Source organism: Clostridium hydrogeniformans DSM 21757 (assembly GCF_000686705.1).
GTDB classification, from domain to species: domain Bacteria; phylum Bacillota; class Clostridia; order Clostridiales; family Clostridiaceae; genus Clostridium_Z; species Clostridium_Z hydrogeniformans.
Window position 1 is genome coordinate 1 of sequence record NZ_JMLJ01000012.1, and the last position, 115,343, is coordinate 115,343.

Annotated in this window: 104 protein-coding genes, 3 tRNA genes and 1 riboswitch (1 of these 108 running past the window's edge); of the genes, 18 read left to right on the forward strand and 89 right to left on the reverse strand. The window is 29.7% G+C overall.

The window, feature by feature from the left end; genetic code table 11:
• Positions 1–56: 56 nt before the first annotated feature.
• The 4 genes from BR69_RS0107275 to BR69_RS0107290 form a co-directional block, all read right to left on the reverse strand.
• Positions 57–132 (reverse strand) — tRNA-Val (locus BR69_RS0107275).
• A 7-nt stretch (positions 133–139) separates the two neighbouring features.
• Positions 140–224: transfer RNA gene (locus BR69_RS0107280), tRNA-Tyr, on the reverse strand.
• A gap of 6 nt (positions 225–230) precedes the next feature.
• Positions 231–306, reverse strand: a tRNA-Thr gene (locus tag BR69_RS0107285).
• 230 nt (positions 307–536) lie between these two features.
• Complete coding sequence (locus BR69_RS0107290; protein WP_027632595.1) at positions 537–1,187, reverse strand: hypothetical protein; 651 nt, start codon at positions 1,185–1,187, stop codon at positions 537–539.
• 147 nt (positions 1,188–1,334) lie between these two features.
• Here BR69_RS0107290 and yyaC point away from each other — a divergent pair, with 147 nt between their 5' ends.
• Positions 1,335–1,865, forward strand: a complete 531-nt coding sequence (yyaC, locus tag BR69_RS0107295; RefSeq protein WP_027632596.1) for a spore protease YyaC — start codon at positions 1,335–1,337, stop codon at positions 1,863–1,865.
• A gap of 26 nt (positions 1,866–1,891) precedes the next feature.
• On the opposite strand, the gene mreB is transcribed toward yyaC, so the two are convergent.
• The 3 genes from mreB to BR69_RS0107310 all read right to left on the reverse strand — a co-directional run bounded on the left by mreB (position 1,892) and on the right by BR69_RS0107310 (position 4,189).
• Positions 1,892–2,926 carry a rod shape-determining protein gene (gene mreB, locus BR69_RS0107300; protein WP_027632597.1) on the reverse strand — a complete coding sequence of 345 codons (1,035 nt, stop codon included), beginning with the start codon at positions 2,924–2,926 and terminating at the stop codon, positions 1,892–1,894.
• 82 nt (positions 2,927–3,008) lie between these two features.
• Entirely contained in the window at positions 3,009–3,263 is a 255-nt protein-coding gene (spoIIID, locus tag BR69_RS0107305) for a sporulation transcriptional regulator SpoIIID (protein ID WP_027632598.1), read from the reverse strand.
• 146 nt (positions 3,264–3,409) lie between these two features.
• Positions 3,410–4,189 carry a M23 family metallopeptidase gene (locus BR69_RS0107310; RefSeq protein WP_027632599.1) on the reverse strand — a complete coding sequence of 260 codons (780 nt, stop codon included), beginning with the start codon at positions 4,187–4,189 and terminating at the stop codon, positions 3,410–3,412.
• 788 nt (positions 4,190–4,977) lie between these two features.
• Here BR69_RS0107310 and spoIID point away from each other — a divergent pair.
• Positions 4,978–6,012: a stage II sporulation protein D gene (gene spoIID, locus BR69_RS0107315; RefSeq protein ID WP_027632600.1), complete on the forward strand. Its 1,035-nt coding sequence runs from the start codon at positions 4,978–4,980 to the stop codon at positions 6,010–6,012.
• Between the two features lie 68 nt (positions 6,013–6,080).
• Here the strand turns inward: spoIID and murA are convergent, their stop codons facing one another.
• The 24 genes from murA to BR69_RS0107440 form a co-directional block, all read right to left on the reverse strand.
• Entirely contained in the window at positions 6,081–7,334 is a 1,254-nt protein-coding gene (gene murA, locus BR69_RS0107320; protein WP_027632601.1) for a UDP-N-acetylglucosamine 1-carboxyvinyltransferase, read from the reverse strand.
• Between the two features lie 19 nt (positions 7,335–7,353).
• Positions 7,354–7,965, reverse strand: coding sequence for a YwmB family TATA-box binding protein (locus BR69_RS0107325; protein WP_027632602.1), 612 nt, complete (start codon positions 7,963–7,965; stop codon positions 7,354–7,356).
• A 247-nt stretch (positions 7,966–8,212) separates the two neighbouring features.
• Positions 8,213–8,611: a F0F1 ATP synthase subunit epsilon gene (locus BR69_RS0107330; protein ID WP_027632603.1), complete on the reverse strand. Its 399-nt coding sequence runs from the start codon at positions 8,609–8,611 to the stop codon at positions 8,213–8,215.
• Between the two features lie 20 nt (positions 8,612–8,631).
• Entirely contained in the window at positions 8,632–10,032 is a 1,401-nt protein-coding gene (gene atpD, locus BR69_RS0107335; protein ID WP_027632604.1) for a F0F1 ATP synthase subunit beta, read from the reverse strand.
• A gap of 16 nt (positions 10,033–10,048) precedes the next feature.
• The gene (gene atpG / locus BR69_RS0107340) at positions 10,049–10,900 is read right to left on the reverse strand and encodes an ATP synthase F1 subunit gamma (RefSeq protein WP_027632605.1); all 852 of its coding nucleotides are present in this window, start codon (positions 10,898–10,900) and stop codon (positions 10,049–10,051) included.
• 19 nt (positions 10,901–10,919) lie between these two features.
• Positions 10,920–12,428: a F0F1 ATP synthase subunit alpha gene (atpA, locus tag BR69_RS0107345; RefSeq protein WP_027632606.1), complete on the reverse strand. Its 1,509-nt coding sequence runs from the start codon at positions 12,426–12,428 to the stop codon at positions 10,920–10,922.
• An 11-nt stretch (positions 12,429–12,439) separates the two neighbouring features.
• Positions 12,440–12,979 (reverse strand): F0F1 ATP synthase subunit delta, encoded by a 540-nt coding sequence (locus BR69_RS0107350; RefSeq protein WP_027632607.1) that lies wholly within the window; start codon positions 12,977–12,979, stop codon positions 12,440–12,442.
• A 2-nt stretch (positions 12,980–12,981) separates the two neighbouring features.
• Positions 12,982–13,464, reverse strand: coding sequence for a F0F1 ATP synthase subunit B (locus BR69_RS0107355; RefSeq protein ID WP_034849530.1), 483 nt, complete (start codon positions 13,462–13,464; stop codon positions 12,982–12,984).
• 100 nt (positions 13,465–13,564) lie between these two features.
• Positions 13,565–13,807 carry an ATP synthase F0 subunit C gene (atpE, locus tag BR69_RS0107360; RefSeq protein ID WP_027632609.1) on the reverse strand — a complete coding sequence of 81 codons (243 nt, stop codon included), beginning with the start codon at positions 13,805–13,807 and terminating at the stop codon, positions 13,565–13,567.
• A gap of 34 nt (positions 13,808–13,841) precedes the next feature.
• A complete protein-coding gene (locus BR69_RS0107365; RefSeq protein WP_051623531.1) occupies positions 13,842–14,522 on the reverse strand; it encodes a F0F1 ATP synthase subunit A in 681 nt (226 codons plus the stop codon).
• Positions 14,523–14,543: 21 nt separating this feature from the next.
• Positions 14,544–14,906, reverse strand: coding sequence for an ATP synthase subunit I (locus BR69_RS22450; RefSeq protein WP_027632611.1), 363 nt, complete (start codon positions 14,904–14,906; stop codon positions 14,544–14,546).
• Between the two features lie 605 nt (positions 14,907–15,511).
• Entirely contained in the window at positions 15,512–16,690 is a 1,179-nt protein-coding gene (locus tag BR69_RS0107375) for an acetyl-CoA C-acetyltransferase (RefSeq protein WP_027632612.1), read from the reverse strand.
• Positions 16,691–16,927: 237 nt separating this feature from the next.
• On the reverse strand, positions 16,928–18,094 hold the full coding sequence (wecB, locus tag BR69_RS0107380; protein WP_027632613.1) for a non-hydrolyzing UDP-N-acetylglucosamine 2-epimerase: 1,167 nt from the start codon (positions 18,092–18,094) through the stop codon (positions 16,928–16,930).
• 17 nt (positions 18,095–18,111) lie between these two features.
• Complete coding sequence (locus BR69_RS0107385; protein WP_027632614.1) at positions 18,112–19,140, reverse strand: MraY family glycosyltransferase; 1,029 nt, start codon at positions 19,138–19,140, stop codon at positions 18,112–18,114.
• Positions 19,141–19,168: 28 nt separating this feature from the next.
• Positions 19,169–19,591 carry a deoxycytidylate deaminase gene (locus BR69_RS0107390; RefSeq protein ID WP_027632615.1) on the reverse strand — a complete coding sequence of 141 codons (423 nt, stop codon included), beginning with the start codon at positions 19,589–19,591 and terminating at the stop codon, positions 19,169–19,171.
• 688 nt (positions 19,592–20,279) lie between these two features.
• On the reverse strand, positions 20,280–20,909 hold the full coding sequence (gene upp / locus BR69_RS0107400) for a uracil phosphoribosyltransferase (protein WP_027632616.1): 630 nt from the start codon (positions 20,907–20,909) through the stop codon (positions 20,280–20,282).
• A gap of 31 nt (positions 20,910–20,940) precedes the next feature.
• The gene (gene rpiB / locus BR69_RS0107405; RefSeq protein ID WP_027632617.1) at positions 20,941–21,390 is read right to left on the reverse strand and encodes a ribose 5-phosphate isomerase B; all 450 of its coding nucleotides are present in this window, start codon (positions 21,388–21,390) and stop codon (positions 20,941–20,943) included.
• 51 nt (positions 21,391–21,441) lie between these two features.
• Positions 21,442–21,900, reverse strand: coding sequence for a low molecular weight protein arginine phosphatase (locus BR69_RS0107410; RefSeq protein ID WP_027632618.1), 459 nt, complete (start codon positions 21,898–21,900; stop codon positions 21,442–21,444).
• Positions 21,901–21,911: 11 nt separating this feature from the next.
• Positions 21,912–22,961: an L-threonylcarbamoyladenylate synthase gene (locus tag BR69_RS0107415; RefSeq protein WP_027632619.1), complete on the reverse strand. Its 1,050-nt coding sequence runs from the start codon at positions 22,959–22,961 to the stop codon at positions 21,912–21,914.
• Positions 22,962–22,977: 16 nt separating this feature from the next.
• On the reverse strand, positions 22,978–23,688 hold the full coding sequence (locus BR69_RS0107420; RefSeq protein WP_034849532.1) for a ZIP family metal transporter: 711 nt from the start codon (positions 23,686–23,688) through the stop codon (positions 22,978–22,980).
• Between the two features lie 51 nt (positions 23,689–23,739).
• Positions 23,740–24,333, reverse strand: coding sequence for a hypothetical protein (locus BR69_RS0107425; protein ID WP_027632621.1), 594 nt, complete (start codon positions 24,331–24,333; stop codon positions 23,740–23,742).
• 24 nt (positions 24,334–24,357) lie between these two features.
• Positions 24,358–25,440, reverse strand: coding sequence for a peptide chain release factor 1 (gene prfA, locus BR69_RS0107430; RefSeq protein ID WP_027632622.1), 1,083 nt, complete (start codon positions 25,438–25,440; stop codon positions 24,358–24,360).
• A 193-nt stretch (positions 25,441–25,633) separates the two neighbouring features.
• On the reverse strand, positions 25,634–27,400 hold the full coding sequence (gene prmC, locus BR69_RS0107435; protein ID WP_034849534.1) for a peptide chain release factor N(5)-glutamine methyltransferase: 1,767 nt from the start codon (positions 27,398–27,400) through the stop codon (positions 25,634–25,636).
• Positions 27,401–27,420: 20 nt separating this feature from the next.
• Entirely contained in the window at positions 27,421–28,020 is a 600-nt protein-coding gene (locus BR69_RS0107440; RefSeq protein ID WP_027632624.1) for a thymidine kinase, read from the reverse strand.
• 198 nt (positions 28,021–28,218) lie between these two features.
• Here BR69_RS0107440 and rpmE point away from each other — a divergent pair, with 198 nt between their 5' ends.
• Entirely contained in the window at positions 28,219–28,431 is a 213-nt protein-coding gene (rpmE, locus tag BR69_RS0107445) for a 50S ribosomal protein L31 (protein ID WP_027632625.1), read from the forward strand.
• Positions 28,432–28,725: 294 nt separating this feature from the next.
• Here the strand turns inward: rpmE and rho are convergent, their stop codons facing one another.
• The 5 genes from rho to BR69_RS0107470 form a co-directional block, all read right to left on the reverse strand.
• Positions 28,726–30,192, reverse strand: a complete 1,467-nt coding sequence (rho, locus tag BR69_RS0107450) for a transcription termination factor Rho (protein WP_027632626.1) — start codon at positions 30,190–30,192, stop codon at positions 28,726–28,728.
• Positions 30,193–30,614: 422 nt separating this feature from the next.
• Positions 30,615–32,219: a CTP synthase gene (locus BR69_RS0107455; RefSeq protein ID WP_027632627.1), complete on the reverse strand. Its 1,605-nt coding sequence runs from the start codon at positions 32,217–32,219 to the stop codon at positions 30,615–30,617.
• Positions 32,220–32,389: 170 nt separating this feature from the next.
• Positions 32,390–32,677 (reverse strand): hypothetical protein, encoded by a 288-nt coding sequence (locus BR69_RS0107460; protein ID WP_027632628.1) that lies wholly within the window; start codon positions 32,675–32,677, stop codon positions 32,390–32,392.
• 356 nt (positions 32,678–33,033) lie between these two features.
• Positions 33,034–33,444 (reverse strand): YwiB family protein, encoded by a 411-nt coding sequence (locus BR69_RS0107465; protein WP_027632629.1) that lies wholly within the window; start codon positions 33,442–33,444, stop codon positions 33,034–33,036.
• Positions 33,445–33,455: 11 nt separating this feature from the next.
• Positions 33,456–34,442 carry a DUF814 domain-containing protein gene (locus BR69_RS0107470; RefSeq protein ID WP_027632630.1) on the reverse strand — a complete coding sequence of 329 codons (987 nt, stop codon included), beginning with the start codon at positions 34,440–34,442 and terminating at the stop codon, positions 33,456–33,458.
• Positions 34,443–34,830: 388 nt separating this feature from the next.
• Here BR69_RS0107470 and BR69_RS0107475 point away from each other — a divergent pair, with 388 nt between their 5' ends.
• Positions 34,831–35,946 carry an MGDG synthase family glycosyltransferase gene (locus BR69_RS0107475; RefSeq protein WP_027632631.1) on the forward strand — a complete coding sequence of 372 codons (1,116 nt, stop codon included), beginning with the start codon at positions 34,831–34,833 and terminating at the stop codon, positions 35,944–35,946.
• 21 nt (positions 35,947–35,967) lie between these two features.
• Here the strand turns inward: BR69_RS0107475 and spoIIR are convergent, their stop codons facing one another.
• The 15 genes from spoIIR to BR69_RS0107550 all read right to left on the reverse strand — a co-directional run bounded on the left by spoIIR (position 35,968) and on the right by BR69_RS0107550 (position 55,852).
• Positions 35,968–36,606, reverse strand: a complete 639-nt coding sequence (spoIIR, locus tag BR69_RS0107480) for a stage II sporulation protein R (RefSeq protein WP_027632632.1) — start codon at positions 36,604–36,606, stop codon at positions 35,968–35,970.
• 277 nt (positions 36,607–36,883) lie between these two features.
• Positions 36,884–38,059, reverse strand: coding sequence for a Ger(x)C family spore germination protein (locus BR69_RS0107485; protein WP_084315333.1), 1,176 nt, complete (start codon positions 38,057–38,059; stop codon positions 36,884–36,886).
• On the reverse strand, positions 38,055–39,152 hold the full coding sequence (locus tag BR69_RS0107490; protein WP_051623533.1) for a GerAB/ArcD/ProY family transporter: 1,098 nt from the start codon (positions 39,150–39,152) through the stop codon (positions 38,055–38,057). Before BR69_RS0107490 ends, BR69_RS0107485 begins: the two co-directional genes overlap by 5 nt.
• Positions 39,153–39,172: 20 nt before the next feature.
• Positions 39,173–40,633, reverse strand: coding sequence for a spore germination protein (locus BR69_RS0107495; RefSeq protein ID WP_027632635.1), 1,461 nt, complete (start codon positions 40,631–40,633; stop codon positions 39,173–39,175).
• A gap of 16 nt (positions 40,634–40,649) precedes the next feature.
• A complete protein-coding gene (locus BR69_RS0107500; RefSeq protein WP_027632636.1) occupies positions 40,650–40,841 on the reverse strand; it encodes a CLC_0170 family protein in 192 nt (63 codons plus the stop codon).
• 126 nt (positions 40,842–40,967) lie between these two features.
• Positions 40,968–41,810, reverse strand: a complete 843-nt coding sequence (gene ispE, locus BR69_RS0107505) for a 4-(cytidine 5'-diphospho)-2-C-methyl-D-erythritol kinase (protein ID WP_027632637.1) — start codon at positions 41,808–41,810, stop codon at positions 40,968–40,970.
• A 366-nt stretch (positions 41,811–42,176) separates the two neighbouring features.
• Positions 42,177–42,332, reverse strand: coding sequence for a rubredoxin (locus BR69_RS21460; RefSeq protein WP_084315337.1), 156 nt, complete (start codon positions 42,330–42,332; stop codon positions 42,177–42,179).
• An 18-nt stretch (positions 42,333–42,350) separates the two neighbouring features.
• Positions 42,351–44,957 (reverse strand): cyanophycin synthetase, encoded by a 2,607-nt coding sequence (cphA, locus tag BR69_RS0107515; RefSeq protein ID WP_027632638.1) that lies wholly within the window; start codon positions 44,955–44,957, stop codon positions 42,351–42,353.
• Positions 44,944–45,774: a cyanophycinase gene (locus BR69_RS0107520; RefSeq protein ID WP_027632639.1), complete on the reverse strand. Its 831-nt coding sequence runs from the start codon at positions 45,772–45,774 to the stop codon at positions 44,944–44,946. Before BR69_RS0107520 ends, cphA begins: the two co-directional genes overlap by 14 nt.
• A 429-nt stretch (positions 45,775–46,203) precedes the next feature.
• Positions 46,204–47,769, reverse strand: coding sequence for a DUF3794 and LysM peptidoglycan-binding domain-containing protein (locus BR69_RS0107525; RefSeq protein WP_027632640.1), 1,566 nt, complete (start codon positions 47,767–47,769; stop codon positions 46,204–46,206).
• A 382-nt stretch (positions 47,770–48,151) separates the two neighbouring features.
• Positions 48,152–48,388 carry a Veg family protein gene (locus BR69_RS0107530; protein ID WP_027632641.1) on the reverse strand — a complete coding sequence of 79 codons (237 nt, stop codon included), beginning with the start codon at positions 48,386–48,388 and terminating at the stop codon, positions 48,152–48,154.
• 408 nt (positions 48,389–48,796) lie between these two features.
• Positions 48,797–50,494 (reverse strand): methyl-accepting chemotaxis protein, encoded by a 1,698-nt coding sequence (locus BR69_RS0107535; protein ID WP_027632642.1) that lies wholly within the window; start codon positions 50,492–50,494, stop codon positions 48,797–48,799.
• 557 nt (positions 50,495–51,051) lie between these two features.
• Positions 51,052–51,936, reverse strand: coding sequence for a sporulation peptidase YabG (yabG, locus tag BR69_RS0107540; RefSeq protein ID WP_027632643.1), 885 nt, complete (start codon positions 51,934–51,936; stop codon positions 51,052–51,054).
• A 241-nt stretch (positions 51,937–52,177) separates the two neighbouring features.
• Positions 52,178–54,217, reverse strand: a complete 2,040-nt coding sequence (locus BR69_RS0107545; RefSeq protein ID WP_027632644.1) for a glucose PTS transporter subunit IIA — start codon at positions 54,215–54,217, stop codon at positions 52,178–52,180.
• 630 nt (positions 54,218–54,847) lie between these two features.
• Positions 54,848–55,852, reverse strand: coding sequence for a CotS family spore coat protein (locus BR69_RS0107550; RefSeq protein WP_027632645.1), 1,005 nt, complete (start codon positions 55,850–55,852; stop codon positions 54,848–54,850).
• Between the two features lie 107 nt (positions 55,853–55,959).
• On the opposite strand from BR69_RS0107550, the gene BR69_RS0107555 reads away from it, so the two are divergent.
• The 3 genes from BR69_RS0107555 to BR69_RS0107565 all read left to right on the forward strand — a co-directional run bounded on the left by BR69_RS0107555 (position 55,960) and on the right by BR69_RS0107565 (position 59,307).
• Positions 55,960–57,087, forward strand: a complete 1,128-nt coding sequence (locus BR69_RS0107555; RefSeq protein ID WP_027632646.1) for a glycosyltransferase family 4 protein — start codon at positions 55,960–55,962, stop codon at positions 57,085–57,087.
• Between the two features lie 169 nt (positions 57,088–57,256).
• The gene (locus BR69_RS0107560) at positions 57,257–58,567 is read left to right on the forward strand and encodes a putative DNA modification/repair radical SAM protein (RefSeq protein WP_027632647.1); all 1,311 of its coding nucleotides are present in this window, start codon (positions 57,257–57,259) and stop codon (positions 58,565–58,567) included.
• A 2-nt stretch (positions 58,568–58,569) separates the two neighbouring features.
• Positions 58,570–59,307 (forward strand): TIGR03915 family putative DNA repair protein, encoded by a 738-nt coding sequence (locus BR69_RS0107565; RefSeq protein WP_027632648.1) that lies wholly within the window; start codon positions 58,570–58,572, stop codon positions 59,305–59,307.
• Positions 59,308–59,398: 91 nt separating this feature from the next.
• Here BR69_RS0107565 and BR69_RS0107570 read toward each other — a convergent pair whose 3' ends face one another.
• Genes BR69_RS0107570 through BR69_RS0107580 form a run of 3 tightly spaced genes read right to left on the reverse strand, consistent with a single transcriptional unit; the run spans position 59,399 to position 62,160 of the window.
• Positions 59,399–60,391 carry a protein kinase family protein gene (locus BR69_RS0107570; RefSeq protein WP_027632649.1) on the reverse strand — a complete coding sequence of 331 codons (993 nt, stop codon included), beginning with the start codon at positions 60,389–60,391 and terminating at the stop codon, positions 59,399–59,401.
• A 13-nt stretch (positions 60,392–60,404) separates the two neighbouring features.
• Complete coding sequence (locus BR69_RS0107575; protein ID WP_027632650.1) at positions 60,405–61,136, reverse strand: hypothetical protein; 732 nt, start codon at positions 61,134–61,136, stop codon at positions 60,405–60,407.
• The gene (locus tag BR69_RS0107580; protein WP_027632651.1) at positions 61,120–62,160 is read right to left on the reverse strand and encodes a CotS family spore coat protein; all 1,041 of its coding nucleotides are present in this window, start codon (positions 62,158–62,160) and stop codon (positions 61,120–61,122) included. Before BR69_RS0107580 ends, BR69_RS0107575 begins: the two co-directional genes overlap by 17 nt.
• A 130-nt stretch (positions 62,161–62,290) precedes the next feature.
• Between BR69_RS0107580 and BR69_RS0107585 the strand changes: the two genes are divergently transcribed.
• Positions 62,291–63,406, forward strand: coding sequence for a glycosyltransferase family 4 protein (locus BR69_RS0107585; RefSeq protein WP_027632652.1), 1,116 nt, complete (start codon positions 62,291–62,293; stop codon positions 63,404–63,406).
• 67 nt (positions 63,407–63,473) lie between these two features.
• Here BR69_RS0107585 and BR69_RS0107590 read toward each other — a convergent pair whose 3' ends face one another.
• Positions 63,474–64,754 carry an ABC transporter substrate-binding protein gene (locus BR69_RS0107590; protein WP_027632653.1) on the reverse strand — a complete coding sequence of 427 codons (1,281 nt, stop codon included), beginning with the start codon at positions 64,752–64,754 and terminating at the stop codon, positions 63,474–63,476.
• A 141-nt stretch (positions 64,755–64,895) separates the two neighbouring features.
• Here BR69_RS0107590 and BR69_RS0107595 point away from each other — a divergent pair, with 141 nt between their 5' ends.
• Together BR69_RS0107595 and BR69_RS0107600 are read left to right on the forward strand one after the other, a co-directional pair.
• Positions 64,896–66,950 carry a sigma 54-interacting transcriptional regulator gene (locus BR69_RS0107595; protein ID WP_034849537.1) on the forward strand — a complete coding sequence of 685 codons (2,055 nt, stop codon included), beginning with the start codon at positions 64,896–64,898 and terminating at the stop codon, positions 66,948–66,950.
• A gap of 510 nt (positions 66,951–67,460) precedes the next feature.
• Complete coding sequence (locus tag BR69_RS0107600; RefSeq protein WP_027632655.1) at positions 67,461–68,354, forward strand: LysR family transcriptional regulator; 894 nt, start codon at positions 67,461–67,463, stop codon at positions 68,352–68,354.
• A gap of 66 nt (positions 68,355–68,420) precedes the next feature.
• Here the strand turns inward: BR69_RS0107600 and BR69_RS0107605 are convergent, their stop codons facing one another.
• Positions 68,421–68,933, reverse strand: coding sequence for a Gx transporter family protein (locus BR69_RS0107605; RefSeq protein WP_027632656.1), 513 nt, complete (start codon positions 68,931–68,933; stop codon positions 68,421–68,423).
• Between the two features lie 13 nt (positions 68,934–68,946).
• Positions 68,947–69,339: a NusG domain II-containing protein gene (locus BR69_RS0107610; protein ID WP_027632657.1), complete on the reverse strand. Its 393-nt coding sequence runs from the start codon at positions 69,337–69,339 to the stop codon at positions 68,947–68,949.
• 353 nt (positions 69,340–69,692) lie between these two features.
• On the opposite strand from BR69_RS0107610, the gene BR69_RS0107615 reads away from it, so the two are divergent.
• Both BR69_RS0107615 and BR69_RS0107620 read left to right on the forward strand, forming a co-directional pair.
• Positions 69,693–70,190, forward strand: coding sequence for an FMN-binding protein (locus BR69_RS0107615; RefSeq protein WP_027632658.1), 498 nt, complete (start codon positions 69,693–69,695; stop codon positions 70,188–70,190).
• A 156-nt stretch (positions 70,191–70,346) separates the two neighbouring features.
• On the forward strand, positions 70,347–71,402 hold the full coding sequence (locus BR69_RS0107620) for an FAD:protein FMN transferase (RefSeq protein ID WP_027632659.1): 1,056 nt from the start codon (positions 70,347–70,349) through the stop codon (positions 71,400–71,402).
• A gap of 230 nt (positions 71,403–71,632) precedes the next feature.
• On the opposite strand, the gene eutH is transcribed toward BR69_RS0107620, so the two are convergent.
• The 5 genes from eutH to BR69_RS21465 all read right to left on the reverse strand — a co-directional run bounded on the left by eutH (position 71,633) and on the right by BR69_RS21465 (position 76,935).
• Positions 71,633–72,733, reverse strand: coding sequence for an ethanolamine utilization protein EutH (gene eutH, locus BR69_RS0107625; protein ID WP_027632660.1), 1,101 nt, complete (start codon positions 72,731–72,733; stop codon positions 71,633–71,635).
• Between the two features lie 332 nt (positions 72,734–73,065).
• Positions 73,066–73,347: a DUF503 domain-containing protein gene (locus tag BR69_RS0107630; protein ID WP_027632661.1), complete on the reverse strand. Its 282-nt coding sequence runs from the start codon at positions 73,345–73,347 to the stop codon at positions 73,066–73,068.
• Entirely contained in the window at positions 73,344–74,921 is a 1,578-nt protein-coding gene (locus BR69_RS0107635) for a ClC family H(+)/Cl(-) exchange transporter (protein ID WP_027632662.1), read from the reverse strand. Before BR69_RS0107635 ends, BR69_RS0107630 begins: the two co-directional genes overlap by 4 nt.
• Positions 74,922–75,282: 361 nt before the next feature.
• Complete coding sequence (locus BR69_RS0107640) at positions 75,283–76,644, reverse strand: MATE family efflux transporter (protein ID WP_027632663.1); 1,362 nt, start codon at positions 76,642–76,644, stop codon at positions 75,283–75,285.
• 129 nt (positions 76,645–76,773) lie between these two features.
• Positions 76,774–76,935 (reverse strand): rubredoxin, encoded by a 162-nt coding sequence (locus tag BR69_RS21465; protein ID WP_084315339.1) that lies wholly within the window; start codon positions 76,933–76,935, stop codon positions 76,774–76,776.
• Positions 76,936–77,255: 320 nt separating this feature from the next.
• On the opposite strand from BR69_RS21465, the gene BR69_RS0107650 reads away from it, so the two are divergent.
• Positions 77,256–78,170 (forward strand): DMT family transporter, encoded by a 915-nt coding sequence (locus tag BR69_RS0107650; RefSeq protein WP_027632664.1) that lies wholly within the window; start codon positions 77,256–77,258, stop codon positions 78,168–78,170.
• A 117-nt stretch (positions 78,171–78,287) separates the two neighbouring features.
• On the opposite strand, the gene BR69_RS20150 is transcribed toward BR69_RS0107650, so the two are convergent.
• A complete protein-coding gene (locus BR69_RS20150; protein WP_051623534.1) occupies positions 78,288–79,682 on the reverse strand; it encodes a DUF2334 domain-containing protein in 1,395 nt (464 codons plus the stop codon).
• A 537-nt stretch (positions 79,683–80,219) separates the two neighbouring features.
• Here BR69_RS20150 and BR69_RS0107660 point away from each other — a divergent pair.
• Positions 80,220–80,492, forward strand: a complete 273-nt coding sequence (locus BR69_RS0107660; protein WP_027632665.1) for an acylphosphatase — start codon at positions 80,220–80,222, stop codon at positions 80,490–80,492.
• 80 nt (positions 80,493–80,572) lie between these two features.
• Here BR69_RS0107660 and BR69_RS20155 read toward each other — a convergent pair whose 3' ends face one another.
• The 8 genes from BR69_RS20155 to BR69_RS0107700 all read right to left on the reverse strand — a co-directional run bounded on the left by BR69_RS20155 (position 80,573) and on the right by BR69_RS0107700 (position 92,096).
• Positions 80,573–82,378: a glycoside hydrolase family 13 protein gene (locus BR69_RS20155; protein ID WP_084315341.1), complete on the reverse strand. Its 1,806-nt coding sequence runs from the start codon at positions 82,376–82,378 to the stop codon at positions 80,573–80,575.
• Positions 82,379–82,380: 2 nt separating this feature from the next.
• Entirely contained in the window at positions 82,381–84,792 is a 2,412-nt protein-coding gene (locus tag BR69_RS0107670; protein WP_027632666.1) for a glycogen/starch/alpha-glucan phosphorylase, read from the reverse strand.
• Positions 84,793–84,808: 16 nt separating this feature from the next.
• Positions 84,809–86,254 (reverse strand): glycogen synthase GlgA, encoded by a 1,446-nt coding sequence (gene glgA, locus BR69_RS0107675; protein ID WP_027632667.1) that lies wholly within the window; start codon positions 86,252–86,254, stop codon positions 84,809–84,811.
• 12 nt (positions 86,255–86,266) lie between these two features.
• Entirely contained in the window at positions 86,267–87,379 is a 1,113-nt protein-coding gene (gene glgD / locus BR69_RS0107680) for a glucose-1-phosphate adenylyltransferase subunit GlgD (RefSeq protein ID WP_027632668.1), read from the reverse strand.
• Positions 87,380–87,404: 25 nt separating this feature from the next.
• The gene (locus tag BR69_RS0107685; RefSeq protein WP_027632669.1) at positions 87,405–88,523 is read right to left on the reverse strand and encodes a glucose-1-phosphate adenylyltransferase; all 1,119 of its coding nucleotides are present in this window, start codon (positions 88,521–88,523) and stop codon (positions 87,405–87,407) included.
• A gap of 137 nt (positions 88,524–88,660) precedes the next feature.
• On the reverse strand, positions 88,661–90,529 hold the full coding sequence (gene glgB / locus BR69_RS0107690; protein WP_027632670.1) for a 1,4-alpha-glucan branching protein GlgB: 1,869 nt from the start codon (positions 90,527–90,529) through the stop codon (positions 88,661–88,663).
• 209 nt (positions 90,530–90,738) lie between these two features.
• The gene (gene surE / locus BR69_RS0107695) at positions 90,739–91,494 is read right to left on the reverse strand and encodes a 5'/3'-nucleotidase SurE (RefSeq protein ID WP_027632671.1); all 756 of its coding nucleotides are present in this window, start codon (positions 91,492–91,494) and stop codon (positions 90,739–90,741) included.
• 356 nt (positions 91,495–91,850) lie between these two features.
• Positions 91,851–92,096, reverse strand: a complete 246-nt coding sequence (locus BR69_RS0107700; RefSeq protein ID WP_027632672.1) for a hypothetical protein — start codon at positions 92,094–92,096, stop codon at positions 91,851–91,853.
• Between the two features lie 347 nt (positions 92,097–92,443).
• On the opposite strand from BR69_RS0107700, the gene BR69_RS0107705 reads away from it, so the two are divergent.
• Positions 92,444–92,770, forward strand: coding sequence for a DUF1904 domain-containing protein (locus tag BR69_RS0107705; RefSeq protein ID WP_027632673.1), 327 nt, complete (start codon positions 92,444–92,446; stop codon positions 92,768–92,770).
• Positions 92,771–92,861: 91 nt separating this feature from the next.
• On the opposite strand, the gene BR69_RS0107710 is transcribed toward BR69_RS0107705, so the two are convergent.
• Complete coding sequence (locus BR69_RS0107710; RefSeq protein ID WP_027632674.1) at positions 92,862–93,287, reverse strand: N-acetyltransferase; 426 nt, start codon at positions 93,285–93,287, stop codon at positions 92,862–92,864.
• Between the two features lie 407 nt (positions 93,288–93,694).
• On the opposite strand from BR69_RS0107710, the gene BR69_RS20160 reads away from it, so the two are divergent.
• Positions 93,695–94,624 (forward strand): fused DSP-PTPase phosphatase/NAD kinase-like protein, encoded by a 930-nt coding sequence (locus BR69_RS20160; protein WP_051623535.1) that lies wholly within the window; start codon positions 93,695–93,697, stop codon positions 94,622–94,624.
• Positions 94,625–94,638: 14 nt separating this feature from the next.
• Entirely contained in the window at positions 94,639–96,258 is a 1,620-nt protein-coding gene (locus BR69_RS0107720) for a GxGYxYP domain-containing protein (protein ID WP_027632675.1), read from the forward strand.
• A 237-nt stretch (positions 96,259–96,495) separates the two neighbouring features.
• On the opposite strand, the gene BR69_RS0107725 is transcribed toward BR69_RS0107720, so the two are convergent.
• The 4 genes from BR69_RS0107725 to BR69_RS0107745 form a co-directional block, all read right to left on the reverse strand.
• A complete protein-coding gene (locus tag BR69_RS0107725; protein WP_034849541.1) occupies positions 96,496–98,499 on the reverse strand; it encodes a penicillin-binding transpeptidase domain-containing protein in 2,004 nt (667 codons plus the stop codon).
• A gap of 385 nt (positions 98,500–98,884) precedes the next feature.
• The gene (locus tag BR69_RS0107735; protein WP_027632677.1) at positions 98,885–99,187 is read right to left on the reverse strand and encodes a hypothetical protein; all 303 of its coding nucleotides are present in this window, start codon (positions 99,185–99,187) and stop codon (positions 98,885–98,887) included.
• Positions 99,188–99,321: 134 nt separating this feature from the next.
• Entirely contained in the window at positions 99,322–99,774 is a 453-nt protein-coding gene (locus BR69_RS0107740; RefSeq protein WP_027632678.1) for a GNAT family N-acetyltransferase, read from the reverse strand.
• Between the two features lie 219 nt (positions 99,775–99,993).
• Entirely contained in the window at positions 99,994–100,281 is a 288-nt protein-coding gene (locus BR69_RS0107745; protein ID WP_027632679.1) for a putative quinol monooxygenase, read from the reverse strand.
• Positions 100,282–100,426: 145 nt separating this feature from the next.
• On the opposite strand from BR69_RS0107745, the gene BR69_RS21685 reads away from it, so the two are divergent.
• Positions 100,427–100,570 (forward strand): polynucleotide phosphorylase, encoded by a 144-nt coding sequence (locus BR69_RS21685; protein ID WP_150112253.1) that lies wholly within the window; start codon positions 100,427–100,429, stop codon positions 100,568–100,570.
• A 91-nt stretch (positions 100,571–100,661) separates the two neighbouring features.
• Here BR69_RS21685 and BR69_RS0107755 read toward each other — a convergent pair whose 3' ends face one another.
• The 13 genes from BR69_RS0107755 to BR69_RS0107815 all read right to left on the reverse strand — a co-directional run.
• On the reverse strand, positions 100,662–101,852 hold the full coding sequence (locus tag BR69_RS0107755; RefSeq protein ID WP_027632680.1) for a MerR family transcriptional regulator: 1,191 nt from the start codon (positions 101,850–101,852) through the stop codon (positions 100,662–100,664).
• A 243-nt stretch (positions 101,853–102,095) separates the two neighbouring features.
• On the reverse strand, positions 102,096–103,211 hold the full coding sequence (locus BR69_RS0107760; RefSeq protein WP_027632681.1) for a 4-hydroxybutyrate dehydrogenase: 1,116 nt from the start codon (positions 103,209–103,211) through the stop codon (positions 102,096–102,098).
• 46 nt (positions 103,212–103,257) lie between these two features.
• Complete coding sequence (locus BR69_RS0107765; protein WP_027632682.1) at positions 103,258–104,625, reverse strand: aldehyde dehydrogenase family protein; 1,368 nt, start codon at positions 104,623–104,625, stop codon at positions 103,258–103,260.
• Positions 104,626–104,655: 30 nt separating this feature from the next.
• Positions 104,656–105,189: a 2-oxoacid:acceptor oxidoreductase family protein gene (locus BR69_RS0107770; RefSeq protein WP_027632683.1), complete on the reverse strand. Its 534-nt coding sequence runs from the start codon at positions 105,187–105,189 to the stop codon at positions 104,656–104,658.
• Positions 105,190–105,193: 4 nt separating this feature from the next.
• Positions 105,194–105,976 (reverse strand): thiamine pyrophosphate-dependent enzyme, encoded by a 783-nt coding sequence (locus BR69_RS0107775; protein ID WP_027632684.1) that lies wholly within the window; start codon positions 105,974–105,976, stop codon positions 105,194–105,196.
• On the reverse strand, positions 105,954–107,096 hold the full coding sequence (locus BR69_RS0107780) for a 2-oxoacid:acceptor oxidoreductase subunit alpha (protein WP_027632685.1): 1,143 nt from the start codon (positions 107,094–107,096) through the stop codon (positions 105,954–105,956). The genes BR69_RS0107775 and BR69_RS0107780 overlap by 23 nt, the downstream gene beginning before the upstream one ends.
• Positions 107,093–107,278, reverse strand: a complete 186-nt coding sequence (locus BR69_RS0107785; RefSeq protein ID WP_027632686.1) for a 4Fe-4S binding protein — start codon at positions 107,276–107,278, stop codon at positions 107,093–107,095. The genes BR69_RS0107780 and BR69_RS0107785 overlap by 4 nt, the downstream gene beginning before the upstream one ends.
• A 24-nt stretch (positions 107,279–107,302) precedes the next feature.
• On the reverse strand, positions 107,303–108,634 hold the full coding sequence (locus BR69_RS0107790) for an acetyl-CoA hydrolase/transferase family protein (protein WP_027632687.1): 1,332 nt from the start codon (positions 108,632–108,634) through the stop codon (positions 107,303–107,305).
• Positions 108,635–108,659: 25 nt separating this feature from the next.
• Positions 108,660–110,114: a 4-hydroxyphenylacetate 3-hydroxylase family protein gene (locus BR69_RS0107795; RefSeq protein WP_027632688.1), complete on the reverse strand. Its 1,455-nt coding sequence runs from the start codon at positions 110,112–110,114 to the stop codon at positions 108,660–108,662.
• A 289-nt stretch (positions 110,115–110,403) separates the two neighbouring features.
• Positions 110,404–111,414, reverse strand: a complete 1,011-nt coding sequence (locus tag BR69_RS20165; protein WP_051623536.1) for a sigma-54 interaction domain-containing protein — start codon at positions 111,412–111,414, stop codon at positions 110,404–110,406.
• A 237-nt stretch (positions 111,415–111,651) separates the two neighbouring features.
• The gene (locus BR69_RS0107805; protein WP_034849543.1) at positions 111,652–112,503 is read right to left on the reverse strand and encodes a YitT family protein; all 852 of its coding nucleotides are present in this window, start codon (positions 112,501–112,503) and stop codon (positions 111,652–111,654) included.
• Positions 112,504–112,662: 159 nt separating this feature from the next.
• A riboswitch (cobalamin riboswitch) is annotated at positions 112,663–112,851 on the reverse strand.
• Between the two features lie 555 nt (positions 112,852–113,406).
• Complete coding sequence (gene glpK, locus BR69_RS0107810; RefSeq protein WP_027632690.1) at positions 113,407–114,906, reverse strand: glycerol kinase GlpK; 1,500 nt, start codon at positions 114,904–114,906, stop codon at positions 113,407–113,409.
• Positions 114,907–114,924: 18 nt separating this feature from the next.
• Positions 114,925–115,343: the 3' portion of an MIP/aquaporin family protein gene (locus tag BR69_RS0107815; protein WP_027632691.1), read on the reverse strand. It continues 337 nt past the right edge of the window; only the last 419 of its 756 coding nucleotides appear in the window; its start codon lies off the right edge, out of view; the stop codon is at positions 114,925–114,927.

Sequence of the window (115,343 nt, forward strand, 5' to 3'; positions counted from 1 at the left end):
TCAGCTGCTCTGCCAATTGAGCCACGTCAGCATATTTAATTTTATTTTAAAGTTTATGGTGGGCACAACAGGGATCGAACCTGTGACCCCCTGCTTGTAAGGCAGGTGCTCTCCCAGCTGAGCTATGCGCCCATAAATATGGTGGAGGAGGACGGATTCGAACCATCGAAGTCACTGACAACAGATTTACAGTCTGCCCCCTTTGGCCACTCGGGAACTCCTCCACATTCTGGAGCTGACGACAGGAGTTGAACCTGCAACCTGCTGATTACAAGTCAGCTGCTCTGCCAATTGAGCCACGTCAGCATATTTCTTTATTATGTATTATTTATCAACGAAGATAAGTATACTAAGATATGCTATTTCATTCAACCCTTATAAACACCTGTTATAATAAATTAAACGATATTTTCTCCTTATTTCTTTTAGTTTCTCTTATTTTAACACAAATATACTTGATAAAATTAATTATAAATATATAATATAACTTTTCATATATTACTGTGATTAAAATACTTAAAATATTAAACTTTAAACTAAATCTGTTTCTCTACTACTTCCATATTTATATACTCTGATAAAATATCCTTAACTTCTTCAAAATCATCTTTACTTAAATTATCTCTTAAAATCATATATGAATTTTTAATTGCACTTTCTGGATTACTATTTTTTAAAAGGTCATATAACTTTTTATAATCCTCTTTTGAAAGCTTGCTTGCTATATACATGAGTTTTGCCTTCTGAGAAAGACCTATATTATCAACTATTGACCTTCTATCTACCTTAAACACTGAAACTGCTTCCTCATCTTTTATAATCTTTTTATTAGGATTATATCTTACTCTACTTTCATCTTCCTCTTTGTGCATATAGGCATTGACTTCTTCTTCAATTTTATGCCTATAGGCTACACTTCCTTCTTTTTCAATAGCTTCTTCCCTTGTTTCTTTAGTATTATCCTTAAGACTATTTTTATTAATAATATTCTCTTCTACTTCTATGGGTTCATTCTTTTTCTCTTCTATTACTTTTTTATTACTGGAACTACTGTTTTCCACCTCTATTATAATCTCCTCATATGGATATATATCTAATGAAATTTTATTAATATATATAATAGTTGTAACCGTTACAACTGTAGATATTACAAGTAAAATATTATAGAATTTCACTTTAATTTTCACTTTTACCCCTCCTTAAGTAATCCAGTATCTTCTTTATGTTTCATTTAATTTCCATATATAATTCTCTCACTATTTAAAATTTTTATTCATTATAATAATAAAGTTGTACCTATATTCATATAAATTTAATATTGAGGAGGTGTCAGCTTGAATAAAGTTAAATCTAACTATAAAAGTAATATGGGATTTTATAATATAGCATTCTTTATAAAAGATTTTATAGATAGCAACTCTATAATAGTATGTATTGGAACGGATAGATGTATTGGAGATTGTCTTGGTCCATTAGTTGGTACTTTACTTAAGGATAAACATTTTCCATTGCCTGTTTATGGAACAATAGCTTCACCTATCCATGCCTTGAATATAGATACAAGACTTGATGAAATAAAGACTTTACACCCTCATAGCAAGATAATAGGTATAGATGCTTGTCTTGGAGATAGCTCTTCAATTGGTGAAATCCATGCCCGTGATTATCCTATACATCCTGGAAAAGGCGTCGGTAAAGTTTTACCTAATGTAGGTGATATATCTATTATTGGTATTGTAGATTCTAGTGATAATCCCGAAATATTCACCTCCAGAAGTATTCGTCTTTCCCTTGTCTTAGATATGTCCCTAGTAATAGTGAATTCACTTTTTCATGCCCTTTATATTAATAAAATCCACTCATAAATATGAGTGGATTTTATTAATATTCTTTAATCTATTAACGCTACTTCTCCGTTATCAATGGTAACATCTAACTTGTCTATATATTCTAAAACCTTTCCAGTCCCTTCAGCAACACACTCTATAGAGCTTTCTGCTATCCTTACTGGTACCTTAGTGACATGGGTTATAAGCTTATCTAATCCTCTTAATAATGCTCCTCCTCCTGTCATTAATATACCCTTTTCTGCAATATCTGCAGCTAGTTCTGGCGGTGTTTTTTCCAACACTGAATGTGCACAATCCGCAATGGCAGTTACGCATTCTTCTAAAGCCTCTATAACCTCCTCTGAGGATACTGTTATATTTTTCGGAAGACCCGTAACTAAATCTCTTCCCTTAACATCCATTGTTAAATTTTCTTCCTCATTAAAGGCTGAACCAATGGTTATCTTTAAATTCTCTGCTGTTCTTTCTCCTATCATTAGCTTGTATTTTTTTCTAATATACTTAATTATAGATTCATCAAATCTATCTCCCGCAACTTTTATTGCATCTCTTACAACAATACCTCCAAGAGATATAACTGCTATATCAGTAGTTCCTCCGCCAATATCAATAATCATATTTCCACTAGGTTTTGTTATATCTATTCCTGATCCTATTGAAGCTGCTAAAGGTTCTTCTATAAGAAATACTTTTTTAGCTCCTGCATTAATTGCAGCATCTCTTATAGCCCTTTTTTCCACTTCAGTAGCCTTACACGGAACACAAATCATGACCTTTGGTGCAGAAATTCTTCTTTTTCCACAAGCCTTTTTTATAAAATACTTCAGCATTTTCTCTGTGGTATCATAATCTGAAATTACTCCATCCCTAAGAGGTCTTACAGCTATTATATTACCTGGAGTTCTTCCTATCATTCTTCTTGCTTCCTCACCTACTGCAAGTACCTTATTTGTATTTCTGTCTATGGCCACAACAGAAGGTTCATTTAAAACAACACCTCTACCTTTTATATATACTAAAATTGTAGCCGTTCCTAGGTCAATGCCTATATCTGTTCCCATTCTCCAAAACCACATATTATTCACTCCTAAATCCCTAAATTATATAAAAATTTATATTTTTCATCATTTTCTATAAATGATTATACCTTTAAAGGGATTATCCTTCAATAGCTTTATACTTTAATTTGGTAGCTTTTCCACCTCTTATGTGTCTTTCTGACTTATTTAAGTCTAATATGGTTTTTGCTTCTTGGGCTATACTTGGGTTTATTTTAGGTAATCTTTCTGTCATATCCTTATGTATGGTACTCTTTGAAACCCCAAAGACTTTAGCAGTTTTTCTTATTGTGGCTTTAGAATCTATAATATAATTTGCTACATCAAGCACTCTTTCCTCAATGTAATCTTTCACTCTTATAACCTCCCTTAAAATAATTAATATCCTATTTAAAGTTTTTACTGTTAATTAATTAAAATTATTATTTTTAAGTTTTTTTATTAAATCAACCATCTTCCTTATGGAAAATGGTTGATTTAAAATTTTAAATTCCATGAATACTATTTTTGAGCTTGTGTTGTATACTTAACGTGCTTTAATGGATCTTCTTCATTATTATTCTTAAATACTGAGAATCCTAAATGTGATCCATACTTTTCCATGGAATAACTTATAGAGCTGTTACCAATTTTTCCAATAACATCTCCTTGCTTTACCTTTTGTCCTTGCTTTACAGCTACATTAGGATCAAGGCTAGCATATCTTGTTACTAGTCCATTTGGGTGAGTCACTTCTACATAATTTCCATAAACTCTATAGTTACTATCTACTAACTCTTTGTTGTTTTCTTTAACAACATAAATCTTTGAAACTACGCCATCTAAAACTGACTTAACTGACTTCCCAGCATCAGCCTTTATATGAATACCTGTATTAAATACAGCTTTACCAAGTTCTGTGTATTCTGGTATAGTTGAGAATCCCTTTGCTAAAGTTCCTTCTACCGGATTTATAAACTTGCCGTTGCTAGTATTAGAAACTTGCGTTGAATTCTTACCATCTTTAGCCGTGCTTACTGTAGCATTATTTTTGTTATTATTTTTTACCTCAGTAGCATTATCAACAGTTTTCTTTTCTTCTTCTGTTTTACTAGTAACTTTTTCTTTTCCATTATCTACGGAAGTCTCTTGAGCAACCTTTGGCTTCTCAGTAGAAACTCTAGCATTTTTTGCTGTAAATGCAGCTACTATAGCAACTACACATAAGCAAATGAATAATACTACGTAGAAACCCTCCCTTTTAAAGAAATTAGATGATTTGTCCTGTACTTTTTTGTCCATATGAACACCTCCATCAGTTATTTTTACCTTTTAAGTAAATTTAATACATATTTTTTGTATTTTTTTAAATTTATTTTCTATTTTTATCTTTTGAATGCTTTTATTCGAGACTTTCACCTTCAAAAATCTTATCTCTAAATAATAAATATAAGATTTGTAAAGTTCTTTATTGATTCATCTCCAAATTTACCAAGAATAAAAACTCTACCTAAAGTAATCTACTTTTCATGAATTTACCTTAGCTTATCTATAACTATTGCCATATATAGTGTTCTTTAAACCTATGATAATAAGTTAATTTTTATAGTGTTCCTTCTCTAAGATATAGGGTTTAACTGTTGAAACTTAACTTATACATAAATCTACATACTGACTAATCACAGTAAAATTTTCTAGATAAGTTAATCATTAAGGTATAACCCCTATAGCCACAGTAAAATTTAATCTTATACAAAACTCTCTTTTCCCTCATATCTAGGATTAATAAAGAAAATTTTAAGTAATAACTTAATGTTATACTTTGAAGGCTTATCTCCAAATAAACTTAAGAATAACTTCCTATAAGATTTATTAACTAAGTCTATAAAATAAATTTTTATTATAATAATCATTTATACCTAGGCATAGTATAGAAAGAGGGTTTTTACTTAGTACTTTTAAAATTTAATAAAAATGGTTTTTAAACTAAAATATAAGTTTAAAAATTAATAGTAGTCTTTTTATATTAAAATTTAGTTTTTGTAGACTTCATATAAACTAACTTTCACTTTATATAGGGGGTGCATTTCTTGAAAAATACAATACTTGTTTTAGACATAAAAAGAGTGTTAATAGTTGCGGGATTTATTATTGCTTTTATCATCCTACTTCCTCTGGCTTTAATAGGTACTAGTAAAGAAGCTAAAGAAAAAAGTATACAATTGCCTCCACAAGAAAATACCTCATTAGAGAAGGAAGAAAGTGCATTAGATATATTAAATGGGGATATAAAAGTATACATAAGTAAAGAGGATAGGATTGAAACTATTAGCTTTGAGGAGTATATAAAAGGAGTTGTCTCTTCTGAAATGCTTGTTTCCTTTGAAATGGAAGCATTAAAAGCTCAAGCTATAGCTGCTAGGAACTTTTCTTTAAATAAAATAAAATACAAATGTACTCAAGCTAAGGGTGCTGATCTTTGTGATACTGTCCATTGCCAAGTATATAAGAGCAAAGAAACTAAAATAAAAGAATGGGGAAAAAATGGAGAGGATAATTATAAGAAAATTAGCCAAGCTGTAGATAATACCAAAGGAGAGTTTATGTATTATGATAAAAAACTTGTTACTGCAGCCCAATTCTTTGCCACAAGTTCAGGTAAAACTGAAAATAGTAAGGATGTTTTTGGTGGAAATCACCCATATTTGAAATCAGTTGTAAGTCTCGGAGAAGAAGAGGCTCCTAAATATAAAAGTACAAAAACTCTAAAATTAGCTTCTTTTATAAATACTATTAATAAAGCATACCCAAAAGCTAACCTATCTAGTAAAAATATAAAAACAGCCCTATCCATAAAATCAAAAACTGAAGGTGGCTCTGTAAATGAAATTAAGATTGGTTCTGAAACCATAAGAGGAGTAGATTTTAGAAAACTATTTGATTTGAATTCTGCTAATTTCACATTAAAATTTGATAAAGATAGTGTAACTATAGACTGTTTAGGATATGGTCACGGAGTAGGTATGAGCCAATGGGGAGCCAATGCAATGGCCAAAAATGGTAGTAACTATAAGGATATACTATCTCACTATTATTCCGGAATTAACATAAAAAAAGACTATTAAAATAAAAATTAACAAACACCATCTCCTAAAAATTAAGATATGGTGTTTGTTAATACTATAAATTAACATTATTTTATCCTTTCAATATTCGCTCCTAGCTTTTTAAACTTTTCTTCTATGGAGACATATCCTCTATCAATATGATATATATCATTTATAGTTGTAACTCCATCTGCACAAAGTGCTGCTAAAATAAGAGCAGCTCCTGCTCTTAAGTCAGTAGCCTTAACATTACAACCACTTAAAGATTTAACACCTTCAATTATTGCACATCTTCCATCTATCTTTATATTAGCTCCCATCCTTTTAAGCTCTCCAGCATGCATAAATCTATTTTCAAACACTGTTTCTGTTATTATGCTTGTTCCCTTAGAAAGACAAGCAAGGCTCATAATCTGTGCCTGCATATCCGTTGGAAATCCTGGATATGGCATGGTTTTTATATCCATAGCCCTTAATCCATTATGTCCATTAACAATTATAAACTTTTCTCCTATTTCTAAAGAAGCTCCACTTTCAATAAGTTTAGCAATAACTGGTCGTAAATATTCTTCCTCTACTCCAGATATCTTAACCTTTGAATTAGTTATAGCAGCTGCTATCATATAAGTTCCCGCTTCTATCCTATCAAAAATAGGAGTATAACTTACTCCATGTAAATTCTTAACTCCAGTTATTCTTATGGTATCACTTCCTGCACCTTGGATATTGGCTCCCATCTGTATTAAAAAATTAGCTAAATCCTTAATTTCTGGCTCCTCAGCGGCGTTTTCTATTATAGTTTCCCCTTCTGCTAAAACAGCTGCCATCATAATATTTTCTGTGGCTCCAACAGATGGAAAATCTAAATATATATTATTTCCCTTTAACTTCTCTGCCTTAGCCTCCACATATCCATACCCTAAATCAATATTAGCTCCTAAAGCTCTAAATCCCTTTAAATGAAGGTCAATAGGTCTAGTACCTATATTACATCCTCCAGGAAGAGATATTTTCACTTTTCCAAATCTAGATAACATAGGTCCCATAATAAGAAAAGATGCCCTCATTTTTCTAACAAGATCTCCATCTGGTTCATCAGTACTTAATATACCACTGGTGTCTATATATATATTATTATCATTAAAACTTACCTTAGTATTCATACTACTTAATAAATCACATATTACATATACATCTTCTAATGTAGGTGCATTATTAATTATACATTTATCCCCACTTAGAATAGAAGCAGCTATAATAGGAAGAATAGAGTTTTTAGCTGCACTTATAGTTATTTCTCCTTTAAGTGGTACCCCACCTTTTATAACTAACTTATCCATATTTTCCTCCATAAAATTGTTAATAACTACATGCAATTATAGGAGTTCCTATAGTTACATATGTTCCTGAAGTATATTGGTTAACTGAAAAGTTTAAATCAACTTTTTCATTTGATATTACTTCATTTTTAAAAAAGCCTGTAAAAGCTGTTCCATAAATCGCTTTATTATCTACAGTTTTTATATTATTACTTCCTATAACTTGTAAAAATAATCTCAATTTATTACTATATGTGATTAGGTTATTATCCTCTAATTTGCCTTTTATAAAATAATATGTGCTTATATTATTATGTTTTGTATTTATAAACCTTAATATGTTATTATTTATTTGGTAAAGTTTAATATAATCTCCCTCTGATTCCACATTGATATAAACCTTACCTTGAGTCCCTAAAAATTCATCATCTATATTTAACTTAATACCATTCTCTTCTTTATATTGCTCTATATTCCTAAATAAGTCTTCTGCATCATTAACTTTAATATCACTAATTTCTATTTTCATTCCTTTTTCCACTACCTGTCCACCTAACATTGTCACCATAAATTTTAAAAATCTTTCCTCATTTATAATAAAAGATGTAGAAATCAAAACTATAAGACTTAAAATACTTAATTTTACCCTCATGTTATCCCCTCTCTTCCACCTTATATTATGACCATAAAATCCCATTTTATACTCAGTAATGTAATTACTTGTAATATAATGAAATATATTATTAATATATAACTTTTCATAAAAAGTGTGCATACACACTTAAGTTTATTTATAGTAAGTTTTTATAAATGCGTATAAAATGTACATAGATAATAAAAAGCTTGCTTTAGATAAGTTTTAAATCTTATCTAAAACAAGCTTTTATTTTATTAACTCTCTATTTACTTAATGAAAGTCTAGTTAAAGCCCTATAAAGAGATGCTTCAGCTCTTTTTATATCTACGTTATCCTTAGACTTAAGCCTCTCTTCTGCTCTCTCTTTAGCTCTACTAGCTCTTTCTCTATCTATTTCTTCTGGCCACTCTGCAGAGTCACAATTTATATATAGGTGACCCTTAGAGCTTCTTATTATTCCATTAGAAGTAAATAGTTTTTTTCTCTCACCATCTTTATTAACTATTTCAGTTACAGTTGGTTTTAATAATGTAATCATATCTATATGATTAGGCAAAATTTGAATTTTACCATCTATACTTTCTACAAAAACTTGTTTGACTTCCCCTTGAAAAACCCTCTTTTCAGGGGTTATTATATCTAAGTTTAGATACTTTTCCATAAAATCACATCCTTAAAAAACTATTCAGCCATTAACTTCTTAGCTTTTTCTACCGCTTCCTCAATAGTTCCAACAAATAAGAATGCTGATTCTGGTAAATCATCATACTTTCCTTCTAGTATCTCTTTAAATCCTCTTACAGTTTCTTTAACAGGTACAAACTTACCTTGCATTCCAGTAAATTGTTCTGCTACTGTAAATGGCTGAGACAAGAACCTCTGAATCTTTCTTGCTCTAGATACAACTTGCTTATCCTCTTCTGATAACTCATCTACACCAAGAATAGCTATTATATCTTGAAGCTCTTTATATCTTTCAAGAACATTCTTCACTTTATTTGCAACATCATAATGCTCTCTTCCAATAACTCTTGGATCTAAAATTCTTGAAGTTGATTCAAGTGGTTCTACCGCTGGATATATACCAAGCTCTGCTATAGATCTTGATAGAACTGTTGTAGCATCTAAGTGGCTGAATGTTGTAGCTGGTGCTGGGTCTGTTAAGTCATCTGCTGGAACATATACCGCTTGAACTGATGTTATAGATCCATTTTTAGTAGAAGTAATTCTTTCTTGAAGAGCTCCCATTTCAGTTGCAAGAGTTGGTTGATAACCAACAGCACTAGGTATTCTTCCAAGTAAAGCTGAAACTTCTGAACCTGCCTGAGTAAATCTAAATATATTATCTATAAATAAAAGCACATCTTGACCCTTATCTCTAAAGTATTCCGCCATAGTAAGTCCTGTTAAAGCAACTCTCATTCTTGCTCCAGGTGGCTCATTCATTTGACCAAATACTAAAGCTGTTTTTTCTATAACTCCAGAATCATTCATTTCATGGTAAAGATCATTACCTTCTCTTGTTCTTTCTCCAACTCCTGTAAATACAGAAAGTCCACCATGCTCTCTAGCTATATTATTTATAAGCTCTTGTATAAGAACTGTTTTACCAACTCCAGCTCCTCCAAATAGTCCTATCTTACCACCTTTTTGATAAGGGGCAAGAAGGTCTATAACCTTTATACCTGTTTCAAACATTTCTGGCTCAACTGCTTGATCTGCAAAGGTTGGTGCTGGTCTGTGTATTGTATAAGATTTTTCTGACTTAAAATCCCCTTTATCATCTATAGGCTTACCTAATACGTTAAATAGTCTTCCAAGAACTTCATCTCCTACTGGTACACTTATAGGCTTACCTGTATCTTCAGCATCCATTCCTCTTCTTAAACCTTCTGTTGACTCCATACCTATACATCTTACTATGTCATCTCCAACGTGTTGTTCTACTTCAGCTATAATAACCTTATTCTCTTCCATTTTTATTTCTATAGCATTTAATATATTAGGAAGACAATCCGATTCAAATTTTATATCTATAACAGGTCCTATAACCTGTACAACCTTTCCTATATGACCAGGCATAACTTTTTCCTCCTAACTACTTTTGTGCTTCCGCTCCACCAACTATCTCCGATATTTCTTGAGTTATAGCACTTTGTCTTATTCTGTTATATTTTAATTTAAGCTTATCTAATATATCATTGGCGTTCTTTGTCGCTCCATCCATTGCAGTCATTCTAGCAGAATGTTCACTACATTTACCACTCATCATGCACAGATAAATCTTACTCTTTAAATACATTAACATAATATCTTCAGCTATAGCCTTTGGAGAAGGTTCTATTATTAAGTCATCCTTAAATTCCGCCTCTTCTATATTTAATGGAAGAATTCTTTCTACTATTGGAAGTTGTTTTACTGGAGAAATAAATTTATTATACACAACATTTACTTCACCAACTTCTTCATTGCTATATAGCTTAATAGCATGATTAAATATAGTTCCGGATTCCTTTATAGTAGGTATGTCTGGTATCTCAACATATTCTGCTATTGTATCTATTGCAGACTTTTTAATATACCCTCTTCCCTTTTGACCTACAATTATTATAAGGGAGTTTTCTTTGTCTTCCCTTATTTTATCAATGGCAGAGGATATAATTGATCCATTATATCCTCCACAAAGCCCTGTATCTGAAGTTAAGATAATATAAAGCTTTTTATCTGATTTATTTCCTTTTATGAAAGAGTGATCCTTAGTTTCAAGGGCATTAAGTATGGTTTCTGTTGTTTTCTCTAAGCTCTCATGATACTCCTCAACTATAGCCATTTGTCCTCTACTTCTTTTTAACTTGGATGTGGCAACTAACCCCATGGCTTTTGTTATTTTCTTGGTATTAGTTACAGACTTAATTCTTCTCTTAATTGCAATAAGTCCTGCTCCTGCCACATTGTCACCTCCTCAAAGTCTAAGCTTCAAATATTTTCTTAAATTCAGCTATAGACTCATCTAATTTGGATTTTAATTCATCAGTTAAACTTCCTATTTCTACTATTGATTTTCCAAGTTCTCTATGATGCGTATCCATATATTCTAGGAATTCTCTCTCAAACTTTCTAATTCTAGTTACTGGTATATCCATTAAGTGATCATTAACTCCAGCATAAAGTATCATTATTTGTTTCTCTACTGCCATAGGCTCGTATTGATCTTGCTTTAATATCTCTATTAATCTCTTACCTTTTTCTAATCTCTTCTTTGCTTCCTTATCAAGGTCTGATCCAAATTGAGCAAAGGCTGCAAGTTCCCTATATTGGGCAAGTTCAAGTCTTAATGTTCCTGAAACTTGTTTCATAGCCTTAATTTGAGCATTTCCTCCAACTCTTGAAACAGATATACCTGCATTAACTGCTGGTTTTAATCCACCATGGAATAATTCAGCTTCAAGGAATATCTGTCCATCTGTTATGGATATGACGTTTGTTGGTATATAAGCAGTAACATCTCCTGCTAAGGTTTCTATTATTGGAAGAGCTGTTAAAGATCCTCCCCCAAGCTTTTCGGATAGTCTTGCTGCTCTTTCAAGAAGTCTTGAGTGAATAAAGAATACATCTCCTGGGTAAGCTTCTCTTCCTGGTGGTCTCCTAAGTAATAATGACATTGTTCTATAAGCAACAGCGTGCTTTGAAAGATCATCATAGATTATTAGTACGTCCTTACCCTTATTCATGAAATATTCACCCATACTACATCCAGCATAAGGGGCTATAAATTGTAGTGGTGCTGTATCTGATGCTGTAGATGCTACTACTATTGTATAATCCATAGCTCCCATCTCTGTAAGAGTGTTAACTATATGTGCCACAGTAGACTGCTTTTGACCTATCGCTACATATATACATACAACATCCTTTCCCTTTTGATTAAGGATTGTATCTAAAGCTAGAGCTGTTTTACCTGTTTGTCTATCTCCTATTATAAGTTCTCTTTGTCCCTTACCTATAGGTATCATAGAGTCAATAGCCTTTATTCCAGTTTGTAATGGTTCTTTAACTGATTGTCTTTCTATAACTCCTGGAGCTGGAACCTCTATTTCACGTACTCCTGAGGATTTTATAGGTCCCTTATCATCTATAGGATTTCCAAGGGAATCCACAACTCTACCTATAAGAGCCTCTCCAACTGGTACTTCAACAATTTTGCCAGTTCTCTTTACTATGTCTCCTTCTTTTATTCCCTTTTCTGGTCCTAAAAGAACACAACCTACGTTATCTTGTTCAAGGTTTAGAGCCATTCCATATACTCCATTAGGAAACTCTAAAAGCTCCCCTTCCATACAATCGTCTAATCCATAAACCCTTGATATACCATCACCTATTTGCACTATAGTACCAGAGTCTATGGTTTCTATTTTCTTTTCATATCTTTGTATCTCACTTCTTATAATAGAAGTAATTTCTTCTGGCTTTATATTCATACCTTTCACCTCTATTCTCTGCTCAGTGCTAACTTCTTCATCTCATCTAATTTCGATTTCACTGTACCATCAATAACATCATTCCCTACTCTAACATATAAGCCACCTAAAATAGAAGTATCTAATTCTTCTTTTAAGAGTATCTCTTTATCATACATTCTATTTAGCTTCTGCTTTAGTAGTTCTTTTTGGTTATCGTCTAAAGGAATTACACTTTTAATTAAGGCTTCAAGCTTATTGTGTCTCTCTAAATGGATTTTCTCCATTTCTATAAGCTTTTCTTTTAAATATAAAATTCTATCCTTTTCTATGAGTATAAGTAGAAAAGATAGCAATTCCTCATCTATATGATTTTTAAAAATTTTTATAAACGTTTGTTTTTTTCTGGTGGTTGTTATTTGAGGATGTCTTATAATTTGCTTAAACTCCTCACTATTTTCTATAGTATCAACTATCTCTCTTAAATCTTGTAGATACTCTTCAACCTTTCCTTTTTCTTCTGCAACTTGATAAAGAGCCAAAGCATATCTTCTGTCTAAATATTCATACATTATTAATTACCTACCTTGGCTATAAAATCATCTATAAGTCTTCTATGAGTATCCTTATCCAAGGAATCTTGTAGAGCCTTAGAGGCCATTTCTATAGCAAGTTCTATTGATTGACTCTTTATTTCGTCTTCTGCTTTATGCTTTTCTCTATCTATTTCAACTTTAGCTCTATCTAAAATAGCATCTGCCTCTTTTTTTGCATCTCCAACTATCTCATCATATAAGCTTTCTGCTTTAGTTTTATAGGTTTTAGTAAGACTCTTGCCCTGTTCCTTAACCTTTTTAAGCTCTAACTTACCATCTTCAATAAGTTTTTCTGATTGCTCTCTATTTAACTTAGCAGAATTTATATCATTAACTACTCTTTCTTTTCTACTCTCCATTATTTTCTTAACTCTATCAAATAAGAAATACTTAAGAACCAAGTAGAGAATTACAAAGTTAAATATATAAAACAACATATTAGGTGAAAATACTTCTCCCATATTATACTTATAAGCCTCCTTTCAGGCTTTTATCCGCCTATAAAATTAATAGTTAGCTACTTTACTTTATGAGTAAAGTAGCTAATTGAAACACTAATATTTACTTTAATCCTACGAAAATTAATAATATAGCTACTAGTAATCCATATATAGCTGTTGCTTCTGCGAAACCAGCACCTATGATTAATGCAGATGTTATCTTACCTGAAGCCTCTGGTTGTCTTGATATTCCCTCAACTGCCTTACCAGTTGCATTTCCTATTCCTATTCCAGCTCCTATTCCTGTGAAAACAGCAAATCCTGCTGCTAATGCTGACATTCCTAATACAAAATATTGATTCATAAATAATTCCTCCTTAAAAGTTTATGTTTTAATTTTAATGCTCTACTGTTAATTTAATATTTATCATTGTTAACATAACAAATATAACCATTTGAATTGTTCCATCAAAAATATCAAAATAAAAATGTAGTGGAACTGGTATACCAATCTGTGCAATCCATGTTGCATGACCTAGTGCTTCATATAAAAGATCCATTATTATGGTTGCTGAAAGCATATTTCCAAATAATCTTAAACTTAAAGATATAGGAAGCATAATTCTTTCCATAATATTAAGTGGTAACATAAAAGCAAAAGGCTTAGCATACCCTGTAAAATAATGTATTATTCCTAATCTCTTAATTGCATAAGCTTGAATTACTATAAAGCTTATTGATGCTAAACTAAGTGCAACAGTATAATCTTTTGTTGGTGGTGCTACCCCAAATAGTCCTGTCATATTCATAGATAATAAATATATAGCTAAGGCTCCTATGAAAGGTACAAAACCTAAAAACTCTTCTCCCATATTTTGAGATACAACCTTTGTAACAGTTTCAACAAATAGTTCTGCAACATTTTGTTTTTTATCTGGGATTTCTTTCAAGCTTCTAGTTAACCATACTGAAACTAAGGCTATCAGTATAATTATCACCCACTGTATCACTAAGTAGGGGGTAATATTAAAGGTTAATCCTCCAATATTAAAGGAATAAAAATTTTCTACTGCTCCCAAACACTCACTTCCCCTCTTAATTTATTTTTTAATCTTGATAGCATATAAAATAATTGCAATAAAATGGCTTACTACACCTATTATATATACTATCAAGTAATATTTATTATATGTAAAAAGAGTTATTCCTATTAAACATATAATAGAACTTCTTAAGAAAAGGCTTATTAAATTTAAAATTGGACTTTTGGCTTTTTTACCTAGCATATAGTCTAATACCAATGAGTTAACAATAAAATTTAATAATCCTACAATTAGGCCTAATATAAATACAAATGAATAATTTAAATTATATAATATAGCTATTATTATGGAAGTTATGAAAGCTAACATAATATCATATTTCATAACCACTCTTATAAGATCTCTTACCTCTTTTTGCATTTTGTACCCCTCATTCTGTTACTTGTACATTATATAATAGCTTATCCAATGAATAAAACCTAATATTCGTTGATATTTCTCGTTATTATCCAATTTGTCCTCATTTTAAGTATTTTTTAGTACGATTAGTCTAAATATCTCTATGGCATTCATGTTTACATTAGTTGCAAATATTTTGAGTGATGATTATTCATTTATCTGAAAATTTTATTTTTGATTTCCTCATTTTTTTTCTTTCATTTCCCTATATTTTAATATATCAGTCCTATTAAAACGTTTTTCAATCCAATTTTATGGTTTTTTTTAAAATTGTTTAATTAACATTACAATATAGTGTTGCATAACTTTTATGTAAATTATGCAATTTTTTTATTTTATTTCATGTATAAGACTACCTATATACCGTATTATGATGATTTTATACTACTTTTCTGTGTATAATATATGTTTTTTTTGAATAAATGATTAATATATATTTAAGTTTCCCCAAAGTAATAGGCTTATTCTTAAGAATAAAGAAAAAATATAACCTTAAACTCCTAAAAAGAAATTTAAGGTTATATTTTTTTACTAATGTATAAGAGATGTATATTAGCTATTACTTATTATCTTTCAACTATAAGAGCTGTTCCCATTCCTCCACCTATACAAAGAGTTGCTAGTCCCCTCTTAGCATCCTTTTTCTTCATTATGTGAAGTAACGTAACTAAAATTCTAGCTCCTGATGCTCCTATAGGATGTCCAAGAGCTATTGCTCCACCATTTAGATTAACTTTTTCCATATCTAATTTTAAATCTTTAGCTACAGCTAAACTTTGTGCTGCAAAAGCCTCATTAGCTTCTACTATATCTATATCTTCAATACTAAGATTAGCTTTCTTTAAGGCTTCCCTTGAGGACGCTACAGGACCATACCCCATGATTGATGGATCTAACCCTTTTGATCCATAAGATACTATTTTAGCTAAAGGTGTTATATTAAGTTCTTCAACCTTTTCTTTGCTCATAACTACCACTGCTGCTGCACCATCATTTATACCAGAGGCATTGCCCGCTGTAACTGTTCCATCTTTTTTAAAGGCAGGTCTTAATTTACCTAACTTTTCTAAACTTGCCCCAAACTTAGGATACTCATCTGTATCAAAAACTATAGGTTCTCCTTTTCTTTGAGGAATTACTACTGGAATTATCTCTTCTTTAAATTCTCCATTTTTTATAGCTATTTCAGCCTTTATCTGAGATTCTACTGCAAATTTATCTTGTTCCTCTCTAGATATGTTCCATTTTTCTGCTATATTCTCTGCTGTCATCCCCATATGATAGTCATTGAAAGCATCCCATAGTCCATCTTTTATCATTTCATCTACCATGGTGCCATTTCCCATTCTTTGTCCCCATCTTGCACTATCAAGAACAAAAGGAGCTCTTGACATATTTTCCATACCTCCTGCAACTACTACATCACAATCTCCTGCAAGTATCATTTGAGCTGCAAGGCTTACAGCTCTAAGTCCTGATCCACAAACCTTATTTATTGTCATGGCAGAAACCTCTTCTGGAAGTCCTGCTTTTATAACAGCTTGTCTTGCGGGATTTTGTCCTAAACCACTTTGAAGAACATTTCCCATTATAACTTCGTTAACTTCTTCACCTTTTACCCCTGCTTTATTTAATGCTTCTTTAATAACTAAAGCTCCTAAATCTACTGCTGGAACATCCTTAAGACCTCCTCCAAATGAGCCTATAGCGGTTCTAACTGCACTAACTATAAATACCTCTTTCATTTATTTAACCCCCATTGTTTGATTTTTTTATGATTCCTATGTTATATTTGATATTTTTTTAACATACAACGATATTATTTATAGGCATATTTCTACACCTATAGATTATTTAAAATTATTTTTATGTTTTAAATATTGAGAAAATTCCTTTTTTAATAAGAGAGTTAAGTCTATACTTAACTCTCTTATTAATTATATCACTTAATTTATTAAATTAAAATAGTCAAACCAATAAATTTACTCATTTATGTATTTAACTTGAAACTCTTCTACTTCTTCTTTATATCTTCCGTAATACTTAAGTATAGCATCACAAATTCTTCTAGACGCTAATCCATCTCCATAAGGATTTATTGCTTTACTCATAGCCTTATAAGCTTCTTCATTATTTATTAATGAGTTAGCTTCCTTTACTATAACATTAACATCTGTTCCACAAAGTTTCACAGTTCCAGCCTTTACAGCTTCTGGTCTTTCTGTTACATTTCTTAGTACTAATACAGGCTTTCCAAGATGAGGTGCCTCTTCTTGAAGTCCACCTGAATCTGTCATAACCATAAAACATTTATCCATAAGATTATGAGTTTCCTTTGTATCTAATGGAGATAATAAATGAACTCTTTCATGTCCACTTAAATGCTTATAAACCACATCTTTTACCACTGGATTTAAATGCACTAAATAAACTAATTCTACATCTTCATTTTCTTCAACTATAGTTTTTAGTGATTTACATATATTTTCTATACCTTCTCCCCAGTTTTCTCTTCTATGGGCAGTAACCATTATGACCTTTTTATTCTTATAATCTATTTTATTTAATTCTTCATTTTCAAATATATAATTATCTTCAACAGTAACCTTCATTGCATCTATAACCGTATTACCAGTTATATAAATATCCTCTTCTTTTACCCCTTCTCTTAAAAGATTATTTTTAGAACCTTCTGTTGGAGCAAAATGTATATCTGCAAGAGACCCTGTTAATTTTCTATTCATTTCTTCCGGGAATGGAAAATACTTATCAAATGTTCTAAGTCCCGCCTCAACATGCCCTACCCTTATTTGCTTATAGAAGGCTGCTAAAGCTCCTCCAAATGTAGTTGTTGTATCTCCATGAACAAGTATCATATCTGGTTTTACTTCTTCAAATATTTCTTCTAATCCTTCTAAGACCCTACTAGTAATCCCAGTTAAGCTTTGTTTATTTTTCATTATGTTTAAATCAAAATGAGGTTTTATAGAAAACAGTTTTAACACCTGATCAAGCATCTCCCTATGCTGAGCAGTTACACATACTAAGGATTCTATTTCCTCTCTACTCTCAAGTTCCTTAACTAGAGGTGCCATTTTTATGGCCTCAGGTCTTGTTCCAAATATAGTCATTACCTTAATTTTATCCATTACGATCCTCCTGATTTTTAATCCTTCTTTTTAAAGAAGCCACATTTCCAAGCTATAAGCACTATTATTAAAATTACAACTGCTAATAAAAAGTAAGATCTTTTGGTACTTATCTGCATAGCCAGTATTGCAATGGCTCCAAGGCAAGCACTTATAAGGTACATTATTATAACACTCTGTCTTTGAGATAAACCTAAATCTAAAAGCCTATGATGTAGATGTCCCCTATCTGCTCCCATAATAGGTTTTCCATTTACTTTTCTTCTTATCATAGCAAATATTGTATCATATATAGGTAATCCAATGGCAAGGATAGGTACTGCTACTGCAAAAGCTGTAGCTGACTTTACCGCTCCCTCCATCGAAATAGCTGCAAGTAAAAAACCTAAAAGCTGTGCTCCCGCATCCCCCATAAATATCGATGCAGGATTAAAATTATATGGTAAAAAGCCTAAAATGGCTCCTGATAATATTGCTGTAAGTAAAGCTCCATTGCCTCTATCTGCAATTATAGCCACAATATATATTGTTACAGAAGATATAAATCCTATACCAGCTGCAAGTCCATCAAGCCCATCTATTAAATTTAAAGCATTAGTTATACCAACTACCCACACTATTGTAAAAGGTATAGATATTAATTTTATATTTAACATTTCCGTTCCTAAATTTTGAAAAGGATTTGTAATATATTTTATGTATACTCCATTAAATATTAAAACCAATGTGGCAACTACTTGAAATAAAAGCTTTTGCCAAGGTTTTAATTCTTTTATATCATCTATGACTCCTCCTACAAGTATAATAAAGGCTCCAATAAGAATTCCTATTTCTCCTCTTGAAAGTATCCTTGGATTTAAAAGTACTACTATAGCAAAAGCTATAAATATAGCCACTCCTCCCAAAAGCGGAATTGGTTTTTTATGTATCTTCCTTGGATTCTTCGGAACATCTACCGCATTAACTTTAAAAGCTATTTTCTTTATAATAGGAGTTATAGAGAATGCTATTAGAAAGGCAATTATAGCTAAAGTAAAATCTTTCATACACTCTTCTTCCTAACTATCTAATTTATTATTCCTCTTTATAGTTATTTAAATGGATAACTTCAATCCATTCAGCATCTTTAAAAAAGTCATATTCTGCCCTATATTCTTCAGCATAAACAACTCTAGTAATCCCTGATGCTATAATAACCTTCTGACATTCCATACATGGTTCTGCAGTAATATATATTGTAGCACCTTCTCTTTCTTCTCTTGATGATTCAATTATTGCATTAACCTCTGCATGGATGGTTCTTCTACAATGATTATTAAGCATTAAGCAACCTTCATCATCACAATGATCTAAAGAAGACGGGCTTCCATTATATCCTGTAGACTTTATTCTCTTATCTTTTACAATTATAGCACCAACCTTTTTTCTTGGGCATGTGCTTCTATCTTTCACCTTAAATGCTATATCCATAAAATAAGTATCCCAATCTTTTCTCATATACCATCTCTCCTTTAGTTCCATAAGCTAATCTTATAATATAAATGAAATATTGTCTCTATTACCATAACCTATATAAACTTGTAATGAATTATCTTTGTATTAAACATATGATTCAGTAAACTTTCTTCTTTTATAACAATCATATCTAAGATACTAAATATTCTTAGTAAAATATTTTTCATTAAAGAAATTTTATTTATAATAACTACTGTTACTGGCTTATTATAGTATAAAGGTAGTCTTATTAATAAAATATATATTTTTATATTACCACAGTCTTTATAAATATAAAAATATATACCGATACTTAATTCATATGGAATTTTTTCCCTTTCTAAACTAAACCTTAACTTAAAATAGTAAATTTTTTCTCTTATTTTAAGTTTTAATTTATATAGGGTATATAATTCTAAAGTCTCAAATAAAAGTAAACCAAACCATCATGTAGTAAAGGTTTAAACCTACTAAATATTTAAATTATACCCCAATTATATAACAAAGTAAACTAAGAAGAGATTACAATATATAATCAATTTCTAAAGAAAATTATACTACAAAATAAGTATTTAACAACTTTATATAACAGTGTAATTTTCACATTAAACTTAACCACTCCTATTTCCCACATATAAGCAAAATAGGAGTGGTTAATATCCACCCCTATTTCAAAGCCATAGCTCATAAACTATTTAGTTCCGAATAATCTATCTCCTGCATCCCCAAGTCCTGGTACTATATATCCTTGCTCATTTAATTTCTCATCTATAGCAGCTGTATATATATCAACATCTGGGTGCTTATCCATAACAACTTTTAATCCTTCTGGAGCTGCTAAAAGAATCATAAGCTTTATATTCTTTGCTCCCTTTTGCTTAAGTAAAGTTATAGCATCAGCAGCTGATCCTCCTGTTGCAAGCATTGGATCTACCACAATTATATCTCTCTCATTTATATCTTGTGGTAACTTACAGAAATACTCAACTGGTTGAAGAGTTTCTTCGTCCCTATATAACCCTATATGTCCAACCTTAGCAGCTGGTATTAACTTAAGCATACCATCAACCATTCCAAGTCCTGCTCTAAGTATAGGTACTATAGCAAGCTTCTTTCCTGCAAGCATTCTACACTTAGTTTTACATATTGGAGTTTCTATTTCAACCTCACTCATTTGTACATCTCTTGTTACTTCATAAGCCATAAGCATAGCCACTTCTTCAACAAGCTCTCTAAAATCCTTAGAACCTGTATTCTTATCCCTTATGAAAGCTAATTTGTGAAGTATTAATGGATGTGCTATTTGTGTTACCTTACTCATTATAAATTCCTCCTAATTCAACCAACTATTATTATTTAGAGTATTTAATCTCTATATCTGTTATTTTATTAATTCTTCTTATGTGTCTATCTCCTTGAAACTTTGCATTTAAAAAAGTATCAACTATATCTAGTGCAAGTCCAGGGCCTACCACTCTTTCTCCTAATGCTAAAATATTAGCATTATTGTGTTCTCTTGTTGCATGAGCACTAAAAGTATCAGAACATAATGCTGCTCTTACTCCCTTAACCTTGTTTGCAGCAATACTTATTCCAATTCCTGTTCCACATATGAGTATTCCAAAGTCAAAATCCTTATTTGAAACCTTTTCTCCTACTGCTAAGGCTATATCAGGATAGTCACAAGACTCTTCTGAATATGTACCAAAATCCTTAACATCTATGCCTTTTCCTTCTAAATGTTTTATTATTTCAGACTTTAACTTAAATCCACCATGGTCACTTCCAATTGCGATTTTCAAAACATACACCTCCTAAAATATCTGAATATTATAAAAAAGAAGATACCGATATTATCCCCTAATATCTTTATCTTCTTTTATCTTCTTTATTAATAAATCTATGGACTCTAAAAGTGAGTTATAAGTCTTTTTATAAATAGCTTCATTGCCACCGTATGGGTCTAAAACATCACCCTCTACGCCGACATACTCATTTAAAGTAAATATCTTACTATCCATATCTTTAAAATTATATTTTAATACATCTCTTATATAAGAGGTCATAGTTAAAACTAAATCAACTTTTTTTAGCATATCTTCATCTAACTGAATAGCTTCCCTGTTAGTTATAGATACCTTAAGATTTTCCTTAACTAAGGTGGTTGAATGCTGAGAAGCCCTTGTTTTAGGAACTATTAACAAGCCCCTAGATAAGGCCATTACATCATTTATATCACACATTGAATTAAATATAGCTTCTGCCATGGGACTTCTACATGTGTTACCCGTGCATACAAATAATACTCTCATTTTATTCCTCCTTAAATTTCTATTATGTGAAAACCTGCTGATTTATTTAATCTATTCATTATAGCAAGACCTATACCTTCTTCACTAAAAGCTTCACTTAAAATCACATCAACTTCTATTTGATCAAAGGCTCTTAAAGTAGAAAATAAATTTTTAGCTATATCATTCATATTATTTCTACTTCCAAGGGATATAATTTCTCCAGATTTATAAAGTGCTTTTGTTTCATCTGTTGCTATTATTCCTACAGTCTTATTATTATCTATATAATTTTGCACCATTTCATTTATTTTTTCAATAGTTTTTTGTAAATCTCCCTTAATTATTTTTACAGGAGCCTTTGGAGCATAGTGTCTATATTTCATTCCTGGAGCCTTTGGCTTAAAATCCGCTTTTGGTTTCTCCATTATGGCAGGATCTACATATATACTATTATCAACCTCTTTTAGCTGTTCTAAAGTTATTCCACCAGGCCTTAATACACAGGGAGGCTCTACAGTACAATCTATTATTGTAGATTCAACTCCAACCTTACTACTGCTTCCCCCTAATATTCCTTCAACTTTCCCTTTCAGATCCTTTATACAAGTTAAAACATCTGTAGGACTAGGTTTTCCAGATATGTTAGCAGATGGAGCTGCTATAGGTACTCCTGATTCTTCTATAAGTTTTAATGCTATTTCATTATCTGGCATTCTTATGCCTATGGTTTCAAGGCCTGCACTAGTCTCCATTGGAACTATAGGTTTCTTCTTTAGAATTATGGTTAAGGGACCTGGAAAAAATCTCTTCATTAACTCTTTTGCAACTTTTGGAACCTCTTCTACTAAATTTTCTATGTTAAAGTTATTAACATGAATTATTAATGGATTATCTTGAGGTCTTCCTTTTGCTTCAAATATTTTTCTTACTGCTGATGAATCTAAAGCATTTCCTCCAAGACCATAAACAGTTTCAGTTGGAAAGGCTACAATACCACCTTTTTTTATTATGTCTCCACACTTATTAATTCCATTTATATCTATGTTACTATCTTCCATGATAAATACCTTAGTATCCATAACCTTTCCTCCTCATCTACATTACATTTACTAAAACTAATCCTAAGGTTACTCCTAATAGCACACTTATTGTGTTTATTATACTATTATTTAAATTATTTGATTCAGGAATAAGTTCTCCAAAAACAACATACATCATTATTCCTGAAGCTAAAGCTAAGCATATTCCAAGAAAAACTTCTGATACATTTCCTATAAACACCCCTATTAAAGCTCCTAAAGCTGTTGGAAGAGCTGTAATAAATACATATAATATTATCTTAAATATATTTTTATTACTAGCTATTAAAGGTACAGTTACTGCAAGGCCCTCTGGTACATCATGAAGAGCTATTATTATACTGGTTTTAACTCCTAGACTTTTACCGCTTAAAAAGCTACATCCCATTATTATCCCTTCTGGAAAATTATGTAGCATTAATCCTAAAGCCGTTATAAAAGCTATCTTAGAATAAGACTCCTTATTATGGGCTGCTTTTTCTATAAGGTATATTATAAGCATGCCTAGGATGTAAAATACTAGGGTATATAAAAACCCTCCTTGTTCTATAGCTTCTGGTATTAGGTCAAAAACCACAACTGATAGCATAAGTCCTCCAGCAAAAGCCATAGTAGATGCTATAAACTTCTTTGATGGATTTTTAATAAAAGTCCCAATAGAAGCTCCCATCATAGTCCCAATAAGGGATATAAGGGAGCTTAATAATACAATCCAAAAAAAACTCATAATCCTATCCCCCTCTCACCTTATTTTATTTAAGTAAGAGGAACTTTATGATTATATAAGCTCTTTTTGTTTTCTTGAAATTTTTATATTTTCTATGGAATCCTCTGTAAACTCTGCCTTAACACAATTTCTATACATGGTATCTAAAAGAAGATACTTTTTCAAGCCCCCTTTTTTTACCATTATATAGTAATATGTAATTTCTGGGTTAAGCTTTTTTAGTTTAAGATACTTTTCCCCTACATAAGGATGTCTTTTCAAAAAATCTTTTCCTACGGGCCTTATTTTTTTATTTCTAAACTTCACTGTAGTTATAAATATTATGGACATTTCTTCCTTAGTTCCTTCTGTATGAACTAAAACTACCTTATCACATAACATTTTATAACTTCTATTTAGAATTCCTTGATTAATGGTTAGCTTATTATTACTACAGTGAAATTCTAACTTTTCTATATTTGTTTTTACAAAAACAGCTAACAAAATTACCAGTTCTGTAATTGCTAAATAAACAACCAAAAACCAGTTATTATTTAATCCCACTAAAAACAAGACAATAGGCAAAGCTAAAAAAATAAAGCACATAGTAAGCACAAAGTTTTTAAATTGTTTTTTCTGCTTTTTTACGGCTTTATCAATATACATTGACCACCTCTAAACTCTTAAAAATTATAAGGATTCAGTGTTTCCCATAGCCTTCATCTTTTCTGCCTGATCAGCAGTAATTAATGAATCTACAACCTCATCTATGTCACCATTCATAAAAGTTTCTAACTTATATAAAGTAAGTCCTATTCTATGATCTGTAACCCTTCCTTGAGGATAGTTGTAAGTTCTAATTCTTTCACTTCTATCTCCTGTACCAACCTGACTTCTTCTGTCTTCTGCTATAGCTGCATTTCTTTCAGCTTCTGCTTTTTCATATAATCTAGCCTTTAATATCTTTAATGCCTTTTCTTTATTCTTAAGCTGTGATTTTTCATCCTGACAAGATACAACAATTCCTGTTGGAAGGTGAGTCATTCTTACTGCGGAGTCAGTTGTATTAACACACTGTCCTCCATTCCCTGATGCTCTAAAAACATCTACTCTTATATCATTTGGGTTTACATCTATTTCTACATCATCAACTTCTGGAAGCACAGCAACTGTAGCTGTTGATGTATGAATTCTACCACTTGATTCAGTATCTGGAACTCTTTGTACTCTATGTGCTCCACTTTCGTACTTAAGTCTTGAATAAGCTCCATTTCCCTTTATCATAAATACAACTTCTTTAAATCCACCGATATCTGTTTCATTAGAAGACATTAATTCAACCTTCCATCTTTTAGTCTCAGCATATCTTGTATACATTCTAAACAGGTTAGCTGCAAATAAGGCTGCCTCATCTCCACCAGCGCCACCTCTAACTTCTACAAATACGTTCTTAGAATCGTTAGGATCCTTTGGTAGAAGTAATATTCTAAGATCATCTTTAAGCTCTTCTTCTCTTTGAGAAAGAGACTTAATTTCTTCTTGTATCATTTCTTTTAGTTCTTTATCACTTTCCTCTGAAAGCATATCTTTATTAAATTCTAAATCTTCTTCAACTTTTTTAAATTCTCTGTACTTTACAACTACTTCTTCTAAATCTGAATGTTCCTTACATAACTTTTGCCATTCCTTTTGATTAGCCATTATGGTTGGATCACTAATTTTCATAGAAAGTTCGTCATATTTTGCCTCTATAAAATTAAGCTTCTGTAACATAACTCAATCACTCCGTATCCATATTTTCATAGTTTATAATTATATCATAATATTATTAATATTTTCAACTAATTTATATACCCTACATTGGTATCACTATCCCCTTTGTAACATATGTTTAAAGACCACTTTACTTTAATTAGTCTATAATTATTATACATTAATATATTTTACTTTAATAAGCCTATAATTATTATACACTAATATATTTTCCTATTACTACCCTATCTAATCCCGCTAAGTCTTTTACAATTATAATATCTTCATATCCTGCTAAAGTCATGATATGTTTTACTTCTTCTCCCTGGTCATGACCTATTTCAAAAGCTAAATATCCTTCATCTAAAAGACACTCTTTACTCTCTGATACTATTCTTTTATAAAAATCTAATCCATCTATTCCCCCATCTAAGGCTAGATGAGGTTCAAAGTCCTTAACATCCTCCATGAGGGTATTTATAACATCTTTCTTTATATATGGTGGATTAGATATGATCATATTAAATTTTTCCTCATTTTCTATTAAAACTTTTAATAAGTCACTTTCTATAAATCTTGCCTTATTCTTAAGATTTAATCTTTCTATATTAATATTAGTAACCTCACAAGGAATATTATCTATATCAACACAAGTTATATTAACATCTTGTCTTAGCGCTCCTATGGATAACCCTATAGCCCCACTTCCCGTACATAAATCACATATATTTTTAAAATTGTTATTATCTATTATTTTAAGGGCTTCCTCTACTAATATCTCAGTATCTCCTCTTGGAATTAAAACCCCTTCTTTTATATAAAAGTCTAATCCCATAAACTCACAGTGATTTAATATATACTTTATTGGCATTTTTCCTTTTCTCTTTTTCACTAAAGCTTTAAATTCTTCTTCATTTTCTAAAGATACTAATTCACTTCTATTGGTTATTAAGTAGAGTTTATCTTTTTCTATAACTTTAGAAAGTAATAGTTGAGAGTCTAAAACATAGGTATCTATATCCACACTTTTAAGTTCTTCGTTAGAATAATTAAGAAGTTCTCCTATGGTATTTTCCTTTGGTTTTATTCCTTCTGCTGCTTTTAACGAAGCAATAGCAACCTCTATTTGACTGTCATCTGGTTCTTTTGTTGTTAGTTCTTGAAGCTTTAAACCTGGGTAGGCTACTAAGGCAGTTAATCTATTGTTATTTTTACCAAGCCACTTTATAATTTCATAGGTAATTCCTGATACTAATGGTAAAAGTAATAACCTATATCCAAACCTATATAAAAAACTCTTCCAACTTACAAAGGAAAATAATAATATACTTATTACCATAACTAGAAAAATAAAATTTGTTCCACATCTTGGGTGAAGTCTCGGAAACTTCTTAACATTATCTACAGTAAGATCCACACCATTCTCATAACAAAATATGGTTTTATGCTCTGCCCCATGATATTGAAACACTCTTTTTATCTCATCCATTTTCCCCACAATGTATATGTATATAAGGAAAATTCCTACCCTCAGTCCCCCCTCTAATATATTTAATGAAAAATTATTAAAGCCTAAATATTTAAATCCCTGAGCAATAAATGTTGGAGCTGCAAAAAATAATAGTATGGAGATTCCAAAGGATATAAAAAGAGTTATTCCTATTAATATATCATCACTCTTATCCTTAAATATCTTCTTAAAAAACTTTTCAAAGGCATCTGGCTCCCCATCCTCCTCAAAAAACGAAGCTGAGTAATTTAATGTTTGTATTCCTATAATCATAGAGTCAATTAAGGATATAAATCCCCTTATAATGGGAAGGGAAAAAAACTTATTTTTCTTACTTAATGGAGTTTTATCCTCCATGGAAATTTCTATCTTCCCATTAGGAGTCCTAACTGCGGTAGCAACTCCCTTTTCTCCCCTCATCATTACACCTTCTATTACAGCTTGACCTCCTACATTACACTTTTTTTTCATTGCCCCACCTTCCCTCTAACTTATTTTTCATCTAAATCATCATTTTTATATTTAAAATAGCAGTTCGGACAAAGAGACTGATATTCTACATTATCAAGTTTATCAATAGCCACCTGCTCTCCTTCAAAAACATACCTTCCATCAATCTTTCTTCCATTTAATAAAGCTTTCTTGCCACAAGTACATATAGTTTTCATCTCCTCTATACTATGAGCTAATAAAAGAAGTCTTGAACTTCCTTCAAACCCATTCATTTGGAAGTCTGTTCTAAGCCCATAACATATTACAGAGATATCTAAAAGCGCTGCAACCTTAAATAGTTCATCTATATGATGTTTTTTTAAAAATTGAACCTCATCTACTAGTATGCAATTTATCTGTTCTTTTACTCTTGTATACTTCTCTACTTCTACAAATATATCATCATCTTTATCTATTAATAGATCTACCTCCTGGGAAACTCCAAGTCTTGATACAACCCTTGATCCGCCTTTTTTATCCGTCTTAGGTTTTATTATTATAGCTTTTAGCCCTCTTTCTTGATAATTATATGCAACTTGCATTAAATGAGTTGATTTTCCAGAATTCATAGCTCCATATCTAAAATAAAGTTTCGCCATTAAACTATCTCCTTTTCTACTTTTTATTACCTATTCGATTATATCACATAAATTATAGGTAATAAAAAACTAAAATTTAGAAATAATACATTTCCTATAATATAAAATTTCGTTTAATGCTGTATTGACTTGTTTAATATGTGCATGATATAATCTAGAGGTTGATAACGGATGCGTAAAGCGAAAGAGGTGAAAAATATGAGAGAAGGCATACATCCTGTATACCACAGTGATTCAGTGGTTAAGTGTGCATGTGGAAATACTTTCACAACAGGTTCTGTTAAAAAAGAACTTAAAGTAGAAATATGCTCTAAATGCCACCCATTCTTCACTGGAAAGCAAAAGATTGTTGATATCGGCGGAAGAGTTGATAGATTCAACAAGAAGTATAACTTAAAGAATGAAGAATAAGAAAGTTTGGAAAAGATGAATTCATCTTTTCCTTTTTCTTTATTTAATATTAATCTAATTTTTATACTAAATCATTTATTTTATTTTTAAAATTGGATTTTATAAATTCAATTTTTATTTTTATGTTAAAATTCAATTATCACAAAATTTGAATTAACACTATATAACTTAATCTTTTATAGTGTTTAAATTTATATAAATAGTTGATTAGTTATTTATATAATTAATTGTTTAATACAATAGTCTTCTAATTTAATATAAAATAAAAAATCCAGAAAAACTGGATTTTTTATTTTATCTCTTCTTTTCAACATCTAGCATATCACTCTTTTTTATAGTTTGTATAAACTCTTCATTATTTGCTGTCTTTGAAAGTAAATTAATAAGACTTTCCGTAACATTCTCTAGATTTCCATCTCTATACATAACTCTTCTTAACCCAAATGCTACTTCTTTCTCTTCCTCTCCAAGTATTAAATCTTCTTTTCTTGTTCCAGATTTATATATATCTATAGCAGGGAATATTCTTCTCTCTTGAAGCTTTCTATCTAGGTGAACCTCCATGTTTCCAGTTCCCTTAAACTCTTCAAATATCATATCATCCATTCTACTACCTGTCTCAACTAAAGCTGTAGCAAGTATAGTAAGACTTCCACCCTCTTCTAAGTTTCTTGCTGCTCCAAAAAACTTCTTAGGCATTACTAAAGCTCCTGGATCAAGTCCTCCTGATAAAGTTCTACCTGTTGGAGTTATAGTAAGGTTCCAAGCCCTTGTAAGTCTTGTTAAACTATCTAAAAGTATAACTACATCATTTCCATATTCAACAAGTCTTTTAGCTCTTTCTAATACAAGTTGAGCTATTTTCGTATGATTCTGAGGTTCTTCATCAAAAGTTGAGTATATAACCTCTCCATTTATTGAACGTTGCATGTCCGTTACTTCTTCTGGTCTTTCGTCTATTAAAAGAACCATTAGTTTAATATTGGGATAATTTTTAGATATATTTTGAGCTACCCTTTTTAGTAAAGTAGTTTTTCCAGCCTTAGGAGGAGCTACAATTATACCTCTTTGTCCTTTACCTATAGGACATATAATATCCATAAGTCTTGAAGAAAGGTCCCTTGAATAATCAGTTTCAAGTCTTAATCTTTTATCAGGATATATAGGAGTCATTCTTTCAAAATTACGCCTTCTACCTATATTGTCAACACCATATCCATTTATAACTTCCACAAAGACTAAAGCTCTATATCTTTCCCCACCATCTTTAGGTGATCTTGCTTTTCCAGTTATCATATCTCCTGTTTTTAAATTAAATCTTTTTATTTGAGAAGGAGATACATAAACATCCTCACTTCCGCTTACATAATTCTTACATCTTAAAAATCCAAAATTACTACCTGGATTATCATTTACTATATCTAAAATCCCTGTTACTCTTTCCGATCCATTTATAACAGTTCTTAAGTTTTGTGCCTTTTCCTCATCACTAACTTCCCTATACTCTTCTTGTCTATTATTTGTTTCTTGATTTAACTTTCCCCTAGATGTCTGTTCCTCTGAAACCTTAGGAGATATTTTCTCTCTTAAAACTCTTCCATCTTTTTCAATAGAAAGAGAATTAGCAACTGGCTTAGATATTTCTTTAAGTTCCTCTATTAATTCTTGTTTTTTTAACTTAGATATATTTTTAACACCTAATTCCTTAGCTATCTGCTTTAGATCATTAACTGTCATTGATTCATAATTCTTGTTAGTCAAAACTGCACCTCCAAATTTTAAAGACATCAGGAAACAAATAAGAAAAGATTTATTGTGGATTCCCAACAAGTATGTTGTCTTGATATGTTAATCCTTGAACTGTATTATTAGTAGTTATAACTTTTAGACTATATGATTATAAGATCATTGTATATACACTTATAAAGTTTGCATACATAAACTAATTATTATCAAGTATGCTATTATTTATTCAACTATATAATTACATATTAATTATATACCTATAAACTTATTGGTCAAGAAAAATCTTGTAAAAAATCTTTATTAGTGATTTATTATAAATAAATCATCATGGGCTACTTTCTCTCTTATATTCTGTAAAAGATAAATCACCCTAGGGTATTAAAACCTAATCCCTAGGGTGATTTCTTATGTTATAAATAAAATTAAAAGTTCACCACTTAGTTTTTCTTTTCTAAAGAAGCTTTTATAAAACCTTCAAACAATGGATGCGGCCTATTAGGTCTTGACTTTAACTCTGGATGAAACTGAGCTGCTACAAACCAAGGATGTTCTTTAATCTCAACTATTTCAACCAGTCGTCCATCAGGGGATGTTCCCGTTATAGAAAGCCCTTGATCTTCTAAAACCTTTCTATACTCATTATTAACTTCATATCTATGTCTATGTCTTTCGTATATTACCTCATTATTATATAATTTATAGGCATTACTATTCTTTGATAACTTACAAGGATAAACTCCTAGCCTCATAGTTCCTCCCATATCCTCTATTTCTTTCTGATCAGGCATTAAATCAATAACTGGATATTTAGTATCTGGGTTTATCTCAGCACTATGGGCCCCTTCATACTGTAATACATTTCTAGAGTATTCTATAACTGCACATTGCATTCCAAGACAAATTCCAAGGAAAGGTATTTTCTTTTCTCTAGCATACCTTATAGTCTCTATTTTCCCTTCTATCCCTCTATCTCCAAACCCTCCTGGAACAAGAATACCATCCAAATTTCTTAATAAGGAATCTGAATTTCTAGAATTTATCTCTTCAGCATTTATCCATTCTATCTCCACATTAGTATTATTAGCATATCCTCCATGATTTAAAGCCTCTACAACTGATATATATGCATCATGAAGCTCTACATACTTTCCTACCAATGCTATTTTCACAGTATCACTTATTGTTTTTATCCTATTTACCATTGTCTCCCATTCTGAATTATCTATGTCCCTGTAACCTAAATTCAACTTTTCACAAACTAAATTATCTAATTCCTCTTTATGAAGCATTAGAGGAACCTCATATAAATTTTCTGCATCTAAATTTTGTATAACGTGCTTTCCATCTATATTACAAAATAAGCCTATCTTATTTTTAATCTCTTGTGATAAGGGCTTTTCAGACCTACAAACTATTATATCTGGCTGAATCCCTATACTTCTAAGCTCTTTAACTGAATGCTGAGTAGGCTTTGTTTTAAGCTCTCCAGCCTTCCCTAAAAAAGGAACTAATGTTACATGAATAAAACAAACATTTTCTTTCCCTACTTCATATTGAACTTGTCTTATAGACTCTAAAAAAGGAAGAGATTCTATATCACCAACAGTTCCACCTATTTCTGTTATAACCACATCTACTTCTCTTTCTTTTGAAACTCTATAAACTCTTTCCTTTATTTCGTTTGTTATATGAGGTATAACTTGAACTGTGCCTCCTAAGTACTCCCCCTTTCTCTCCTTAGAAATTACACTCCAATAAATTTTACCTGTAGTTACGTTGCTGTTTCTACTTAAATTCTCATCTATAAACCTTTCATAATGTCCTAAATCCAAATCAGTTTCCGCACCATCATCTGTTACAAAAACTTCACCATGTTGATATGGGCTCATAGTACCTGGATCCACATTAAGGTATGGATCAAATTTTTGTATAGACACCTTTAACCCTCTATTTTTAAGTAACCTTCCAAGGGATGCTGCAGTTATTCCTTTTCCTAAAGAAGATACTACTCCTCCAGTAACAAAAACGTATTTAGTTTGCATAATAATCCTCCTAAAACATTTTTTTATTTTTCTATTGACATTATAGTTTTATTCTATTAAAATAAGAATTACCCTATTAAGATGAGATAACTATTTTCAAAAACACAAATAATATAATATCATAATATTTTTTGTAGTTCCAATTCTATATTTCGTCATTTTTCTTCATATTATATCATTTCCCTTAATCTAGTCTCTAATTCAAAATATTTCTTTCTCAAATCTCTGTTTACTAAAAATTTCTCCTCTGCCTTTTTAAAATCATAAGTAAATCCTCTTTTACTTCTTTCTGGGAAAAACTCATTTAATGTTTTTTTATCATCACAATCATATTTTTTTAATAATAAAAATAATAAATACCTACATTCCTTATCTTTTAAAATTTTAAATATTTCTTCCTCATCTATATCATTGTATTTACATAAAAAATTTATTATAGTCAAATATTTATCTCTCATAAATTCTCACCTCTTTTCTAAATTCTTGACTACTATTATTTTTTTATACTATTAGATACTCTATTGCTTTAGTTACCTCTGAATATAATTACAATTACTAGCTTAAATTTAAATCATAAAAGCCTCTATAAAAGACTAATAACTCTGGTAAAATAAATCAGATACTACAAAAACTAATTTGCCCCTTAAGATTAAGTTATACTTAAATCCTTCATTTTTATTTCCTATCTTCTACCTTAATTAATAGCACTAACTTATTAACATATAAAAACAGTGCATCTTCCAGTAAAACTGTTATATATGCACTGCTTATAAATAGATTATGTAGTTATGTATTTTTATTTAATAATAGAAATTTAAGCTTTTATCTCTATATCTAATACAGTTGTGTATGGAGATTGTCCTGTTACACTAAGCTCATATTCAACAAAAATTTTACCACCATTTTCATCTATTACTATATCTAATTTTTTCGTTTTTGTTTTAAGTTCTAGCCCGCCATAAGGAGTGTTATATAAGGATATATTCTCTTTACCCTTTTCAAATTTCATCTCACAAGCTGTACTTCCTTCTCTTATAAGCTCCAAATAATCTTCAAATATGTTTAATATAGTAATTGTTCCTTCCATTCCTGAAAGCTCAGTTTCATTATATTCTGCCTTAAATCCATTAGAGAGTACAGTAAATTCTCCTGGTGTAACTACTTCTATAGCCTCATCACTTATGTCCTGAGAACTCTTAATAGAAACAACTGCTTTTTTAATCACTTAAATCACCCCTAACAATTAATTATATATTTTCTCATTTCCTCTTCTTCTGCTGGACTAACTTTTATTATATTCTTCATAGGCTTCCCAAATTTCCCATACTTTATTTCTAAGGTTTCTTCATTCTTTCCCTTTGAATATCTTCCAGAAAGCTTTGCTGCAAACTCTATGTCCTCTTCATTTGCTTCACCAACTATAACTACCATAGCTCCAGAAAAATCTTTTGGGAAAAATATTATATCCCTATTAGTTATAAACTCCTTTATACCTTTGCTTTCTTCTTCAGTTCTAGTAGCTATTATTTTACATCCTTCTCCAAGTCTAAAATGTCTTCCATACCTGAGCAGTCCTATTTCTTTTGATTCAATCTCATCCTTATTATTAACTAAATCTTTAAGTCTTACGGAATAGTTAGGCTCTGTAAGCATACACCCACCTGCTGGTGACGGATAATCAACTATCCCAAACTTTTCTGCCAGTTCCATTTGGATTTTTCTACTTCTTCCACTTATATCTAATAGTTTTTCTCTATCTACTAATCCTTCAATTTCCATATCTGTTGGTTCTAAATTCTTAGCACAAAGAGGTCTTAAAATTTTATCCTTAAATCCTGACTCCTTCTTTACTATATCCAAAGATCTTTTATTTTGAGACATAGGTCTTTGATTTAAAACCTCACCAGTTATAATAAAATCCCCATTAAACTTTTCTAAGAGTTCCCCAGCATATTTCATCATCATGGCATGGCAATCTATACAAGGATTCATATTCTTTCCATAACCATGCTTAGGTTTTTTCACCATCTGAAAATGTTCTTCTGAAAAATCTACAACTTCTAATGGTATATCTATTTGTTTGCACATTCTTATTGCATTATCTGGTGTGAAAAAATAAGATTTAAAACAAATCCCAATTACTTCTACACCTTGATCTTTCATAAGTTTTGCTGCCAATATACTGTCTAGTCCCCCAGACACCATAGCTAATGCTCTTGCCATAAAGTCACTTCATCCCCTTCCTACTCATAATAAATAGTTTATTAATTTTATTAATATTAATCAATGGCATTTTAATACAGTTTTAAGATAAAATTAATTATTATTAACCCTTTACCTATGATATAATATAGTGACTATTAGTAAGGGTTTATTTTTATAATATATACTGTAAAATCAATATTTTGCAGTTTTATATCCATTAAAGTTTAAATATTCAATAGTGTTTAGGTTTATATAAACATTCAAACTTTAAAAAAACAAAGTGAACTATATTGTACATAGATTTTTTAATACAAATGAATTGTAGAAAACTAAGTCTTGTTAATATTATATAGTTTTTTTATATTTTAATATAGTTAAATTAAATGTGTTTAAAGGTGTGAAACTCATGAAAGTATTAATGTTATCAGTATCTGCTGGTGGTGGCCATATGAATGCTGCTAAAGCTATAAAATCATATATTTTACATAAAAATGAAAATTCAGAAGTAGAAATAATAGATACTCTAAAATATATAAATCCAATTTTAGATAAATTGATAATAGGGAGCTACTTAAAATCTCTTAAAATCTCTCCTTCTATTTTTGGAATGATATATAGCCATTCAGAAACTGATCCCGGAATAGCTAATGTATCTAATAAAATAAATGAGCTTTTTTCTACTAAAATTTATAATTTAATAAAGGACTTTAATCCTGATGTATTAATCTCCACCCATCCCTTTTCTACAGAAATACTTTCTATACTTAAGGGCAAGGACTTAATAAATCAGCCTTGTATAACTATAATGACGGACTATACTCCTCACAGCTTTTGGATTCATCCAAATGTTGATGCCTATATAGTTTCTAATGATGATATGATATATGAAATGGAAGATAGAGGTGTTTTAAAGGAAAAAATATTTCCTTTCGGTATTCCAGTGTCCCCTAATTTTACTACTCCTTATGATAGTAAAAACACTCTAATTTCCTTAGACCTTGACCCATCAAAAACTACCCTACTACTTATGGGTGGAAGCCTTGGAATGGGTAACATAGTAAATGTATATAAAGAACTTACATCTATACCCTTAGATTTTCAAATAATAATACTTGCAGGAAATAATGATAAATTACTAGTTTCTTTAAATTCGGAAGTAGAGCACTCATTAAAAGAAACTAGAATAATAGGTTTTACAAAAGAAGTAAATAAATATATGCAAGCTTGTGACTTACTTTTAACAAAACCAGGTGGATTGACCATAACAGAAGCCTTAATTTCTGAACTTCCTATGGCTTTATTCTCACCTATTCCTGGTCAAGAGGAGAAAAATGCTGAGTTTTTATTAACTCATGGTGCAGCTATAGATTTAGGTGATGGAACCAATTGTAGGGATAAAATATCTGAGGTCCTTAAAAATCCTAAGGTCTTACTTAACATGAAAGAAAAAGCTAGAACCCTAAGCAAGCCTAATTCCTGCCAGGATATGATGAACTTAATAGAAGGTTTAATAAAAAAATAAGAATCAGCAAAATGCTAATTCTTATTTTTTATTTATTAAATCTTCTATTACCTCTAAAAGTTTAAACTTAACTTTAATTTTTTTATCCTTAGATACAGTATCCATTTCCTCATTATTTAACACTTTACTTAATTCTTTTTTTGTTTCATCAGATGCTACCTCTCCCTTGGTTACATCAACAAAGCATAATGGAGGAAACATTACACACCACCAATTTTGTCCTTCTGCATTTCCTATCAATATTCTGTAGGCTTCGTACTCTCCTTGAGGAAGAGCTATATCTCCATAAACCTTTACCGGGAAATTTTCTTTGGATAATCCAGCACTCACATTATAGTCATATCCATTTTTCTTTATTACTTCCATTGCTATTTCAATTAGCCTTTCATTATTTTCTCTTAATATTTCCCTTGATTCTTCTATAGATTTACTTTCTTTAAGTTTAGGCTGTATAAAACTTATAATTTCATCCTTAACCCTTAACTTTAACTCTTGATCTTCTTTAGAATCACTATTAGCCAAAACATGAAATCTTATTAATTTATTACTTATATCTTCAACCTGATTTTCAGATGTATTCCTTTTATAAACTTGTCCTATAATACTACTTAATATAACCATAGAAACTATTAATAATATTCCACTTAAAAACTTTTTCATAACCTATCGCCCCTCTCACTTAGTATTATTTACATATTTTGTATTTCTATACATATAGGATGAACTTTTTTATTTTGTATAAAACAAGAGGATGTGATAAGAATCTTTTATTCTTATCACATCCTCTTAAAATCATATATCCTAAATTTATCTGATGGCTATAAGCTTTAACATCCCTATCCTCTAAAAAGTGGGGATAACAGTTGCGACAACCCTAGATGAGCTTATCTAACCTTCAGGTGGGGAAAGAACCCCATCTGAAGGAAGATTCGTTCTATTATGTAATAGCACCTATCCTTCTTATATTGGTTTTAACTTTTACATTTATTTCTGCTTCCTTAAAAATATCTTCCCATTCTTCTTTTACTTTCTTCCATATAGAAGGTTTAAATTTTTCAATATAGTCACCTATTCCTAGAGTATCTACTGACATTTCCTTTTGAATTACTTCTGAAACTTTTTCACATTGAGATGATATACTCTCATTAAATCCTTCTGTTATCTCCTTTAATTTATCTTCATCTAGCTTTTCTCCCCCTAGGTATGCACCTTCCAGCCGTCCCTCAATCTCAAGGTTTATATCTACCTTTAATTTTTCATCATATTCAACTTTTAACTTTCTAAGAACTCCATCTATTTCATAGTCTATAGGATGGCCCTCATAGTAAATGACTTTATTACCACCCTTAGCTTTCCCTTTTAATATTTGAAGATCTACAGTTTCAATCTCATTTATACTTCCCTTAAGTTCATAGTCCTTTATTACAGCAGTTCCTCCTATAGTAATTTCCTTAGTATCTTTATCCACCTTCATTATAGGAAGAACACCATTTCCATCTGATGCTAAGTTAATTAATAGATCATTTAATGTTAATGGATTTATAGCTGAATTCCTCTTTGCATTTTCTAGTATCCCATTTATATGAGACTGTATTTGCCTTCCTTTTGGAATTTTCGCCTTTGAAAATTCCTTAGGTGGACCTTCACTCATTATTACATACATTCTTCTATTTAACTTTGGTTGTCTTTTTAAATAATCTAACACCTCTTTAAATGTTTCCTTATATTGAAGTAAATCCCTACTGAATATAAGCAGTCTTGTATGTTCTAAATATATATCTTCACTTCCCTTTATAGTTGCATCCGCCATAGCTCCATCCATAGAATAGGTATCCATCTCTAGTAACCCTTCCCCTTCTATGGTTCCTTTTTCGGCTGAAAACTGACTTAAATCAGGATAAGCATATAAGACTTTAATCTTCCTTACTCCTCTTTCCGCTGGTATCTCTTCCGTACTCATTTCTTTAAGCTCCCTATCCTTATCCACATCTTCTGCCACATCTACCGCTATAGTAGACACAAATACCTTTCTGTCTATTTCAACTTTATCCCAACATCCTGTAAGCAATAAACTACACAGGAGAATCAAAATTATTAATTTTTTATTATTAATTTTTGACCCCTCCCTTTTTTCTTAGCTTATATTTAGTTACTATTAGTAATGTTATAGGAAGAATCACTATCATAAATATGACAGTTGGCCTTAATATTTTTTCTGACATCATAGCTATATCTGTAAAATTTTCTGGGTATAAACATATGCCGTAAATAATAGGGATTAGTATAGTTGTGGCAACCACTTCTTTCTGAAGATTAAAACTCTCCTTTAATAAAGTTGAGGAGAAAAACATTAAATTGGATATGGTACTAAAATTAAATAATATCCAAAGGGTCATTATTACTCCTTCCCATCTTTCGACAAAGGTTCCTGGTATATCTATTGTATTTACCATAGTTATAGTAGGCCACAGTAAATTCTTCACCTCATGTTTTGTAAATAAAGCTAAGCTAAAAATAACTATTACAGTATAAAATATTGAAGTAAAAATCATAGATCCTACAGATGATTTAAGAACTTTATTTCTATCTGATACTATAGGAGCAAACAAAAATATTATTTCAAATCCACCAAAAGCCACCAGTGTTGAAAATAAACTGGAGAAATAATTACTAATCTTCACCTGGCCAATTGGCAATACATTTGTAAAATCTCCCTCTTTCATAATAATTAAAAGTATAAACACCATTGGTATAAACATAATCCAAAATGCTATCTCATTAAATTTAACAATGTTAACTCTACCAAAGCTTATAAAATAAGAAGCTGTAAGTATTGTTACTATTAATATAAGCTCTGTAGGTGTTTTTTCTAGAAGATATTTTTTTATTACCTCAACAAAACTCCTACCTTGAGTTCCTATTGCCATTACTAATTCTAAATTAAATATTAATATAACTATATACCCAACTACCTTACCTAAGTTATTAAATATTATATTAGTTATACTCTCATAATTGTTTAGAATCAATACCTTATACATTATATACATTAGAATACAGGAAAAAAATCCTGCCACTAAAGTTATAATCCACCCATTAGTTTCTACCTTCTCAGCAAGTTCACGAGGATATGAGAAAAGCCCCACGCCTATTATAGTAACAACTATTGAAGCAAATAGCCCAAATGGCTTTATTGTTTCTTTCAAAATATTCACCTCATTTCACCTTATTTTTGTCTTATCTTATCTCCAGTATTCATAAACTTAGGTCTTCTTTTAAAAAACTTTAATGGAAATCTTAAGAATGTATCCTTAAAATCTTCCTTATCCATATCTGCTACAGGAGATAGATATGATACCCCAAAACTTCTAAGCTTTATAAGATGAATAACCAGTATTATCATTACAATTGCTATTCCATAAAGTCCAATTATAGCGGAAGCTATTATTGTAATAAACCTAATTATTCTAAAAGCAAAGGTGACTTCATAGTTTGGTGTTACAAAACTTGTTATAGCTGTTAATGAAACTATTATTACCATTATAGGACTTACTATCCCTGCACTTACCGCCGCCTGCCCTATAATAAGACCTCCAACTATACCAATAGTGGCCCCAATAGCTCTTGGAAGCCGTACGATTGACTCCATAAGTAATGCAAAGCTGACCTCCATTATTATGGCCTCTATAAAGGCCGGAAAAGGAACTCCATTTCTAGATGCTGCTATGGAGTATGCAAGTTTTGTAGGTATTATGGAGGTATGGAATGATGTTATTGCTACATAAAGAGCAGGCGTTACAAGGGATAGAATTACAGCTAAAAATCTTATAATCCTTACTCCACTTGCGTAAATCCATCTCTGATAATAATCATCTGGAGATTGAAATAATAGAGGTAGTGTAGTTGGTACAATTAAAGCAAAGGGAGAATTATCCACTAATATAGCAACCCTACCTTCATAGAGAGCAGCTGCCACCACATCTGGCCTTTCTGTTACTTGAACTTGGGGAAATATACTAAAGTTATCATCCTCTATAAGTTGTTCTATATATCCACTATCTAAAACCGCATCTATTTGTATCTTATCTAATCTTTTATTTACATCATCTAATACATTTTGATTTACTATATCTTCAATATATAATACTGCACAATCTGTTTTAGATCTTTCTCCAATAACCTTAGATGCTATCTTAAATCTAGTATCCCTTATCCTTCTTCTTATAAGAGCTGTATTAAATCTTATTATTTCCGTTAGGCCATCCCTTGGCCCTTTAACAACAACCTCTCCTGCCGGTTCTCCTACCCCTCTATTAGCCCAAGCTCTTAAAGATAATACACACCCCTTAGTTTCTTTATCAAAAAGAAGTAGTGGATCTCCAGATAAAAATGCATTTATTCCATCCTTTAGACTCTCTATTTTTCTAATATCACTTAGTGCTATAACTCTCTCAAGTAAAACATCTACTGATAAAACCTGGGTACTATGATGCATAAGATTTTCTATAACAAAGTCATTGATTAAATCTTTATCTGATAAGCCATCAATATATATTAATGCAACTTTTTTATATCCTATTGAAAATTCCCTATACACTACATCTGAATCATTTTTCAAGAGATCTTTTATATATTTAAGATTTTCTTCTAAAGACTCATCTATGGTTTCTTTTAAGTTTTCTTTCAAAACTTCACTCTCCCTTCTAAACAAACCTTGCTGCTATAAATAAAAGTAAAGATATTACAAACACTGTTCCAGAGACTTTTTTTGATAACTTATAAGCCTTATAATCTTTTTCTTCCCTATATTTTTTACTTTTATGAAAATATACAAAGTAACAATATATTATCATCATTGCTAAGAAATAATAATCAAACACCTCTAAAATTCTCACTGCATTTCACCCCTTATAGATACTTCCCTTTTATTTTTTCTTTATCTAGAATTTATATACATAATAAGCACTTATATAAAAAAATAACCTTAATGAAAATATTCATTAAGGTTATTTTTTTATATTTTATATTGTTCTTGTTATAAATACTTCTTTATAATTTAATTTCATAGCATCATAGCACCTTTGTGCTTTTACCATATCATCAAATATTCCAAAAACCGTTGGACCACTTCCACTCATTAGAGATCCCATAGCTCCATTCTTAACCATATCAAATTTTATGGTTCTTATGATTTTATGCCTATTAAGAGTAACATTTTCCAATACATTTCTCATATTATTAGCTATAAAGTTAACATCTCTACGCTCTAACGCTCTTATAAGCCCATAAGTATTTGGATGTTTATATATCTTATTTATCTCCAAGTCTCCATATACTTCTTTTGTGGATACTCCAAAAGAAGGTTTAACTATAACCATTATACAATTTTTAAAAGGATTTAAAGCTGTTATCTTTTCCCCTATGCCTTCACATAAAGCTGTTCCCCCTTCTATACAATATGGAACATCCGCACCTATTCTTAATGCAATTTTTCTTAACTCGCTAATAGGTGCATTTATATTAAAGAGTTTATTCATTAGTCTAAGTACTGCTGCGGCATTAGTACTTCCCCCTGCCATTCCAGCAGATACGGGTATATTTTTATATATTTTTATATTAACCCCACTATTTATATTATACTTATCCATAAAAAGCTTAGCTGCTTTATATGCAAGGTTCCTCTCATCTGTAGGTACATAGCATATATTACATTTCATATTTATTCCTTTTTCACATTTATCTATCTCTATAACATCATATAAATCAATGGTTTGCATTATCATCTCTAATAGATGATATCCATCCTCTCTTTTTCCAACTACATCAAGAGAAATATTCACCTTAGCATAAGCTTTTGTTTTCATCTCATATCCCACCTTATTCTTCTTATCAAAGTATAGTGTATTACATTTTTCTTTATTCCTCAATATATATACCTTATAAAGATTTATAAGGTACTTAAAATTCTAACCTTCCATATTAAATCATTATAAGAAATATTCATTATAAAATCATAAATCATTTTTATTTATAAGTCACCTGCAGTAAAAGTCCCCATACATCTTAATTTTATCCTCTTTCATTTTACTATATAAGCATCTATTCTAATATTTTTCATAATAACATTTTGATTTTATCTCCTTTAATATCGCTAAGCTTTTATTATAGTTAATAAAAAAGCCTTATAACTAATATACTTTAGTTATAAGGCTTACTATACTTTTAATAATTTATTCTTCTCTAAACTGTGCTTTATTTGCTTTACATATTGGACAAAGCCAACTTTGAGGTAAATCCTTAAAATTTGTATTAGGTTGCACTCCACTCTTAGGCTCACCTACAGCTGGATCATATACATAGCCACATATATTACATATATATTTCATGAAAACCCTCCTAACTTATTATTCATTTATAGCTTTTATTTTACTTCTATAGTTTTTAACTATATTTAGCAATGGTTCATATTCTTCGAAAAACACTACTATTATATCCTTTTCCTTCATATTTTCCATAGCAATTTTAAGAGCTTCATCCTCTTTTAAAATAGTCTCAAATCTTTTACTTCCTGAAAGAATTATCCCATCTTCTAGAAGTTTCGCTATCTCTCCCTCTTTTCTCTCTCTCTTATCCTTATCTTCCTTTATATAAATATAGTCAAGGTAGTCTCCACACAACTTTCCAACTTCTTTTACCTGATAGTCTAATCTATCTCCTGGAACTCCAATTACCCCTATTATATTATTATGAGGTATTTTTTTTAATGAAGTTAGTACTGCCTTATATCCATCTAAATTATGTCCATAATCTAAAACTACAGTCCCTCCATTAACCTGAAACATATTAAATCTTCCTGGATTTTTCTCTTCATCACATTGAAAACTTTTTAATCCTTTTGATATAGTACAATAATCCACCTTAAGTCCTACTAATGCACTACAAGCAGCTAATGCATTCTCAACATTATGAATTAATGCACCATTAAGAGTCATTGGAATTTCATTTAAATCTCCTATATAGAAAATTCTCTTCTTTTTCTCTACATATATAGAATTATTTTTAACATAGACCCCATAATTTCCATTCCTTATGTTTTCTAAAAGATATGGATTATCTTCATGTCTAGAGAATATAATTACTTCTCCCTTAGCTTTTTCTATTAAAGATACACTAATTGGGTCATCACCATTTATAACACTGTATCCATCATCCTTAACAGCCTCAATTACCAAAGACTTCACATGGGCTATGTCCTCTATAGTATCAATTCCATCTATACCTAGATGATCATCAGATACATTAGTTAATACCCCAACATCTGCAAGATTATAGCATAACCCATTTCTGATTAATCCTCCCCTTGCAGTTTCTAATACAGCAACTTCAACTTCTTTATTCATTAACACTGTTCTTCCACTTTCAAATCCAGTGTCATCCCCTTTATCTATACATAATTCATTGATGTATATTCCTGAGGTAGTGGTCATACCTACTTTATATCCCATGGTTTGTAAGGTATGGGATATAAGTCTTGTAGTTGTAGTTTTACCATTAGTACCTGTAATAGAAACTACAGGTATATTCTCCTCACCTTTTTTAAACATCATATCTACTATTTTTCCTGCTACATCCCTACATTCACCTTCATATGGATAATGATGCATTCTTATGCCAGGTGCTGCATTTACCTCCATAACAACTCCATTTTGATCATTTAATGGAATAGATAGATCCCTTCCACTTATATCTATGCCACATACATTTAAATCTATGGTTTTTGCTATTCTTTCAAAAAGAATTATATTTTCCCTGCAAACCTTATCTGTAACATCTATAGCTACTCCTCCAGTGGAGATATTAGCATTATCTCTTAAAAATACCCTTTCCTTATATTTAGGTATTGATTCTAAATCATATCCATATCCACTTATAACCTTAATAAGGATTCCATCTATCTTTACCTTAGTTAAAGGTTTCTCATGATCTTCTCCTCTTCTCGGGTCTTTATTTAGATTATTAATTAACTCTTTAATTGTGCTGACTCCATCCCCTATTACATATGGTGGAAGTCTTAGAGCTGCTGCTATCATCTCTCCATTTATCATACATATTCTAAAATCATTGCCTTTATGGAACTTTTCTATAATTATATCTTTAAATTCATCCTTTATATCTTTAAAAGCATTTATAAGTTCTTCTTGATTTTTTATATCTAGCTTTACCCCTCTTCCATGGTTCCCATACCTTGGCTTAAGTACAACAGGATATCCTATAGCTTCTGCCTGTATTAAAGCTTCTAAGGAAGATTTAATTATCCCCCCCTTGGCTACTGGTATACATTGTCCTTCTAATATTTTTTTAGTAATATATTTATCGCATGCTATGTCAACTGCGGTAGATTTTGTGTCATTTACTATGGTTGCCTCTATTATCTTTCCGTATTTCCCATATCCTATTTGATATATGCCACTTCCATAAAGATCTATATATGGTATGCCTTTATTCTTAGATGCCTTTAATATAGCCTCAGTACTAGGGCCTACTATTTCCTTATATAAAACTTTTTCTATGCCTTTTAATTTATCTTCTAAATCAAAACTCCTATTTTCTTTTATTGAATTTATAAAATCTATTGCGATTTTAGCTAATGCTAATGCTGTTTGTTTATATTTATACTCAAAAATAATGTAATATAAGTCCCCTTCTATTTCTCTAGCTTTTCCAAAGGATACGTTTATCCCCATTTTTTCATGAAGAGCCAATATCATATGTTCGCAAACATGAGAAAGATATGTTCCTTCCTCTAATCTTTTTATAAATCCACCTTCTTCATATATACCACATCTATGACTTTTTAAATGTGGCAAATACTTTACAATGGTCTCATTAAAATTATTAATATCTTTAGTTGGTATATCTCTATATCCCTGCAGATCTACATCTAATCTTATACATTTTCTATGAGAATATATATTTCTACCATCAAAAACTCTGTAGCTAACTATTTTCATTGCTATATCCTTCCTCTTCTAAGGGTCTTCTAGTTAAAAGATTGAATCCATTGCCTTCTTTTAAGACATGCATTTTCACATCAAAAATGGAGAGTAGCTCTTCCTGATATTGCTCTGATACGTTAGAGTAAGAGATATTATATCCATCTATTACATAAACAGCTCCTGAACCTAATACATTAAATACACCTTTGTTGTCCACAATTATAGCTGTATCCTCATCTATCCCTATCCCTAAAGTCCCAGGGTTTTCTGCTACTCCCACTAATAATCTTCCTATTCTTCCTCTTTGGGCAAAATGCTGATCTATTATAACTCCATCTATAAGCCCAAGTCCTGGAGCCATTTTAAGAGTACATTTTTTAGGTGATTCCTCATCTTTCCCCTTAACAATCATAGTAGAACTCATAACAGATGCCCCTGCTGATGTTCCTACATATATGCATCCTCTTATATATGAATTTTTTAATTCTTCATGAAGAGGTGTACCTCCTAATATACTTGTAATTCTAAGTTGATCTCCTCCAGTAAAAAAAACTAAAGCTGCTTTCTTTAACATATTTATATTTTCTTCACTGTGAGACTCCTCCCTATCTTTAACATTTAGTATACTTATATTTTCAACTCCTAACTCATGAAAAACTTTAGTGTAATTTTCTCCTGCTTCCTTTGGATTTTCTGTAGCTATAGTTGCTATTACTAGTAAATCCTTTTCTTTATTTATGCTTTGACACACTTCCTTTAGTATTTCTTTACTTCCTTGTTTATCCTCAGCTCCCCCAATTATAATTAGCTTTCCTTCTACTATCTCTTTCATAAGCACCACCTCTTATAACTGTATTCTATATTTTGCCCATAAAAATAATGATTTATTCATATTCTTACTGGACATGCCAATTTCAAATTTTGTACCATAAATACCTTTCCCAATTTTAGGGCTTATATACCTAGTCCTATAATTTTTATACTAAAATTTCACTTTCTATAAATCATATATTACTAATAACAAATACTCTTTAAGTCACTGTTTATCTATTATTCTTAAGGTTTTAAATCCCTTACATAAATTAAACTCTATCTTTTAAAATATAATTTTAATTCTCTATTATTTAAGAAAGCTTATGTAGACATCTATAATAAATAAGGATATTATAAAAAAAGAGCTATAAAAAACTTTTATAAAAGTCTTTTATAGCCCTATTATAGATACTATAGTAATTTTAATAGATTATAGTTACTGTTAATACTAAAATAATGCTCTTCCTGGAATTAAGATCTTATCTCCTGTCCTTATGCTTTCAATATCTTCTATAGAATTTAAAGACATTAATTGATCTACTGTTGTAAAATACTGCTTTGCTATACTCCAAAGGGTATCTCCCGGTTGAACTATATATATTGTTATGGATGCCTTTTTATCTGGAATATTTCCATCCTTTTTACTCATAGAAGTTAAAATATCTTTTGATGTGGTGTACATAACGTGACCACAAACTTGAACTACTGCTTTAACTGCTATTGTATTAGCTTCAATAGATGCCTCTAAGCTTTCTAGATTAGCCCTAACCATGGATTTCATATCTATTTTTGTACCCTTTATATCTACTGGTGATGAAAAGCTCATTTCGTCATATACTCTTCCATAACTTTTTTCATCTTTGTTTGTCTTATAAAGGACATTTACCCTAACTATTCCCTCTACTAATATTTTATCTTCTACTAGCTTTTTATCGGTTATAACCACATCACCTTTAGCCATTATAACTGCTTCTGGGGTTTGTGAGTCCCTTGAAAGCTCTATATTTTCCTTTACTATAGTTTCTAAGCAGTTAGAGCCTTGAAGAACATTTAGACTACATTTTTCTTTTTCTATATCTATCATAGATTTTGCACAATATGCATCCTCTATAATCTCATACTTATCCTTTGACATAACACTAACTTCTGATTTTAAATTTGCTTCAACACCTATTAATCTGTTCTCTCCTAGATCATCTTGTCTAATTTCTACATCCACATCTTGTATATCAATGTTATTCAAAGTACTCATGGATGAATCTACCCCATCCATTTCTATTTCCTTATTTACATATACATCATCCTGAAGTAAGAATACTTCCATAGAATCACTTGCTCTATAAAGTACATTTACCCTAACGAAGGCTGCAACATTTATTTTATCTTGTGCCAAAGTAACTTCTTTCTTGTGTACAACAGTATCACACTTTAATAACTTACCAAGTTGAGGTTTATCCATAGAAATTTGAATATTACTCTTAGCTTTAAGATCAGCTATAGTTCGTCCAACTAACCTATCTATAGTCTCTGGCTTCCTAAGCATTTGGATTTCATCATCATCTACTACTTCCTTAACTATAGGTATTGTATAATTACTTAAAACTTGACCTTTTAGTGTTATAATCCCCTCTACCCCTACTTTTCTCTCATTTATTATGGAGCAATTAATATGTTCAGCATAGCACTCTACATCACAAGCCATTCTGTGTTCTGATCCCATTACATCTACATAGCTTGTAAATTTATCACTATAATTTACGCTATGAACACCCATGCTCTCATCTTCTTTTGCTAAATATAAAATATTATAATTTAGTTGTCCTTCTAAATAAACTTTATCTTGCATAACTTCTTTATTTGTTACAACTGGTCTAACATCTACCATCAATATCTCTGCAACATCAGGATGTGTATCAGGAATTAAAAAATCCCCCTTTACCACGGTTTCATTTACACCTTCTGCTAAAAGGCTCTCATATTCTATATTCTCTTTTTGAAGTTCTAACTCTGCCATTTATATCCCTCCCATAAAATTCCTATTTAATATTTATGCTTGAGTTTTTTAAATATTACTGAGTTTTGTACATTTTTATAAGAATATATTTTCCTATTTCTAGATTATTTTAAATATATTGTTGACAATCGTCGTATTTTGACGTATTATAATACATGGTTATGAACCATATAACCTCTCATAAATTCTCAATACCCTTTTATACCATAGTTGGAAGATGGAAACCCACCATCTTTCTTTTTTTATAAAGTAAAACTTAAATTAGAGACCTTATAATTATTATATTAATCCTTAAAAGGATATATCTTAAAATTCTAAAGTCTCTTTAATAAAATATTATTAAAAAAAATAGTGGTTAAGAACTAAATCTTAACCACTTGTTTTATTTACCAAACACTATCTGAACTGTTTTTGTTAAAACATCTGAATAACTATATGTCACTGTCCTCTGGGTGTCATTATCCAATCTTATCATAAAAATAGATGGATATGTTTTTTCTAATACTCCACTATTAACTAAAATTTTTCTTCTTCCTCCATTGGCCTTCAAGGTTACTCTTTCACCTACATGGCTTTCTATATCTCTCTTTATGGAAGTAAGAGTTCTACTTTTTTCCATTTTTAACACCCTCTTTCCACTTTATATTATATATGAAAATATCATATTTGTCAAATAAACTTTATATTTTACCACGTTACAAATATATATGTCAACGTTAATTTTCTGTTAACAACATATTTATTTCCCTATACTTTGATAGTATTATCAAAATATATATAATTTATGCTGTTTTTTTCTTTTATAAATTACCCTATTATGAGTAACCTAATAATTTGTATAGATTTTCATACAAATTACTATGATAAATTTAAGATATACTTATAAAATACATCATGGTATTCATATGTTTTTCTAATTGCCTTTCCCTTAATACTTTAATAAATAAACTTTAAAATTATAAAACAAAAAGAAACTTAATAAATTAAGTTCCTTCTCATTTTATTCATTAATTATATAAATCTATAATTAAAATTGAAATTTTCTTATGTTAGAATCCATAGTCTTAACCTCTGTTGTTAAGAGTTCTGCTGCAGAATACACCTCTTCTGATGATGCATACATCTCTTCTGAAGCTGCAGATACCTCTTCTGATAAAGATGTTACCTCTTGAGAAACAGATGCCACCCCTTCAACTTTTTCAACTATTATATCCTTTTTATTATTTAGAACCTTCGTTGACTCGTTAACATCTTTTACTTTATCTACGAACTCTTCAAGCATATTTGATATATCCTCAAAAGATTTAACTGTATCATTTACCTTATCTATTTCACCATTTACTTCACTATTCATATTCTTAGTTGTATTCAGTAAAGTATTTTTCACACTTACAGTTTCTTCAACCAAAGCATATATATTTTCTGATGACACCTTACATTGCTCTGCTAGCTTTCTTATCTCATCTGCAACAACTGCAAATCCATTACCTCTTTCCCCTGCTCTTGCAGCTTCTATGGATGCATTTAAGGCTAATAGGTTAGTTTTATTAGCTATATTATTTATAATATCAGTTATATCGTTTATCTTATTTATATTAGAATCTAATTCTTCTATATTATCTCTAACATTTCCAAAGGATATGTTCACCTTATTTATAGATTCTATAAGTCCCATCATATTAGAATTACTTATTTCAGCTCTATGGTCAATCTGCTTTGTACTATCTTCTATATATTTAATTCCATCTGTAATCTCATCTAGTCTTTTACTGAATTCCTCTAAAAGTTCAGATATAATCATTAAATCTTCACTCTGGGTACTAGAACCTTTGGCTACCTCTTGTATGGCTTTAGTTATATTTTCAGACACATTATTCATCTCTTTTGATATTTTTGATAAGCTAATGGCTTGTCCATCAATATTTTCCGAACCTTCTTGTATGTTTTTAAATATAGCTGCTACATCTTTAATCATCTCAGCCAAACTTTTTTCCATTATTCCAAATTCATTGTTACTATTATTATTTAAGTCTAAAGTGAAATCACCTTTAGCTAAAGTTTTTAAATTAGATACCATATTCTGTGATGAGGTCTTTATAAATTTCTCTAGAACATAGGCTATAAATGCAAATATAACTACACTTAATAATGTTATCACAAAGAATATCTTTATGGTGTTATTATAAGATTTGTCACTCTCTAAATATATATCTTTTCCTTTTTTTACAGAATGTTCTTTTAATTCAAATAGGTTTTCTTCTAAACTTATTCCTGTTTCATTAATACTCTTTCTTAAGTCATCATAACTTTTGTTACCTTTTTCCAATTGAATTTTTATTTCATCCCATGTACTTATGTACTTATCTAAATCCTTTTTAACATTTTCTATACTTTCTTTTTCTTCACTATTTAGCTTTATTTTATTGTACTCTTTTAAATAGTTTTCTATTTTGTCCCTATGTTTTTTTATAGTCACTTCATAGTCACTACTATATTCTGCTAAAGCTTTATTTGCCTCTATTCTTATATTAGCAAATTCTCCTCTAATTCCTGAAACTAAGCTAAGAGGAACTACGCTCTCTTCATTAATACTTTCTACATTATTTTGAACATTATTTATTCCCTTATAGCCAACATAAGCTATTAATAATCCAAAGATTAAAGCAAATATACTAATTAATATTATACTTGTACTTACCTTTATATTTCTAAGTTTTTTTATCATAAGCTCTCTCCTTATATAATTTTTTAAATATTTTTAACCAAATATTCTATACCATTTTGGTATAATTTTAGGTTTTATTTGTTCTCCTTAACTATTTAACCAGTAAAAATATGATAAATTTATGTGTACATTATTTTATCATATTTTTATGATTTTACATAATATAATTAAGCAAATTTAACTTTAATTATTTTTTATATATCCCTTTAAAACTTTTTAATTATGTATTCTATATCTAAAATATATATTACTTTCTCCAAAGCTTAATTTTTTTACTAGAGTAAATCCATGTATACCTTAAGAACTTATATAAAAACCTTATATAGGGTTTTTATATTAAGCTTTAACTTATTCTTTTAAAATATCATTGATTTCTTTTTCTTTAGCCATATGTATAAATTAATTTTTAAACTTAAAACCCTATATTTCTCTTTAAATATTCTATCTTAACTTTTAACACCATTCTATATAACACTATGTGAAAACATAATCTTCACATAGATAAAGTTGAATATTCTACCCTAAGGTAAAACTTCAACTTTATATAAGTGCTTATATTATGCATAAGGTGACTTCGGAAATCCCTCTCTATACTTACCCCTTGTTTGAAGCCCTCCTATACCTTTCATTCCTGTGATTGTATTTTCTAATATTTCATGAATAGGTACAACTTTTTCTATATTAGTATAAGCTATTTTCTCACATATAAATACAGGGTCTAGACAATGTATAAGGACTCTACTTGGAGAACTTGCAAAATTAGCTCCTGCATCTAATATATTTTCATAACAAGATTGACATGCCCCTGCAAATATTACTAGCTCATCATAACTAGAATTATAATTACGTAGCTCAGTTACCGCTTCAACAAAGTATTTAGAATTTCTATAATTATTAATATCCATATAATCCCTGGCTTCTTTTATCATTCCATCATGGCCTGTTAAAACCACTATATCAGGCTTTGCTTCTTTTACAAGTTCTACAACTCTAGAAGGTTGATCTTTTTCCTTAACTGCAAAACCTTCAGCATTTATATTAAGTTGTTTATATACCTTTAAACAGTTTTCAAGATAAGTAGGATCCCCATCCACATGCAGTATCTTTCCTGGTCTACCAAAGATAAGCTCTTTACTTGGTACTACCTTTCCTGATTTCTGGATCCGTTTTCTTGTAAAAACCTCAATACTTTTTCCTTGTCTATCATCCATAATACTTTGAATAGTTGCTTTTACTGCCCTATTAAAAATTATATCCTTCTCTCCATTATAATCTTCCTTCACTACCTCAAGATCTTCTTCTGGAGAATCTGCTATTATTCTAAGATTCATTCCTTTTAATATATATATTGTTTTTCCATCATCTCCTTGTTTCTTATCTATTATCTTAAAAGCTATATCTTTTTTATAAGATTTCCTAACCACAATATCTCCTATTTCCATAGAGCTTCTCCTTGGTATTATTGTTACTATGTTATAATATGCTATTTGGAATAATATGACACCCTATCCCTATTTCTTAATTTTTCTATGGGTTAGATTATGCTTAATATAGCTAGAATTTATAAAATAATTAAAGTTTTAAAGCTTTAAAGTCTTTCTTAAAAACTCCATAAAACTTTATTCCACATATAAAATGAAAAATAGGTGTAGTAAAAAACTACCCCTATTTTTATTTAAATTTCTATTTAACTTTTACAGTCATTATATGCTCTATAGCCTTATGATCTCCAAAATTCACTTCTAAGTCTTCAACTTTATCCATATTAGTTATTATTACTGGAGTCATTAAACTCTTGCCCTTTGATAAAATCTCTTCCCTATCTAAGGTAACTAATAAATCACCTTTTTTAACCTTATCTCCAACATTTACATGAGATGTAAATCCATTACCTTGTAGCTCTACAGTGTCTATCCCTATGTGTATTAATAATTCTAATCCCTTTTCAGTATTTATAGCTACTGCATGTTTTGTAGGGAATAATACTGCTATTTCTCCACTTACTGGAGCAAATATCTTAGAGCCAGTAGTATCAACTGCAAATCCATCGCCTAAAAGTTTTTGAGAAAATACTGAATCTGGAACTTCACTAAGCTCTACTATCTTTCCATCTACAGGAGAATTAAACTCCTCAATTTCTATGTTATTGCTACTATTATTTTTTTTTTCTTCTACTTCCTCTTTAAAATCTCTCTCTGGTTCCACATCATTTAGCTTTAAAGATTCTTTTAATAAGTCTTCATTAGCCATAAGCTTTTTAATATCATCTTTTATCTTCTCAGCTTCTGTTCCAAATATTACTTGAACACTATTTCCTGCTTCCATAACTCCTGCTGCTCCAAGAGTTTTTAAAGCTCCTCTATCAACAGCTGAAGGGTCTTCTAAAGTTAATCTTAATCTAGTTATACAAGCATCCAGTACTTGAATATTATTCTTACCACCTATAGAATGTAACACTCTAGCTGATCTTTCAAGTCCCTTTAAATCCTTAATAGAAGTGTCTACTCCACCTTCTACCTCTGCATCCTCCCTACCTGGAGTCTTAAGATTAAAAGCTCTTATTCCAAAGTAGAATACCACAAAGTATAATGCAAAGAATGCTATTCCTACAAGCCATATAAGAAGAGGTTTTCCAGCAAAACTATATCCAAGGACATAATCTATAAATGAAGCTGAGAATGTATAACCTAATCTAATACCTAAAAGGCTAGTTATTATTCCTGAAGCAAAAGCTGCTACTACATGGAATACAAATAGCATAGGTGCCACAAAGATAAATGAAAACTCTATAGGTTCAGTTATACCTGTTAAGAAAGCAACAAAAGCTGCTGATATAAGCATCCCTGACACTGATTTTCTATTTTCTTTTTTAGCTGCAAGTATCATTGCTACCGCTGCTCCTGGAAGACCAAACATTAATATTGGATATTCTGATGCCATAAATACCCCTGCACTTGGATCCCCATGGAAAAATCTCGCAAAATCTCCGAAATAGGAAACTCCATTAGAAACATATTCTCCAAATTGGTATAAGAAAGGTGGATAATACATATGATGCAATCCAACTGGTATTAGTAATCTCTTTCCGCTAGCATAGAATGCAGGTCCAAGCACTGATGTACTTGCCCATTTTGCAAAGACATCGATTCCATCTTGAAGTATTGGCCATATATTAACACCTATGTACGCTATTATTAAAGCTGCTATAGACGTAACTATAGGAATAAATCTTTTTCCTCCAAAGAATCCTAAAACTTGTGGTAATTTTATATTATGATACTTATTATATAAAATAGCTGCTGTAAGACCTATTATAATACCACCAAAGACTCCCATATTAATTTTATTAGCTGCCACTATATCAGTATAATCCTTAGTTAACTTAAATGCATCAAGGGCAATTCCTTGAGCACTAGCAGCTGCTTCTGCTGCCTTTAAAGCTGCTGTATCTCCAGCTAGCTTTATTATTCCTTCTAATATGTACTCACCAACAACAGCTGCAAGAGCTGCAACTCCTTCTCCTCCCGAGAACCCTATAGCAACACCTACAGCAAATATCATAGGAAGGTTACCAAAAATAACATCTCCTGCTGTTGCCATAAAAGGAATATTTAATAAATCTGGCTGTCCAAGTCTTAATAAAAGTCCTGCTGCTGGTAAAACAGATACAGGAAGCATTAAGGACTTACCTATTTTCTGAAGAATAGAAAACAGTTTTTTCATAATAATCCTCCTTTTAATAAAAATAAAACATCTTGATACTTATAATATATTTAGGTTTTAAAAATAAATATTGAAGTTATATACTTATAGATAAACTCAGTGAAATCTAAACTTACATAGATTTTTTCACCATCATGTATAAAATTCCTAAGCAAAAATTCAAGGAATACTTTAATGTTAAATTGAGGATACCTACTAATATACTAAGTTTCTAACCTTAAGTTAAAACCCAAAACCTTCATAAGTAATATTTATAAACAAATAAAAAAGCATACCAAAAAGAGTATACAATAACCCCTTTTAGATATGCTTTATCATTTCTTAAAACATTTCTTAAATATAATTAAATCAAAATAAATAAAATAAACTATCAATGGCTTAATTTTACTCTTTTTTCATATCCATGTCAATATTTGTAGTTAGAGTTATGTGTAAATATTATAAAACTATATAGTATAGCTTTTACAAATAGTATTATAAAAATTCACATATATTAAAAATATACTCTATATTTTTTAGCTCAAGTCCATAAATATAATTTCTATTTCCATATCTCCTACAAATAAAAATAAAAAAATCTCATTAGAAAGTCTCTATTTTTTTCCTTATACATATTTAAAACTAAACTTACTATTCTGATTCATTAATATATTCCTTAAACTCTTCAATAAACTTAACATAATCCTCTTTTTCTTCTATAAGATCTTTAATCTTATTAGAGAATGTATTATGAGCCCAGTTTACTTCATTATAATAATATCTATTAGCAAGCCTCCAATACCTTTGAGGGAAAAGTAAAAATGCAAGTAATACCCTATGCTCTTCTTTACGAAGTTTGGAAACCTCATTGTATCCATCCAAAATTTTCTTTGCAAATTCTAGATCCCAGTTATTTCTCTTTAAAACTTTTATCATAAAATTAGATATATCATAAACTCTTATTTCTCTTTTGCAATAATCAAAATCTATTACATTATAAAGCCCATTATTATCTATTACTATATTATGATAGGTATAGTCATGATGACAAAAACTCTTTGCCTCCTCTGCCTCTTTGCAAAGTTCAAGATAGCTTGAGTTTTCTATGACTTTTCTTGCTCTTTTTCCTAGGTCCTTATAAAAGTCTAAGGATTTTATATATGATATATCAAAGTCACTTCTTTCTCTTTTTTTTCTTGACATATCTAGCATCTTATCTAATGCCTTTATTCTCTTGTCCATTAAATGAGGCCATCTCTCTAAGTCACTCTTAAGTTTACTGTTTTCTGGTGGTTCATATCCCTTTGAAGCTAAATGCATTTCTGCTAGATTCCTAGCCGCCTTCTCTACCTCATCTATATTCTTAAAATCACACTCATTTCCATCTATCCACTGGGATAGTGTATATAAGTCTTCATTCACTAGAGCAAAAGGCTCCCCACTTATATTTAACTCATATTTATCTACCCTACCATAGCCATTATTTATTAGATGCTCTTTAGCTCCATATACAAAAAGTAATTTTTGTGGTCCATAATTTATTCTTTTCAAACACTTTTCACCTTTATTGGTCTTTAAGTAATATACCCCTCTATTAGGCTTCAAAGTTTCTATTTTTATGTTAAATTGTCTTTCTATTTCAAATTCTCTCATCATAATAATCACCTCCCTTATAATTTATATGTATGTTAATTATTAATTATTAACATTTTTTCCCTAGAAATAATATAATAGAATATAGCAAAAAAGAAAGGATTGTACTTATGAAAATAGGCATTGATGGTCGAGCTGCTGTTTGGTACAAAGGTACAGGCATAGGAACCTACACCTATGAACTCCTTAAGACTTTAAATAATATAGATGATATAAATAATTATATGATTTTTTCCCCAAAAAATTCCACTATACCTTTAAATCTAAGAAACAACTTCGAAACAATCTCTGGAGAAACCACATTAAAAGAAAGTTTTTGGGATAGCATAGATGTTCCAAACAAAGTTGTAAATCAGCCCCTAGACTTATATCATATTCCTCAGAATGGTATAGGAATGAATGAAAACTTGAACTCTCCACTAATAATAACCCTTCACGATATTATTCCATTAAAACTTCCTCATACTGTGGGAGATAAATATTTAAAATTATTTAATGATAAGATTCCAAAGATAATAGAAAAATGTGAAGGTATAATAACAGTTTCTCAATTTTCTAAAAAAGATATCTCATCATCCTTTAATTTTCCTAAAGATAAAATCTTTGTAACTCCATTAGCTAGTGAGGAAATCTATAAACCTATGGATAAATTTATGTGCAAAGATATTATTAAGAAAAAATATGGAATTACAGATGATTATGTTCTTTATGTAGGTGGTTTTAGTCCTAGAAAGAATATAATAGGTCTAATAGAGGCCTTTAGCCAAGTTTTAAATAGTACCAAGAGAAAACTGAAGCTATTAATCCTTGGTACCAAGGGTATATCCTATGAGATCTATAAGAAGCGTTGTGAAGAACTTAAAATATCCAATAAGGTTATCTTCCCTGGATTTATTCCCAGTGAAGATATGCCCCTATTCTATAACAGCTGTGAAGTTTTTGTTTATCCTTCCTTTTATGAAGGTTTTGGACTTCCTCCTCTAGAAGCTATGGCTTGTGGTACTCCTGTTATTTGTTCTAATGTAACCTCCATACCAGAGGTTGTCTATGATGCTGCTTTATTTATAAATCCTAATAATATAACTGAACTTAAGGATTCTATAATAAGAGTATTAGATGATAAACCCCTTAGGGAAAAATTAATTTTAAGGGGTATAGTTAGAAATAGTAACTTTACTTGGAGAAATACAGGGAAACAAACATTAATAGCTTATAATAAAACAATAAATAATTTTTAATTAATTTATAAATTCTAAGGAGATGTGCCCATATGAGTAACCTTTCATTTGTCTACATCTCCTTTTTATTTTATATCTATTTACACCGAACATACATTCGTATATAATTATTTAATAACCCTAATTTTCATATAATTAATTTATTTTTTTTATTAAGGAGATAGTAACTATGGATATTATGGAAAAACTAGCTATATTATCATCTGCTGCAAAATATGACGCTTCCTGTTCTTCTAGTGGAAGCAAAAGAAAAAACTTAAATAGTGGTATTGGAAATGCATCAACTTGTGGTGTTTGTCATAGTTTTACTCCTGATGGAAGATGCATATCCCTTCTAAAAATTCTTTTAACTAATTACTGTATATACGATTGTAGTTATTGCATAAACAGATCATCAAATGATGTCAGCCGTGCAGCTTTTACCCCTTATGAAATAGCTGAACTTACCATAAACTTCTACAAAAGAAACTACATAGAAGGATTATTCTTAAGCTCTGCTATATTTAAAAGTCCAAGTTATACCATGGAACTTTTAGTTAAAACATTAAAACTTTTAAGAATAGAATATAAATTTAATGGTTACATCCATGTAAAGGCAATCCCAGGAGCTGAAGAGTCATTAATAAAAGAGGCCGGAGCTTATGCTGATAGAATAAGTGTAAATATAGAGCTTCCATCCTCTAGCAGTCTTAAACTTTTAGCCCCACAAAAGAAAAAAGACAATATATTAAAGCCTATGAAACTTATAAAAAACGGAATACTTGAACATGATGAAAATAAATTTAAATTTAAATCTGCTCCTCTTTTTGCTCCTGGTGGTCAAAGTACTCAACTTATTGTAGGTGCCTCCCCAGAAAGCGATTTTAATATATTATCACTTACTGAAAACCTTTATAAAACCTTTAAACTTAGGAGAGTTTACTATTCTGGCTATGTTCCTGTTAATACTTCTAATGTTCTCCCTAATGTATTTTCACCGCCTCTTCTTAGAGAACATAGACTATATCAAGGAGATTGGCTTATAAGGTTATATGGATTCAAAGCTAAAGAGCTTTTAAATGAAGACAATCCTAACTTTGACATTAAACTAGATCCTAAGACTAATTGGGCTTTAAATAATCTTGACTCCTTCCCCATTGAGATAAATAAAGCTTCCTATGAAACCTTAATAAGAATACCTGGTATAGGATTTACAAGCGCTAGAAGGATAATTCTTACTAGAAAGGTTCATTATTTATCCTTTGAAGACATAAAAAAACTTGGAGTAGTTATTAAAAGAGCTAAATATTTTATAACATGTAAGGGAAAATATTTTGGCGATAGTGTTTTCGAACCTCTTTATATTAGAAATAAGCTAGAGAATAAAAAACTTGTGGAGAATGTTAATATTCAGCAGCTCTCATTCTTTAGTAACCTACCTTCTAGTCCTATGAACTTTATAAAAACAGATTTAAATTCTAGATTACATGGAGATTTATAATTATGATTGTTTATTTATATGATGGAAGCTTTTATGGACTTTTAACCTGTATATATGAGAGCTATTATAATGCTAAAAAACCTACTGAAATTTTTAAAAGTTGTAACTTTTCCCCTGAACTTTTTCATGATATAATTCATATAAAAACTGATGATATAAAAAGCAAAAAGGTAGAGGAAGGGATAACCTCAAAACTAAATAAAGAAACTTTAAATTTAATATATTATGCTTATTTGAGCGGAAATAAATATATTGATACTCTTATATTAAAATATTTAAGACTTGCTTTTAAGATAGGCCCCCTTATTAATTCTTATCTTCACAATTCTATAGTGCTCAATATTAGTAAAGAAATTAAAAAAGTACAATTTGAAGTTCATCGTATGGAAGGATTTATAAGATTTTCTTCTTTAGAAAATAATACCTTATATTCTACCATAGAGCCTACAAATAATATACTTCCATTAATTATGCCTCACTTTATAAATAGACTCCCAAATGAAACCTTTGTAATCCATGACTTAAGGAGAAATCTTTTAGGTATTTATAAAAATAAAAAATGGATCATAGAGGAATTATCAGACCCTGTAGTACTTAATGATAATATAAATGATGATTTTCAGGAACTTTTTAAAACATATTTTAATCATACGACCATAAAAGAAAGAAAAAATCCACGTCTTCAAAAATCCTATATGCCTAAAAAATATTGGAAGCATATGTTTGAAGTAAATGAATAAATAAGAAAAACAGCAATAATTCTTTTAAAAAAATCATTGCTGTTTTTTACATTAACAAACTATATTTACAATTTATTATTGAATTAAAACTTTATTTTTTATCTATATAAAACTCCTTTATAAGTTTTGAAAAGTTTATTTTATTATCTTTTAATGAAAGTCTTTTGCTTAACTTACCTAAAAAAATTTCCTCATTAAAACTTTCCATACAATCATAATAAGATGTTATAATCTCTATTATATCCTCAGGATATATAAAGTATAAATACATAAGAATCAGTTCATTCTCTGTAAGGTCTATATCCTTTATATATTCCTCCAAAATCATCTTTCCTCTTTCTATATCATAGTCAAAGTACCTAATACATTGATCTATAAATTCACTTAAGTTTATAGATCTAAATCCTAGGTAACTATCACTTATATCTATAAATAATCCTTCATTCTCATAATGTATAACATTATGACAAGATGTATCCTTAATACAAAGGCATATTAAAGCTTTTTCTATGTGGGTTTCATTTAATTTTTCTATAACTAATTTAATTCTGTAAATTATATCATCTACATTTTCTGAAAATACTTTATTAAATCCTCTTTTATATTCTATATTATCTACTCTTTCTTTATAATTTTTAATTTTATATAAATCCTTTTTCATATGCTTAATTAATTTTTCTTTAAAAATGCTATTATCTAAATTCATATTCACAGGTTTTGTTTTTAAATGAAATTTTTTAAGACCATTTACCGCACTTATACTGCAGTCTATGGAATTCATATTTCCTTGGAAATCACTCCTTAATTTTAGAAAATAAAACTGGTCATCATTCTCATTTTTAACTTCATATAAAACTTCATAATTCTCCCTTAAAAATTCATTATTCTCTATAATATCCCTTAATACTCCGATTTCATTTTCCTTTAAAACCTTTTTATATAGTAAAGCTCCTATATTTGTAGTTAGCAAATAACTATCCTTTAATGGAACTAAATCACTAACTATTATATTTTTACTTTCAAAAAAATCAGTGGACAAATTATATTCACACAACAATTCTCTCTGCCCATATTTAGAATCCATATACTCCTCCTAATTAAAGTGCTATAGTATCTCTTTTAATAGCCCTTAAAATCCTACTCTCATATTCTTCTAAGTCCCATTCCTTTCTCCCCTCCCTATACCTATTAAAATTCTTCATAAAGCTATAAGGGTAATTTACCAAATCTACTATATAGTTGTAACTATCCTTAGAAAGGTTCTCTAAGGAGCATATATATTTAACCACATCACTAAGGTTAAAACCCTCTCCCCTTTTCTTCCTATCTAACAATATACTTATATAATCATCCTCTATCATATTATAAGAGCATTTATCAAGAGATCTTATATATAATCTCTCCTGAATCCATATATTTTCTATACTTACATCTCCAATACATAACTCTGAATTTTTTATAGCCCGCTCTATAATATTTCTATAGGTATTACTATTTTTATGTCTTATTGCCTCCTCAGCTTTTCTTAGCATCATTGGTCCTTCTTTTAAAATCACCATATCTGTAGAATTTAATTTTTCTTTATTATTTAAGCTATAAATCATTCTTTTTAATTTTATTGTATCAACAAAGCATGATTCCATCCTTTTCCCCATGCTACTATCAAGAATTCCTTTGTTCTTAAAAATATATCCATTGGTATACTTATGAAATCTATTTATTGCCTCTAATTGATTTACTAAGTTATATTCCCTATTCTTATTTATAACTTTAAATTCAACTCCCCTATCTCTCAAAAGCTCTTTAAGATCTTTACAGTTTGAACACATTCCCCTTTAAGCCTCCCTTATATAATATCTTAAGTTCTTTGCTAAAATCATTTCTTGCTTCCATATCATCTAATATTTTAAAAAGTTTTTTTTCAAAAAATTCTTCTTCCCAATTTTTCATCTCCCAGTAGTACTGTATACCTATCTGCCAAAAATCTTGGGGGAATTTTATAAAGGCTGCCATTATGGGTATTTCATCATAGGTTAATCTATAAGCCTCACTATAACTATTTAATATATTTATAGCTGTATTAATATGCCATTTACCATTCTTTAAGACTCTAATTATTAAACTTCCTAGGTCATGAAGATGGGTATCTAAAATACAATAATCAAAATCTATTATTTTTAACTGGTTGTCCTCTGTAAGTAAAATATTATGATGAGCTGTATCATGATGACAAAACCCCTTATTCATCATCTCGTCCTTCATCCTATTTATATAATTACAGTTTATTATATCTACCAAGGTCTCATTACAAAGCTCTAGATTTCTTTCAATATGCTTGTAATAGAGTTCATCAAAAGCTGTTTTTTTACTCTTTTTTTCTATTCTATTTTTGAAATCTAAGATTTCATTTTGTCTTGTATGAAAAGTTGTATACCAGCTCATCCAAGCAATTCTTGGCTTCATATTATCCTTTATGCTAAAACCTCTGCTTTTTAGGTGTAATTCCCCTAAAAATTTTGATATCCTCTCTACTTCTATTGGATTATCATAGTTACTTTCCCTACAGGATATCCATGGATTTACATACCCAAAAGTTTTATTGTCTAACTCTATATAATCTTCATTAAACCTTGTTTTAATAAAAGGTAAAACTCCATTAAACCCATTGTTTCTCAGGTGTTTTATAGCATTTACTATAAAATTAAAATGTTTAAATTCATAGTTTATTATTTTTAAAGAATAAATTTCTCCATCTTTACTTTTTATTTTATAAACATTTTTTATCTTCTCTATATCTTCTATATTTATTTTATAATTATTTTTAACCCGATTTGCTACTAGGTCTATGTTCAAACCATTCCCTCCAAAATACTACTCTCATCTCAGTATATGTATTTTTTCTATTTGTTGTGATAATTTGCACCTTTTAGATGAGCTTATAATATTTATGATAGTATAACTAATACTTTAGGAGAGATATTTTATGAATATAGCCATTGATGCACGGGGTATCAACTGGTATAAAGGAACAGGTATAGGTACTTACACTGATAATGTTTTAAATGAACTTTTAGAAATAGATGATTATAATAACTATTCTATATATTGGTCAATGGATGACTATAGTAGACTTAAAAAGAAGAATACAAATATTATAATGACCTCTAGGCGTCATCAAAGATTTTTTGAACAAAATTACTTTCCAAATCATTTAAAAAGAGAAAACATAGATATATTTTGGTTACCTCAAAATGGTATGGGGCTTTTAGGTGAAGGAGCTAATAAATATGTAATTACTATTCATGACTTAATCCCCTATACCATGCCTGAAACCGTTGGACGTGGATATCTGAGCAAATTCTTAAGAGAAATGCCTCATATAATTGAAAAAAGTCATGGAATTTTAACTGTATCAGAGTGGTCTAAAAATGATATTTTAAAGTTTTTCCCTATAGATGAAAATAAAATTCATGTTACCCCATTAGCTGCTAATAATAATTACAGACCACTAGATAAAGTAATGTGCAAAGAATACTTGAAAAATAATTTAGGTATAGATAAAGAATTCGTACTATATGTAGGTGGATTTAGTAAGAGAAAAAATGTTAAGTCTCTTGTAGATATATTAGATAGGGCTAATGTAAAAAAAGACTATCTTTTAGTACTTCCAGGGTCTATAAAAGATGAGGGACAAAAACTTTTAGATTATGTAAAATCTAAAGGATTGGAACGTAATGTTATATTTCCTGGATACTGTTCTGAAGAAACTCTAGCTATTTTATATAACTCCTGCTCCTTATTTGTTTACCCATCCTTCTATGAAGGCTTTGGTCTTCCCCCTCTAGAGGCTATGTGCTGTGGTGCCCCTTTATTATGTTCTAATTTAACATCAATTCCTGAAGTTGTTGGGGATAATGGTGTGCTTTTTGATCCTTATGATAATGATATGTTCCTAAAAGAATTTGAAGACATACTAAATGATTGTGATAAAAATATTTATTTTAAGAATAAATCTCTAGAAAGAGCAAAAAACTTTTCCTGGAGGAAAACTGCTGAAAAAACCTTAATTGCATTGAATAACATTCATAATAGTTGTTAATACTATATTATATAACAGACATAAATCAACTCCTTTTAATATATTTATAAAAATTCCCCTTAGAACTTTATCTAAGGGGAATTTCTTTTTCATATATAGTTTCATTTAATTTCTTTTCATAATCTTTTATATTATTTTTAATATCCTTATTCTTTATAACTTCCAAAATATTACCACCAATAAACTTATCTATTTCTTTATACATATTATCTACTTCTCTCATATATGCATCTCGGGAAGTATACTCAAATCTCCTAAGAACCTTGTCATTATTTAAAAAATCTATACTTTTATCTATAGAATCATTAAAGTAAATTGGCTTATAAAGAGGTAACATATAATTATTTGTTATTCCTTCTATTAGTACCACCTTATCTGTAAGCAAAGTTTTTATAAAATCCTTTGCTAATTCTTTATTTTTTGCATTATTCATAACTCCTATATCACTGGTAATACTTATTACTGATCTATTTCCTCCTGGCTCAAAGGCTGGTATTTTATTCATTACAATTTTTTCATTATAATTATTATCTTTTACTAAATTCTTAATTTTCTCTATGGATCTATTACTTCCTATAAAACTTAATGTTTCTCCTTTAAAGAAGTCCTCTTCTCCATCCTCTTCCTCTGGGATAATATTTATAAGGTCTAAGTCTTTTAACTTTTTTATTAAATTCAATGCCTTAATAGATTCTTCTGAAGCTAATGTAACCTTTCTATCTTTATCTCTATAATTAGTTAAAAGTTGATTAATTAAAAGAGAGTATATGGAATTTTTTCCTTTTATATTAGCGCTTAGAAGCTTAATTCCATGTTTTTCTTTTAATTTTATACCTAAATTTAAGAGATCCTCCCAGGTATTTATATCTAAGGCAGTAACCCCCATACTCTTAAGAATATCATCCCTGTAGTAAATTCCCATAACCTCTACATTCATAGGAAATACTTTTAGTGCTCCATAAGTCTTTAATGATTCTAACTTTTTATTATCAAAATCTTTTATAAAGTCAGAAACATATGGATGTATATACTCTAAGTCATTATAAAAATCATATACCTCCATATTGGTTGTAGAGACTATATCATATTCTCTTCCTTCTTTTATGCTATCTTTAATCTCATTTTTTAAGTTGTTTTTGTCTATGACTTTAATGTCTATTTTGACATCTCTATGTTCTTCTCTATAAACTTCAGATGCCTTATTAAAATATCCTTCGTACTCTTTAAATGTAAGTATTTTTAGTTCTCCTGTAAACTTTCTTTTATCTTTTTTTCCTGCAGTACAAGAGGAAAGGGTAAAAGAAAGAATTATTATTAAAAGTAATATACTTATATACTTATTTTTCATATTAATCACCTAACTTTTGAAATCTCTACTTATAATATCAGAAACAAAGAAAAGTATAAAGATTATTCTCTCCATAAATCCCTTACTTTTTAATTTATTAACAAATACCCATTATGTTATAATAAAACCAGGAGGGATATTATGTCAAAAATATATGATTATGGTGAGAACAGATGTTTAGAACCTAAAAATTCGTTTCCCCATTCAGCTTGGAAATTAGATAATAAAGCTTATATAAACTCCACTGAACTTCTTATTAAAGTATCTGTTTTAAAGCTAGATTCAAATAGCTTTAAACAAATTTTCATAGAATGTGATGGAGATGAAAATAGAATCAAAAATAAAATATTAAACATTGTTGAATCTAGGGGTAAACTTCATAACCCTGTAACAGGAACAGGCGGAATACTTTACGGCAAGGTAAAAAATATGGGTATTAACTATCATAACATATATAAATTAAAAAGTAATGATAATGTTATAAGCTTAACCTCTCTTGCCATAACCCCTCTTAGTATTAATAAAATCTTATCAATTGATAGTAGTACTGGACAGGTGTATATAGATGGAGAAGCCATAATCTTCTCTGGCTGTCCTATAATGAAAGTAAATAATGACCTTCCACTACCTTTACTACTCGCTGTATTAGATGAAGCTGGCTCTGCAGTAAATACCTATAACTTAGCAAAACCAACAGATAGAATTTTGATATTAGGTGCTTCTGGAGTTATGGGACTTATTTGTGGATATGCCGCCAGAAAAAAGCTAAAAAATACTGGAAAACTAGTTGGTATAAGATTAGACACCGACAAAGATTTTAATAATAAGGTAAGTACCATATTTGATGAGATTTATTCAATTGATGCTATGAAGCCTCTAGAGGCTTATGAATCTCTATTAAAAAAAGAAGATTTATTTGATTTAACTATTAACTGTATAAATAATTCTGGCTCTGAACTCTTTTCTATTTTATCAACTACTAATAAAGGCTCTTTATATTTATCTAGTTTAGGTTCAAATTATAAAACTACCTGTGTTTCTGCTGAAGGAATGGGCCGTGATATAAATATAATTGGATATAAAGGCTACACTGAAGGACATGCTGATTTTACTCTTCAAATGCTAAAAGAAGATCCTGGATTAAAGGAACTAATTAAAAATAGACTGAAAAAGAACAACGCTCTTCCCTCTTTAAGTAATAAGGTACGCGTAAACAATATAGAAAGTAATATGTTAAAGGACATTTCCCTTGAGGAATATATATTTAAATCTGAAGAAATGAAAAAAGTTCTTGATAATGCTTTAAAGGTGGCTAACTTTGATTGTACTGTTCTTGTAACCGGTGAATCTGGAGTTGGAAAAGAAATTATTATTAACTTAATTCATAAATCCAGTGATAGAAACTTTAAACCATGTATAAAAATAAATTGTGCTTCTATACCTAAAAATCTTTTGGAGGCAGAACTATTTGGTTATGAGGGTGGAGCATTTACTGGAGCTCATAACCATGGAAAGATGGGTTTTTTCGAAATGGCTAATGGTGGAACATTATTTTTAGATGAGATAGGTGATCTTCCTCTTCCTCTACAAGTTAAACTTTTAAGGGCCATTCAAGAAAAGGAAATATACAGGGTTGGGGGAACTACTCCCATAAAAATAGATGTAAGAATTCTTGCTGCTACTAATAAAAATTTAAGCTTAGAAGTATCAAAAGGAAGTTTTAGAGAAGACTTATATTATAGATTACATGTATTTCCAATACATATTCCTCCCTTAAGGGAACGAAGTGATGACATTATCCCCTTAATCAATCACTTTATTTATAAATATAATAAAAAATTTAAGCTAAGCAAATCTATTCATGGAAATACCTTATGTCTTTTACTTGAACATAAGTGGCCTGGAAATATAAGAGAACTAGAAAACTTTATTCAAAGACTTTTAATATCCTCTGAAGAATCTATAATTATGCCTAAAGATGTTAATAAAATCCTAGGTATAAATTCATTAAATAAAGACTCTTCTTCAAAAGACTTAGATTATATTCCTAACCTTAAAGTTGCTTTAGAAGAGCTAGAAATATCCATATTAAAAAATGCTAAAAAAAAGTATCCTACTACACGGAAGCTTGCTAATGCTTTAGGAATTAGCCAATCTTCTTTAGTAAGAAAGCTAAGTAAATATAATTTATCCTAGTTTTTATAATTATAATATGACTTATTTTACTCCTATGCACAGATATTATAAAATTTCAATTTAACTTAGCTAAACTTTCAAAATATATTTTTATAAGAGTTAATTGGAATTTTAAAAGCGATTCATATGCGGTTCAAAGAGTCACTTTTAGAACACAATCGATTCATATATGGTTCAAAGTATAGATTTTTCAAATACTCTATATAGCTTTTTCTAGGTAAATTATATATTTTAATCTTGGCATAGTTTTTGCTCTATTTATAAATGTATTTTTATATAAAGAAAACTACCCACTTATAAATAAAGCTTGAAGAGGTGATACCCTAGATTCACCTCTTTCTTTTTTTATTATACATATAATATTTCTTATAATTTATAAGAAATATTTATATTATTATAACTATTTCCTTCTTTATATTAGTAATATTTATAATAATATAAAATTTCCCTTTACTATATTAGATATTTTTTTTAATATTAAAGTAGAATAAGTTTTTTAGGGGGATAAACATGAACATAGAATATTTAAAATATTTCTACAACATAGCTCGATTTAGAAGCATTTCTAAGGTAGCAACAGATTGTCATATCTCGCAATCTGCTCTTAGTCAACAGATACAAAAATTAGAGCAAAGGCTTGGGGTAAAACTTTTAGAAAGAAGTAATAAAGGTGTTAGTCTTACACCTCAGGGGGAGCTAATATTAAGGCATTGTGAGATTATAATTAATGCCTATGATAAGATGATTGAAGATATCAACTCTTCTACAATTAATAATGTATCCTTAAGCTCATACTATACTCTTACTTCCTTTATTCCTGAAATTTTTATAAATTATAATAAGGAATCTAGAGATAAGTATAACAATAAAATCAAGGTTAATTTTGATAACAACAATACTATACTTTCAAAAATCTTAAATGATATATGTGATATTGGAATATTATATTCCTTTGTAGATGATAAGCATGTAGCTTGTACTAAAATAGGGGAAGATAGACTTGTTCTAGCTGCATCATCTAAACTTAATGTAAAGGATTCCTTAACCCTTGATGATATATTTAAATATCCTTTTATACTTTTAAATAAAAGGCTTAACATAAAAAATAATCTTAGAGAGGCTTTATTACATGAAGGAAAAAATATAGGTGACTTAAATACTATATTAAATTTAGATTCCTTTGAAAGTGCTAAATCTGCTATTTTAAATGGATATGGTATCGGACTTGTTCCTTACTTATCTATAAAAAATGAGCTTCAACGTGGATCTATAAAAGAGATAGAACTTGAAGGCTTTGAATATAATTTTGATGTATATATGGTTTATAAGAAAGAATTCTTAAGTAAAAATCGTGAGTTTTTAGATGAATTACAATCTCATTTTAAACTAATTTTTAATAAATAACTTGTACAAGCTTTCTTTTAATTAAGCTTTACAAAAAAAGCCATGAATCCATGGCTTTTTTGATTTTTATTGTTTCATAAATGATATTTTATTTAAATGAGCTACTAAAAGATTACAAGTAAGACCTATAAAAATACCCGTAGCTATTCCCGTCACAGTAAGAATAGGTAAATATAAACTAACCCATATATTTCTTACTATAGCACAAGCAACTAGTATTTGACCTATGTTATGAAATATTGCTCCACTAGCACTGACCCCTATTATACTTACCTTATCCTTCAATCCTTCTTTAACCACTACCATCATTATAAAACTTAGTATTGCCCCTGATGCACTGTACATTAATGCTGAAAGACTGCCTCCAAACATAGCTCCAAGCAATAATCTAGATATTATTATAAAAAATGTTTCCTTTTTATTTAATATGTAAAGAGATAATACAGTTACTAAATTAGCAAGTCCAAGTTTAGCTCCTGGGGTAAGTAAAGGGATTGGTATATTAGATTCAAATATATGTAACACTAAAGCTTGAGCTACTAATAGTCCTATTAGCACCATCTTGTTTATTTTCTTCATAACTTCACCTCTTTTAATAGGATAATATAGGTTCATCTTCCTTGTCTTTTACCTCTCCCTTTATTTCTACAACAAGTTTATGTGGTAGACATACTATAGTTTGTCCTGGTTTACTTATAGCTGAAGTTCTAAGACAAACCTCATCCCTACAGTCGGCCTCTATCATAGTAACATTTCCATCTTTTATTTTTATTTTATTAAATCCATGGTCTACCTTAACTAGGATTTCCTCTTCTTTTTTATTATCTATTTCTAGAGACTTATATTCCTTACCTTCTACAGTTATAACCGCTGTCAAAACATTATAATTTCTATTATTTATAAAATAAAATGCTACATTAGGTATAATTGAAATACCTAAAAGTATGATTATTATAGCAATATCCATCTTTTTAAATACTTTCATAACTTTTTCTCCTATTTCTAATCTTCTTAAAATGACACCTTAAATAATACCACATATATTTTTTATATACTATAATTAACATTTTTTTCATATTCATATAATCTATTATATTATACCTTTCTTGTAGATTTTGATAAATACAATGAACATTATATAAAATATACAGAATATTTTATATAAACTTTTGTCACTTACTATAATTATTTGAAGAGGTTTAAATAGTTATTGAACCTTAAACCTATGTTGTAGTATAATACAATGGTAATTTAATTTGTTTAATTTTTAGCAAAGTCATAAAATTAAACTTTTTATTAAATATTAGAATAGCTATATTATTTAAGGAGGATTTAACTATGAATAAGAAAAGAGTTTTAAGCCTATTAACAGCATCAATATTAAGTGTATCTATATTAGCAGCTTGCGGTGATAAAAAAGAAGAACCTAAGAAAGATGATAAGAAGCCTGCAGCTACAGCTACTTACAAAGATGGAAAATACACTGCTGAATTTGATAAGGCAGATGAAAGAGGATGGAAATCCTTCGTTGAAATCGAAGTTAAAGACGGTAAAATAGCTAAAGCTACTTTTGATGATAAGAAGGAAGATGGAACTTTAAAGTCTAAGGACGAAGGATATAATAAGACAATGAAAGAGCAAGGAAAAAAGACAAGTCCTGCTGAATACACAAAGACATTCGCAGAATCTCTTGTTAAGAACCAAGATCCTGAAAAGATCGACACAGTATCAGGAGCTACTCACTCTTATGACAGCTATAAAAAATTAGCTACTGGATTATTAAAAGAAAAGGCTGCTAAGGGAGAAACTTCTACTTTAGTAATGCCATCTAAGTAATAATTTTAACAAATAAAGACTTTAGTATTAAATACTAAAGTCTTTATTTGTTAAAAAAGTTATATAGGATTTTAATATAAACCCTTAAGTTTTGATTTATAACAATATATTTAAAATACTAAGATTTAATTTCTAAAAATTGGAGGTACTTAGACAATGCATAGAAAAACCCTTGTAACCTTATCATTCTTTCTATTACTCCCTTCCCTACTTTTGGGCTGTAGTAATAAGAAAGTAGAAGATCCATCAACTAATAAAACCCCTCTATCAAAAACTGAATTTTTTATGGGAACAGCTGTGTCAATTTCTTTATATGATAACAAAGATGAGGCAATTATACAAAAGGCTTTTGATAGAGTTAAGGAAATAGAGGATGAGATTAGTATAAATAAAGAAAAAACTGATTTAGATAAAATAAATGATGCTTCAGGAAAAGAAGCAGTTAAAGCTAAGGATACTACCTTTGAAATAGTTAAAAAAGGTCTTTATTATTCAAACCTTGCTAGTGGAACCTTTGATATAACCATAGGTCCATTGGTAAAACTTTGGAGCATAGGACTTCCGGAGCAAAGACTTCCAAGTGATAAGGAAATCAATGAAAAAAAAGCCCTAGTTAACTATAAAGATTTAGAACTCAATGAAAATAATAAAACTATATTTTTAAAGAAACCTGGAATGATCATAGATTTAGGTGGTATAGCAAAGGGTTATACTGCTGATGAAATCGCTAAAATCTTAAAAGAAAATAATGTTTCCTCTGCTATTATAGACTTAGGGGGAAATATATATGTAATAGGTAAAAATTCTAATACTAATAATCCATGGAAAATTGGAATCCAGGATCCCCTTAAACCTCGTGGAGATATAATAGGATCTATAACTGCAGAAAATAAATCTATAGTTACCTCTGGTATATACGAAAGATACTTTGAAGAAAATGGTAAAAGATATCACCATATATTAAGCCCTGCTTCTGGATATCCTTATGATAATGAAATTGCTGGTATAAGTATATTAAGTGATTATTCAATAGATGGAGATGCTCTATCTACCACAGTATTTTCAAAAGGTCTTAAGGAAGGATTAGAACTTTTAGAAACTCTTCCAAATGTTGAGGGTGTATTTATAACTAAGGATAAAAAAGTATATTTAACTAAAGGTATTAAATCTTCACTTACTATAACAAACAAGGAATATGAAATTATGAATTAGAATATATTTATTTTCTTTGGGCAATATAATATTACACTTGCCTTCCAAACTTAACTATTCATAACTAACTTTTATTAAAAGTTTCATAATCTTTATTATTATTTTTATGTGAGTTTTAAGCTTAATACAATAGCACATCCTCCATTAAGTTTAAAAAAGGACATATTGGAAATTCCAATATGTCCTTTTCATATATATTATCTTTATACCTTTCTTATTTATAACTGATCTTAGATATTTTCTGTAATAAGAATATTTTTTTTACTATGAATCTTAAATAATATATTTGCTAATATACATGCTAATATACCACAGATTAATTTACATAGCATAAAAGCACCTAAAAATTCTGGATTTAAGGATGCAATGAACCCCATTTGTCCTCCAAATATAAATGAAAGTGATACACTGAGTGCACTTGCTATTATTTTTCCCTTCTCATTCATATCTTTTAAACTAACAAAAATTAAAAGGCTACTAGCTAAAGCTCCTAAAAATCCTGTTACCGCTACAGAATTTACCCCCATTAAATGCCCAATAGATGTAAAGGGTTTCTTAAATATTCTACTTATTACAGATATCATTGGATAAGCTCCTCCTAAGAAGAAAGATATCTTACAAACTATTTTTAAAACCTCTTCCATGGGAAGGAAATTAGAAACTATTGTAATATCTAATATAAATTGTAGTCCTTGAATAAGCATTGCAATTACACTTATTGATATTATGCACTTTCCAATTATATTAAATATTACTATGGCTTTATCCATAGACTTTAATATTAAAACTGTGAGTATTAACGAAAACACTATTATGGGAATGGTATTTATAAATATAAGTTTCATATTCATTCCCTTATAAAAGGCTACAATTAAAGCTCCAATTGGTATGGTTATAATCCCACAAATTACTCCTTTTGCAAAAACCTCAGTATCCTTTTTATCTATTAAGGTTAATGCCATAGGCAAAGAAAAACTTAATGTAGTTCCTAAGGTAGATGCAATAAGTACTGCTGAATATATCCCTACATCATTATTTAATGCCACATCCATACTTATTTTATATGCTCCCATATCTGGTGCAAGTATCATAGCCGGTAGAATCGATGGATCTATATTTCCACTTCCTAATATAGGTCCTAAATAGGATGATATTAAACTAGATATTATTGGAGTTAATGATAGTATTCCCACCATAGTTATTGCCATAGGCCCCATGGTTTTTATACCTTCTTCAAATTTTTCTCCTACTTTAAACTTATTTCCTATAAGATAATCTACTCCACCAATTACAAAAAAGAATCCTACAAAATATACAACAAATTTATCCAAGAATAACCCCCCTTAAATAATCTAAATAAATTTTACATTATCCATAAGAATCTTGCCATATATTTCTTTGAAAACATTTATATTTTTTTAATAAATTCTACTTATTTTCTTAAAATCCGCTTGTTATAGGGTTTTAAGTTTTAAAGTTATTTTATACATCTTGCTAAAGCAAGATAAGTCAATGATATTTTTAATGGATAAGTTAAGGACTTCTATTAAAACCCTATAAATATAATGTTTATACTTTTATATCTTTATACTAACTAAAAAAGTTATCTTAATTATATAGATAAAAAAACTATGGAGTTACCCATAGCTTTTTAAATTAAATATTATATTATTTCTGTCTCTATATCTGTTATAAAAGCTTCACTATTTTCCTCTATAAAATTTATAACAGAGTTTATCATTGCATCACCTTTTGAAGTCTCATTACATACAGCTGCTATTCCTAGCACTATAATTTTATGATTATCTTGACTTTCTATTTCAGCAACAGACACGTTAAATTTATTCTTTATTCTTTCCTTTAAACTAGATAAAACCATTCTTTTTTCCTTTAAGGACTTTACCCAAGGTGCTCTAAGAGTTATCTTCGCTGTAGCTATTATCATATCTCATTCTCTCCTACCAATAGGTTTAATTTTTCATTAACTAAAATACTATCCCCTTCATTAGTCAATGCAACTATGTAATCCCCTACTAATATCTCTGTATTTCCTCCAGGTATTATCTCATCTTGCCCTCTTTTTATTGAAACTATAAGACATTTTTCTGGCCAAATTATCTCTTTTATTTTTTTACCTTCTAGCTTAGATCCTAAACTTACTGGAAGCTCTATTAAAACTTTATTATGCTCTTCTGACTCAAAGTTTTCCCCTTTATTCTTAAGAATCCTATGTAAAAGTTCCTCATATATTGGCTTTGATCCTAAAATTTCTGTAGTTTCATAAGCAACTATACAAACTATAGCTAAGGATAATAGATGAGAAAAAGAACCTGTCATTTCAGTTATTAGTATTATTCCCGTAATTGGCGCTTTTACTATAGCAGTTAAATATCCTGCCATAGCAAGTATTATAAAGTTTATTATAAATCCATTACTAAGCCCTATGGTAACACTTAATACTTTCCCAAAAATTCCTCCCATAAATGCACCTACTACTAAAAGAGGAAGAAAAATTCCTCCTGGCGCCCCAGAGCCATAACTTATCATGGTAAAGAAAAATCTTACTACCATTAAAATAAACATGAGCTTTAATGTCATATCCCCATGTACTAGATCTTCAACAAGAGCGTGACCTCCTCCTAAAGCCTTAGGATATATAAGTCCAACTAATGCTGCAAATAAAAATGCTGGTATAGATTTCTTAATCCCCTTAAAAAATTTGAAAGAATCATATAAGTTTAAAGTTTTTAGCATTACCTTGTTAAATACTATACCACTAAGTCCTATTATAATTCCAAGAAGTATTAAATAACCATAATATTTAAAAGGTAACATTTTAACCACTGTAAAGTCAAAAACTGGATTTATTCCAAAGAATTGTTTAGCTAAAAAATCTGCTGTTATAGATGCTCCTAGTGCAGATGTTAAAATAATTGGTGAAAAACTTTTATGTATCTCCTCTAATGCAAATATAACTCCTGATATAGGTGCATTAAATGCAGCTGCAAGTCCTGCTGAAGCCCCAGAAGTTATTAAGTACTTTTCCTCTAGTTTTAATCTTTTAAAGATTTTACTAAAACCTTGCCCTACTGCAGCACCTATTTGTATAGATGGGCCTTCCCGCCCCACAGCTAGCCCTCCTACTATGGCTAATATACCACCAACAAACTTAGCAATTATAACCTTTATCCAATTCATAGATAAATGCCCTATAAGTACTCCTTCTGTTTGAGGTATACCACTTCCTGAAGCCATGGGTTCCCATTTAATCATATAGGACACTATTAGTCCTATTATTATTAAACATAAAATCCATATAGGTATAGTTAAAGGATTTTTTCTTTGAATATTGTATATCCATTGGCTAAAATTATAAGCTTCTCCTAGTAAAAATCTATAGGCAACTATACTTAACCCTGAAAATAATCCCACTAATATTCCTTCTATCACAATTTTAAATCTAAAACTATACCAGTTTCTTAAAGTATCTCCCGTATTGTTTTTTGACAAGCTCACCATCCTCACTCCCTCTTAAGTCTGTATTTTGTCCAATTATTCCTTTCTTTAAGCCTTTAAATATAAAAAGACTCCAGGGTAAATCTGGAGTCTAAATAAACCTAATATAAATTATAAACTTATATTTAATATATTTTTAGTTATAAATCCTAAATAATAATTTGTAAAACCATGATATTATAAATAAATTAAATAAAAATCCACTATTATCTATCCATATTTAGAATAATTATAAATTCATAAACTTTTTTAGCTTATACTACTCCATAACACTGTTTTATCCTCAATACTAAAATGCACTGAGCTCTGCTATTATATTAATACCTTTTAAGTATATCATAGCTAAAAAAACTTTACAAAATTCTTACATACTACTTACTAATACCTTCACCCATTTCCCCCTCTTTATTCTAATATATCCTAGTATAAACTTAGCTACTTCTTCTAAAGTTATAAGGGTAACTACATATTCTACATTTAACTTAAAGACAAAAGCTCCTAAAAAGGATACGGGGACCCCTATGCACCACATAGTGAATGCTTCTACAAATAGTCCATACTTGGCATCTCCACCCCCTCTTAAAACTCCAACTATAAGTATTATATTAAAGGTTCTTATAGTTAGTATTAAAGAGGTTATATAAAGAATTCTTTCAGCACTTTTAAGTATTTCATAGGATATGTCTCCACTATAAAAACTTAGTATAGTTGGGGACAGTAAAGCTAATACCCCTGCAAGTAAAATTCCAATTCCACATCCAAGCTTTAAGAACTTCTTTGCAAAGTCCTTAGCCTCTTCTACTTCATTAGCACCCACCTTATTTCCAACCATAACTATGGCCGCATTAGATATTCCAAAGGTAATTACCATAAATAAATTAGTTATAGGATTACATATTTGTACTGCTGCTAAAGCTTCTGTACTTATTCTGCCATAAACTGCAGAATATAAAACCGTTCCAAGACCCCAACATGCCTCATTTAAAACTACTGCTCCTATAGTTCTATACATCTTTTTAATAAACTTTTTCTTAAAATATAATAATTCCTCTTTCTTAGATGCTAGTACACCATTTTTAATGTATATTATAGAAATTAATGATATTACTTCAACTATTCTAGCTATTAGTGTGGCAATAGCTGCTCCTTCTACTCCCATAGGATTAAAACCTAAATGACCAAAGATTAAAATATAATTAAATATTGTATTAGTTCCTAATGCAATTGCACTTACTATCATAGGTAATTTAGGATTTCCTATGCATCTTGATGCAAAGGCATAATTAAAAGTTATAGCTGTAAATATATAGCTATATATTACTATACTTAAATATTTACTTCCTAAAATTACAACTTCTTTGTCACTATTAAATAATCTTATTATTCCTTCTGGATTTATAATTGCAATAACCATAAATATAAGAGATAAGCTTATTCCTAGTACATTTCCTAGTCCAACTACCCTTCTTATATTTTTTTCATCCCTACTTCCCCAGAACTGTGAAATGTACATTCCACATCCACTAAATACTCCCCCTATTAAAATGTTAAAGAAAAAAAAGTACTGGTTTGCTATACCTACAGCTGCTATTTCTTTTTCTCCAACCTTACCAATCATTAAGGTATCTACCATATTTAATGAGGATACTATTAAATATTGGAGCATTATTGGTAGAGCTATTTTAAATAAATTAGAATAAAACTTTCTGTCATTAAAAATCTTCACACCTTATCCCCCTTTAATTTTTATCAAAAAAAATTAAAGCAACCCTTTAAAGTTTTTAAAAGTGGTTGCTTCACAAGTCACATATAGAAATATTACTATTAATTTTTATATCATAATTTTCCTTTAAAGTCAATTAAGCTCTTCAAAAACATCTGTGGGTTCTCCACATATGGGACAAACCCAATCATAAGGTAAATCCTCTAATGGTATTCCTTTTGGTATACCTTGAGAAGAATCTCCTACTTCTGGATCATATATATATCCACATTCTACGCATACATACTTTTTCATATAATCCTCCTTATATTTAATACTATATAATTATAATTATTACTTATCTATTTTTCAATATAATTATTATAGGACTATTTTTTATAGTTTATCCTAGACTTTAAAATTCTACTACTCCCATATTAATTTAGCTAATTATCATATTTAATTTTTCTCATTAAAATCACTAGTTTTTAGAAATTACACTATTGGATATTCTATAGGTAAATGATAAACTTAATTTAGCTATTTTAATATTAATAAAAACTAAAACCATTTATAATAACCTAAGGTTATTATAAATGCTATATGTTTAATCTTTACACTAAGAGAGGGATATCATGGACAAAGAAACTTTTTTCACTAAGAACCTTAATAAAATAATTATATCTGTAATTTGTTGTGTTTTATGGGGAAGTGCTTTCCCAGTTCTTAAAATAAGCTATAGGGAACTTAATATAATATCTAGTAATACCGGTGCCCTTATGACCCTAGCTGGTCTTAGATTTTTTATAGCTTCAATTTTAATTTTTATATGTACATATTTTATTTTTAAAGAAAAAATCTCTATAGAAAAAAGTTATATTCCAAAACTTATACTTCTAGGATTTTTTCAAACTGGTTTTTATTATTTCTTATTTTACAATGGTGTATCTAATACTTCTGGAATGAAAAGCGCTATAATAGGTGCCCTAGAAAGCTTCTTTACAGTCATAGCAGCTCATTTTTATTATTCTAATGATAAAATAGATAAGATGAAAATTACTGCTATGATTACTGGCTTTTTAGGAATAATATTTGCAAACTGGGGTAAAGGCTTTGAGTTTTCATTTACCTTCCTTGGAGAAGGACTTCTTGCTTTAAGTTGTGTTTTAGGAGCATTAAGTTCAATTATGGTAAAGGAATTCTCAAAATCCATACATCCTTTTGTAATAACTGGTTATCAAATGTTCTTCGGATCAATAATGATGCTTATTTATGGATTTTCTAGTGGACAAGGTTCCTTAAACTTTAATCCTTTATCCTCTAGTTTACTTCTATACTCTGCATTATTATCAACTGTTGCATTTTCTCTTTGGTTTATGCTTTTAAAATATAATAAGGCTGGAGAAATAAGCCTTTATAGATTTATAATTCCTGTATCAGGAACCATATTATCAGTTATATTTCTTCCTGAAGAGACTCTTAACATATACATATTTATCTCTTTAACTTTAGTTACCCTTGGAATTGTAGGAATAAATAAGTTTAAGTAACCTTATATATAGACTTTAAAAGTAAAAAGCTTTATTAATCCATATATATTAATGAAGTCTTTAACATAATCATAAAAAATAAGCAAGTCCTTTTAAAAAGACTTGCTTATTTTTATATTAATTAGTTATATATCTTAATTTATATCCATCCTTATTAAGTTCTTTTATCATAGTTTTTAACATTGATGTATCTTTATATTCATAGTAAGGGTATCCATTTCCCTCTCTTTTTAAAACTATATCATCAAATTCTTTCCCTGGATGGTAGAAAAAGCTCTTTAGTTCTTTTGACTTATCGTCCTTTATTTTATTTATCATATCCTGAACATTTCTATCCTCTACATATCCTAAAGGAGCTGGCACATATTTTGTAGCCTTGTTTCTATCACTTATATGTATCTTTTTGTTCCATACCCCAATACATGGTTCATAAACATAATCAAAATAGTTTTCTAAAACAGTTTGAAATCTTGCAGAACTTCTATAATGTGGAGTTTCAAAAAACTTATATGGAATATTTAAAGCTATAGCATTTTTTATGGCTGCTTCTACCCTTCTTACTTCCTCTTCCCTTGATAGCTTATTTTTTTCTTGGAACTCTGACCCTATTATACTTTCTTCATTTCCATACTGATGAGTATATCCGTGTAATCCTACCATTGCTCCTCTATTTATTAAATAATCTAAGGTATAGAGAAATTCTGAGTTTAGAAAACTTGTATCCCTTGTAAGATCATTGTCTTCTGACTTTTCTGGGTTTACATATCTAGGTATCCATGCTATATGATAGGCACTTCCTTCATCATAAAGCAAGTCTCCCATTGCCCTTAACTTTTCCATGCTATCATCCTTTAGATAAATACTCCCTGCAGTTACATCTTCAATTCTTATAAGAGCAGTTTTCTTTTTTGTTAGTGTACCTTGAGTATCATTTAATATAAAACTTTCTTTCTTAGACTTAAAACATCTAACCTCTTCCTTTTTTGAGTCGAAAGAAGCATTTAAATTTAATATATCTACTATATCAGCTAAGGATAGGTATACCTTATCTTCTCTAGATATCCAGTCCCCTCTTAACTCTCTTCTATTACCTTTAATCCTCCAGTAGGACTTCTCTAAATTAATATCACATTGATATCCTTCTCCACTTAAAGTTAAATTACTATCTTCCTTGTCCATATTAATCTTAAGATACTTAGTAATATCATCTAAAGGAATGTAATATCTATTGTTATAGTTAAATACCTTCCCATTAAAATCTATTTTCTTATTTTCTATATATAAGTTCAATTTACTAAGATGTTTATTACTTAAAAGTTCACTTTTAAATTTTTCCTTCTCTGACCTCTTTAAGTCATTTACAAATTCCCTGGCAGCCTTTCTAGTTGTAACCCCTCCAGTACTTAATAAAACCTTATCATTCCACCTTGGTATAATAACAAATCCTATAACAAGATATCCCATTAAAAAAGCAATAAGTACTATTTTCAACCCTTTTTTTCTTATATACATAATTCCTCCAAGCTTTATAGTATGATAATTAATATTTCTTGTAATTTATTTAACCCGCATCTTATTATTTCCGTCCTAATAAATCCCCCCATTGTTTCTTTTATTGTTAAATTATTATATGAATTAAAAATAATTATTTTTTTATTACTATATGTATTAATTGTATAAGCCTTTCCCTATCATCTTTAAATCTAAAAACATCTATTCTAACTTTAACTTATAAAGTCCAAAGATTATATATCTAAAACTATTATGTGATTTTAAGTTTTACCCTTAATCTATCCCTATATCTAAAGAAAGATAAATCATGGTTATAATTCAGGCCTTATCTTAAAACTCTATAAAATAGTTTATAATATAAAGGTACTTAAGCTTATATTCTTGTATCTACTTATAAATTATACACTAATTAAGTATTTCATTAAATTGCTAAATTCTTAAGAAATCTTAAAAATAACATAAATTTATTATTATCTTAATAGGGATTTATAAAAAATATAGTATAAATTTTATATATTTATTTAGGAGGGATTTTCATTGGCTAGGTATCTTATTATAGTAAGTGGAAGAGTTCAAGGAGTTGGATTTAGATATTTTGTTCAAATCATTGGTAATAAACTAAAGTTAAAAGGGTTTGTTAGAAATCAAAGTAACGGTAATGTAGAAATAGAGGCTGAAGGTCCTGAGGAAAACTTTAAAAAATTTTTAAAAGAAGTGAAAGAAGGCAATGGGTTTTCTAAGATTTCTGATATTTGTATAAAATCTATTAAAATAAAAGAAAATGAAAAAAACTTTTCTATAACTTATTAATAAACTAAACTTAACTATAAATAAAACCATGTATCTTAGGAATCTTATTTTCCATATGATACATGGTTTTTATTTTTATATTATTTTTCCTCTCCTATATAAAATCCCAAGGGACCTATTGAGTTTTTCATATAACTTAATACTCCCTTTGAATATAACTCCCTTAGTTCTAATAAAATATCCATAGAATATGAATCCTTTGAACTTCTATTTATAATTATATATATTTTTTTATTGTTAAAACTTCTCTTTATTATTAAAACATCTTCATTAAAATCCTCAAACTCAATTTTCCCATTTCTTAAAACCTCATATTCATTTCTTATTTTAAGAAGTTTTTTATAGTGATCTAATATTTCTATATCTTCCTCTCCAAAGGGATAATATCTTCTATTATCTGGATCTAGTCCACCTTGAAGTCCTACCTCATCTCCATAATATACACAGGGTACCCCTTTAAAGGTTAGTTGTATTACTGATGATAATTTTAATAATTCTCTAAAATTATTCTCATTATAATTTTTAAATACTGTTAAGATCCGCTCAGTATCATGACTTCCTATTACATTTAGAAGAGAAGAAAAGAACTCCTCTGGATAATTCTCCTTAAGGCTTAATGATTTTCTATAAAACTTATAGGAATCTATATTATAAGTTAAAAAATCTATTACCATATCTCTAAAAACATAATTTGTAACAGAATCTAATTCCTCTCCAAGGACATATTTTCTCTTAACTCCATAGCTTATTTTTCTAGATGCATCCTCCCACACTTCTCCAATTAGTACTCCATCCCTTTTATTTTCCTTAATCCTTATCCTAAGTTCTTTTATAAATTCATCTGGTAACTCATCAGCAACATCTAATCTCCATCCAGCTGTTCCAAGATTCATCCACTTATTTATAACTGAGTCTTTATCCCTTATAATAAAATCCATATAAGATGGTTCTAATTCTCTCACATTAGGAAGATTCTTATCTCCCCACCAGCACTCATAATTATCTTTACTATCTTTAAATGTATACCAGCTATAATAAGGTGAATTATTACTACTATAAGCTCCCTTAGTAGTAAAATTACCATACTTATTAAAATATATGCTATCTGCACCAGTATGGCTAAAAACTCCATCTAATACTATTTTTATACCATTAACTTCAGCTTCCCTGCAAAGGTCAACAAAATCCTCTTCACATCCCAAAATATCATCTATTTTCTTATAATCTCCAGTATCATATCTATGAGGGCTTGATGCTTTAAATATAGGACTTAAATATATTACAGTAAACCCAAGACTTCTAATGTATTTAAGCTTTTCCCCTATACCTTTTAGGGTTCCACCATAAAAATTCCACCTTACTATTTCACCCTTATTGTTTTTTATATAAAAAGGCTTATCCTTACTACTTCCATAGATCAATATATTTCTTTTTTTATCTATGAGGTTAAAGTCCTTCCCCCTATTAAAACTATCTACGAATATATGATAAACAATTCCTTCTTTAAACCAATTAGGGGTGCTAAATATCTTATAAACAGTTATAGTATAGGGAATTGGCTTATCATAATAAACCTTCCCATCTCCTCCTAATTCCTCTTCATTATTTCCATAATAAAACACCTTATCTTTATCTACTATTTTAAAACTATATTCTATAATTCCTATAGTGTTTTCAGTATCAATAGTTGTAACAAAGCCATGTTTTTTTCTTTTCATAACTATTTCTTCCCTTAGATTATTATCTCTTTTCAAAATAACATAAACTGAAATCCCTTCTTCTCCTTCTATAAATATTTCTACCTTCTTGCCTGCTTCCACTGCTCCAAAGGGATTTCTATAAATATTTCTATGGGAATTATGATATATATTCATATCTCTACCCATAATTAAACCTTCCATACATCTTCTTTATATTGGTTTATTGTTCTATCTGAAGAGAAAAATCCTGAAGACGCTATATTAACTCCACTGATCTCATTCCATCTATTTTCATCCTTATAAAGAGAGTTTATTGTATCTTGAGCTTTAATATATTCATTAAAGTCCTTAAGAACAAAAAACTCATCATTTGCAGTTATAAGATTATGATATATAACCTGAAAATCACTAAAATCCTTATTAAATTTAGGATTACTTAACTGATCAATTATGATTTTAATTCTATTATCCTTATTAATCTCATCCCTTGAATTGTAATTACCTGTTTTATAGTACTCTATTACTTCCTTAGCACTCAATCCAAAGGTTATTATATTTTCCTTCCCTACCCTATCCAATATTTCAATATTAGCTCCATCTAAGGTGGCAATAGTTAAAGCTCCATTCATCATAAATTTCATATTGCTAGTTCCTGAAGCCTCCTTAGATGCTGTAGATATTTGTTCTGAAACTTCGGATGCTGGTATTATGATTTCTCCTAAGGAAACCCTATAATTCTCTAAAAATACTACCTTTATTTTATCTGAAACCCTCTTATCATTATTAACCACATAGGCAACAGAATTTATAAGCTTTATAATCTTCTTTGCAAATAAATATCCTGGTGCTGCTTTTCCTCCAAAGATAAAAGTTCTAGGGTGTATGTCTTCCCCTTGTCCGTTTATTATTCTATTATAGGAATCTAATATATTAAACACATTTAAAAGTTGTCTTTTATAACCATGAATTCTTTTTACCTGAGTATCAAATATAGATCTTGGATCTATGTCAATGTTCATAGACTCCTTTATAAAATTACTTAGCGCTATTTTATTTTTTAGTTTAATTACTTTTAATGAATTTATTATATCTTTATCTTTTACATAATCCTTAAAGTCAATTAGCCTTTCTGGCTCTTTAATCCACTCTTCACCTATTGATTCATTGATAACCCTTGTAAGGCTTGGATTAATTTTCATAAGCCACCTTCTATGAGTTATCCCATTAGTCTTATTGTTAAATTTCTCATTATAAAATTTATGAAATTCCTTCATTTCCTCTTTTTTTAATATCTCTGTATGAAGCTTTGCTACTCCATTTACACTATGGCTTCCTACTATAGCTAAATGGGCCATATGAATATTAGAATTTGATATTATGGCCATTCTAGATATCTTGTCCCATTCTCCATAATATTTATCCCAAAGTTTTTTGCAGAACCTTTCATTTAATTCTTCAATTATCATATATATTCTTGGAAGTATTGATTTAAACATATCTACAGGCCACTTTTCTAAGGCTTCCTTCATAATGGTGTGATTAGTATAGGAGATGGTATTTTCAGTTATATAAAAAGCTTCTTCAAAAGAAAGTCCTTCTTCATCTAAAAGTATTCTCATAAGCTCTGGTATTGCTAGAGATGGATGAGTATCATTTATATGAATAGCTATCTTATTATTTAACTCTTTTATATCATTGTTATTTTTCTTAAAGTGACGTATTATACTTTGTATTCCAGCAGATACAAAAAAATATTGTTGCTTTAATCTTAAAACTCTTCCCTCTAAATAGTTATCATCTGGATATAAAACTTGAGATATTGCCTCCACTGAATTTTTGTATTCTATTGCTTTTAAGTATTCCCCCCTTGAAAAGGCTAGATAATCAAACTCATTATTTAAGGGTTCTGCACTCCAAAGCCTTAGGGTATTAACTATTCCATTTTTATATCCTACAATGGGAGTATCATAAGGTATTGCAAGGACTGGCTCATAATTAATATGGGTAAATATTAATCTTCCATTATCACTATCTACCTTAACCTTCCCCCCAAATTTTACTATAATCCCTTTATTACTTTTTTTAATTTCCCAAACATTTCTTCCTTTAAGCCAATGATCTGGCATTTCTACCTGATATCCATCTACTATCTTTTGCCTAAAGAATCCATACTTATATCTTATTCCGCACCCATTTCCTATAATATTTACAGATGCCATAGAATCTAAAAAACAAGCAGCAAGCCTTCCAAGACCTCCATTGCCAAGTCCTTGATCTTCTTCCACCTCTTCGAGCTCTTCAAGATCTATATTTAATTCCTTTAATCCTTCTTTTAAACACTCTCTTATTCCTAAATTTATTAAAGATGTGCTCAGAAGTTTCCCAAGAAGGAATTCCATGGAAAAATAGTATACTTGCTTTTTATCCTTATCATATGATTTTTTAGTCTCTATCCATTGTTTTGTTATATATTCTCTAACAAGAAATCCTAAGGCCACATACTTCTCCTCTAAGGTTCCACTAGTATATTCTTCACCATGAATTTGAAGATATTTATTTTTAAAATCTCTTTTAAAATCCTCCTTATTTATAAACGTCATCAATATTTCACTCCTATTAAATTGCTGTAATAAGTGAATCATAAATCTCCTTATATTCCTTAGCTGATTTCTCAAAACTATTGTCACTTTTCATCGCCTCATATACCATGCTATTCCATTGATCCTTCTCCTTATATACCCTAAGTGATAAGTCTATAACATGGTAAAAATCATTAAAATCATAATTTGTAAAACTAAAGCCATTACCTTCTCCAGTATATTCATTATATGGAATTATTGTGTCTTTAAGCCCCCCAGTCTCTCTTACAATTGGCAGAGTTCCATATCTTAAAGCTATAAGCTGACTGATTCCACATGGTTCAAATTTTGATGGCATAAAAAGCATATCTGATCCCCCATATACTTTATGAGACAACTCTTCATTGAAAGTGTTTTCAAAAATAAACCTATCCTTATACATATAAGCAAGTTTTTTTATATGACTTTCATAGTCTTTATCTCCTGTTCCAAGTATTATTACCTGTACTTCTTCATTAGTCATAAGTCTTTCTAACGCGTTTATAATAAGATCAATGCCTTTTTGACTTGTTAATCTAGAAATAACTGCTATTAAAGGAATATTATCATCCTCTTTTAATCCATATAATCTCTGAAGGTAACCTTTATTTATTCTCTTTTTCTCTTTAAAATCATTCTCATTATAATTTTGGAATAACTCCTCATCACTTTCTGGATTATAAGAATCATAATCTATACCATTTATTATTCCACGAAGTTTTCCTTTCTCATAATAAATAAGCTCTTCTAATCCCTCTCCATATTCTTTAGTTTGAATTTCTAAAGAGTAACTTTTACTAACAGTAACAAACTTATCACAATAAGTGATTCCTCCCTTAGTAAAATTCACTGAATCATAATGTCTTACCCTCCCATTGTGAAATATATCCATATTTAAATTTAAAAGTTCTGGTAATATGCTCTCATGAAAAACTCCTTGGTATAAGAGATTATGAATTGTATATACAGTCTTTATGCTAGTATAAAATTCATCACTACAATATAATTCCTTTAATAAAACTGGTATTATAGCAGTATGCCAATCATTACAATGGATTATATCTGGCTTATAGTTTATTTCTTTTAACATACTTAGAACTGCCTTTGAAAAAAAGCAAAATCGCTCTCCTTCATCCTCATATCCATATACTTCTCTTCTTTTAAAGTAATAATCATTGTCTATTAAGTAAACCTCTGTATTGTTATATATGGTTTTATATACTTTTGCCTCTTGATTCCTCCACCCAACTTGTACATTAAAACTTTTTATATATTCAATATTCTTAGAACTATTAAGATTTATATTTTTATATTTAGGTATAACTATACTAGTGGTAACACCTATTTTATTTAAGTACTTTGGGAGGGCTCCTACCACATCCCCAAGACCTCCCACTTTAGCAAAGGGTGAAGCCTCTGAAGAAGCAAACAATACTTTGCACATTACTTTTCCTCCTTATATTATGCTATTTTTTTTAATTACAACTATTTCTTTCTCATCACCTAGTATTTCCTTACTGGAAAATACCACAGAATTTTTATCAACGATTGTATATTCCATAATGGTATTTTCTGAAATACTACACTTAGACATTAAAATAGAATTTCTAACCACAGCTCCTCTTTCTACTTTAACCCCCCTAAAAACTATACTATTTTCAACAGTTCCTTCTATTATTGCTCCATTTGCTACTAGGCTATTTCTAACCACTGATTCTTTTCCATATCTTACTGGTGGATTATCATTGGTTTTTGTATATATAGGATTACTTTCTTCAAAAATCTCCTTAGATACTTCCTTTTTTAATAGCTCCATATTACTTCTAAAATAAGAATCTATGGAATCTATACATTGAAGTCTTCCTTTAAATTCATAGGCCTTTATTATAAATTCTGAGCTCATATAGCTTATTAAATCTTTAAGCTTAACCTTCTCTGAAGTTCCTCTAGTCTTATAAATTATGTGTAGTAAAAACTCTCTTTTCATAATAAATATTTCCGTGGAAATATTACATTTTTCTTTTTCTATCCTTTTACCAAAGGAGGTTACTCCACCATGTGAATCCATTTCTAAGGTATCACAATACTGAAACCCTTCTTCCCCTTGTTCTAAAGTTTTATATATTAGGGTCACATCACATTGTGACTTTTTATGAAACTTAATTGCATCCTTATAATTAAAATTAAGTATCATATAGCTTGGAGCAATTACTACATATTTCTGTTTACTATTTTCTAAATACTCAATATTTTCTTTAAAGTTATTTAAATCATTGCTGTATAGTCCTCCAACTAAGTTTAATGAAGGGTAAAATATAAATAATCCATCCCTCTTTCTATCTAAATCCCATGGCCTTCCTACCCCTAAATGTTCTACTACAGATCTTGGCTTATGACTTGCAAAAACTCCAATATTACTTATCCCTGAATTCACCATATTAGAAAGTTGAAAATCTATAACCCTATATCTTCCCGCATATGGAATGGTTGCTATTGGCCTATTTCTTGTAAGTTCTAATATATTTTTCTCATTCTCATTTAAGCTTATTATTCCCATAACATCTTTCATAAATTTTCTTTAACCCTTTCTTAAATTATAGTGCTGACACAAGTTTTATATTTTCCTCTGAGCTTCCTATACTTGTATCCTTTTCTATTATCATATCTCCATCTACAATGCTTTTTTCTATATAACATCCTTCTTGTATTATTGAATTTGGCATTATAACCGAATCTACGATTCTTGTATTCTCTCCAATATATGCACCTGAAAATATTACAGAATTTATAACATGTCCATAAACTTCTGCTCCTTGATTTATAATTGAATTTTTTATAACTGCTGTATTTGAAATATACTGTGGTGGTAAATCTGAGTTATCAGAATATACTTTCCAACTATTATCATATATATTAAGATTATCACCTTCTCTTAACATATCCATATTAGCCTCCCAAAGACTTTCTACAGTTCCAACATCCTTCCAATATCCATTAAAATTATATCCAAGCATCTTCTTTTTTTCTTTAAGCATTTTAGGAATTATATTTTTCCCAAAGTCATGGGCGGATTTACTATCCATAGAATCCTCCATAAGAAAATTTTTAAGTATACTCCAATTGAAAATATATATACCCATAGATGCTAAATTACTTCTTGGATTTTTAGGTTTCTCCTCAAACTCTGTTATAAACCCATTAGGACTTAGTGTCATTATCCCAAACCTTGATGCCTCATCTAAGGTAACCTCTATAACACCTATGGTTGCATCTGCCTTATTTTCCTTATGAAAATCAAGCATTAATGAATAATCCATCTTATATATATGATCACCTGATAATACAAGAACATATTCTGCATCATAACTCTCAATAAAATCCATATTTTGATATATGGCATCAGCTGTCCCCTTATACCAGTCTCCTCCATTAGCTGTTTCCCTAGGTGGAAGTATAGTAACTCCCCCCTTTATCCTATCTAATCCCCAATTAGCTCCAATTCCTATATAGGAATTTAAAAATATAGATTCATACTGGGTTAATACTCCTACAGTATATATTTGAGAATTGGCACAGTTACTTAAGGGAAAATCTATTATTCTATATTTGCCTCCAAATGGTACTGCTGGTTTTGCAAGTTTTTGAGTTAGTGCTCCAAGTCTTGTGCCCTTTCCTCCAGCTAATATCATTGCTACTATTTCTTTACTTTTCATTTTAACTCCCCCTTTAAGATATGATTACTTTAAAGCTTAACTATGAGATAAAGATGTTCTTTATATTTACTTTATAGGGTATTATTGTACCCTAGATATTATTACAAAGAATTGTAATTACATAACTTGTACATTAATCATTCCATAAACTTATATATAACCATACTATAAGGAAAAACTTCTATATCTATATTATGACTTTCATCTTGCCACTTACCTTCTTTTGAACACTTTATATTCTCCTCTTCCTTTAAGTTTCCCCCGAACTTTTCTAGATTGCTATTGAAAACTTCTTTATATCTCCCTTTAAATGGAACCCCTATTTTATATTCCTTATAATAGTTTCCTTTAAAATTACATATCGCTGCTAAAAATTCACTATTGTTTACTCCGTATCTTCCATAAATATATATACTTTGCTCTTTATTATTAGGCTCTATCCACTTAAAACCTATCTCTTTATAGTCATTAACCCAAAGACTTCTTTCCCTTCTATATAAAGAGTTAAGCTCTTTTATATAATTATTAAATTTTTCATGGCTTTCATAATTTAATAATTCCCACTCTACCTCATCATCATATTTCCATTCTTCAAACTGTGCTATTTCATTTCCCATAAACACTGTTTTTTTCCCTGGATGGGTGTACATAAATCCATAAAAGGTTTTAAGTAGGCTGAACTTCTTATGGTAATCTCCCTGAATCCTTCCTATTATAGACTTCTTCCCATGGACCACCTCATCATGAGATAAAGGTAATATAAAATTTTCACTATAGTTATACATCATTGCAAAGTTTAAAAGATTATGATTTTCACTAAGCTTTTCTTCATTTAACTCTAGATACTTCAAAGAATCATTCATCCATCCCATATTCCACTTAAAAGTAAAACCTAATCCTTCTGAATCTACTTCTTTTGTAACCCCTTCATATACACTTGAATCTTCTGCTATTACTATAATATCCTTATGAAACTTATCTATTGCAGTGTTAAGCTCTTTTAAGAACTCTATACCCTCTAGTCTTTCACTGCCTCCTCTTTCATTTGAAGTCCATTGCCAGGGCTCTTTTTCATTATCTAAATTTATAATATTAGATACTGAATCAACCCTAAAACCATCTATATGAAACTCCTCTATAAAATAAAAAGCATTAGAAATTAAAAAATTACAAACCTCTCTCTTTGTAAAATCAAAATTCCCACTTCCCCAAGTGTTATTTTCTCCCTTAAGCTTATCCTCATATTCGAAAACTGATGTTCCATCTAGCCTATAAAGTCCATGCATATCCCTGCAAAAATGTCCTGGTACCCAATCTAGTATTACCCCTATATTTAATTTGTGAAACTCATCTATAAGGTTCTTAAAATCTCTTGGAGTTCCATGTCTACTATTTATAGAATAATATCCTGATATTAAATACCCCCAACTCTCATCACAGCAGTGCTCCATAACAGGCATAAGCTCCACGTGTGTATATCCCATTGATTTAACATATCTAGGCAATATTTTACTGATCTCCTTATAGGTTAGAAACTCCCCATCCTTTCCTCTTTTAAATGATCCTAAATGTACTTCATATATGTTAATTGGAAGATTTCTGAAATCCTTTAACTTTCTTTTTCTAATCCATTTATGATCCTTCCATTTGTATTCATCCTTATATAATATAGATGCATTATTAGGCCTTTTTTCACTCCAAAGAGCAAAGGGATCACTTTTTAAAATATACTTTCCAAACCTTGTCTTTATACTATACTTATATAGATCTCCTAATTTAATATCTGGTGTAAACCCATTCCACACTCCATTTTCATGAACCTTAATTAATTTGTTCCTATCCTTATCCCAATTATTAAAATCCCCTACTACACTAACCTCTAGTGCTTTGGGAGCAAATATACTAAACTCTCCTCCATTAATTCCATTTTTATTTGCAAAATCTCCTCCAAATAACTTATAACTTTTATACTCTTTATCCTGAAAAAACAGGTCATAACTCGCCATATACCCCTCCCAATATTAAATAAAAAATATATATAATTTCACCTTAAAATAAAGCTTAAACTATATTATGAATTTTCTTAAGAAATATAACTATTACTAATGATTCACTTATTAATAATTAACATATAATACTCATTAACTATTTCTCTGCATAATAAAAGCGTAGGAAATTAATATTAATTTCCTACGCTTTTATTAGTATATTAAGGTTATATATTAAATATACCTTCAACTTCCTTTAATATCTTAAAATTAGTTAAATCATAATGTAGAGGGGTTAGTGTTATATACCCCTGCTTTACATAATATACATCATCATCTACATAATTTCTTTCATCCATAGTACCTTCTACACTATAGGTTTCTTTAAATTCTTTACCTTCTACTTTAATATACTTGTTAGTATACGTTGTCTTTCCTATTTTAGCTATTTTAAAGCCCTTTATATCCTTTTCCTCTTTTAAAGGAATATTTAAGTTTAATACAACATCGTCCTTCATATATTTATCTTTTGCAATATCTAAAACCTTTAAGACATACTTACATGCTACATCATATTCTTCTATATCCTTACTAATTTCTTGGGATACTGCCATAGATGGAATATTGCATATAGCAGCTTCTATTGCTGCTGATACTGTACCTGAATATATAACATCAGTTCCAACATTTAATCCTCTGTTTATCCCTGAGATCACCATGTCTATAGGACCAGTTAATTTATCTAATCCTATTCTTACACAATCCGCTGGAGTTCCGCTGATACTATATGCTTTAACATTTAAACCTTCTAGGGTTTCTTCTTTTATATTTATAGGCTCCCATAGAGTTATAGAATGTCCACAAGCACTTCTTTGTCCTCTTGGAGCTACCACTATAACCTCATGATGCTCACTTAATACTTTAGCTAAATTATATATTCCCTTTGCCTTTATACCATCATCATTGGTAATTAAAATCCTCATTTAATCCTCTCCCTTAATTATGTTTATATTAATATATTGTATGTCCACATATTGTAAAATCTTGTACTTTAGGTATTTTAAATAACATAACTATATATATTGCATTAAGTAATTTACATTTAACTGCTTGATGACTCAATAAGTTTCAACTGAAGCTAATGTAGTTTTAATATTAGAACTTATATATTAAAACTATAAAGTTTATTCTATTTAATAAGATTCTTTGTCTTAATAAGGATTTATTCAATATTCTACTGAATACCCTAATTAATAATCTCCATTATTACTTTAATATATAATTTAGAACTATACTACCTTAAAGCATAAATATTATATTAAAATTAATTATGTACAAATTAATTATAATATATCTTTCTTATAGTATCCTCTAATTTATCTATAACCTCTTGTTTATTTCCATAATAAGTTTCTATATACCTTTTTGCAATTTGAATCTCTTCTTTATGACTTGTATCCATATCCATTATCTTTTTAAAATCTCCAATTAAATTATCAACTATAAGATACTCATTATGATCTCTAAACATATTTATGTGAGGCTTTACTACTTCTTCTATATATGATTTTACCTCTTCCTTCATTAATAATTCCTCCCTTGTCCTATTTTAAAATATAATATATTTTTAACTAAATTTTTTATATTTATTCTAAATATGAACAAAGAGATCCTTAAAAATACTATTTTAAACTACATTATATACAAAAATTTAAAAACATACAAACTACCTTATCTTGTTTAAAACATTTAAAAAAGTTAAAATTATATAATATACATAAAGCTTAATTTTAGATGGAATTTTTTCACTCTAAGTTATAGCTAAAACTATATAGAGGCTATACAATTTTATCTCCATTTATAATTTAGAATGGAATATTAAAACTTTGTAATGTGCCTTAAAAAAATTTAAGATTACTAGGAGGAATTATTATGCCACAAATTAAAGCAAGAAATATAAAAGCGGAGGATCTTTGCAGAATAAGTAAACCCTTAGTTGATGAACTACAAAGTATGTTAGGATGTCCTAGAGATTTTTTCACTCTAGAATTAATTCATTCTACATTTATACAAGATGGTGAAGTTACATCAGGATACCCATATGTTGAGATAGCTTGGTTTGACCGTGGTCAAGAAACTCAAGATAAGGTAGCAAAACTAGTAACTTCTCAGCTAAAAAATCTTGGCTATGAAAATGTAGATATATTCTTTACATTATTCGAGAAGGCTAGTTATTACGAAAATGGAGAGCATTTTTAGTAGTGATTTAAATAATCCTATAATAGAAAAAGATAGTAAATACTCTAAAAATATTTACTATCTTTTTTACTTAGATTTAAATCTTATATTGTTACTTTTTCCACGTCATCAGTAATTCTACTTCCTTGGTATCATCATCTATCTCTTCTTTCTCTAAAACAAAGTTTGACTTCTTATAAAACCCCACTGACTTTTTATTATTCTTATATACTGAAAGACTTAATTTATCATATCTTGTTTTTACAAACTCCATTAAGGCTGTTCCTATTCCTTCTCCTTGACTGCTTACATGAACAAATACTGCCCCTATAAACTCATCATTAAGTATACTTACAAAACCTTTAATATCCTCTTCTACATAAACAAATGTTTTAGATAACGGAATATAATCATTTTTTACTATGTTATAGTTTTCTACCCAATACTCTTTAGGTATAAAGTCATGTGCCTTTATTGTAGCCTCCTTCCATATGTCCATAACCTTTTCTATATCTTTACTTTCTAATTCCCTAATCAAACTTATCCCCCTTGTTAATTAATTAGTTTATTTTCTAATACTTTCAATTAATTTTACTGGATTAACTGCTTTAATATGTTAATCTTATTCTCCACTTTATAGTTTTAAGGATATTTTACCATTTAATAAGTGTTTTATAAAGGCCACTTAACACTTTATAAACCTTAAATCCATATAATTAAAATTTACAACTTAAATATAAATTATATGAATAATCACCCCATATTTAAAGCCATCCTAATAATAGCCCTATACTATAATTATATCTTGCTTATCTACATCTCATTAAATAACTTATATTTAATAATATCCTAAAATATCTGTTATTTGTATATTAAGATATGATTCTATATTTCTAATTTACCCTAATTAAAATTATATTAATTTGTAAAGGAGTTAATTGTTTTATGAAAAAGTATTCAAAGTTTGTTTTATTAAATATTATATTTATTATTGCCTTCAATAGCTTTCCTACTTATAGAATTAGTAAAGCTGAAACCTCCCCTACTCATCTTACTATAGATTCTTTTAATAAACCCATATTGCCTAGAAACTTCAGAAAGTCCAGTGATAAAATTAATAATCCCCCTGCATCACTAAACCTTAATGGATTAAATACACTAAATATCTCAGGTAGTTCTCAATTTTCTGAGGAACCCTTAAAACTAGTAAGAGAGGCAATTGGGCGAAATATACCCATAACAGTTATAGATTTAAGACAAGAATCTCATGGCTTTATTAATGGTATGGCAGTGAGTTGGAGTAATGACAAAAATAACGGTAATATGGGACTCACAAAAGAACAAGTTATTGTTGATGAAAATAATAAGCTAAATAGTATACCCTTAAATAAACCTATTACTTTTTATAATCATCCTAATGAGGTTATAGTCCCAACCATTGTAGAAAATGAAAATAAACTGGTAGCCTCACAATCTATGAACTATATACGTATTCCAGTTACAGATGGAAAGCTTCCAACAAACGATATGGTAGATTATTTTATAGAGTCAATAAACTTATTACCTAAGAATATATGGCTTCACTTTCATTGTAAGGCAGGAATAGGAAGGACTACTACTTTTATGGTCATGTATGATATGATGAAAAATTATAATAAAGTCAGTGCTGAAGATATAATAAAAAGACAGGTACTACTAGCAGGTTTTTCTCCCAAAACCTCTGCAAGCTTTTATAGTAAAGAAAGAATAGATTTTCTAAATAAATTTTATAAGTATTGCAAAGAAAGTAATAACTTTAAAGTCAAATGGTCTCAGTGGAATAAAGACAACCAAGGTATAACCATAAATTTTAATGAAGATTATAAAGTTAGTTAAAGAAGATTTCTAACATGAAAAATAATAAATATTTCAAGCTAAAAATATTTGTCTTTCTTTCATTATTTTTCTTCTTATTATTTAGTTCAACTGTTATTACAAAAACTAAAGCTCCTAATAATACTCCCTATTACATAAAAAATACTATGGCAGTAAAAAAACTCTATGTTATATCTCAAGATAAAATAAATACTTATGAAAGAACTATGATAGCTACTCTCCAGGGATTAATATCCAATAAATCTTCTTCTCAGATTTATACTTTAAGTTCTACTGAACCTGATTATGAAATATGGCTTAAGGACTTAAATAATAACTATGGAGTAGCCTATGAGTTTATTGATGATCCCTTTGAATTAATAAACATATTTAAAAAGTATATATCAGGTTATGTACTGTACAATAAAAAATCTCCTATGGATCCCTCAATAAATAATGCCTGCTCCTTAGCCTCTTTAAAAGAATCAATAGCCATTGATGAGTCTCTAGAAACTAAAATTAAATCCTATGGAATAAAAACCCTAGTTGGCGATTGTAGAAATACTAATAAATTTTGGGCTTATGATAACCTATGGAACTCTGGATTAAATCATTCCACAGTAATTCAGCTATCTCCTGATAAGGATACTTCTCTTAGGGATTATGGAATAATGACAAAATCCTTAGTATTCTATGAGGAAGATATCCATGATAAATCTCTTAGAGACAAGGTTTTTAGTTCCATGGAAAAAGACTCTATTGCCTTAGGCTGGGGTCCTGATGAACATGAAAATGTAACTATAGCGTCTAATCATGGTGTTAGTGTTATTGCTGCTGATTGGTCTTATAATCTAACAGTATTAAGTAGTTTTCCATCAACACCACTAACTCAAAAATCTAATACTGAGCTATCAATTGAAAAAGATGTACACTATGTTACATTTATTATGTCTGATGGTGATAATCAGCAATGGAATCTTGGAAGCAATTATGGTTCAAATAAATGGTATGGCTCCCCCTATAGAGGAAACTTTAACATGGGTTGGTCTATGAGTCCATCTCTATACTACTTAGCTCCTACTGTTTTTAATATGTATTATAAATCAGCAAATACCGGTAAAGCTAATGATTATTTTATAGTAGCCCCTTCTGGAAATGGTTATATGTATCCAAGTAAATTTCCTAAGGATGATTTACTTCTTAATGTGGATAAGTTAAATAATTATATGAAAAATGTGGATGAAAAATATGTAGCTATACTAGATGATGATTCACTAGATAATCTATCTCTTTGGGATAACTACACCTCAAAATCTAATATTCAAGGACTTTTTTACCTTAATTACAGTAAAAATAATAGCTATAATGGTAAAATTGTTTGGTCTAACAATAAGCCAATAGTATCATCCAGAGATTTACTTTGGTCAGGTCTTGAAGATGAAGGTACCTTGGTTAAAAATATTAATGATCGTGTTAACTCTGGAGAAACAAATATAAACAGTCCTAATGCCTATACCTTCGTTTACGTACATGCTTGGAGCAAAGATATGACAGTGGTTGAAAATGTGGTTAGTAAATTAAAAGAAAATCCAAAGGTAAGAGTTGTAACTCCTGATACCTTTATGACCTTAATAAAAAGAAATCTTTCTAAATGATACTGAATTTTAATAATACACCTAATCTAGTTTTTTTAATTAATTATAACTTAAATATAGGATTTCTATTAGATGTATTAACTAAACTAATAATTCTCTTTATACTATAAACTTACTTAGAACAAATTCTCTTTACTATAATATACTTTAAAAACCCTATATATCAGACTTATAAGAAGTCTAATATATAGGGTTATTTACACCTCATAGTATTCTTCTATCTTTAATAGTTTTAATCTATTTCTTAAGGTAATATTCCATTATATTTTTAACCTTTGGAGTTACAAAATGACTTCCTCCACGATCTTTTACATTTTCTATTACCATAGACAAAGATATTCTAGGATTATCGGTGTTTACTCCTACAAACCATCCATTTTCCGTTCCTGTTTTATCTTCCTGAGTTTTCTTTATTTCCGCAGTACCTGTTTTTCCTGCTATATTAATTCCAGGAAGTTTAATATCTGAGGCTGTTCCATCTGAATCATTTATAACTGCTGAAAACCCATCTACTAATACATTCACATTATTTTCATTAATAGCTTTTTTCCACACTTCTGGATTTTTATTTTCACTTAAATTTAATCTTGGTTTCATTATGTTTCCATTGTTACCTAAAGAACTATAAGCTAATGCTACATGAAGTGGTGACATTAACACCTGACCTTGACCGTATCCAGTGTCTCCAAGAAGTATTTCCTTATCTATTTTATTTTCATTAGCTATTTGTGATTTATCTATTGGATATTCAAAGTCTAATTCTTCTCCTATTCCAAAATTTTTAGCTCCTTCAATAAACTTATCATATCCTAGATTTAAAGCTACTTGTCCAAAATATATATTATCAGAATACTTGATTGCATCCCTTAAAGTAACTGGTCTACCTGGGTCTTTCACTCTAGTTATTTTATATCCACCCCATGAGCCATCCTTCTGCCATTGCTTTCCTTTAATATCTATAGAAGCACTAGGATCTATTACTCCATTATTAAGTCCAACTGCAGCTGTAATCAGCTTAATTGTGGACCCTGGTGAATATACATCATTAAATCTATTATTAAATTCTGCTTTTTCACTTTTTTCGAAACTTTCCTTCTGTGTTTTTGAAGTATAAGTTATAAAAACATTAGGATCATAGGAAGGTGAACTTACCATTGCTAGAACTTCCCCTGTCTTTGGGTTTACTGCGGTACTAGCTCCTTTTTCTTTATTCATCTCCCCATATATTTTCTGTTGAAGCCCTAGGTCTATGGATAACTTTATATCCTCTCCATTTTTAGCTTCTCTTTTTCCTATGTCTATCTTCTCATTTCCTCTTTGTATGTATATATATCCACCATCTTGTCCCTTTAATTTCTCTTCATAAACACTTTCAAGTCCAGCCTTACCAATTAAACTGCTTGGTGTATATTCTTTATCTTTATTTTTTTCAAGCTCTTCCTTAGTAATTGATCCAATATATCCAACAAGGCTTCCTACAGCCTCTCCGCCATTGTATACTCTAGATTTCTTATCATTTATCTGTATTCCCTTAACCTCTAAAAGTTTCTTTATCTTATCACTATCTGAAGGTAAGATATCCACTATGGAAACAAAATGATCTGGATTTTTATTTGCATTTAATTTATCCTCTATATAAGATTCACTAATATCTAATATTTGAGCAATCTTAGATATTTTCTCTTTCTCATCTTCTCCTTTAAATTTTATGGGATGGATTCCAACAGACTTTATTATATCGTTAGTTGCTAAAGGAACTCCATTTCTATCTAAAATATTTCCTCTCTTAGCATAGTAATTTTCAACTCTTACCTTATCAATATTAGACATCTGAGGCAATATTAGTGTCTCATCCCATTTTATCTTATAATCCTTATCTTCCTTTATGAGAGTGAGTTTAAAATCTTTAATTTCTAATGGACCCACAATAGAATTCATTGATAAAGAAAATGTAATTTCTAATGACTTTTCTGATTTTTCCCCCTCACTATTTACTGATATATTACTTGCTCCCATAGCTGAATAAATATTCTCATATCTACTTACAAAATTTTCTTTACTTATGTATTTCTGAGAATCACTAGATAGCATATTATACATTTCTTCATAGTTCTTCTCACCCCATGCCTTCTTATAGCCTTCAAAAGTAGTTTCCACTTTATTCTCCTTTGAACAAGCTGAAAAAATAATAGCTGAAGTTATTATTCCAATACCTAATAATAATAGTTTTTTTATTCTCATAGCGCCCCTCCTCTTATACTATATTTCAATTATATACTAAATTATAATATAAACGTATTTTAATTTTTAGTAATTTTATTATATATTTTATATTATTAAAATATATAAATTTTAAAGTTTTAACATAGTGAATAAATTAAATTTATACATTTATCTCATCTTTATGATAAAGCAAAATTCCTTATCTCCACTTTATAATAGCTGGAGTATAAGGAATATCTATCTGATGGCTAGGAGCTGTAACACCCCCATCCTCTAAAAGGTGGGTTATAACAGTTGCCACAACCCCAGATTAGCTTATCTAACCTTCATCTAGTTGAAAAACACCATCTGAAGGAAGATTCATTCTAAAACTATATAAATTTAACTTTAGTGATTATTCATATTATTTTATAGACTTCATCATATCATTATAAAGTCCCTCTAAATGATTTATATCAACTTGATTTTCTGATAATATATCTAATCTTTTTCTTATTATGTTTAAACTATCCTTTGCTACTTTTATATCCTTACTTTTAATAGCAGAATTTACATAAGTCAATAGATAATCAACCTTAAGAACTACCTCTGCCATATCTTCCATCTCATCATTTACAAGCTTAGTAACTAATGAATATACCTTAGGTGTAGTTACTTCTCTTGCTTTATTTAATAAGTCATTATTTTTACAACTTCTTCTTTTCATATCCTACCTATCCTTTTTCATTCTATTGATAACAATTTTCAGTTACTAATTAATTTTAACATAAATTATTAAGATATTTAACTGTAAAATAATAATAATAATAAAACATGTACTATTTTTATATTATTAAACTACTAATTACTCTTACTTTTATAAAGCATTTCTATGTGTGGAATATTGTCTTCTAAATAAGCTTCTGACACTTCTTTAAATCCAAGACTCTTATAGAATTCTCTTAAATATTCTTGTGCTGATATTCTAATTGACTTTTCTTTTAAATCTTTTTCTATAAACTCTATTCCCTTTATCATTATCTCCCTTCCAAAATTATTCCCTCTATAATCTTTATTTACTAAAACCCTTCCTATTGAAACTTCATCATAGGATACTCCTTTTTCTGGAATTCTTATGTATGCAACAACCTTTCCTTTATCACTTAAAAACATATGATATGAATTTTTATCTTTCTCATCACAGTCTTCATAAGGACAATTTTGTTCTACTATAAAAACTTGATTTCTAACTTTTAAAATCTCATATATTTCTTCTACATTTAATTCACTGAACTTTCTTATCTTCCACTCCATATATCTTAACCTTCCTTGTTTTAGTATTCTTCCTATATGTTTAGTTTTTTATTATATATTCTTCCTACTTTTCTTTTATTCTACCACTCTATTTTTTTATAATTAATTTTAATATTCTCTACTCTATTTTTAAATATTATTCCTACATATTTTAACCTTCGACTTATTATATATTATAAAAGGATTCACACTAAGGTATGAATCCTTTTATAAATATGTTTATATAATTTTTCTATAAATATTTATTTCACTCTTTGTTTCACATAACTCCCCTATCTCTGGGACCAATCTTGTAAAATGCGGTGATGCTGAATGCTTTTCTAAAGCTTTTTCACTTTCCCACTCTTCTATAATTGTTATCACCTTAGGAGCATTTATATCCTGAAATACTTCATACAGTATACATCCTTCTTCTTTTCTTGTTTCCCTAACTAATTCATCTAATAAACTAAGTATTTCCTTCATATTTTCTTCCTTGCAAGACTTTTTAGCAACAACCTTTATCATTCTTTCATCCCCTTTATACTAATTATGATTATATAGCTATTATATCACTTAAGATGAAGATTATTATTTAATTAACTTAAAATACGTCTAAATATATACATATATTTATCCCTTACTGTATAAACTAATTGTGAGGTGATATGCAATGGATAACAATTCAGGTTCTATTAATAATATTAAATATGCAAGCTTAAAAGAAACCGAAGAAAAGAGACTTAAAGAAATAGAAGAAAGATTCAATACAGAATTTGGAACTGACTACTATTTAATGATTATGAAAGATGCTTAAAATAAATAAGGTATTGATATAATTATTATCAATACCTTATTTATTTTAATATTTAAACCCTGCCCTAATTATTAAGTAAGCTTTTCTATAATTAAGAATTGCTACACCTAAACACACCTGTATCTTTAGTTATAAATATGCTTCCATTTTTATCAATTTCTTCTTGAATAAACTCCCTAAATAAAGTAAGTTTTTCATCTACTAATATTTCTCTTGCATTACCCATTGTAGATAGTACGTAGTCAACAAGAGGTTCAACCTTAGTTACAACTAAGGAATCTTCGTATCTTAAGAGTTCCACATTATTAAACCATTTATTTAATTCATGGACTCCTGTTTCAATACCAAATTCACTTTTTAACTTAATCCTTGATAAATATATTCTAGAATCAAACTCTCTCACTAATTCTCCTAACTCCCTTAGATGAGTATTACCAATGGTAGAAGCATATAGCCTTCCATCTGATTTTAAAACTCTTTTTATTTCCTTAAAAGCTTTTTCCCTATCTGCCACATGATATAACATATGATTCGCTAAAACTATATTAAACTTATCATCATCATAAGGAATTTTTTCTGCATCTACAACTTTAAAATTAAATCTTTCTTTAACTGCTTTAAGATTCTCTATGGAATCATTAATCATTCCCTCTGAAATATCTGTAAGAGTTATATTACACTTCCTTGGTACCCTATCTTTATTTGATAGCCAAAAGCTAGCATTACCACAGCCCAGTTCTAAAATATTTAAGTCCTCCCCTAAGTCTATTACATCAAATAACCAACTGAACCATCCCTGTTTATTCGTACTAAATAACTCATGAAGATTAATTCTTGAACATAAATTACTTGAATTTTTGTACTGATTTCTCCATACCTTTTCCATGTTAACCACCCTTATTATATTTATAAATTTATTCCAATCCACTTGATTTTTTTCATCCTTCATTATTTTTGCTTCATTTATTGCTTTTTTTACTAATTCAAGATGTTTTATTTTTTCATCTATTATTTCCATTTGCATATTTAAGGAATTAACTATGTTGTCTTCCTTTTTATCTGATTCAATAATATTTTTTATATCTTCAAGAGAAAATCCTATAAATTTTAAAGTTAATATCCTCTGAAGTTTTTCAAAGTCCGCTTCACTATAAAGCCTATATCCAGATTCACTATAACTGCTAGGACATAAAATCCCTTCTTTATGATAATGATGGATTGTCTTTAATGTAACTCCAGATTTCTTTGCAAATACCCCTGCAGTATAATAAGGTTTTTCCATTATAATTCCCCCTTTATTTAATTGTAGTGGTTTACCCAAGGTAAAGGTCAAGAAGAATTATAATATTTTATTTATAAATAATATTGTTACGTAATATTTTAAAAACATCTTTATAATAATATTTAAAATAGAAAAGGCACTATGAAATAATCCCAAATTCATAGTACCTTTTTTAAAATTAATAACTTGATCTACTATATTTTTAACTACTTTTGATTTTTAAATATTACAATAACTTATATACTAATATAATTTTTTATAAATATTTTTAATTTCTTCCTTATCCATAGAAACATAATTATTAGCTAAAAGTCTTTGTTGAGTGTTTATTACACTATCTGTAAAGATTTCTATATCCTCTTCCTTCATTCCATATTCTCTAAGCTTTTTTAAGCTAATTAAACCTTCTAAAAGTTTTTCAAGTTCCAAATACACTACATCTTCCTGTACTTCTAATATGTTAGCTAATAATTTATTTACCTTTTTTATCTTCCCATTAGGATTTTTTTCATTATAAAATTTAAATACTTCTATAAGAAATTCATAATTTGATTCTCCATGAGGAACATGATACTTTCCTCCTAGTGGGTAGGATAAAGCATGCACTGCCCCAACTCCTGCGTTTCCAAAAGCTATACCGGCGTAATTACTAGCTATTAAAAACTCTTCTATTATCTCTTTTCTATATTCTCTGCCTTTTTCTAATATTTCCTTATATCCTTTTAATATAATTTTTATAGCTTCCATACTAAAGATTTCAGTATAAGAATTTGCTTTTGGTGATACTAATGATTCTATGGCATGGATCAATGCATCTATTGAACTATATACAAAGAAATCATAGGGTACATCTTTAGCAAGTTCTGGTATGAGTACTGCATAGTCTGCATATAACTCATTTGTTGCAAGCCCCATCTTAGTTTCTTTTTCCTTTATTTCAGTTATAGAAATGTTAGTAACTTCACTTCCTGTTCCACAAGTGGTGGGTATTATTATAAGTTCTTTGTCTTTTATTATTGGAATTTTTCTTTCAAAAAGTTCTCTAGTACTAGTAACATCCTTAAGAATTAAAATTTTAGCTATATCTATAACAGATCCTCCACCTATAGCTATAACCCTTTTTATATCTTTATTTTTCATATCTTCAATTATTCTGTCAATTACATCATTGGAAGGCTCTTTTACATTATAATCATTCTTAAACATATACTCACATTTAAGATTTAATTCCTTTAAAAAGTTATTATATAAAAACCTGTTTGTAAATATTAGATCCTTATCATCTAAATTAAACTCTTTTGAAAAATCCTTAAAACTTTCATACTTATAGATTTGTGGTATTAACTCTAAAAGCTTCATTTAATCACCTCATATATAAATTAATTATCTCTACTTTTTATTAATATTATTTATTCCATATTTCTAAATCTGTTGGCACTTTTACATTATCTCTAATATATCCAACCCTTGATACATTAATTAAATGCTTATAATCTAGGTTTTCAGATATACTATTATTTCCCCAAGACCCACACCCTAAAGTAGTAGTAGGTGCAAATCCATTATATAATCCTCCACCTGCTGATGTAGAAGATGGTTGATTTACTACAAGTCTACTTACTGTTAACTTATTTCCTGCCTCTTTTATGTTATCCATATTATTTGAATGTATTGCACAGGAATGACCTTTTCCTTCTAAGTTTAGATTAGTTTGTGCTATATCTAAAGCCTCTTCTAGAGTTTTATACTTAAATGCCACCATCACAGGACACATTTTTTCCTTGCATAAAACATCTTCTTTTCCTATTCCTCTAGGTTTTAAGATTATTACTCTTATATTTTCTGATACCTCAACCTTTGCTAACTCAGCAATAACTCTAACACTTTGTCCTACTATTTTACCATTTATCCTTCCATCTGGAAATAATACCTGTCTAAACTTATCTACTGTCTCTTCATCTTCAATATAATAAGCTCCTTGATTTTCAAATTCTTTTATTATTGAATCATATTCTTTTTCATGAGCTATTATAGATTGTTCTCCTGAACATATAATACCATTATCAAAAATTCTTCCTTCAATTATTTTTTTAGAAGCTTCTTTTATATCTATATCCCTATCTATTATACATTGAACATTTCCTGCTCCCACACCATACGCTGGTTTACCACTACTATAAGCTGATTTAACCATACCCATACCACCAGTAGCAACTACTACATCTACGACATTCATAAGCTCTGAAGTACTTTCTATAGAAGGCTCCTCAATAACCTGAATTAGATTTTCTGGTGCTCCTAACTTTACTATGGCCTTATTAAACAATTCTACTATATATTTAGCACATTTTTTAGCCCTAGGATGAGGTGCTACTATAATTGAATTTCTTCCCTTTAAAGCAAACATAGAATTGCACATAGGTGTTACTATAGGATTAGTACATGGTGTTACTGCTGCAACAACACCCTTAGGTTTAGCTATCATTATAAGTGCTTTTTCTTTGTCTTCATCTATAATTCCTACACTTTTCTTATTCCTTAAATTGTTCCATATAAGCTTAGATTTGCCCTTATTTTTAAGAATTTTATCCTCATATACTCCCATGCCTGTTTCTTCAACTGCCATCCTTGCCAGTTCCTCTGCTCTATCATAAATTACCTTCCCTATCTCTCTTACTATCTCATCAACTCTTTCCTGAGAAAAGCTTTCAAATTTATTTTGAGCCTCTCTTCCCTTTTCAACTAATTCCTTAATATATAATTTTGTATCCATATATCTCTCCCCCTAATAATTAAATAATCTTTAAGCTAAGCAGCTCTCTACCATGGTTATTCCAGCTTCAAAAGCAGTTAAGTTTTTATCTATACTAAATTTTGGAACGTTTTCACGAATGGCTTGTCTTAATGAATTGTATCCAACTAGTTTAGTCATGGCTGCTAATATTCCAAGGCATATCATATTTATTCCTTGAGGATTTTTTAAAATTTCCTCTGTATACTTAACTATTTTAAATCTACTACATTTTTTTAAGTCTCCCACATCTACTGTTTCATCTACTATGATCACAGCATTATCTTTTGAATACTCTATAAATTTATTAAAACCAGCTTGGCTTAAGGCAAATATTACATCAGCATTTCCTACCCTTGGATAATAAATATCATCACTTGCTATAATAACATCAGCCCTACAAGAGCCTCCTCTAGATTCTGGTCCATAATTTTGAGTTTGGACTACATGCTTTCCTTCTAAAACTGCGGCCTCTGCTAGTATTACCCCAGCCTTAACAATTCCCTGTCCTCCAACTCCTGTAAAAATTATTTCCTTTTTATACATAATCCTACCCTTCCTTAGAAACACATTTTAAATATTCTTCTACATATTCCTTGTCTTTTGAATTCTTAAAAACTCCTACCTGAAAGCTATTAACTTTATTATCTACAGTATTTTTTCTAAGTAAATTTATCATATCTGAAGCCTTACCTAATTTATTTCTTCTACCATATTGAACTGGGCATGGTGTTAGGGCCTCAACCAATGAGAATCCCTTATTATTTAACGCTTCTTTCATGGATTTAACTAAGCTAGCATAATGAGCTACAGTACTTCTAGATATATACGTGGCACCTGCCGCATCGCAAAGTTTACATATATCAAAATCCCTACAAAGGTTACCTTTGTCTGTAGTTGTGGTTCTTGATTCTAAAGGTGTTGTAGGTGAACATTGTCCCCCTGTCATACCATAAATATTATTATTAAAAACTAATACTGTTAAATCTATATTTCTCCTACATCCATGTATAAGATGGTTTCCCCCTATAGCTGCACAATCTCCATCTCCTGTTAATACAATTACCTTAAGGTCTGGATTTGCTAACTTTATTCCTGTAGCATAAGGGATAGCCCTTCCATGTAAAGTGTGTATAGTATCAAAATTCATGTATTGTGCTGCCCTAGATGAACATCCTATTCCTGAAACAATACAAATCTTATCTTTATCAATATCTAAAGAATCTATTGCCTCTACCAGCGCACTTAAAATTATTCCATTGCCGCACCCTGGACACCAAATATGAGGAAGATTATGTTTTCTTAAATATTTATCCATTAAAGCTTCCTTCATACATATCCTCCTTTACTCTTCTAATAATTTCATCTGGCTCAAAAATTTCTCCACAGTATTTATTTATCCCTATAACCTCACAATTTTGACCAACAAGTCTTTGAACATCATATATTAACTGTCCTGCATTTAGTTCAGGAACAAATATCTTTTTTATATTATTTTTGTTTATTATCTCCATAAGCTCTTTATCTGGAAAAGGACTTAAGGTATAAGGAATAAATAGACCAGTATCCTCTAATTCACCATCTAAGACTAAACCTTTACACCCTCTAGATACAGATCCAAAAGCTACTATAAGGTTTTTGCATCCTTCGGTGTTAATCTCATCATATATAACTATGTCCTCTCTATGAGTGAGTATTTTATTTAATAGCCTATCTAAAAGATCCCCAGCTACCTTATTAGAGTTTGAGGGATAACCAAACTCATCATGATTAAGTCCTGTTACATGAAATTTATATCCCTCCCCCACTGCTGCCATAGGTGGAATTAAGTCATTTGTATACTCATATCCTTTAAAACTCTCTTTACTTTCTGGCTTCTTTCTATCACTTAACTCTATTTCTTCATCTAAATAAACACTTTCTCTCATATGAGCTATAACTTCATCCATTAGAAGGATTACAGGAACTCTATATTTCTCAGAATAATTAAATGCTTGTATTGTTAAAGTATATATGGTAGATACACTAGTTGGAGCCATAACTATAATAGGATGATCTCCATGGGTTCCCCATTTACTTTGCATTACATCTCCTTGAGATACAGAGGTAGGAAGTCCTGTACTTGGTCCTCCCCTCATAACATCTACTATTACACAGGGAACTTCCGCCATAGATGCATACCCTATAACTTCTTGCTTTAAGGAAAATCCTGGACCACTAGTAGCAGTCATGGATTTTAATCCCGCTAAGGCTCCACCCACCATTGCTGCCGCACTTGCTATTTCATCTTCCATTTGTATAAACTTTCCTCCTACCTTTGGAAGCCTTACTGAACATATTTCTGCTATTTCACTGGCTGGACTTATTGGATATCCTGCATAAAACCTCATGCCAGCCTTTATAGCACCTTCTACACAAGCTTCATTTCCCTGCATAAGCACTAGTTTACTCATTCCCTGTCCCTCCTTAAGTGGATTGCAAAATCTGGACACATATTCTCACATATTCCGCATGAAATACATTGATCTTCATTAAGTATCTTTGCCTTACCTAAAGATTTTCCAAGTACCTTTTTAGGACACAAATCTATACAGATATCACATCCTTTACAAAACTTTTCATTTATATATAACATTAAATTTCACCTACTTTTTACAAATTACTTATGAATTTTGTAGTAAATAAAATAATCAAATTTAGTCCTAAATCTTTTCTCCCACTCTTCTATAAGCTCTCCCCTAAACTTAGGATGAGCTAAATTTATAAGAGCTCTTGCCCTTTCCTTTAAAGTTTTACCTTTAAGCTCAGCTACTCCATATTCAGTAACCACATAATGTATATCATTCCTGCTAGTTGTAACTGTAGCTCCATTATCTAAGAAAGGAACTATTCTAGATATCTTTCCCCCTGAGGCAGTGGAAGGAATAGCTATAACAGATTTCCCCCTTTTTGACATGTTTGCTCCTCTTATAAAATCAACTTGTCCTCCTGCTCCACTAAATTGCTTAAGTCCTATAGACTCTGATGCAACTTGACCCATTAAATCCATTTGAAGACAAGAATTTATAGATACCATTTTTTCGTTTTTACTTATTATACAGGGATCATTAACATAGTCCACTGGATACATTTCTACCATTGGATTATTATTTGCAAAATCATAAAGTTTTTTTGTTCCCATTAGAAAAGTAGCTATTATTTTATCCTTATGAAGAGTTTTCTTCTTTCCATTTATAACTCCTAAATTAACAAGATCCACTATGCCATCCGAAATCATCTCTGAGTGTATTCCTAAATCTTTTTTATTTTTTAAACTCAAAAGAACAGCATCTGGTATGGACCCAATACCTAATTGAAGGGTTGAACCATCTTCTATTAAGGTGCTACAGTTTTCTCCTATAGCCCTTTCAACTTCTCCAATTTCTCCTTGTGGTAACTCATCTACTTTATAATCTACCTCTACCATACAATCTATTTCATCCACATGTATAAATGAATCTCCTAAAGTCCTTGGCATATTAGGATTAACCTCTGCTATAACTAAGTTTGCACAATGAGCCGCTGGCTTTGTATAATCATTAGATACTCCAAAACTACAATATCCATGATTATCAGGTGGAGTAACTTGAATTATGGCTACATCTACCTTTATATATTCCTCTTTAAAAAGTCTAGGTATTTCTGAGAAAAAGCAAGGAGTAAAATCTGCTCTTCCTTCCTCTACTGCTTTTCTTGTAGCTGATCCAACAAATAAAGAATTATGCTTAAAGTGATCTACCATCTCATCTCTTACATAGGCCCCTTCTCCCATGCCTATCATGTGTATAATTTCAATTGAGCTATATTTCCCTTTATTCTCAACCATCGATTCTATAACCCGCTTAGGCTCTCCTATAGCATGCCCAATTACTATCTTTGAATTACTTTTTATCTTTTCTGCTGCTTCAAAAGGAGACATTAATTTACTACCATACTCTTTTCTCCAATCCATAAATTCACATCCTGACTTTTATTAATTATTCTTCTATCCTTGCTATATTCATAGCTAATTTTTTCTTTTCTTTAAGATTACTTTGTCTTCCTATCATTATTCTTTGTGCCTGTGGAGAACCAGCTCCATGCATAGATTCTGTTCTATATCCTACTGCAGCACTTCCTAATGTCATATTTTCTATAAGTCTTAGAATTCTCATTCTATTTTCTGTTTTAACCTTACCTACACCCTTTAAATATTTTTCAATATATGGTCCTATGTTAGGGTCCCTAAAATCTTTTTCTGAAGGCATGGTTACCATAATTCCTCCAGCTATATCCTCTGCTAACCTTGATATCTCATAAGGAAACCTTGTTATATTTTGTTTGCAAACATTAGCAAGTAATAAATCTATTTGATAATTTCCTGACTTTGTTTTTTCTCCTTCTGAGGAACACGCAATACCACAGCTATATAAGGTTTCATTTAAATGTATCATTTCTATAATTTTGTCTTTTATATGTGATGCTTTAGAAACCCCATTATATTCTGCCGCCAAAGCTGATGCTCCTATTAATACATCTCCAACACCAACCTTGCAACCTCCATAACTTTGCCTATGATATCCTGCAAATCTTTCAACTAACATCCCAGCAAATTCAACTTCTCCATTTAGGAATATTCTCTCATTAGGAACAAATACATCATTAAAAATAGTTAAGGTTTCATGTCCACCAAAATTAAAATTCCCCACATCTATATCAATATCTTTTTCTAATTTTCTAGTATCACAAGATTGTCTTCCATATATACTTATAATTCCTTCTGTATCTGTTGGAACAGAAAATGATATTGCAAAATCTTTATCATCTGGTCCCATAGATACAGTAGGCATAACTAAAATCTCATGGGAATTAACCATTCCTGTTTGATGCGCCTTTGCTCCTCTTACTATTACCCCATCTTTCCTTCTTTCAACTACTCTAAGATATAAGTCTAAATCCTCTTGTTTACTTGGTGCTAAAGATCTATCTCCCTTAGGATCTGTCATGGCGCCGTCTACTACTAAGTCATTATCTTGAACATATATCATATATTTTTTAAATCTCTCATGGTAATCTGTTTTGTAAGCTAAATCTGTTTCAAAACTAGTACTATAAACTGCATTAAATGCATCCATCCCTACACAACGTTGAAAACATGAGGCAGTTTTCTGACCGCATAGACGTTGCATTTTTACTTTGTTTATTAAATCTTTAGTGCTTTGGTGAATATTACAAAACCTATTTATTTTATTCCCCGTAAGATGAGATTTTGTAGTCATAATTTCCTCATACTCTGGATTCTCTGCTAATTTATATGTCATAGCTATAGAATTTAAAGAAGGTCTTATTATTGGATGATCCACTGGATTTTCTATAAGCTCTCCAAATAAATACACCTTTTGTTTAAGTCCTCTTAAACTTTCTATATACTCCTCCCTAGTTTTTAATGGCATATTAATCCCCCCTTAAAGTTTATTTCATCTTTATAAATAGCAAAGGGTATGCCAACTTTTTAAAACCTAATATAAAATTCTTTATATACCCTCTTATCCCTGAATTTATAAGGCTTTATATATTTCCCCCTTATTTTTTATGAATAAAAAAGGCTCATATTATAATAAATATTGCTTGCAAAACTGCAATATTTTTATATAATATGAGCCTATCTCTAATATCTACTAAGCTTACTTTATTGTTGCAAAAATGCATATATGTATTTTTGCAATTTTTCCTTCCTATATTCTACTTGTTTGCAACTCTATTTCTCTTTCTTATTAATGTTGATGGATCTATTCCTAATGCTTTTGCTGCCATCTTAATATTTCCATATCTATCTAAAGCATCTTCTATTACCTCACATTCCATCCTTTGAGTGATATCTTTTAATCTATAACCTTTTATAGCAAAATTGTTTATACTAAAAATAACCTCGTGCTCACTAGTAATTCTGCTTATATGATTTGGTAGATTCTCTTTTTTTATCAAACACTTATCACTAATTACTATGCTTCTTTCAATTATGTTTTTAAGCTCCCTTACATTCCCTTTCCATTCATAAGAATATAAGCACTCTAAAGCTTCATCAGTAAAACTACAATTAAAATTATATTTTTTATTAATATCTTCAGTAAAGTATTCAACTAAAGGTAATATATCATCTTTTCTATCTCTAAGCGGTGGAATGTTTATAGGTAATACACTTAATCTATAATATAAATCTTCCCTAAAAAGTTTCTTTTTTATAAGCTCCTCTAAATTTCTATTTGTAGCTGCTAAAACTCTCACATCAATACTAACACTTTTATTTGATCCTATTCTTTCTATTCTTTGCTCTTGTAGGACTCTAAGTAGCTTTACTTGAACATCTAAGGAAAACTCCCCTACCTCATCTAAAAATATAGTTCCTCCACTGGCAACCTCAAATAGTCCTGTTCTTCCTTCTTTATTTGCCCCTGTAAAAGCTCCTCCCTCATATCCAAATAGTTCTGATTCTATTAAATTTTCTGGAATAGCTCCACAATTTATAGTTATAAAAGGCTTATCTTTTCTCTTACTGTTATAATGTATATATTTCGCTACTCCTTCTTTTCCAACTCCTGTTTCTCCTAATATAAGAACTGTTGTGTCTACCTTTGATATCTTTGTAGCAATTTTTAATATCTCTAACATTTTCTTATCTTCTACTATCATATTACTTATTTTAAAAAGATTATTCTTTTTAGTTCTTAATTCAAATTCTTCATTAATATTCATTTAGCTTCTCCCCTAATCCCTTTAGTTCCATGGCAATTATTAAACTCCCCACTAAAATCTCCTTATACTACTATCCTTATCTTCCCTCATATATTATAACCATGATAAATTAACCTATTAGGCTAATTAAATCTTAAAGTAATGAAAATTTATATTTTTGAATTATAAAGTCCTTAATTTAATAATTTAGAATCTACTGATTTAAAGCCCTTAATTTAACTAGTACCAAAAGTTAAATTAATAATTTAAGCTTTTAAATCCATTACCGAAAATTTCATATACATTATTAACTGTTATAAAAGCTTCCTTATCCACAGCATTTACAAAGCTTTTTAATTTAATAAATTCTCTTTTACTTACTACTACAACCACTACATTCTTATTTTTTTCTGAAAATCCCCCCATGGCTTTATATATTGTTGTTCCCTTTTCTAAATCATTTACTATATATCTCTTTATTTCCTCATAATTATTACTTATTATAGTAACTTCCTTACACATGTTTATTCCTTCAATAATAGCATCTATAACAAATCCATTAATAATAACCCCTAGCATAGCATACATAGATAGTTTAATATCAAAAGCAAAGGCTGCAGCAATAGTTGTGGCTAAATCTGATAACAATACCCCTTTTCCTAAATCTATATGAAAGAACTTGTTTAATATTTTTGATATAATATCTGTTCCTCCAGTAGACGCATCTTGATTAAAGACTATGCCCATTCCAATTCCAGATATAAGAATTCCAAAAATTAATTCTAAAAATAATTCTCCAGTAATAGATTTATTAAACTTTACATAGTTTTCTAATATCCATATAATTAATGATACTCCAAAGCTAGCATATATAGTTTTAACTCCAAACTTAGGGCCTATAATAAGAAATGCTAGTATAAAAAGTACTATATTTATAAATAACATAAGAATACCTACGGATAAGCTTGGAACAAATTTGTGTATAATAATAGCTATTCCATTAGCTCCTCCTGTAGCTAACTTATTAGGCATTAAAAAGAAATACATACCACCAGCTACCATTATCATCCCTAGATTAATTAACATAAATTCTTTTAACTTTTCTTTCATAAAAATCCCCCTTTTATTTAGTACTTTACTTAATTAAACACAAATGCCCCTAAACACGACTGTTTAGAGGCATCAAATTAAAACTAGATACATTTTTAATTAAAAACATACTAATGTTTTTATATCTAGATTAAGACACCCCCCATCTCTCGTAGAGTTATTAGTGCATTAATAAAGGCAGGTCTTCTGACTTTGGATCATAGGATATTCATACCTTCCCAACTTTAGTCAGTGGTATATAAAATGAATTTCCTCCCCATTACAGCGGCGGGACCGTCCAGGACTTAAACCTGATTCCCTTTTAAACAGAGAATATTTATTCTCTGTACCTTTATCTAAATATTCAGTTTTTTATATCTAGTAATGAACTAGTATCCTTCAAATATACTTGTGTCTAAACAATTTGTCTTATAGGGTTTTTACATAAATACTTGACTTATTCATTAAAAATATCCTTGATTTATCTTTATTTGGATAGATGTATAAAACACTATTAATGAAAAATATTTTAACAAATAAGTTAACACTTTGCATTAAAACCTTATATTGTTCTACTTTAAAATTAAGTATTATTTTCTCCCCATAAGAACTCTCTTCTAAAAAGTATATATTTATATTATACCACTAATCACATACTTTTTACATTAAACTTATTTTTTTCTAATATATTCAAAAACAATATAAATAACTTATGTTGCTATATTTTAAGTAATTTATTATTTATCTTAAATATATAAAAGGAATGAGATTTATGTTTTTTCCATAAAACTCATTCCTTTTATAATGAAAATATCTTATATTACATCTGCTAATTACTATATCTATATCCTTATTTTAAAGCTTAAAAGTCTATTAATCTAAAATTTACCTAGGGCAAAAATAACTCTAAAACAGATTATTTTTCTATTCTTCCTCTTCCCACTTTAGAGATCTCTTAACAGCCTTTTTCCATCCCTTATAATATTTATCTACTTTTTCTTTAGGAAGGTTAGCATCAAATTCATCAGCCATATGCCAGAACTTCTTAACCTCTTCTTTATCCTTCCAGAATCCTACTGCAAGACCCGCTAAATAAGCTGCTCCTAATGCTGTTGTTTCAGAAATTATTGGCCTTACAACCTTCTTACCTAATAAATCAGCTTGGAATTGCATTAAGAATTTATTTCTACTTGCTCCCCCATCAACTCTTATACTTTTAAGATCAGATCCAACATCTTCCTTCATTGCATCTATAAGATCCCTTGTTTGGTAAGCTATAGACTCAAGAGCTGCTCTCATTATATGATTTCTATTAGTTCCTCTTGTAAGCCCAAATATTGCTCCCCTAGCATACATATCCCAGTGTGGCGCTCCAAGTCCAACAAAAGCAGGCACTATATAAACTCCTCCATTATCATCTACCTTAGATGCGAAGTATTCTGTATCTACTGAATCGTTTACTATTCTTAGCTCATCTCTAAGCCATTGAATAACCGCTCCCCCTACAAAAACAGATCCTTCTAAGGCATATTGAACCTTACCATCAATTCCTATTGCTATAGTAGTTAAAAGTCCACTTTTACTCTCTACCATTTCTTCCCCAGTGTTCATTAATAAGAAGCATCCAGTTCCATAGGTATTTTTTGCCTCACCTTTTTCAAAACAAGTCTGACCAAATAATGCTGCTTGTTGATCTCCAGCCATTCCTGCTATAGGAACTCTAACGCCACCTCTTCCTCCAAGGTTCGTATATCCATAAACTTCTGAAGAATTTTTAACCTCTGGAAGCATTGACTTTGGTATGTTTAATTCTTCTAAGATTTTGTCATCCCACTTTAAATCTTTTATGTTATAAAGCATAGTTCTTGATGCATTAGTATAATCTGTAACATGAACTTTTCCATTAGTTAACTTCCATACAAGCCATGTATCTACAGTACCAAATAACAGTTCTCCTCTTTCTGCTTTTTCTCTAGCTCCTTCTACATTATCAAGAATCCATTTTATTTTAGTTCCTGAGAAATATGCATCAACAACTAAACCAGTATTTTTCTTTATATAATCTTCCCATCCCTTAGCCTTTAAGTCATCACATATATCTGCTGTTCTTCTACATTGCCATACTATAGCATTATAAACTGGTTTTCCTGTGCTTTTTTCCCATACTATAGTGGTCTCTCTTTGGTTAGTTATTCCTATAGCTGCAACTTCATCTTGAGTGATATTAGTTTTAGCTATAACTTCTTGAAGAACTCCATATTGAGTAGCCCATATTTCTACTGGATCATGTTCAACCCAACCTTCTTTAGGGTATATTTGAGTAAATTCTTTCTGGCTTATTCCTATTATATTCTGTTCTTTATCAAAAACAATTGCTCTTGAGCTCGTAGTTCCTTGATCTAATGCTATAATATATTTTTCCATAATTATCACTCCTACTTTCTATAATTTAATTATTAAATCAAATACTAAACTTCCAAAAACTCCTCCAAGAATAGGAGCTATTATTGGTATAAGTGCATAACCCCAATCTGAATGGGTTTTATTTTTCATAGGTAATATAGCATGTACTATCCTTGGTCCTAAATCTCTAGCTGGATTTATAGCATATCCTGTAGTTCCCCCAAGAGATAAACCTATTCCCCATACTAAAACCCCTACTAAGAAAGATCCCATTATACCTACTGTTCCTACAATTTCAACTCCTGAACCGTTGAAGGTAGTTTTAAACACCTCACTATAAGTTATTCCTCTTATACCTAATAATAATACAAAAGTCCCTGTAAATTCACCTATAAAATTATAAACTTTATTTCTTATAGCTGGTGCTGTACAAAATGTTGCTCTTATGTCTTCTCCAT

Coding starts and splice junctions, on each gene's coding strand:
- BR69_RS0107725 (WP_034849541.1), bottom strand. CDS start 98,499: ATGAGAATAAAAAAACTATTATTATTAGGTATTGGAATAATAACTTCA.
- BR69_RS0107610 (WP_027632657.1), bottom strand. CDS start 69,339: ATGAAAGTATTTAAAAAGATGGATATTGCTATAATAATCATACTTTTA.
- BR69_RS0107575 (WP_027632650.1), bottom strand. CDS start 61,136: ATGTGTTCAAACTGTAAAGATCTTAAAGAGCTTTTGAGAGATAGGGGA.
- BR69_RS0107350 (WP_027632607.1), bottom strand. CDS start 12,979: ATGTATGAATATTTAGACAGAAGATATGCTTTGGCTCTTTATCAAGTT.
- BR69_RS0107630 (WP_027632661.1), bottom strand. CDS start 73,347: ATGATAATAGCTACAGCGAAGATAACTCTTAGAGCACCTTGGGTAAAG.
- atpE (WP_027632609.1), bottom strand. CDS start 13,807: ATGAATCAATATTTTGTATTAGGAATGTCAGCATTAGCAGCAGGATTT.
- BR69_RS0107355 (WP_034849530.1), bottom strand. CDS start 13,464: ATGGGAGAAGTATTTTCACCTAATATGTTGTTTTATATATTTAACTTT.
- murA (WP_027632601.1), bottom strand. CDS start 7,334: ATGGATAAGTTAGTTATAAAAGGTGGGGTACCACTTAAAGGAGAAATA.
- BR69_RS21465 (WP_084315339.1), bottom strand. CDS start 76,935: ATGAAAAAGTATGTATGCGTAGAATGTGGATATATATATGATCCAGAA.
- BR69_RS0107385 (WP_027632614.1), bottom strand. CDS start 19,140: ATGAAAGATTTTACTTTAGCTATAATTGCCTTTCTAATAGCATTCTCT.
- BR69_RS20155 (WP_084315341.1), bottom strand. CDS start 82,378: ATGGGTAGAGATATGAATATATATCATAATTCCCATAGAAATATTTAT.
- prfA (WP_027632622.1), bottom strand. CDS start 25,440: ATGTTACAGAAGCTTAATTTTATAGAGGCAAAATATGACGAACTTTCT.
- BR69_RS0107770 (WP_027632683.1), bottom strand. CDS start 105,189: ATGTATAAAAAGGAAATAATTTTTACAGGAGTTGGAGGACAGGGAATT.
- surE (WP_027632671.1), bottom strand. CDS start 91,494: ATGAGGATTTTAATTACCAATGATGATGGTATAAAGGCAAAGGGAATA.
- BR69_RS0107565 (WP_027632648.1), top strand. CDS start 58,570: ATGATTGTTTATTTATATGATGGAAGCTTTTATGGACTTTTAACCTGT.
- wecB (WP_027632613.1), bottom strand. CDS start 18,094: ATGGATAAAATTAAGGTAATGACTATATTTGGAACAAGACCTGAGGCC.
- glpK (WP_027632690.1), bottom strand. CDS start 114,906: ATGGAAAAATATATTATAGCATTAGATCAAGGAACTACGAGCTCAAGA.
- BR69_RS0107545 (WP_027632644.1), bottom strand. CDS start 54,217: ATGAAAAAACTGTTTTCTATTCTTCAGAAAATAGGTAAGTCCTTAATG.
- BR69_RS0107740 (WP_027632678.1), bottom strand. CDS start 99,774: ATGGAGTGGAAGATAAGAAAGTTCAGTGAATTAAATGTAGAAGAAATA.
- BR69_RS0107605 (WP_027632656.1), bottom strand. CDS start 68,933: ATGAAGAAAATAAACAAGATGGTGCTAATAGGACTATTAGTAGCTCAA.
- BR69_RS0107455 (WP_027632627.1), bottom strand. CDS start 32,219: ATGCAAACTAAATACGTTTTTGTTACTGGAGGAGTAGTATCTTCTTTA.
- BR69_RS0107720 (WP_027632675.1), top strand. CDS start 94,639: ATGAAAAATAATAAATATTTCAAGCTAAAAATATTTGTCTTTCTTTCA.
- glgA (WP_027632667.1), bottom strand. CDS start 86,254: ATGTGCAAAGTATTGTTTGCTTCTTCAGAGGCTTCACCCTTTGCTAAA.
- BR69_RS0107805 (WP_034849543.1), bottom strand. CDS start 112,503: ATGAAAGAAAAGTTAAAAGAATTTATGTTAATTAATCTAGGGATGATA.
- BR69_RS0107590 (WP_027632653.1), bottom strand. CDS start 64,754: ATGAAAAATAAGTATATAAGTATATTACTTTTAATAATAATTCTTTCT.
- BR69_RS0107555 (WP_027632646.1), top strand. CDS start 55,960: ATGAAAATAGGCATTGATGGTCGAGCTGCTGTTTGGTACAAAGGTACA.
- BR69_RS0107560 (WP_027632647.1), top strand. CDS start 57,257: ATGGATATTATGGAAAAACTAGCTATATTATCATCTGCTGCAAAATAT.
- BR69_RS21460 (WP_084315337.1), bottom strand. CDS start 42,332: ATGAAATATATATGTAATATATGTGGCTATGTATATGATCCAGCTGTA.
- mreB (WP_027632597.1), bottom strand. CDS start 2,926: ATGTGGTTTTGGAGAATGGGAACAGATATAGGCATTGACCTAGGAACG.
- BR69_RS0107615 (WP_027632658.1), top strand. CDS start 69,693: ATGAATAAGAAAAGAGTTTTAAGCCTATTAACAGCATCAATATTAAGT.
- BR69_RS0107670 (WP_027632666.1), bottom strand. CDS start 84,792: ATGACGTTTATAAATAAGGAGGATTTTAAAAGAGATTTTAAAAATAAA.
- spoIIR (WP_027632632.1), bottom strand. CDS start 36,606: ATGAAAAAGTTTTTAAGTGGAATATTATTAATAGTTTCTATGGTTATA.
- BR69_RS0107685 (WP_027632669.1), bottom strand. CDS start 88,523: ATGAAAAGTAAAGAAATAGTAGCAATGATATTAGCTGGAGGAAAGGGC.
- rpmE (WP_027632625.1), top strand. CDS start 28,219: ATGAGAGAAGGCATACATCCTGTATACCACAGTGATTCAGTGGTTAAG.
- BR69_RS0107705 (WP_027632673.1), top strand. CDS start 92,444: ATGCCACAAATTAAAGCAAGAAATATAAAAGCGGAGGATCTTTGCAGA.
- BR69_RS0107620 (WP_027632659.1), top strand. CDS start 70,347: ATGCATAGAAAAACCCTTGTAACCTTATCATTCTTTCTATTACTCCCT.
- BR69_RS0107390 (WP_027632615.1), bottom strand. CDS start 19,591: ATGAGAAAAGATTGGGATACTTATTTTATGGATATAGCATTTAAGGTG.
- BR69_RS0107785 (WP_027632686.1), bottom strand. CDS start 107,278: ATGTTATATATAAATGAAAAGTTTTGTAAAGGATGTGATATCTGTATA.
- BR69_RS0107415 (WP_027632619.1), bottom strand. CDS start 22,961: ATGGATACTAAGGTATTTATCATGGAAGATAGTAACATAGATATAAAT.
- BR69_RS0107470 (WP_027632630.1), bottom strand. CDS start 34,442: ATGGCAAGAGCATTAGCTATGGTGTCTGGGGGACTAGACAGTATATTG.
- yabG (WP_027632643.1), bottom strand. CDS start 51,936: ATGGAAATAGGAGATATTGTGGTTAGGAAATCTTATAAAAAAGATATA.
- BR69_RS0107790 (WP_027632687.1), bottom strand. CDS start 108,634: ATGGATTGGAGAAAAGAGTATGGTAGTAAATTAATGTCTCCTTTTGAA.
- BR69_RS0107310 (WP_027632599.1), bottom strand. CDS start 4,189: ATGGACAAAAAAGTACAGGACAAATCATCTAATTTCTTTAAAAGGGAG.
- BR69_RS0107550 (WP_027632645.1), bottom strand. CDS start 55,852: ATGATGAGAGAATTTGAAATAGAAAGACAATTTAACATAAAAATAGAA.
- BR69_RS0107585 (WP_027632652.1), top strand. CDS start 62,291: ATGAATATAGCCATTGATGCACGGGGTATCAACTGGTATAAAGGAACA.
- upp (WP_027632616.1), bottom strand. CDS start 20,909: ATGAGTAAGGTAACACAAATAGCACATCCATTAATACTTCACAAATTA.
- BR69_RS20160 (WP_051623535.1), top strand. CDS start 93,695: ATGAAAAAGTATTCAAAGTTTGTTTTATTAAATATTATATTTATTATT.
- BR69_RS0107525 (WP_027632640.1), bottom strand. CDS start 47,769: ATGGCAGAGTTAGAACTTCAAAAAGAGAATATAGAATATGAGAGCCTT.
- BR69_RS0107410 (WP_027632618.1), bottom strand. CDS start 21,900: ATGAGAGTATTATTTGTATGCACGGGTAACACATGTAGAAGTCCCATG.
- BR69_RS0107325 (WP_027632602.1), bottom strand. CDS start 7,965: ATGAGGGTAAAATTAAGTATTTTAAGTCTTATAGTTTTGATTTCTACA.
- BR69_RS0107420 (WP_034849532.1), bottom strand. CDS start 23,688: ATGAGTTTTTTTTGGATTGTATTATTAAGCTCCCTTATATCCCTTATT.
- prmC (WP_034849534.1), bottom strand. CDS start 27,400: ATGAAAAAAAAGTGTAATGTAGGAGGTCAAGCTGTAATAGAAGGTGTA.
- BR69_RS0107735 (WP_027632677.1), bottom strand. CDS start 99,187: ATGAAAAGAAGAAGTTGTAAAAATAATGACTTATTAAATAAAGCAAGA.
- BR69_RS0107600 (WP_027632655.1), top strand. CDS start 67,461: ATGAACATAGAATATTTAAAATATTTCTACAACATAGCTCGATTTAGA.
- BR69_RS0107595 (WP_034849537.1), top strand. CDS start 64,896: ATGTCAAAAATATATGATTATGGTGAGAACAGATGTTTAGAACCTAAA.
- BR69_RS0107795 (WP_027632688.1), bottom strand. CDS start 110,114: ATGCCATTAAAAACTAGGGAGGAGTATATAGAAAGTTTAAGAGGACTT.
- BR69_RS0107475 (WP_027632631.1), top strand. CDS start 34,831: ATGAAAGTATTAATGTTATCAGTATCTGCTGGTGGTGGCCATATGAAT.
- BR69_RS0107765 (WP_027632682.1), bottom strand. CDS start 104,625: ATGGATACAAAATTATATATTAAGGAATTAGTTGAAAAGGGAAGAGAG.
- BR69_RS0107530 (WP_027632641.1), bottom strand. CDS start 48,388: ATGGAAAAAAGTAGAACTCTTACTTCCATAAAGAGAGATATAGAAAGC.
- BR69_RS0107650 (WP_027632664.1), top strand. CDS start 77,256: ATGGACAAAGAAACTTTTTTCACTAAGAACCTTAATAAAATAATTATA.
- cphA (WP_027632638.1), bottom strand. CDS start 44,957: ATGAAAATAGTTAGCTACAGAGTTTTTGATGGTAGAAATATATATTCT.
- atpA (WP_027632606.1), bottom strand. CDS start 12,428: ATGAATATAAAGCCAGAAGAAATTACTTCTATTATAAGAAGTGAGATA.
- BR69_RS0107460 (WP_027632628.1), bottom strand. CDS start 32,677: ATGAGAGATAAATATTTGACTATAATAAATTTTTTATGTAAATACAAT.
- atpD (WP_027632604.1), bottom strand. CDS start 10,032: ATGCCTGGTCATATAGGAAAGGTTGTACAGGTTATAGGACCTGTTATA.
- BR69_RS0107780 (WP_027632685.1), bottom strand. CDS start 107,096: ATGAGTAAACTAGTGCTTATGCAGGGAAATGAAGCTTGTGTAGAAGGT.
- BR69_RS0107535 (WP_027632642.1), bottom strand. CDS start 50,494: ATGATAAAAAAACTTAGAAATATAAAGGTAAGTACAAGTATAATATTA.
- BR69_RS0107775 (WP_027632684.1), bottom strand. CDS start 105,976: ATGAAGGAAGCTTTAATGGATAAATATTTAAGAAAACATAATCTTCCT.
- BR69_RS0107700 (WP_027632672.1), bottom strand. CDS start 92,096: ATGAAGGAAGAGGTAAAATCATATATAGAAGAAGTAGTAAAGCCTCAC.
- BR69_RS0107330 (WP_027632603.1), bottom strand. CDS start 8,611: ATGGAAAAGTATCTAAACTTAGATATAATAACCCCTGAAAAGAGGGTT.
- BR69_RS0107755 (WP_027632680.1), bottom strand. CDS start 101,852: ATGGAAAAACCTTATTATACTGCAGGGGTATTTGCAAAGAAATCTGGA.
- ispE (WP_027632637.1), bottom strand. CDS start 41,810: ATGAAAACAAAAGCTTATGCTAAGGTGAATATTTCTCTTGATGTAGTT.
- BR69_RS22450 (WP_027632611.1), bottom strand. CDS start 14,906: ATGCAAAAAGAGGTAAGAGATCTTATAAGAGTGGTTATGAAATATGAT.
- BR69_RS21685 (WP_150112253.1), top strand. CDS start 100,427: ATGGATAACAATTCAGGTTCTATTAATAATATTAAATATGCAAGCTTA.
- glgD (WP_027632668.1), bottom strand. CDS start 87,379: ATGAAAGATGTTATGGGAATAATAAGCTTAAATGAGAATGAGAAAAAT.
- BR69_RS0107760 (WP_027632681.1), bottom strand. CDS start 103,211: ATGAAGCTTTTAGAGTTAATACCACAAATCTATAAGTATGAAAGTTTT.
- BR69_RS0107425 (WP_027632621.1), bottom strand. CDS start 24,333: ATGTATATTGATAAAGCCGTAAAAAAGCAGAAAAAACAATTTAAAAAC.
- BR69_RS20150 (WP_051623534.1), bottom strand. CDS start 79,682: ATGTATATAAGAAAAAAAGGGTTGAAAATAGTACTTATTGCTTTTTTA.
- glgB (WP_027632670.1), bottom strand. CDS start 90,529: ATGGCGAGTTATGACCTGTTTTTTCAGGATAAAGAGTATAAAAGTTAT.
- BR69_RS0107520 (WP_027632639.1), bottom strand. CDS start 45,774: ATGAAAGAGATAGTAGAAGGAAAGCTAATTATAATTGGGGGAGCTGAG.
- BR69_RS0107635 (WP_027632662.1), bottom strand. CDS start 74,921: ATGGTGAGCTTGTCAAAAAACAATACGGGAGATACTTTAAGAAACTGG.
- BR69_RS0107440 (WP_027632624.1), bottom strand. CDS start 28,020: ATGGCGAAACTTTATTTTAGATATGGAGCTATGAATTCTGGAAAATCA.
- BR69_RS0107745 (WP_027632679.1), bottom strand. CDS start 100,281: ATGATAAAGGTTGTTGCTAAAAAGTCTTGCAAGGAAGAAAATATGAAG.
- BR69_RS0107375 (WP_027632612.1), bottom strand. CDS start 16,690: ATGAAAGAGGTATTTATAGTTAGTGCAGTTAGAACCGCTATAGGCTCA.
- BR69_RS20165 (WP_051623536.1), bottom strand. CDS start 111,414: ATGAATATTAATGAAGAATTTGAATTAAGAACTAAAAAGAATAATCTT.
- BR69_RS0107570 (WP_027632649.1), bottom strand. CDS start 60,391: ATGGATTCTAAATATGGGCAGAGAGAATTGTTGTGTGAATATAATTTG.